At 62.9% G+C, this 113,875-nt stretch carries 104 protein-coding genes and 1 tRNA gene (2 of these 105 running past the window's edge); 50 read left to right on the top strand and 55 right to left on the bottom strand.

Going from position 1 to position 113,875, the window contains the following annotated elements:
• The 9 genes from BM151_RS17210 to BM151_RS17170 form a co-directional block, all read left to right on the top strand.
• Positions 1 to 591, top strand: partial view of a ferredoxin--NADP reductase gene (locus tag BM151_RS17210; protein ID WP_090061976.1) — the 3' portion only. The gene continues 201 nt to the left of window position 1, outside the view; only the last 591 of its 792 coding nucleotides appear in the window; its start codon lies off the left edge, out of view; the stop codon is at positions 589 to 591.
• A gap of 149 nt (positions 592 to 740) precedes the next feature.
• The gene (locus tag BM151_RS17205; RefSeq protein ID WP_090061975.1) at positions 741 to 2,504 is read left to right on the top strand and encodes a sensor histidine kinase; all 1,764 of its coding nucleotides are present in this window, start codon (positions 741 to 743) and stop codon (positions 2,502 to 2,504) included.
• The gene (locus BM151_RS17200) at positions 2,501 to 3,832 is read left to right on the top strand and encodes a sigma-54-dependent transcriptional regulator (protein ID WP_090061974.1); all 1,332 of its coding nucleotides are present in this window, start codon (positions 2,501 to 2,503) and stop codon (positions 3,830 to 3,832) included. Before BM151_RS17205 ends, BM151_RS17200 begins: the two co-directional genes overlap by 4 nt.
• Before the next feature lie 144 nt (positions 3,833 to 3,976).
• Complete coding sequence (locus BM151_RS17195; RefSeq protein WP_090062005.1) at positions 3,977 to 4,987, top strand: C4-dicarboxylate TRAP transporter substrate-binding protein; 1,011 nt, start codon at positions 3,977 to 3,979, stop codon at positions 4,985 to 4,987.
• A gap of 79 nt (positions 4,988 to 5,066) precedes the next feature.
• Entirely contained in the window at positions 5,067 to 5,699 is a 633-nt protein-coding gene (locus BM151_RS17190; protein WP_090061973.1) for a TRAP transporter small permease subunit, read from the top strand.
• Between the two features lie 10 nt (positions 5,700 to 5,709).
• A complete protein-coding gene (locus BM151_RS17185; RefSeq protein ID WP_090061972.1) occupies positions 5,710 to 7,110 on the top strand; it encodes a TRAP transporter large permease in 1,401 nt (466 codons plus the stop codon).
• Positions 7,111 to 7,374: 264 nt separating this feature from the next.
• Complete coding sequence (locus tag BM151_RS17180) at positions 7,375 to 8,385, top strand: AraC family transcriptional regulator (protein WP_090061971.1); 1,011 nt, start codon at positions 7,375 to 7,377, stop codon at positions 8,383 to 8,385.
• A 287-nt stretch (positions 8,386 to 8,672) separates the two neighbouring features.
• The gene (locus BM151_RS17175) at positions 8,673 to 9,710 is read left to right on the top strand and encodes a zinc-dependent alcohol dehydrogenase family protein (RefSeq protein WP_090061970.1); all 1,038 of its coding nucleotides are present in this window, start codon (positions 8,673 to 8,675) and stop codon (positions 9,708 to 9,710) included.
• A 412-nt stretch (positions 9,711 to 10,122) separates the two neighbouring features.
• On the top strand, positions 10,123 to 10,464 hold the full coding sequence (locus BM151_RS17170; protein WP_342714589.1) for a flavin reductase family protein: 342 nt from the start codon (positions 10,123 to 10,125) through the stop codon (positions 10,462 to 10,464).
• Between the two features lie 234 nt (positions 10,465 to 10,698).
• On the opposite strand, the gene BM151_RS17165 is transcribed toward BM151_RS17170, so the two are convergent.
• A complete protein-coding gene (locus BM151_RS17165) occupies positions 10,699 to 12,102 on the bottom strand; it encodes a dihydrolipoyl dehydrogenase (RefSeq protein WP_090062004.1) in 1,404 nt (467 codons plus the stop codon).
• A gap of 390 nt (positions 12,103 to 12,492) precedes the next feature.
• Between BM151_RS17165 and BM151_RS17160 the strand changes: the two genes are divergently transcribed.
• The 10 genes from BM151_RS17160 to BM151_RS17115 all read left to right on the top strand — a co-directional run bounded on the left by BM151_RS17160 (position 12,493) and on the right by BM151_RS17115 (position 21,636).
• Complete coding sequence (locus BM151_RS17160; protein WP_090061969.1) at positions 12,493 to 13,362, top strand: dioxygenase family protein; 870 nt, start codon at positions 12,493 to 12,495, stop codon at positions 13,360 to 13,362.
• Between the two features lie 122 nt (positions 13,363 to 13,484).
• Positions 13,485 to 14,675, top strand: a complete 1,191-nt coding sequence (locus BM151_RS17155; RefSeq protein WP_090061968.1) for a muconate/chloromuconate family cycloisomerase — start codon at positions 13,485 to 13,487, stop codon at positions 14,673 to 14,675.
• A gap of 10 nt (positions 14,676 to 14,685) precedes the next feature.
• Positions 14,686 to 15,075 (top strand): hypothetical protein, encoded by a 390-nt coding sequence (locus BM151_RS17150; protein ID WP_090061967.1) that lies wholly within the window; start codon positions 14,686 to 14,688, stop codon positions 15,073 to 15,075.
• Positions 15,072 to 15,920 carry an alpha/beta fold hydrolase gene (locus BM151_RS17145; protein WP_090061966.1) on the top strand — a complete coding sequence of 283 codons (849 nt, stop codon included), beginning with the start codon at positions 15,072 to 15,074 and terminating at the stop codon, positions 15,918 to 15,920. The genes BM151_RS17150 and BM151_RS17145 overlap by 4 nt, the downstream gene beginning before the upstream one ends.
• A gap of 22 nt (positions 15,921 to 15,942) precedes the next feature.
• Entirely contained in the window at positions 15,943 to 16,839 is an 897-nt protein-coding gene (locus BM151_RS17140; RefSeq protein ID WP_090061965.1) for a LysR substrate-binding domain-containing protein, read from the top strand.
• A 264-nt stretch (positions 16,840 to 17,103) separates the two neighbouring features.
• Positions 17,104 to 18,276 (top strand): ABC transporter substrate-binding protein, encoded by a 1,173-nt coding sequence (locus BM151_RS17135; RefSeq protein ID WP_090061964.1) that lies wholly within the window; start codon positions 17,104 to 17,106, stop codon positions 18,274 to 18,276.
• A gap of 54 nt (positions 18,277 to 18,330) precedes the next feature.
• Positions 18,331 to 19,200 (top strand): branched-chain amino acid ABC transporter permease, encoded by an 870-nt coding sequence (locus BM151_RS17130; protein ID WP_090061963.1) that lies wholly within the window; start codon positions 18,331 to 18,333, stop codon positions 19,198 to 19,200.
• A 4-nt stretch (positions 19,201 to 19,204) separates the two neighbouring features.
• Positions 19,205 to 20,209: a branched-chain amino acid ABC transporter permease gene (locus BM151_RS17125; protein WP_090061962.1), complete on the top strand. Its 1,005-nt coding sequence runs from the start codon at positions 19,205 to 19,207 to the stop codon at positions 20,207 to 20,209.
• Entirely contained in the window at positions 20,202 to 20,945 is a 744-nt protein-coding gene (locus tag BM151_RS17120; RefSeq protein WP_090061961.1) for an ABC transporter ATP-binding protein, read from the top strand. The genes BM151_RS17125 and BM151_RS17120 overlap by 8 nt, the downstream gene beginning before the upstream one ends.
• Positions 20,938 to 21,636: an ABC transporter ATP-binding protein gene (locus BM151_RS17115; RefSeq protein WP_090061960.1), complete on the top strand. Its 699-nt coding sequence runs from the start codon at positions 20,938 to 20,940 to the stop codon at positions 21,634 to 21,636. The genes BM151_RS17120 and BM151_RS17115 overlap by 8 nt, the downstream gene beginning before the upstream one ends.
• A gap of 16 nt (positions 21,637 to 21,652) precedes the next feature.
• On the opposite strand, the gene BM151_RS17110 is transcribed toward BM151_RS17115, so the two are convergent.
• The 5 genes from BM151_RS17110 to BM151_RS17090 all read right to left on the bottom strand — a co-directional run bounded on the left by BM151_RS17110 (position 21,653) and on the right by BM151_RS17090 (position 26,357).
• A complete protein-coding gene (locus BM151_RS17110; protein WP_090061959.1) occupies positions 21,653 to 22,540 on the bottom strand; it encodes a LysR family transcriptional regulator in 888 nt (295 codons plus the stop codon).
• A gap of 134 nt (positions 22,541 to 22,674) precedes the next feature.
• Positions 22,675 to 23,463: a benzoate diol dehydrogenase BenD gene (benD, locus tag BM151_RS17105; RefSeq protein ID WP_090061958.1), complete on the bottom strand. Its 789-nt coding sequence runs from the start codon at positions 23,461 to 23,463 to the stop codon at positions 22,675 to 22,677.
• The gene (gene benC, locus BM151_RS17100) at positions 23,460 to 24,488 is read right to left on the bottom strand and encodes a benzoate 1,2-dioxygenase electron transfer component BenC (protein ID WP_090061957.1); all 1,029 of its coding nucleotides are present in this window, start codon (positions 24,486 to 24,488) and stop codon (positions 23,460 to 23,462) included. Before benC ends, benD begins: the two co-directional genes overlap by 4 nt.
• A gap of 10 nt (positions 24,489 to 24,498) precedes the next feature.
• Positions 24,499 to 24,999 (bottom strand): benzoate 1,2-dioxygenase small subunit, encoded by a 501-nt coding sequence (benB, locus tag BM151_RS17095; protein ID WP_090061956.1) that lies wholly within the window; start codon positions 24,997 to 24,999, stop codon positions 24,499 to 24,501.
• Positions 24,996 to 26,357 (bottom strand): Rieske 2Fe-2S domain-containing protein, encoded by a 1,362-nt coding sequence (locus BM151_RS17090; protein WP_090061955.1) that lies wholly within the window; start codon positions 26,355 to 26,357, stop codon positions 24,996 to 24,998. The genes benB and BM151_RS17090 overlap by 4 nt, the downstream gene beginning before the upstream one ends.
• A gap of 303 nt (positions 26,358 to 26,660) precedes the next feature.
• Here BM151_RS17090 and BM151_RS17085 point away from each other — a divergent pair, with 303 nt between their 5' ends.
• Positions 26,661 to 27,623, top strand: a complete 963-nt coding sequence (locus BM151_RS17085) for a LysR family transcriptional regulator (protein WP_090061954.1) — start codon at positions 26,661 to 26,663, stop codon at positions 27,621 to 27,623.
• A 51-nt stretch (positions 27,624 to 27,674) separates the two neighbouring features.
• Here BM151_RS17085 and BM151_RS17080 read toward each other — a convergent pair whose 3' ends face one another.
• Positions 27,675 to 28,583: a LysR substrate-binding domain-containing protein gene (locus BM151_RS17080; RefSeq protein WP_090061953.1), complete on the bottom strand. Its 909-nt coding sequence runs from the start codon at positions 28,581 to 28,583 to the stop codon at positions 27,675 to 27,677.
• 109 nt (positions 28,584 to 28,692) lie between these two features.
• Here BM151_RS17080 and BM151_RS17075 point away from each other — a divergent pair, with 109 nt between their 5' ends.
• Genes BM151_RS17075 through BM151_RS17050 form a run of 6 tightly spaced genes read left to right on the top strand, consistent with a single transcriptional unit; the run spans position 28,693 to position 35,007 of the window.
• Positions 28,693 to 29,754, top strand: coding sequence for a dipeptidase (locus BM151_RS17075; RefSeq protein WP_090061952.1), 1,062 nt, complete (start codon positions 28,693 to 28,695; stop codon positions 29,752 to 29,754).
• Between the two features lie 48 nt (positions 29,755 to 29,802).
• On the top strand, positions 29,803 to 31,398 hold the full coding sequence (locus tag BM151_RS17070) for an ABC transporter substrate-binding protein (RefSeq protein WP_090061951.1): 1,596 nt from the start codon (positions 29,803 to 29,805) through the stop codon (positions 31,396 to 31,398).
• Complete coding sequence (locus BM151_RS17065) at positions 31,399 to 32,472, top strand: ABC transporter permease (RefSeq protein ID WP_425429568.1); 1,074 nt, start codon at positions 31,399 to 31,401, stop codon at positions 32,470 to 32,472.
• Complete coding sequence (gene nikC, locus BM151_RS17060) at positions 32,472 to 33,413, top strand: nickel transporter permease (protein WP_090061950.1); 942 nt, start codon at positions 32,472 to 32,474, stop codon at positions 33,411 to 33,413. The genes BM151_RS17065 and nikC overlap by 1 nt, the downstream gene beginning before the upstream one ends.
• Entirely contained in the window at positions 33,413 to 34,270 is an 858-nt protein-coding gene (locus BM151_RS17055; RefSeq protein WP_090061949.1) for an ABC transporter ATP-binding protein, read from the top strand. Before nikC ends, BM151_RS17055 begins: the two co-directional genes overlap by 1 nt.
• On the top strand, positions 34,267 to 35,007 hold the full coding sequence (locus tag BM151_RS17050; protein ID WP_177213199.1) for an ABC transporter ATP-binding protein: 741 nt from the start codon (positions 34,267 to 34,269) through the stop codon (positions 35,005 to 35,007). Before BM151_RS17055 ends, BM151_RS17050 begins: the two co-directional genes overlap by 4 nt.
• Positions 35,008 to 35,155: 148 nt before the next feature.
• Here the strand turns inward: BM151_RS17050 and BM151_RS17045 are convergent, their stop codons facing one another.
• From BM151_RS17045 to BM151_RS17025, 5 genes are all read right to left on the bottom strand, one after another.
• Positions 35,156 to 35,569, bottom strand: a complete 414-nt coding sequence (locus BM151_RS17045; RefSeq protein ID WP_090061947.1) for a hypothetical protein — start codon at positions 35,567 to 35,569, stop codon at positions 35,156 to 35,158.
• A gap of 15 nt (positions 35,570 to 35,584) precedes the next feature.
• Positions 35,585 to 37,927 carry a nitric oxide reductase activation protein NorD gene (locus BM151_RS21975; RefSeq protein WP_090061946.1) on the bottom strand — a complete coding sequence of 781 codons (2,343 nt, stop codon included), beginning with the start codon at positions 37,925 to 37,927 and terminating at the stop codon, positions 35,585 to 35,587.
• Between the two features lie 34 nt (positions 37,928 to 37,961).
• Complete coding sequence (locus tag BM151_RS17035) at positions 37,962 to 38,771, bottom strand: CbbQ/NirQ/NorQ/GpvN family protein (protein WP_090061945.1); 810 nt, start codon at positions 38,769 to 38,771, stop codon at positions 37,962 to 37,964.
• Between the two features lie 125 nt (positions 38,772 to 38,896).
• A complete protein-coding gene (locus BM151_RS17030; protein ID WP_090061944.1) occupies positions 38,897 to 39,253 on the bottom strand; it encodes a ribulose bisphosphate carboxylase small subunit in 357 nt (118 codons plus the stop codon).
• 76 nt (positions 39,254 to 39,329) lie between these two features.
• Positions 39,330 to 40,760, bottom strand: coding sequence for a form I ribulose bisphosphate carboxylase large subunit (locus tag BM151_RS17025; protein WP_090062002.1), 1,431 nt, complete (start codon positions 40,758 to 40,760; stop codon positions 39,330 to 39,332).
• Between the two features lie 101 nt (positions 40,761 to 40,861).
• On the opposite strand from BM151_RS17025, the gene BM151_RS17020 reads away from it, so the two are divergent.
• Positions 40,862 to 41,794 carry a LysR family transcriptional regulator gene (locus tag BM151_RS17020; protein ID WP_090061943.1) on the top strand — a complete coding sequence of 311 codons (933 nt, stop codon included), beginning with the start codon at positions 40,862 to 40,864 and terminating at the stop codon, positions 41,792 to 41,794.
• Between the two features lie 40 nt (positions 41,795 to 41,834).
• Here the strand turns inward: BM151_RS17020 and BM151_RS17015 are convergent, their stop codons facing one another.
• Positions 41,835 to 42,320, bottom strand: coding sequence for an Lrp/AsnC family transcriptional regulator (locus BM151_RS17015; protein WP_425429567.1), 486 nt, complete (start codon positions 42,318 to 42,320; stop codon positions 41,835 to 41,837).
• A gap of 360 nt (positions 42,321 to 42,680) precedes the next feature.
• Between BM151_RS17015 and BM151_RS17010 the strand changes: the two genes are divergently transcribed.
• Genes BM151_RS17010 through BM151_RS17000 form a run of 3 tightly spaced genes read left to right on the top strand, consistent with a single transcriptional unit; the run spans position 42,681 to position 45,714 of the window.
• The gene (locus BM151_RS17010; protein WP_090061942.1) at positions 42,681 to 43,868 is read left to right on the top strand and encodes a M24 family metallopeptidase; all 1,188 of its coding nucleotides are present in this window, start codon (positions 42,681 to 42,683) and stop codon (positions 43,866 to 43,868) included.
• Between the two features lie 3 nt (positions 43,869 to 43,871).
• The gene (argE, locus tag BM151_RS17005) at positions 43,872 to 45,053 is read left to right on the top strand and encodes an acetylornithine deacetylase (RefSeq protein ID WP_090061941.1); all 1,182 of its coding nucleotides are present in this window, start codon (positions 43,872 to 43,874) and stop codon (positions 45,051 to 45,053) included.
• A complete protein-coding gene (locus BM151_RS17000) occupies positions 45,040 to 45,714 on the top strand; it encodes a GntR family transcriptional regulator (protein ID WP_090062000.1) in 675 nt (224 codons plus the stop codon). The genes argE and BM151_RS17000 overlap by 14 nt, the downstream gene beginning before the upstream one ends.
• A gap of 99 nt (positions 45,715 to 45,813) precedes the next feature.
• On the opposite strand, the gene BM151_RS16995 is transcribed toward BM151_RS17000, so the two are convergent.
• Entirely contained in the window at positions 45,814 to 48,186 is a 2,373-nt protein-coding gene (locus BM151_RS16995; protein WP_090061940.1) for a 1-deoxy-D-xylulose-5-phosphate synthase N-terminal domain-containing protein, read from the bottom strand.
• Positions 48,187 to 48,316: 130 nt separating this feature from the next.
• Between BM151_RS16995 and BM151_RS16990 the strand changes: the two genes are divergently transcribed.
• Positions 48,317 to 48,781 carry an Lrp/AsnC family transcriptional regulator gene (locus BM151_RS16990; RefSeq protein ID WP_090061939.1) on the top strand — a complete coding sequence of 155 codons (465 nt, stop codon included), beginning with the start codon at positions 48,317 to 48,319 and terminating at the stop codon, positions 48,779 to 48,781.
• A gap of 20 nt (positions 48,782 to 48,801) precedes the next feature.
• On the opposite strand, the gene BM151_RS16985 is transcribed toward BM151_RS16990, so the two are convergent.
• The 15 genes from BM151_RS16985 to BM151_RS16915 all read right to left on the bottom strand — a co-directional run bounded on the left by BM151_RS16985 (position 48,802) and on the right by BM151_RS16915 (position 67,463).
• Positions 48,802 to 50,763 (bottom strand): sigma-54-dependent Fis family transcriptional regulator, encoded by a 1,962-nt coding sequence (locus BM151_RS16985; RefSeq protein ID WP_245781241.1) that lies wholly within the window; start codon positions 50,761 to 50,763, stop codon positions 48,802 to 48,804.
• Between the two features lie 37 nt (positions 50,764 to 50,800).
• Complete coding sequence (locus tag BM151_RS16980) at positions 50,801 to 51,376, bottom strand: hypothetical protein (protein WP_245781240.1); 576 nt, start codon at positions 51,374 to 51,376, stop codon at positions 50,801 to 50,803.
• A 216-nt stretch (positions 51,377 to 51,592) separates the two neighbouring features.
• On the bottom strand, positions 51,593 to 53,797 hold the full coding sequence (gene katG, locus BM151_RS16975; protein ID WP_090061937.1) for a catalase/peroxidase HPI: 2,205 nt from the start codon (positions 53,795 to 53,797) through the stop codon (positions 51,593 to 51,595).
• An 83-nt stretch (positions 53,798 to 53,880) separates the two neighbouring features.
• Complete coding sequence (locus tag BM151_RS16970) at positions 53,881 to 55,452, bottom strand: GMC family oxidoreductase (protein WP_090061936.1); 1,572 nt, start codon at positions 55,450 to 55,452, stop codon at positions 53,881 to 53,883.
• An 18-nt stretch (positions 55,453 to 55,470) separates the two neighbouring features.
• The gene (locus BM151_RS16965; protein WP_090061935.1) at positions 55,471 to 55,995 is read right to left on the bottom strand and encodes a Twin-arginine translocation pathway signal; all 525 of its coding nucleotides are present in this window, start codon (positions 55,993 to 55,995) and stop codon (positions 55,471 to 55,473) included.
• Between the two features lie 34 nt (positions 55,996 to 56,029).
• Positions 56,030 to 56,425, bottom strand: coding sequence for a VOC family protein (locus BM151_RS16960; RefSeq protein WP_090061934.1), 396 nt, complete (start codon positions 56,423 to 56,425; stop codon positions 56,030 to 56,032).
• A gap of 77 nt (positions 56,426 to 56,502) precedes the next feature.
• The gene (locus tag BM151_RS16955; RefSeq protein ID WP_090061933.1) at positions 56,503 to 57,546 is read right to left on the bottom strand and encodes an NAD(P)-dependent alcohol dehydrogenase; all 1,044 of its coding nucleotides are present in this window, start codon (positions 57,544 to 57,546) and stop codon (positions 56,503 to 56,505) included.
• Between the two features lie 61 nt (positions 57,547 to 57,607).
• Positions 57,608 to 59,239 (bottom strand): molecular chaperone GroEL, encoded by a 1,632-nt coding sequence (gene groEL, locus BM151_RS16950; RefSeq protein WP_090061932.1) that lies wholly within the window; start codon positions 59,237 to 59,239, stop codon positions 57,608 to 57,610.
• Between the two features lie 63 nt (positions 59,240 to 59,302).
• A complete protein-coding gene (locus BM151_RS16945; protein ID WP_090061931.1) occupies positions 59,303 to 60,106 on the bottom strand; it encodes an iron-sulfur cluster assembly protein in 804 nt (267 codons plus the stop codon).
• 4 nt (positions 60,107 to 60,110) lie between these two features.
• Complete coding sequence (locus BM151_RS16940; protein WP_090061930.1) at positions 60,111 to 61,133, bottom strand: amidohydrolase family protein; 1,023 nt, start codon at positions 61,131 to 61,133, stop codon at positions 60,111 to 60,113.
• Positions 61,134 to 61,308: 175 nt separating this feature from the next.
• Positions 61,309 to 61,683, bottom strand: coding sequence for an MmoB/DmpM family protein (locus BM151_RS16935; RefSeq protein WP_090061929.1), 375 nt, complete (start codon positions 61,681 to 61,683; stop codon positions 61,309 to 61,311).
• A 22-nt stretch (positions 61,684 to 61,705) separates the two neighbouring features.
• Complete coding sequence (locus BM151_RS16930; RefSeq protein WP_090061928.1) at positions 61,706 to 62,767, bottom strand: aromatic/alkene monooxygenase hydroxylase subunit beta; 1,062 nt, start codon at positions 62,765 to 62,767, stop codon at positions 61,706 to 61,708.
• Between the two features lie 47 nt (positions 62,768 to 62,814).
• Entirely contained in the window at positions 62,815 to 63,873 is a 1,059-nt protein-coding gene (locus tag BM151_RS16925) for a 2Fe-2S iron-sulfur cluster-binding protein (protein WP_090061927.1), read from the bottom strand.
• Between the two features lie 80 nt (positions 63,874 to 63,953).
• The gene (locus BM151_RS16920) at positions 63,954 to 65,618 is read right to left on the bottom strand and encodes an aromatic/alkene/methane monooxygenase hydroxylase/oxygenase subunit alpha (protein ID WP_090061926.1); all 1,665 of its coding nucleotides are present in this window, start codon (positions 65,616 to 65,618) and stop codon (positions 63,954 to 63,956) included.
• 585 nt (positions 65,619 to 66,203) lie between these two features.
• The gene (locus BM151_RS16915; protein WP_090061925.1) at positions 66,204 to 67,463 is read right to left on the bottom strand and encodes an RNA polymerase factor sigma-54; all 1,260 of its coding nucleotides are present in this window, start codon (positions 67,461 to 67,463) and stop codon (positions 66,204 to 66,206) included.
• An 83-nt stretch (positions 67,464 to 67,546) separates the two neighbouring features.
• On the opposite strand from BM151_RS16915, the gene BM151_RS16910 reads away from it, so the two are divergent.
• Positions 67,547 to 68,509: a hypothetical protein gene (locus BM151_RS16910; RefSeq protein ID WP_090061924.1), complete on the top strand. Its 963-nt coding sequence runs from the start codon at positions 67,547 to 67,549 to the stop codon at positions 68,507 to 68,509.
• 56 nt (positions 68,510 to 68,565) lie between these two features.
• Here the strand turns inward: BM151_RS16910 and BM151_RS16905 are convergent, their stop codons facing one another.
• Genes BM151_RS16905 through BM151_RS16895 form a run of 3 tightly spaced genes read right to left on the bottom strand, consistent with a single transcriptional unit; the run spans position 68,566 to position 70,215 of the window.
• The gene (locus BM151_RS16905; protein WP_090061923.1) at positions 68,566 to 68,745 is read right to left on the bottom strand and encodes a hypothetical protein; all 180 of its coding nucleotides are present in this window, start codon (positions 68,743 to 68,745) and stop codon (positions 68,566 to 68,568) included.
• A gap of 19 nt (positions 68,746 to 68,764) precedes the next feature.
• Positions 68,765 to 69,901 carry a WD40 repeat domain-containing protein gene (locus tag BM151_RS16900; protein WP_090061922.1) on the bottom strand — a complete coding sequence of 379 codons (1,137 nt, stop codon included), beginning with the start codon at positions 69,899 to 69,901 and terminating at the stop codon, positions 68,765 to 68,767.
• Positions 69,898 to 70,215: a hypothetical protein gene (locus BM151_RS16895; RefSeq protein WP_090061921.1), complete on the bottom strand. Its 318-nt coding sequence runs from the start codon at positions 70,213 to 70,215 to the stop codon at positions 69,898 to 69,900. The genes BM151_RS16900 and BM151_RS16895 overlap by 4 nt, the downstream gene beginning before the upstream one ends.
• Before the next feature lie 53 nt (positions 70,216 to 70,268).
• Between BM151_RS16895 and BM151_RS16890 the strand changes: the two genes are divergently transcribed.
• Positions 70,269 to 70,568 (top strand): hypothetical protein, encoded by a 300-nt coding sequence (locus tag BM151_RS16890; protein WP_090061920.1) that lies wholly within the window; start codon positions 70,269 to 70,271, stop codon positions 70,566 to 70,568.
• Between the two features lie 372 nt (positions 70,569 to 70,940).
• Positions 70,941 to 71,786, top strand: a complete 846-nt coding sequence (locus BM151_RS16885; RefSeq protein ID WP_090061919.1) for a GNAT family N-acetyltransferase — start codon at positions 70,941 to 70,943, stop codon at positions 71,784 to 71,786.
• Positions 71,787 to 71,825: 39 nt separating this feature from the next.
• Here the strand turns inward: BM151_RS16885 and BM151_RS16880 are convergent, their stop codons facing one another.
• From BM151_RS16880 to BM151_RS16860, 5 genes are read right to left on the bottom strand one after another with little or no spacing between them, the layout of a single operon-like run.
• On the bottom strand, positions 71,826 to 73,772 hold the full coding sequence (locus tag BM151_RS16880) for an SEL1-like repeat protein (RefSeq protein ID WP_090061918.1): 1,947 nt from the start codon (positions 73,770 to 73,772) through the stop codon (positions 71,826 to 71,828).
• A 5-nt stretch (positions 73,773 to 73,777) separates the two neighbouring features.
• On the bottom strand, positions 73,778 to 74,335 hold the full coding sequence (locus BM151_RS16875) for a hypothetical protein (protein WP_090061917.1): 558 nt from the start codon (positions 74,333 to 74,335) through the stop codon (positions 73,778 to 73,780).
• Positions 74,335 to 77,037, bottom strand: coding sequence for a PASTA domain-containing protein (locus BM151_RS16870; protein ID WP_090061916.1), 2,703 nt, complete (start codon positions 77,035 to 77,037; stop codon positions 74,335 to 74,337). The genes BM151_RS16875 and BM151_RS16870 overlap by 1 nt, the downstream gene beginning before the upstream one ends.
• Entirely contained in the window at positions 77,034 to 77,408 is a 375-nt protein-coding gene (locus BM151_RS16865) for an SH3 domain-containing protein (RefSeq protein ID WP_143093122.1), read from the bottom strand. The genes BM151_RS16870 and BM151_RS16865 overlap by 4 nt, the downstream gene beginning before the upstream one ends.
• Positions 77,377 to 77,961 (bottom strand): NADase-type glycan-binding domain-containing protein, encoded by a 585-nt coding sequence (locus BM151_RS16860; RefSeq protein WP_143093121.1) that lies wholly within the window; start codon positions 77,959 to 77,961, stop codon positions 77,377 to 77,379. The genes BM151_RS16865 and BM151_RS16860 overlap by 32 nt, the downstream gene beginning before the upstream one ends.
• A gap of 401 nt (positions 77,962 to 78,362) precedes the next feature.
• On the opposite strand from BM151_RS16860, the gene BM151_RS16855 reads away from it, so the two are divergent.
• Positions 78,363 to 79,331, top strand: coding sequence for an XdhC family protein (locus BM151_RS16855; protein ID WP_090061913.1), 969 nt, complete (start codon positions 78,363 to 78,365; stop codon positions 79,329 to 79,331).
• 43 nt (positions 79,332 to 79,374) lie between these two features.
• The gene (locus BM151_RS16850; protein ID WP_177213197.1) at positions 79,375 to 79,908 is read left to right on the top strand and encodes an NTP transferase domain-containing protein; all 534 of its coding nucleotides are present in this window, start codon (positions 79,375 to 79,377) and stop codon (positions 79,906 to 79,908) included.
• Positions 79,909 to 79,925: 17 nt separating this feature from the next.
• Here BM151_RS16850 and BM151_RS16845 read toward each other — a convergent pair whose 3' ends face one another.
• The 3 genes from BM151_RS16845 to BM151_RS16835 form a co-directional block, all read right to left on the bottom strand.
• Entirely contained in the window at positions 79,926 to 80,453 is a 528-nt protein-coding gene (locus BM151_RS16845) for a flavin reductase family protein (RefSeq protein ID WP_177213196.1), read from the bottom strand.
• Positions 80,450 to 80,788: a ferredoxin FdxA gene (fdxA, locus tag BM151_RS16840; protein WP_090061910.1), complete on the bottom strand. Its 339-nt coding sequence runs from the start codon at positions 80,786 to 80,788 to the stop codon at positions 80,450 to 80,452. Before fdxA ends, BM151_RS16845 begins: the two co-directional genes overlap by 4 nt.
• Before the next feature lie 124 nt (positions 80,789 to 80,912).
• A complete protein-coding gene (locus BM151_RS16835; protein ID WP_090061909.1) occupies positions 80,913 to 81,515 on the bottom strand; it encodes a superoxide dismutase in 603 nt (200 codons plus the stop codon).
• A 216-nt stretch (positions 81,516 to 81,731) separates the two neighbouring features.
• On the opposite strand from BM151_RS16835, the gene BM151_RS16830 reads away from it, so the two are divergent.
• Entirely contained in the window at positions 81,732 to 82,364 is a 633-nt protein-coding gene (locus tag BM151_RS16830; RefSeq protein WP_090061998.1) for a helix-turn-helix transcriptional regulator, read from the top strand.
• A complete protein-coding gene (gene murB / locus BM151_RS16825; protein ID WP_218151384.1) occupies positions 82,309 to 83,367 on the top strand; it encodes a UDP-N-acetylmuramate dehydrogenase in 1,059 nt (352 codons plus the stop codon). Before BM151_RS16830 ends, murB begins: the two co-directional genes overlap by 56 nt.
• Before the next feature lie 116 nt (positions 83,368 to 83,483).
• On the opposite strand, the gene BM151_RS16820 is transcribed toward murB, so the two are convergent.
• The 9 genes from BM151_RS16820 to glpD form a co-directional block, all read right to left on the bottom strand.
• Positions 83,484 to 84,653, bottom strand: coding sequence for an iron-containing alcohol dehydrogenase (locus BM151_RS16820; RefSeq protein ID WP_177213194.1), 1,170 nt, complete (start codon positions 84,651 to 84,653; stop codon positions 83,484 to 83,486).
• Positions 84,653 to 86,137: a glycerol kinase GlpK gene (gene glpK / locus BM151_RS16815; protein ID WP_090061906.1), complete on the bottom strand. Its 1,485-nt coding sequence runs from the start codon at positions 86,135 to 86,137 to the stop codon at positions 84,653 to 84,655. Before glpK ends, BM151_RS16820 begins: the two co-directional genes overlap by 1 nt.
• Positions 86,138 to 86,299: 162 nt before the next feature.
• Entirely contained in the window at positions 86,300 to 88,006 is a 1,707-nt protein-coding gene (locus tag BM151_RS16810) for an ABC transporter substrate-binding protein (RefSeq protein ID WP_090061905.1), read from the bottom strand.
• A 59-nt stretch (positions 88,007 to 88,065) separates the two neighbouring features.
• Positions 88,066 to 88,338, bottom strand: a complete 273-nt coding sequence (locus BM151_RS16805) for a DUF2160 domain-containing protein (protein WP_090061904.1) — start codon at positions 88,336 to 88,338, stop codon at positions 88,066 to 88,068.
• Between the two features lie 18 nt (positions 88,339 to 88,356).
• Positions 88,357 to 89,211: a carbohydrate ABC transporter permease gene (locus tag BM151_RS16800; protein WP_090061903.1), complete on the bottom strand. Its 855-nt coding sequence runs from the start codon at positions 89,209 to 89,211 to the stop codon at positions 88,357 to 88,359.
• Between the two features lies 1 nt (position 89,212).
• Entirely contained in the window at positions 89,213 to 90,085 is an 873-nt protein-coding gene (locus tag BM151_RS16795; protein ID WP_090061902.1) for a carbohydrate ABC transporter permease, read from the bottom strand.
• The gene (locus BM151_RS16790; protein WP_090061901.1) at positions 90,085 to 91,170 is read right to left on the bottom strand and encodes an ABC transporter ATP-binding protein; all 1,086 of its coding nucleotides are present in this window, start codon (positions 91,168 to 91,170) and stop codon (positions 90,085 to 90,087) included. The genes BM151_RS16795 and BM151_RS16790 overlap by 1 nt, the downstream gene beginning before the upstream one ends.
• A 12-nt stretch (positions 91,171 to 91,182) precedes the next feature.
• Complete coding sequence (locus BM151_RS16785) at positions 91,183 to 92,271, bottom strand: ABC transporter ATP-binding protein (RefSeq protein ID WP_090061900.1); 1,089 nt, start codon at positions 92,269 to 92,271, stop codon at positions 91,183 to 91,185.
• A 42-nt stretch (positions 92,272 to 92,313) separates the two neighbouring features.
• Entirely contained in the window at positions 92,314 to 93,909 is a 1,596-nt protein-coding gene (gene glpD, locus BM151_RS16780; RefSeq protein WP_090061899.1) for a glycerol-3-phosphate dehydrogenase, read from the bottom strand.
• Between the two features lie 234 nt (positions 93,910 to 94,143).
• Here glpD and BM151_RS16775 point away from each other — a divergent pair, with 234 nt between their 5' ends.
• From BM151_RS16775 to BM151_RS16760, 4 genes are all read left to right on the top strand, one after another.
• A complete protein-coding gene (locus tag BM151_RS16775) occupies positions 94,144 to 94,905 on the top strand; it encodes a DeoR/GlpR family DNA-binding transcription regulator (RefSeq protein ID WP_090061898.1) in 762 nt (253 codons plus the stop codon).
• Positions 94,906 to 95,157: 252 nt separating this feature from the next.
• Entirely contained in the window at positions 95,158 to 96,927 is a 1,770-nt protein-coding gene (locus BM151_RS16770; protein WP_090061897.1) for a sigma-54-dependent Fis family transcriptional regulator, read from the top strand.
• A 141-nt stretch (positions 96,928 to 97,068) separates the two neighbouring features.
• The gene (locus BM151_RS16765) at positions 97,069 to 98,868 is read left to right on the top strand and encodes an NAD(P)/FAD-dependent oxidoreductase (RefSeq protein WP_090061896.1); all 1,800 of its coding nucleotides are present in this window, start codon (positions 97,069 to 97,071) and stop codon (positions 98,866 to 98,868) included.
• A gap of 64 nt (positions 98,869 to 98,932) precedes the next feature.
• Positions 98,933 to 99,985 (top strand): 2,3-butanediol dehydrogenase, encoded by a 1,053-nt coding sequence (locus BM151_RS16760; protein ID WP_090061895.1) that lies wholly within the window; start codon positions 98,933 to 98,935, stop codon positions 99,983 to 99,985.
• A 493-nt stretch (positions 99,986 to 100,478) separates the two neighbouring features.
• Here the strand turns inward: BM151_RS16760 and BM151_RS16750 are convergent.
• The 3 genes from BM151_RS16750 to BM151_RS16740 form a co-directional block, all read right to left on the bottom strand.
• Positions 100,479 to 100,568: transfer RNA gene (locus BM151_RS16750), tRNA-Ser, on the bottom strand.
• Positions 100,569 to 100,645: 77 nt separating this feature from the next.
• Positions 100,646 to 101,656, bottom strand: a complete 1,011-nt coding sequence (locus BM151_RS16745; protein ID WP_090061893.1) for an NAD-dependent epimerase/dehydratase family protein — start codon at positions 101,654 to 101,656, stop codon at positions 100,646 to 100,648.
• 24 nt (positions 101,657 to 101,680) lie between these two features.
• Complete coding sequence (locus tag BM151_RS16740; protein WP_090061892.1) at positions 101,681 to 102,847, bottom strand: nucleotide sugar dehydrogenase; 1,167 nt, start codon at positions 102,845 to 102,847, stop codon at positions 101,681 to 101,683.
• 458 nt (positions 102,848 to 103,305) lie between these two features.
• Between BM151_RS16740 and BM151_RS16735 the strand changes: the two genes are divergently transcribed.
• Entirely contained in the window at positions 103,306 to 104,703 is a 1,398-nt protein-coding gene (locus BM151_RS16735) for a coniferyl aldehyde dehydrogenase (protein WP_090061891.1), read from the top strand.
• A 372-nt stretch (positions 104,704 to 105,075) separates the two neighbouring features.
• Here the strand turns inward: BM151_RS16735 and ychF are convergent, their stop codons facing one another.
• Positions 105,076 to 106,173 (bottom strand): redox-regulated ATPase YchF, encoded by a 1,098-nt coding sequence (gene ychF, locus BM151_RS16730; protein WP_090061890.1) that lies wholly within the window; start codon positions 106,171 to 106,173, stop codon positions 105,076 to 105,078.
• A 142-nt stretch (positions 106,174 to 106,315) separates the two neighbouring features.
• On the opposite strand from ychF, the gene BM151_RS16725 reads away from it, so the two are divergent.
• Positions 106,316 to 106,723: a VOC family protein gene (locus BM151_RS16725; protein WP_177213193.1), complete on the top strand. Its 408-nt coding sequence runs from the start codon at positions 106,316 to 106,318 to the stop codon at positions 106,721 to 106,723.
• 93 nt (positions 106,724 to 106,816) lie between these two features.
• The gene (gene trpA, locus BM151_RS16720) at positions 106,817 to 107,608 is read left to right on the top strand and encodes a tryptophan synthase subunit alpha (protein ID WP_090061888.1); all 792 of its coding nucleotides are present in this window, start codon (positions 106,817 to 106,819) and stop codon (positions 107,606 to 107,608) included.
• A gap of 50 nt (positions 107,609 to 107,658) precedes the next feature.
• On the opposite strand, the gene BM151_RS16715 is transcribed toward trpA, so the two are convergent.
• Positions 107,659 to 108,069 (bottom strand): RidA family protein, encoded by a 411-nt coding sequence (locus tag BM151_RS16715; RefSeq protein ID WP_090061887.1) that lies wholly within the window; start codon positions 108,067 to 108,069, stop codon positions 107,659 to 107,661.
• Positions 108,070 to 108,198: 129 nt separating this feature from the next.
• Between BM151_RS16715 and BM151_RS16710 the strand changes: the two genes are divergently transcribed.
• From BM151_RS16710 to BM151_RS16690, 5 genes are all read left to right on the top strand, one after another.
• On the top strand, positions 108,199 to 108,765 hold the full coding sequence (locus BM151_RS16710) for a TetR/AcrR family transcriptional regulator (RefSeq protein ID WP_090061997.1): 567 nt from the start codon (positions 108,199 to 108,201) through the stop codon (positions 108,763 to 108,765).
• A gap of 101 nt (positions 108,766 to 108,866) precedes the next feature.
• On the top strand, positions 108,867 to 109,961 hold the full coding sequence (locus tag BM151_RS16705; RefSeq protein ID WP_090061886.1) for a carboxynorspermidine decarboxylase: 1,095 nt from the start codon (positions 108,867 to 108,869) through the stop codon (positions 109,959 to 109,961).
• Positions 109,962 to 110,006: 45 nt separating this feature from the next.
• The gene (locus tag BM151_RS16700) at positions 110,007 to 111,251 is read left to right on the top strand and encodes a saccharopine dehydrogenase family protein (protein ID WP_090061885.1); all 1,245 of its coding nucleotides are present in this window, start codon (positions 110,007 to 110,009) and stop codon (positions 111,249 to 111,251) included.
• Positions 111,252 to 111,406: 155 nt separating this feature from the next.
• On the top strand, positions 111,407 to 112,312 hold the full coding sequence (locus tag BM151_RS16695) for a type IV pili methyl-accepting chemotaxis transducer N-terminal domain-containing protein (RefSeq protein ID WP_090061884.1): 906 nt from the start codon (positions 111,407 to 111,409) through the stop codon (positions 112,310 to 112,312).
• Positions 112,313 to 112,418: 106 nt separating this feature from the next.
• Positions 112,419 to 113,582 (top strand): alpha-hydroxy acid oxidase, encoded by a 1,164-nt coding sequence (locus BM151_RS16690; protein ID WP_090061883.1) that lies wholly within the window; start codon positions 112,419 to 112,421, stop codon positions 113,580 to 113,582.
• 3 nt (positions 113,583 to 113,585) lie between these two features.
• Here the strand turns inward: BM151_RS16690 and BM151_RS16685 are convergent, their stop codons facing one another.
• Positions 113,586 to 113,875 carry the end of an MFS transporter gene (locus BM151_RS16685; protein WP_177213192.1) on the bottom strand. 901 nt of this gene lie beyond the right edge of the window, so the window shows 290 of its 1,191 coding nt (coding positions 902-1,191); its start codon lies off the right edge, out of view; it ends in the stop codon at positions 113,586 to 113,588.

The following is a 113,875-nucleotide window of genomic DNA, read 5'->3' as shown; positions in this document are numbered from 1 at the left end:
GATGAGGAGCTCGAATTCTATTCGATCAAGGTGGCCGACGGGCCACTGACCTCGAGGCTGCAAAAGATCGCGCCAGGCGACGAGGTGATCCTGCGTCCGAAACCGGTGGGCACGCTGGTGCATGATGCGCTCCTCCCCGGCAAACGGCTCTGGCTGATTTGCACCGGCACGGGGGTTGCGCCTTTCGCGTCGATCCTGCGCGACCCGGAGACCTGGGAGCGGTTCGACAGCGTCGTGCTGGCCCATACCTGTCGCACGGGCAGCGAGTTGAGCTATGGCCGCAGACTGGTCGAAGCCCTGCCCGAAGATCCGTTGATCGGCGAATTGGTCGCCGGAAAATTGCACTATTACCCGACCACCACGCGCGAGCCCTCGGCGATCGAGGGCCGGATCAGCGATCACCTGCGCGACGGCCGGGTATTCCGCCATCTCGGCCTGCCCGCCTGGACCCCGGAGAACGACCGCGTCATGGTCTGCGGCAATCTCGCTCTGAACAAGGACATCATGGCGATCTGTGAGGACGCTGGTCTGCGCGAAGGCTCCAATGCCGCGCCGGCGGAATATGTGGTCGAAAAGGCCTTTCTCGACTGAAACGCCCCGGCCCGAGACAGGAAATGCCGCCCCATGGGACGGGGCGCGTTCCCCTCGCCGGCCCCCAGGCCTCATTTGTTCTGGCCTCATTTGGTCTGGTCTTCGTGCCCCTGCCGCAACATAGTGCGGGCGAGGTGAGGGGAGGCAGAATGAAACGGCGCCATTGGTTTTTCGCATTGTTCGGCGGTCTGATTGCGCTTGTCCTGCTGTTTCAGATCTCGGCGCTCTATTTCACCGCCCAGGAGATCGCCAAGGCGACGGGCCGTTTGTCGCTCTACCGCTCGACCGTCACCTCGGAACTGGAGCGGTTTTCCCACCTGCCTTATGTGCTGGCCCATGATCCCTATGTGCAGAACACGGCAAGCGGCGGAGATCGGGATGTGCTCAATGCCCGGTTACGCGATTTCGCAAACCGCTCGGGCGTGGACGCGATCTACCTCATGGCCCCGGATGGCGAGACCATCTCGGCCTCGAACGCCGGGACTGCGCTGAGCTTCATCGGCCACAATTACGCCTTCCGCCCCTATGTGCGCGATGCGATCGAGGGGCGTGAGGGACGGTTTTACGGCATCGGCTCGACCACCGGTCTGCCGGGGTATTTCATTTCCGAGCCGGTCCGCGACGGCACCGGGGCGCTCACCGGCGTGATCGCCATCAAGCTCGACCTCACCGCGCTCGAAGCGGCCTGGCGCGATGGCGGTGAACAGGTGCTTCTGGCCAATGGCGAGGGCGTGGTGTTGCTGGCCTCGGATGAAAGCTGGCGCTATCGGCTCTTACGGCCCCTGAACCAGGGGGAACGCGAGCGCATCGACCGCGACCGGCAATTCAGCGGCGCCGAGCTGCGCCCGCTGGATTGGCAGTCGCGGGACAATGGCGCCGCCCGGATCAATGGCGAAGAGGTGATCCATCTGAGCAGCACCGATCTGCCGCATGGCTGGAGCCTGCATTACTTTGCCGGTCGCGAGCGGGTCATCACCCTGAGCTGGCTGGTCACCGCGCTGGCGCTCGGGCTGGCCGCCGGCGTGTTCATCCTGTTTCAGGTCCGGCGCACCGAACGGATCGGCGCGGCGCTCAGACGTTCCGAGGCGGAGGAGGCGGAATTGCGCGAGGCCAATGACCGGCTGGCCGTGGAAATCGAAGAGCGCCGTGCCGCCGAGCGGCGTCTGCAGCGCACACAGAAGGAGCTCGAACAGGCCTCGCGTCTGGCCGCGCTGGGAGAGCTGTCGGCCTCGGTGACCCATGAGCTGGGTCAGCCGATCGCCGCGTTGAAAAATCACATTGCCGCGGCCGAGATCGGCGGTCGGTCCGACCCCTCGCTGCTGGCGCGGCTCTCGGGGCTGACCGAGCGGATGGAGGGCATCACCCGGCAATTGCGCTTCTTCGCCCGCCCCGGCCAGCGCGGGTTGGAACCCGTCGACCTCGATCTGGCGATGGATGAGGCGCTGGCGCTGGTCTCGCCCAACCTTGAGCTGTCGGGGGTGGCCCTGTCGCGCGCCCGCGCGCTCCCCCCTGCCGTGGTCAAAGGCTCGAAACTCCGCATCGAACAGGTGATGACCAATCTTCTGCGCAATGCGGTGGACGCCATGGAAGACGAGATCGATCCCCGGCTCGACATCGCGGTGGGCACCGCGCGCAACGCGCAGGGCGAGGACATCGGCTGGTTCGAGCTGCGCGATACCGGCCACGGGCTCGGTGCGGCGACACTCGACGAGTTGCAGGAACCTTTTGTCACCCGTCGCGCCTCGGGACAGGGCATGGGGCTTGGCCTGGCGATTTCCGCCAGTATTGTGCGCGAGCACGGCGGGCGGATCGAGGCCCGCAATGGCGGCACGGATACCGATGCGCCCGGCTCGGGCGCGGTGTTCCGGGTGGAATTGCCGCTGGCGGCGACAACAGGGGAGGACGAGCCATGAATGAGGCCGCTTTGCGCATTCTGGTGGTCGATGACGACAAGGCGATGCGCAGCTCTCTGGTCGATCTGCTCGAAGCGGCGGGCCACGAGGCCGAAGCCCTGTCGCGCGCCGATCAGGTGGCGGAGAAATTGCCGGAGATGGTGCCGGACGTGATCCTCTCGGATGTGCGCATGCCGGGCATGTCGGGGCTGGAGCTTCTGGCCACCCTGCCCCCGGAGGCGCCGCCTCTGGTGCTGATCTCCGCCCATGGCGACATCGCCACGGCGGTACAGGCGATGCAGGACGGCGCCTATTCCTTTGTCGAGAAACCCTATGAGCCGCGCCGCCTCCTGACCATCCTGTCGCATGCCGGGGCGCAGCACCGGTTGCATCAGCGCACCGAGCGGCTGAAGGCCCGGCTGCGCGATCTCTCGGGGCTCGACAAGCTGTTTCTCGGGCAAAGCGCGGCAGCACGGGCGGTGCGCGAAGAGGTGCTGAGCCTCTCGGAAAGCCCGGCCTCGGTGCTTCTGGTCGGCGAAACCGGCACCGGCAAGGATGTGCTGGCCCGGGCCCTTCACGATCTCGGTCCGCATGCCGAGGGGCCTTTCGTGGCGTTCAACTGTGCAACGCTCACCCCCGAGGGGTTCGAGCGCGAGATGTTCGGCGCCGAGGGCGGACCACAGGGCAAACTGGCCGCCGCCGATGGTGGCACGCTGTTTCTCGATGAGGTCTGTGCCTGTCCCTTGCCGGTGCAGGCGATGCTGTTGCGGGTGCTGGAACAGCGCGAGATCACCCCGGTCGGCAGCAGTCGCCCGCGCAGGCTGGCGTTTCGGGTGATCTCGGCCACCAACGAAGACCCGGAGGCCGCCGTGGAGGCCGGTCAGCTCCGGCTCGATTTCCTGCATCGTCTGAACACGATGAGCCTGAGCCTGCCGACCCTGCGCGAGCGGCGCGATGACATCCTGTTGCTGTTCACCCATTTCTGCGGCGAATTTGCCCGGATCTATGAACTCGAGGTGCCGGAACCCTCTGCCGAGGATCTCGCGGCGCTGATGAGCCATGGCTGGCCCGGCAATGTCCGCGAGCTGCGCAATGTCGCGGAACGTTTCGTGCTGAGGATGCGGCGGGGGCAGGCTTCGGTCGCCGCCGCCCTGCGCGCCGATCACCTCGACGACGTGCCGGACACGCTGCGCGAGGCGGTGGCGGTTTTCGAGCGCGAAGTGATCGGACGGGCGCTTCGGGCGCATGAGGGGCGCATGGATGCGGTGGCCGAGGCGCTCGGCATCGGGCGCCGGACGCTCAACGAGAAGATCGTCAAGCTGGGCCTCAACAAGGATGCCCTGTTGTAAGCACGCGCCGTTGTCGCCTCCTCGCAGCCCTGCGGAAATCCGCAGGGCCAGACCCCGAACGCGCGCGATTTCCTTCATAGGCAGGGGCCAGACCGCCGGTCATACTTCCCCCGGACAGATCAAAACATGTCTTGGGAGGACATCATGAACAAGATTTTGGGCCGTGCGGCCATGGCCGCGCTTTGCGTGGGGTTTGCAACCGAAGCGATGGCAACCGAATGGAATGTCTCGCTCTGGGGCAAGCGCCGCGCCTTCACCGAGAATGTCGAGAAACTCGCGGAACTGGTTTCGGAAAAGACCAATGGCGAGTTCACCATGAACATTTCCTATGGCGGCTTGTCGAAGAACACCGAGAATCTCGACGGGATTTCCATCGGCGCTTTCGAGATGGCACAATTCTGCGCCGGCTATCACCCGGACAAGAACCCGTCGATCACCGTGCTGGAACTGCCGTTTCTGGGGATCGACAGTCTCGAGCTCGAGCGTGACGTCGCCATGGCGGTCTACAACCATCCGGCCACGGTCAAGGATCTGGCGCGCTGGAACGCCAAGCTGCTGATGCCGACGCCCTTGCCGCAATACAACCTCGCCGGTGTCGGCGATGCGCCGAAAACCATTGACGACTTCAAGGGCCTGACCGTGCGCGCCACGGGCGGCATCGGCGCGGCCATGGCGGCCTCCGGCGCCGTGCCGACCTCGATGTCCGCCACCGAGGTGCGCCAGGCGATGGACAGCGGCGTGATCCGCGCCGCCGCCTTTGCGCCGCACGCGCATATGTCCTTTGGCACCGCCGAGATTGCCACCTGGTGGACCACCAACCTCAACCCGGGGGCTGTGAACTGCCCGGTGGTGGTCAATATCGATGCCTATGACAGCCTGACGGATGAAGAGCGCGCCGCGCTCGACAGCTCTGTGGATGAGGCGATGCAATATTACATCGACTTCTACAACGATCAGACCATGGCCAAATGGGGGCCACTGATCGAAGAGAAGAACATCGAACAGGTGACCTTCTCCGATGCCGATATCGAGGCGTTCAAAGCCGCCGCCGCGACGCCCGCGGCCGAGGCCTGGGTCGCCGAGAACACCAAGCGCGGCCTGCCGGCACAAGAACTCTACGATCTGGTGATCGAGACCGTCGCCGCGTCGAAATAAGCCGAACGATACGAACCGAACCCGTCCCGCCCGCGCGCGGGGCGGGGTTTTCGGCGTTGACAGACTGAGGGGATGAGAGATGGCGGGAACGGCCACAGTCCTGACCGATAACAGCCGGCTGAGCCGGCTCGATCAGGGCCTTCACAAAATAGAACTGCTGCTGGCGCTGTTGAGCGGGCTGACGGTTTTCGGGCTGATGCTTCTGGCGGTGATCTCCGTCGGCGGGCGCAATTTCTTCAATCAGCCGCTGCCCGGCTATGTCGACTGGATTCAACAGGCCATGCCACTCATCGCCTTCATGGGGATTTCCTATACCCAGCGCAACGGCGGCCATGTGCGCATGGACATGGTCGTGGGCGCCCTCAAGGGTCGGCCGCTCTATGTCGCCGAGTTGATCACCACAACTGCCATGTTCCTGTTCATAGTGCTGATGGTCTGGGGCACCTGGGCGCATTTCCAGCGCAGTTTCGATTTCGCAGCACCGCTGTGGAGCCGGGACAGTTCGATGGACATCAGCCTGCCGCTCTGGCCCGCCAAGCTTCTGGCGCCGGTGGCCTTCGGCGTTCTGACCCTGCGGCTGGCGCTGCAGATCGTCGGCTATGGCCGGGCGATCGCCACGGGCACGGCCCATCCGGTGGCGGTGCCGCTGCCGCTCGATATGGCCGCACAGGCGGCGATGGAGGCGGAACACGTCTCCGGCAAAGACGACTGAGGGGACGAAAATGGACTCGATTGAAATTGGCCTGATCGTCTCTGGCGGTCTCTTGCTCATGGTCATTTTGGGCATGCGGGTGGCCTTTGCCGCCGGCCTCGCGGGCATGATCGGCCTGATCTGGATTTTCTGGGCGAAAAAGGGCTATGACCCGGAGGATTTCGGCTGGGCGCTCACCGTGGCGGTCAAGACCGCCGGACAGGTGCCGCATTCGAAAGTCTCATCCCAGGCGCTGTCGCTCATTCCGACCTTCATCCTGATCGGCTATCTGGCCTATTACGCCGGGCTGACGAAAGCGCTGTTCACCGCCGCGAAACGCTGGATCGCCTGGGTGCCGGGAGGGCTTGCCGTCGCGACGGTCTTTGCCACCGCAGGCTTTGCCGCCGTGTCCGGCGCCTCGATCGCCACCTCGGCGGTGTTTGCCCGGATCGCCATCCCGGAGATGATCGAAACCGGCTATAACAAGAAATTCGCCGCGGGCGTGGTGGCCGCGGGCGGCACCTTGGCCTCGCTCATTCCGCCGTCGACGATTCTGGTGATCTACGCGATCATCGTCGAGCAGGATGTCGGCAAGCTCCTGCTCGCGGGCTTCCTGCCGGGGATGTTCTCCGCCGTGGTCTATGCGCTTCTGATCATCGGCCTGTCGGTCTCGATCAAGGGGTTCGGCCCGGCCGTCGGCGGGTTCTCCTGGAAAGAGCGGTTCGAGGCGCTGCCGCCCGCCGCACCGATCCTCGTTGTGGTGCTGACCATCGTGCTGTTCGTCTACAACCCGTTTGGCGGCGAGGCCTGGGGCACGCCGACCGAAGGCGGGGCGATCGGCGCCTTCGTCGTCTTCCTGATGGCCGCCTACAAGGGCATGCGCTGGGGCGAGTTCCGCGATGCGCTTCTGGAAACCGCGAAGCTTTCGGTGATGATCTTCACCATCATCTGGGGCGTGCTGATCTATGTCCGGTTTCTGGGTTTTGCCGACCTGCCGGGGGCCTTCGCCGACTGGCTGACCTCGCTCACCATGTCGCCGATGCTGATCCTGGTCTGTATCCTTCTGGCCTATGCGGTTCTGGGCATGTTCATGGATGCCATCGGCATGCTGCTCCTGACCCTGCCGGTGGTCTACCCGGCGGTGATGGCGCTGAACGGCGGCGAAGGTGTCTCGGCCGCCGATGCGACCTTTGGCATGTCGGGGCCGATGTGTGCGGTCTGGTTCGGCATTCTGGTGGTGAAAATGGCCGAGTTCTGCCTGATCACCCCGCCGATCGGCCTCAACTGTTTCGTCGTCGCCGGCGTGCGTGAGGATCTTTCGGTGCAGGATGTGTTCAAGGGCGTGACGCCGTTCTTCATCGCCGATGCGATCACCATTGCCCTTCTGGTGGCCTTCCCGATGATCGTGCTCTGGCTGCCGATGCAGGCCTGATCACGCCACGAAAGGACACTGCGACAGGACACTGCGACAGGAGACTGCGACGGTCCCCCTTCGTAACATTCTCCCGGCCCCGCTCCTCCCCGAGCCGGGGCCGGGCGCGCGGAAACGGGCACCTGGTCGAGCCGTTGGTGCAATCAAACTGTCATCAAGCCCCTTGCCGTAGAGACCGGGTTTGGGCAGAGTTACGGTCACAACAGTCCCCACCCGAAGCCGCAGGCCCCGGGAAGGCGCGCGCAGGACTGGGAGGACCCCGCGATGTTGGAAACGGCGCTTTTGCAAGACGGCAGCGGCACGCCGCTGCTTCAGGACAAGCTCAACGATACACGCGAATGGTCGGTGGTGAACGCGTTTTGCCACCGGGCCTATATGCCGCTGTCGACCCGACCGCTGACCCGCGGCATGGACCCGAACGCGACGATCCGGATGCTCAACATCGGTCGCATCACTTTCAGCCGCTTCTGTTTCGGCACGCCGACACGGGCCGATGATTTCGACCCGGACAGCGGCAATATCATCGTCGTCAACACCTTGCGCGGCTCGGTCCGGCATCCTTTGGGCGGCAATGACGCGATCGACAGCCGCCCCGGCGACAGCTACGTCGTGGATTGCAGCCGCACCGATTACTGGAACCTCGCCGATGGCCATGATCTGCAACTCAATCTGACGATCCCGCACAAGCTGATGGAGGAGACCGCGGCGCGCTGGTACGGCTTCGTGCCCGAGGACGATCTGTGGCGGCAGCGTCTGGTCTTCGGCAGCGGGCAGTCGGCCTGGCTGTCGCTGCTGGACTATGCCACCCGCTCGCTCGATGCCCGGAACGACCGAATCGGCGATCCGCTGACCGAGAAACGCATCGAAGAGATGATCTGTCTCGATCTGTTGCGCAACTGGGCGGGGAGCGCCGGACTCAATCTCGACACCGGGGCGCGGGCGGCGGCGCCGCATTACGTGCGCGAGGCCGAACGGCTGATGCGGATGACGGCGCAGGATGCCCCGACCGTGGCCGAGATCGCCGGCCAGCTCGGCATCACCGGGCGCAGCCTGTCCGAAGGCTTTCGGCGGTTCCGCGGCATCACCCCGCATGATTTCCTGAGCGCCCAGCGGCTCGACGGTCTGCGCCGCGCCCTGCAACAGGCCCGCCCCGGCGAGACGGTGAGCGCGATCGCGCGGGCCCGCGGCTATGTCAATCTCGGCGCCATGACAGCGCGCTATCGTCAACGCTTCGGCGAGACCCCGGCCCAGACCCTGCGCAGCGGTCGATTGTAACCCCTCTCCCGCAAGCGCCCCGGGCAGAATGGCGCGTCATCATTTTTGGAATGGTTACGATATAACATATCAATTTATCTGACCAGCGCCTCGTCGCCCGATCCACCTCGGTTTCGGCGCTGCAGCGTCTTTGCCTTCCGGTTTCGAACAGGAATTTCCGCTCCGGAACAGGAGGCGGTATGCCACGGTCTACCCTTTCGGCACCGGGCGTCTAGGTTTCTGAGCTGACGCGAGGCCCACCCTCGCCTCACAGCAAACACGCAAAACGTTTCAGGAGGAGACCCGTCATGAAAGCGCTTGTCTACCAAGGCCCCGGCGAGAAGGTTTGGACCGAAAAGGACAAACCCGGGATCGAGAAACCCACCGATGTCATCGTCAAGGTGACCAAGACCACGATCTGCGGCACCGATCTGCATATCCTCAAGGGCGATGTGCCCGCCGTCACCCCGGGCCGGACGCTCGGCCATGAGGGCGTCGGCATCGTCGAGGCCGTGGGTGATGCGGTACAGAATTTCAAGCCGGGCGATCCGGTGCTGATCTCCTGCGTCACCTCTTGCGGCAAATGCGCCAATTGCAAGCGCCAGCTCTATGCACATTGTTCCGACGGCGGCTGGATTTTGGGTCACCTGATCGACGGCACCCAGGCCGAATATGTCCGCATCCCGCATGGCGACAACTCGCTCTATCCGATCCCGGAAGGCGCCGATGAAGAGGCGTTGGTGATGCTGTCCGACATCATGCCGACCGGTCTCGAGATCGGCGTGCAATATGGCAATGTCAAACCCGGTGACACGGTGGCGATCATCGGCGCCGGCCCGGTCGGCATGTCGGTGCTGCTGACGGCGCAATTCTATTCCCCGGGCCGGATCGTGATGATCGACATGGACCCGGCGCGGCTCGAGCTCGCCAAACAATTCGGCGCCACCGACACACTGCAGGTCGGCGAGGACGATGTGGTCGAGGAGATCATGAAGATGACCGGCGGTCTCGGCGTCGATGTGGCGATCGAGGCGGTGGGTGTGCCCGCGACCTTCGACACCTGTCAAAAAATCGTCTCCGCCGGCGGCTCGATCGCCAACGTCGGTGTGCATGGCAAACCGGTCGAGCTGCATATCGAAGAGCTCTGGATCAAGAATATCAACATCTCGATGGGTCTGGTCAGCACCAACACCACGCCGATGCTGTTGAAAACCCTGAACTCCGGCAAGGTCGACCCGGCGAAGCTTGTGACCCACCGGCTCAAGCTCGACGAGATCATGGAGGCCTATGAGATCTTCGGCAATGCCGCGCGCGAGAAGGCGATGAAGATCATTCTCACCGCCTGATCCACCCCACCAAGCCCTCCCGGCCGGGACAGATGGTTCTGGCCGGGAAACCGCCTTTGCGCGTCGAAACGAGCCGTCGGCATCGTCCATCTCCCTGCCCCGGGGGCCAGAGGAACCGCGCGCCTTGGCAGAGTCGCTCCCTGAGCCGGACACCCTCGCCTTGGTTCTCTGTCCGTAAACAGGACATCCAAGACGACATCCCCTCAAACCGTTTTCCCGCAGAGCTCCCCCGGCACGACACAGGCGCTCCCCCCGTGCTCTCCGAGCGCGATACCGCGCTTTCGGGGCATGCTCCCCCACGGGTTTCAGAATCGCGTCCCTCGGCTTGGCGCGCTCCATGGCAACCCGGCCATGCACGATCTTCTGGCCGGGCACATGCTGCTCGACCAATCCGCAGTGACAGAAAGGTATGATGACGGATCTCACCATTGACGGCAAAGCCCTGCGCGAGGCCTGCGAGCAATTCGCGACCGGGGTGACCATCATCACGACACCGGATGACGAGGAGGCGCATGGCATGACCGCGAATGCGTTCATGTCGGTCTCGCTCGACCCGCCGCTGATCGCGATCTCTCTCAACAACGCTGCAAGGATGCTGTCGAAAATTCGCAGATCGGGACGTTATGAGGTGAATATCCTGGCCGAGGGCATGCACGATGTGGCGCTGCATTTCGCCGGCCGCCACAACCCGGATCTCAGTGCGCTTCTGGCGCCGCGAGACGGCATGCCCGTGGTGCCGGGGGCCACCGTTTAGATCCTGACCGATGTGGTCAGTGAAGTCCCCGCGGGCGACCACACGATGATCCTCGGACATGTGCGTCATATCCATCGCAATGGTGATCTGCCGCCGCTGCTGTTCCATTGCGGGCAATTCCAGAAGCTCCTCGCCACGGCCTGACCGGCCGCGGCAAGCGCTCCCCTCATCCTCCCGCCATCCCCCCGATATCCCCCTGCATCTCGCCGGGGTCAGAAAGGTGTCAGGCAGGTATCAGACAGGAGTAAGACCGGGCGGATGCGGCAGCTTGTGCCCGGAATTCGCCAGACAATCCATCAACGCGTCCTGCAGCGTCTCTTCCAGCACCGGGTGATAGAAGGGCGTCTCGAGACAGGCATCGATCGTCATCCCCTGCTCGATCGCCAGCGCCAGCCAATGCGCCATATGCTCGCCATCGGAAATCGCCAGCGTGGCGCCCAGAAGCTTGAGACTGCTCTTGTCGGCATAGATGCGGATCATACCGGCGAGCTCGGCCTTGACCTTGGAGCGGCCATTGTTCTGGGCCGAGGCCTTGCCCACCGCGGTGACCTCCGGATCGAGCGTGTCGAAACCCGCCCCAACCGTGGCGATCTGCGGCGCGGTGAAGGCCACGCCCAGTGGCACCCGCCGGCGGAACGCTGTGCGCGTGCCGGCAATGATGTTCAGCGCCGCGATCTTGCCCTCGTCCTTGGCCTCGTGCAGCAATGGCCGGTCCGCATTCACATCCCCGGTGAAATAGACCGGCAGATCGCCAATCTGCAGCGTCTCCGGGTCATAGGCCGGCATGCCATGATCATCCAGCGCGACGCCCAGGTTTTCGAGCCCGAGCCCGTCGATATTCGGGCGCCGTCCGATGCTCGCCAGGACCCGTTCGACGGTGACGCTTTTCTCTCCGGCCTGAATCGTCACGGATCCGTCCGCTTCGCGCCGCGGCTCCACCAGGGTGCCCGTGGTGATCGCCATGTCGCGGCCGAGCCACTCTGCGGCGGCCTCGGCCACCACCGGGTCCTTGATCCCGGCAATCACCGGTGCGGCATCGAACCCGTGCACCTCGACGCCCAGACGCCCCATGGCCTGACCGATTTCGCAACCGATCACCCCGAGCCCGACCACGGCCAGGGATTTCGGCAGATCCGGTTCCTCGAACAGCGTGTCGGTGGTCAAAAGCGCGTCGCCCAAGGCCCGGAACGGCGGCGGCAGGATCGGCGCGGAGCCGGTCGCGATGAGGATAGCATCGCAGGTGATTTTCTCGCCGTTCACCTCGACACAATCGGGGGCGAGGATTTTCGCGTGCCCGTCGATGAACTGGGTCTCGTCGAGATGTTTGTGGGTCCGGGTGATGAAACCGCCGACCAGCTGGTCCCGTATCGCCCGCACCCGCGCCATCACCGCCGGGCCATCGACGCTCAGATGTTCCGTGCCGCGCAGGCCGAACATCTCCTGCCGGCCCCGGTTGTGATAGAGCGAGGCCGTTTCGATCAGCGCTTTCGACGGCATGCAGCCGACACGGGCACAGGTTGTGCCTTCCGGTCCGCTGTTGATCAGCACGACGGATTTCTTCGCCCTGAGAAGCGTGTAGAGCGCGGTTACTCCGGCGCTGCCGGCCCCGATGATCGCGACGTCGACTTTCCGTGCCATGATCCCCATCCTTTCCGAATACCTTAAGATTTATGTATGGTTATAGCGCCTTGTCGGGCAAGGCCGAAGCAAAGATCGCGCGAAAATCGCGCGCAGGACGCCGAAAGACGATACGACGCAGCTGCCCCGTCCGGTCTCGGTGCCGCGGAGCGAACGCCCCGCGGTATTTTCCGGAAATTCCCGCCCGCGTCCGGATCACGGCCGGGCCCCCGTGTCACATGGCGCAGCGCCTTGGAATGCTTGAGAATGTTCCGCTCAATATTACCTTTGAAATTCGGAATATCGGATCGGAGATACCTTTGAGGTATCATGGGATATCCGGTGAGGCATTGAGAAAGGGCGAGGGCATCCCCAATTTGCCCGGCAGACAGACAAACGGGAGGAGTCGCCATGCGCAACATCACGATCGAAAACATCACCGACGCCGTCATCAAATCGATGGATTCGGATATTCCTGCACGCAACATGGAAATCATGAAGGCGGCGCTCAAGCACGTCCATGAGTTCATGAAAGAGGTCAATCTGACCTATGACGAATGGTTGGAGGCCATGGAATGGATGCGCCGCGCCGGCGAGATTTCCAGCGACGCGCGCAACGAATTCATTCTGATTTCCGACATCATCGGCGTCGAGGTTCTGGCCGATATGCTCGACAAGAAACCGACCCATAACGAGACCATCTCGACGGTGCTCGGGCCGTTTTATCGCGAGAACCCGCCGGTTCTGCCGAAAGGCGCCTCGATCATCCAGAAAGACTTCGAAGGTCAGGAAACCGTCCGCGTTTCCGGCACGATCCGCGACACCGATGGCAACCCGGTGCCGGGCGTGACCATGGATGTCTGGGAAGATGCCCCGAACGGTCTTTATGAACAGCAGGACCCGGATCAGCCGGACTTCAACCTGCGCGGTCGTTTCCTCACCGACGAGAATGGCGAATACGAATTCGTCGCGATCCGTCCGGTGCCCTATCCGATCCCCTATGACGGGGCCGCCGGTGAGCTTCTGAAATACATGGGTCACCACCCATGGCGCCCCGGTCACGTCCACTTCATGATCATGAAGGACGGCTACAAGACCCTGATTTCGCAGATCTACGACAGCACCACCGAATATCTCGACAATGACAGCGTCTTTGCCGTGAAAGAGGATCTGATCGGCGAGATGAAACCGGCCCCCGAAGGCGCCGACACCGACATGGTGATGACTTTCGACTTCGTGATCCGCGACAACGCGCTGATCGAGAGCGTCGCCGCCGAGTGATCGGCACCGAATGATCACCGCCGAGTGATCTGGATAAACCATGGACGGGGCCACGCCCCCTCCTCCCAGGGAACGGCGCGCTCCCCCGTGCCGTTCCCATGACTTCAAATATGGGAACTGCCATGAACACGCCCCTTACCGCACAATCGCTCACCGGCCTTCCCCAAGACACGCCTCACGATACGCTGCAGGAAGCGACCCGCATCCGCGCCGTGACCTCGTGGATTCTCGAGGCACCGACCCGGCGCAAGCACAAGCTGTCGAACACCTCCATCAGCTATCAGGGCTACGTCTTCGTCCGCGTCACGCTCGAAAACGGTGTCGAGGGCTGGGGCGAAGCCTCCACCCTGGGCGGTCCGCGTTGGGCCGAAGAGAGCGTCGAAGCGATCAAGGCCAATATCGACACCTATCTCGCGCCGGCGCTGATCGGCAAACCGGCCTGTCTTCTGGAAGCGGCCGCCGGCGAGATGGCCCGCGCCTGCAAACGCAATTACGCCGCGAAATCCGCGCTCGACACGGCGCTTCTCGATGCCACCGGCAAAAGCCTTGGCGTGCCCGCACATGTGCTTCTTGGTGGCGCGCGGCGCACGTCCTTTTCCGCGATTTGGGCCTTGGCCTCGGGTGATGCCGCCCAGGAGGTCGAAGAGGCCCAGGGCATGATCGAGAAAGGCTGGTTCAACCGCTTCAAGATCAAGCTTGGCTTTGCCGATCCGAAAACCGATCTCGACCGTCTGGCGGCGCTGCAAAAGGCGCTGCCCCCCGGCACCGATATCATCGCCGATGTCAATCAGGGCTGGTCGGAAGCCGATTTCATCCGCTATCTGCCGCGTCTTGCGGACCTTGGTGTCAGCCTGGTCGAGCAACCGCTGCCCGCCGGCCAGATGGCTGCCATGGCGCGCATCTCTGCCCGTTCGCCGATCCCGATCATGATGGATGAGGGCGTGTTCACGCTGGACGAGGCCTTTGACGGCTGCGCCCGCGGTGCTGGCTCCGTTCTGTCGCTGAAACTGTGCAAACACGGTGGTGTACATCAGCTCAAACAGGTCGCCGGTGTGGCGCAGGCCGCGGGCGTGCAGCTCTACGGCGGTTGCCTGCTGGAAAGCTCGGTCGGGGCCGCGGCGCATCTGCATGCTTTCGCCACCCTGCCGGCACTCGAATGGGGCACCGAACATTTCGGCCCCAAGATCCTGATCGAGGATCTCTGCCGCGACGGGCTCAGATACGAGAATTTCGAGGTGCATCTGCCGGAGGGTCCGGGGTTGGGCGTGACGCCCGATCTCGACCTGATCGACAGATACGCCCGCAAAGACTGAAGGACCTACCATGACAAGTGATCTGCGTGTCCGTTTCGAGGACATGGGCCGGAAGCTGGCCGAGAAACCGCATCTCAAGCGGCTCGGCGCGCTGTTTTCCGAAACCGTCCTGATCGAGATCGACGGCAACGAATATTACCTCGCCTTTCACCGCGGGGAATTGGAACGCGTGACCGAAGGGCCGAGCCGCCAGACCCCTTGGCGGTTTGCGATCCGCACCGATGGCGAGGCGCTCGGCAAATTCTGGGCACCGGTCCCGGAGCCCTCCTTCCACGACATTTTCGGCTTTGTCAAAACCGGGCGCGGCCGGATCGAGGGCGACATTCTCGTGCTGGTGAAAAACCTGCGTTTCTTCAAGGAATTCATGGCGCTTGGCCGCCAAGAGGAGGCCGCAGCATGAGCGCGCAACCCGCTTACGAACCGATCATCGGTCGCTATGTCACCATCGAAGTCCAGGGCCGCAGCTACCGCGTCTATGTCGAAGAGGCCGGTCAGGGCCAGCCGGTGATCTGTTTCCACACCGCCGGTGCCGACAGCCGCCAGTGGCGCCACATCATGAACGATGCGGAGCTGACCGCGAACCACCGTTTCATCGCCCCCGACATGCCCTGGCACGGCAAGAGCCTGCCGCCCGAGGGGTTCGAGGAAGAGGAATATCTTCTGACCACCGAGGTCTATGTCGAGACCGTGCTGAAACTGGTCGAGGCACTGGCGCTCGAGAACCCGATCTACGCCGGCTGTTCCATGGGCGGGCGCATCGCGCTGCAACTGGCGCTCAATAACCCGGAGCCGTTCAAGGGCTTCATCGCCATCGAGGCCTCGGATTTCCAACCGGCCTGGTATGACATTGACTGGTTCCACCGCCCCGATGCTCATGGCGGCGAGATGGGCGCGGCGCTCGTGTCGGCCAATATCGCACCGCAGGGGCCGAAAGCCGAACGTTGGAACACCCAGTGGATGTTCATGCAATCCGGCCCGGGCGTGTTCCGGGGCGATCTGAATTTCTACACCAAGGACGACAGCCTCGTCGGCAAACTGGGCGGCATCGACACCTCCGAGAAACCGCTGCATATCATGGTCGGCACCTATGACATGACCTGCACGCCCGAGGACGCGAAACGCACCGCCGATCAGATCCCCGGCGCGACCCTTGCCGTGATGGACGGGATCGGGCATTTTCCGATGAGCGAAAACCCCGCCACCTTCCGTCCGCATTTCGTCGAGGCACTCGCGAAAATGGGCTGAGGGCGGCCTCTGAGGGCCTCTCTTGGAATTCAAACGTCTGAAATACTTCATCGCCGTGGCCGAAGAATTGCACTTCGGCCGCGCCGCCGCACGTCTCGGCATGGCCCAACCGCCGCTGTCGCGGCAGATCGCGGCGCTCGAGGACCAGCTCGGCGTCAAACTCTTTGACCGCAGCCGCAATCAGGTCCGCCTCACCGACGCGGGCGAGGTGCTTCTGGACCGGGCACGCGACATTCTCACCGATCTCGACAGCGCCTATCGCGAGGCCACGCTGATTGGCAAAGGCGGCGCCGGACGGCTCAGGATCGCCTTTGTCGGCTCGGCCACACATGGCCCGCTGCCGACCCTGATCAAATCCTTCCGCTCGCATTATCCCGATGTGGATCTTTCGCTCTCCTCGATGAACAATGCCGAGCTGGAGCGCGCGCTGATCCAGCGCGACATCGACATCGCCGTGGCGCGCCCACATCTGGCCGCCGCCGAAGAACTGCGCTCCGCCCGGCTGTTTCACGAACCGCTCATTCTGGCCCTGCCCGATGGCTCGCCCCATGCCAGAACAACCAGCCCCATTGCCCTGCGTGATCTGGCGGCGGAGACGTTCGTGCTCTACCCGCGCCGGCCGCGCCCGTCTTTCGCGGATTTCATCCTCCATGTCTGTGCCGAAGAGGGATTTTCCCCGCAAGAACAGGTCTTCGCACAGGATTACCAGACCGCGATTTCACTGGTCTCCGTCGGGGTCGGACTGGCCATGGTGCCCGAGAGCGTGTCGCATTCGCCGCGCTCCGGCGTCACCTATCGCAGCTACGAGGGCCACAATCCCGGCACCAGCCTCACGGCCCATGCCCGGCTCGACAACCGCAAGCCACAGGTGGTGAATTTCTTCACCCTGCTGCAACAGTTCACCCGCCGCGCCTCATAGCATCCGCGTCAAAACGGCGCTCCGTAATGCTCTTCGAGGCGCTCTCCAGAGCAACCGAACGGATATGAGGCGATACCCTGAGCCGTCTCGACTTCACACGCCCTGAGCCGCAGTCTCTGCGGAAGGTCTTTGTTGCCGGCGGCAGGAACAGCCCGCCGACGACGGCCCAACGCACACCGGGGAGAACACCGCGCAGGAAATGACTGTCGCGGCCCCAGACGGACCAGCCCCGAGGAGGGGGCCGGTGACACAGGGAGGAACATCATGAAAACCACCATTCTGGCGGCCCTTGGGCTCGCCACAGTCCTCAGCATGCCCGCATCCGCCGAAGAGGTGAAGGTCGGGCTTCTGCTGCCTTTCTCTGGCGTCTATGCCGCGCTTGGCAATGATATCGAGGCCGGCTTCGAACTGGCGCTCGAGGAATACGGCAGCGAGACAGAGGCCACTTTCAGCCTGATGCGCGAGGACACCGAGGTGAAACCGCCGGTGGCGCTGGCCAAGGCGAAAAAGCTCATCTTGCAGGACAAGGTCGATGTCATGGCCGGCATCGTCAGCTCGGGCGTTCTGGGCGCGGTGCGCGATCTCATCGATGGCGCGGGCGTGCCGCTGATTGTCGCCAATGCCGGCAATGACGAGGCCACCGGGGCGCATTGCTCGCCCTTCATCACCCGCATGTCGTTCTCGAACGGGCAAGTGAACCGCCCGATGGGCACATGGTTGTTCGATCAGGGCATCACCAAGGTCTTCACCCTCGCCCCCGATTATGCCGCCGGGCGTCAGATGATCGACGGCTTCACCGAGACCTTCACCGCCGCCGGTGGCGAGATCGTCGGCCAGGAATTCACCCCGTTCCAGAAGACCCAGGATTTCGGGCCGTTCCTGGCCAAGGCCAAGGCCAGCGGCGCCGAGGCGGTCTATGTCTTCTACGCCGGCGGCGAGGCGATTTCCTTCGTCAAGCAATATGACAGTTTCGGGCTCAAGGCCGACCTGCCGCTCTTCGGCTCGGGGTTCCTGACCTCGCCGCTCTATGTGAACGCCGAAGGCCCCGCCGCCGAAGGGGTGATCACCGCGCTGCATTACGTGCCGACCATCGACAACCCGGAAAATGCCGCTTTCGTCTCGGCCTTTTTGCAAAAGACCGGTCGCATCCCCTCGGAATACGCGGTGCAGGGGTTCGATGCCGCCCGCGCCCTGATCGAGGCCACGAAGACCGGTGCCAGCGATCGCGACAGCCTCGCCAATGCGCTGCGTCAGGTGCATTTCGACGGGCCGCGCGGCACGCTGTCGATCGATCCGGCCACCAACAACATCGTGCAGCCGATCTATGTCTACGAGACCGTCCCGGGCGAATTCGGGCTGAGCCAAAAGGTTCTGGCCGAATTGCCCGCCAGTGCCGATCCGCTCAACGGCTGCGCCATGGCGCCCGTCTCGAACTGATGCGACAGCCCGGCGGGCATCGCCTGCCGGACCAACAATCAAGGACCTGATCCCATGTCTCTCGACCCCGGTTTCTGGGCATTGCAGACGCTCAACGCGTTGCAGCTCTCCATGCTCCTGTTTCTCCTGTCCATCGGTCTCACCGTGATTTTCGGGCTGATGCATTTCGTCAATCTTGCCCATGGCTCGCTCTATGCTCTGGGCGCCTATGTCGCCGCCGCAGCCGCCACGGTGGGCGGGTATTGGACCGGGTTCTTTCTGGCCCCCGTCGCGGTGGCGGGCCTGGGCATCCTGCTCTATTCCGGACTGATCCGGCGGATGCGCAAAAGCGGGCCGATGGCGCAGGTGCTTGTCACCTTCGGGCTGATCTTTGCTTTGCTCGATCTGACTCGCATCGTCTGGGGCGACATCGCGCTGGCCATCGAGCTGCCAGCATTGCTGGACGGGCGGGTGTCGGTGTTTGGCATCGGCTACCCGGTCTATCGCCTGTTCATCATCGCTTTGGGCCTCGCGATCTTCACGGCACTCGCGATGGTGCTCAAACGCACCCAGATCGGCGCGATGATCCGCGCCGGCGTCGACAATGACGCCATGGCCGCCTGTCTCGGCATCAACGTGGAACGGCTGTTCTTCATCGTCTTCTGTGTCGGCTGCGCGCTGGCCGGTCTGGCGGGTGCCGTGGCCGCGCCGCTCTTGAGCGTCACTCCCGACATGGGGCTGCAGATCCTGATCCCGACGCTGATCGTCATCGTCATCGGCGGGCTCGGCTCGCTGCAAGGCGCCATCGCCGGCTCCCTGATCTTTGGCTTCGTGCAGACCTTCGGCGCCGTCTTGGCCCCGCAGCTGGCCTCCGTTCTCATCTACGCGCTCTTGGCGGCGGTCCTGGTGATCCGTCCCATGGGCCTCTTCCCGGCGAAAGGTTGATCCGATGTTTCAACACACCGCTCTGCGCTACACCGCGCTCATCCTTCTGGCCGCAGGTGCCTTTGCCCAGGCCGTCACCGCCGGCTATTTCGGCCTCGAAGTGCTCACCGAGATCCTGCTTCTGGCCATGCTGGTACTGGCACTCGACATGGTCGCGGGCTTTGGCGGCATGGTGTCTTTGTGCCACGGCGCGCTGATGGGCCTCGGGGCCTATGCCTATGCCATCCTCACCACCAAGGCCGGCATCGCACCACCGGTGGCCATGGCCGGTGCCATCGCCATCACAGGCGTCGCGGCCTGGGTGATCGGCGCGATCGGCGCGCGCAGCCATGGCATTTATTTCATCATGGCGACGCTGGCCTTCGGGCAGATGGCCTATTCCTACGTGTTCGAAGCGCCGCTCTTTGGCGGTGACGACGGCATGGGCGGCATTCCTCGGCTTGATCTGACTCTGATCGGTCTCGATCTCAATGACAGCCGCAGCTTTGCACTGTTCTGTCTCTTGCTTCTGGCGGCGAGCTATGGCGCGGCAGTGCTGATCCTGCGCTCAGGCCTCGGTCGTTCGCTCATCGGCGTCATGCACAACGAGCAGCGCATGCGCGCGCTGGGTCTCACCGTCTGGCGCATCAAGGCGGATGTCTTCGGCCTCTCCGGCATGATCGCCGGACTGGCGGGTGCCCTCGCAGCCCAGCATGTCATGTATATCTCCCCCGGCCCCTTGGCCTGGACGGTATCGGGCGAAGCGCTGGTCGTCGTGATCCTCGGGGGCCTCGGCACGCTCGTCGGACCAATGATCGGTGCCGCCGCCTTTGTCGTCCTGAAACACGAGGTCAGCAATGTGACCAGCTATTGGCATCTCGTTGTCGGCGTCTTGCTGATCGCCGTGGTGATGAGCCGCGCCAATGGCCTCTTTGGCTGGATCGAAGCCCGCTGGGGCGCGCGTCTGGAGCGTCGCCTCTCCGATCTGACCCGAAAATCCGATGCAGAGGAGGTTCCCACCGATGCTTGAGACCCGCAATCTCGACAAAAGTTTCGGCGCCGTCCATGTCACCCGTGACGTGTCGCTCAAGCTCGAACGCGGCGAGCGCCGTGTCATCCTTGGCCCCAATGGCGCGGGCAAGACCACGCTCTTTAACCTTCTGGTCGGCGAACTCACCCCCGACAGCGGCGCGGTGCTTTTGGCGGGTGAGGATGTCACTGCCCTGCCGGTCGCCAAACGCGCCCGCCGCGGCCTGTCGCGCAGCTATCAAAAGAACACGCTGTTCGACGGGCTGACGGTCGAGGAAAATCTCGGGCTGGCCGCCGCCGTCCACACCGGATCGGCGACCCGGCTCTGGGGCGACAGCCTCGCCACGCCGGAGGTGCGCGAGATCGTCGAAGAGGTGGCCGAACAGGTCCGGCTCATGCCCTATCTGCACGCGAAAGTCTCCGAAGTGAGCTACGGCGTACGGCGACAATTGGAGGTCGGCGTGGCGCTCGCCACCCGGCCTCTCGTGTTGCTGATGGACGAACCGACAAGTGGCGTCGGCCCGGAAATGGCCAAGGGGTTTCACGAGCTGCTCAATGACCTGCCACGCGATCTGACGCTGTTGATCATCGAGCATGACATGGATCTCGCCTTTGACGTCGCCGACACGATCACCGTTCTGAACTACGGCGAGGTGGTGTTCGACGGGCTGCCGGACGCGGCGCGCGGTTCGAAACTTCTGAAAGAGATCTATCTGGGGAGCTGGGAAGATGCTTGACCTACAATCCGTCGCCTCGGGCTATGGCGAAACGCAGGTGCTCCACGGGCTGAGCCTGCGTGCCGAACAGGGCCGGGTTCTGGCCATACTCGGCCGCAACGGCGCCGGCAAATCCACCACGCTCAAGACCATCATGGGGCTCTTGCCCACCCGCGAGGGCGAGATCGCCTTTGACGGGCAAAAGATGGGCCGCACCCCCTATGAGATCGCCCGCATGGGCATCGCCTATGTGCCGGAGACGCGGGATATCTTCCCCTCGCTCACGGTGCGCGAGAATCTCGAGATCACCGCCAAACGCTTTGGCACCAAGGACAGCGACTGGACGATGGAGCGGGTGCTCGATCTCTTTCCGCGCTTGGGCGAGCGGATGGAGAATGGCGGCACGCAATTGTCGGGCGGCGAACAGCAGATGCTCGCCATCGCCCGGGCGCTTCTGATGAACCCACGGCTTCTGATCCTCGATGAGCCGACCGAGGGGCTTGCCCCGATCATCGTCAAGCTGATCCACGACAAGCTCTTGGAGCTGAAACACCAAGGCCTGTCGATGATCCTGGTCGAACAGAATTTCGGCTTTGCCACCTCTCTGGCCGACGATGTGGTGGTGGTGAGCAAGGGTCAGGCGGTCTGGACCGGTAGCGCGGAGGAAATCCGCGCCGATGAGGCGGCCCAGCACAACTGGCTCGGGGTCTGAGACGATGGCGGGCGCGTCAGCTGGTCTTGCGTGCGACCAATTGAGCGATGCGCTTGAAATTGCAGACATGCACCCCCTGCGCGTCGATCCGCGCATTGAGCGCCAGCGTCGTCACCCCCAGAGGTGTGCGGATCGGCCGAAAGCGCACGCCATTGCGCTGCGCCGTCCCGAGAGAGGCCGGCACCACACAGATGCCCTCGCCGATCGCCACCAGGCTGAGCGCGGTCTGAATGTCCATCGTCCAGACCCGGCGCGAGGTGTCGAGCCCCTGCGCCTCACAGCATTGCAACACCAGATCGGCATAGCTCGGGCGCGGGAACTCCGGATAGAGGATGTAATTCGGCTTCTCCAGCGCGGCGAGATCGACGCTGCGCCCGCCGGTATCGAGCGTGTCGGGCACCGCCACGATCAGATCCTCTTCGGTCAGGGTGCGGGCCGAGATCTCGCTGTCCGCGAGCGCCGGGCGGGTGAAGGCGACATCGATCTCGCGCGCCACCAGCGCCCGATGCAGTTTCGCATTGTTCATCGGGATGAGGCTCAGGTTCACATCCGGATAGGCGGCGCGGTAGGATTTCAGGATATTGGGCAGGATGCCGAACGTGGCCGAGCCGACAAAGCCGACGCGCAGCCGTCCCTCCGCCCCCTGCCCGAGGCGTTTGACCTCGAGCCGCGTGTCGTTGAGCTGTTCCATGATCGACTGGGCCCGGTCCAGAAGACGCTCGCCCGCCTGGGTCAGGCTGGTGGCGTTGCGGCAGCGGTTGATCAGCACCACGCCGAGGCTCTCTTCGAGCAGTTTGATCTGACGGCTGAGGGGCGGTTGCGCCATGTCGAGCCGTTCCGCCGCGCGTCCGAAATGCAATTCCTCGGCGACGGCAATGAAATAGGTGAGTTGCTTGAAGTTCATACGGGCCTCCCTTCCCAATGAACGCATCTGGCGACCGGCCCCGCGTGTCCGGGCCGGATATCTGTCATGGGGATGCACGCGAGACCCCGCCCCCGGTCTCCCGGCGGCAGGACTGTCCCGCGTGATCTTCCGGCCTAGCCGGTGTCGCCACCAGCCACCACGAGGGTGGAGGCGGTGACATAGCCGGCATCCTCCGAGGCCAGAAACAGGATCGGCGCGACCTGTTCATCGAGCGTGCCGTAGCGCTTCATCATGGTGGAGCCGGTGACCTGTGCGACCGCTTCGGCCATCCAAGCCTGCTCCTCGGCGCTGTCGCCTGCCGCATTGCGCGGCACCCGGCGCGGCGGGGCTTCGGTGCCGCCCGGTGCGGTGGCCACGACCCGGATATTCTCCTCGGCCAGCTCCATGGCGAGCGAAGCGGTCATCGCGTTGACGCCGCCTTTCGCGGCCGAATAGGGCACACGGTGGATGCCGCGGGTGGCATTCGAGGAGACATTGACGATCACCCCGCCGCCCCGGGTCCGGAGCGCGGGCAGAACCGCGTGACAGGCCCAGAGCGTCGGCATCAGCGAGCGTTGAATCTCTGCCGAGATCTGCTCCGGCTCGAAGGCGCCATAGGGCCGCATGCGGATCGCACCGCCGACGCAGGTGACGAGAATGTCGATGCCACCAAAGGCCGCCTCGGCCGCCGCCATGACCGCCTCTGCGCCCTCGTAGCTCTCGAGATCGGCAACCACAGAAGTGGCGCGGCCCGGCCCGGTCGTGGCGATCTCTTCGGCCACCTCCGCGACGAATTCCGCCCGGTCGGCCAGCACCACATCCGCCCCCTCGGCACAGGCCCGGGCAGCGACGCCCCGACCGATGCCCTGGGCCGCGCCGGTGATGACCATGACCTTGCCCGCGAAACGTCCGGGACAGATCATGCTGCGGCCTCCGCCTCGTTAGGGGTGAATTTCTCGTAATGGAAACTGGCGGGGGTGACGCCCTTGTCCCTGAGAAAGCCGCGCACGGCCTCGACCATCGGCGGCGGCCCGCAGAGGTAGAGATCGACCTCACCGTCGTTGAGCTGGGCGTCCGTGAGGTGATGCGTGACATAGCCCTTGAGCGGGTGCGTACTCGCCGCATCCGCCACGGTCGCCGCCCAGGTGAGATTGGGCAGACGGTCGGCCAGCGCCTCGATCCGGTCGGTTTCCACCAGATCGATATCCGAGGTGACGCCGTAGATCAGATGCACCGGCGTGTCGGTCTCGCCCTTCTCGGCCATGACCTCGAGCATCGACAGCAAGGGCGCAAGCCCGGTTCCGCCCGCCAGCATCACCACCGGACGCTTGCGTTCGCGCAGGAAGAAACTGCCGTAAGGCCCGGTGAATTCCAGCGTGTCGCAGGGTTTCGCCACCTCACTCAGATAGCGGCTCATCGCGCCGCCGGGCACATTGCGAATGAGGAACATGGCCTCATCGGCGCCCGGCGCGGAGCTGAAGGAATAGGAGCGCGTCACGCCCAGACCCGGCACGGCAATATTGACATATTGCCCGGGCAGAAAATCAAGCGCCCCGGGTTTCGGCAGGGTCACCCCCAACACAATCGTGCTGGGAGAGACCTGTTCAAGCGTGGTGATCTCGCCGGTGTAGACCGAGGGGGCGAGTTTGCAGCTCGACGAGGGCACCGGTACGGAGATCACACAATCGCCTTCCGGCACCATCTGGCACGAGAGCACCAGACCTTCGGCGGCCTCGCCTTCGGAGAGCGCCTCGTCGAGATAGTCGTCGCCGAGATCATAGGCGCCTTCTTCACAGCGGCATTTGCAGGTGCCACAGACGCCGTCGGAACAATCGACCGGCAGGTTGACCTTTTGCCGATAGGCCGCGTCCATCACGGTCTCCATCGGGTTACAGTCGATCACACGGGTCACCCCATCCTCGAAATTGAGGGCAATACGATAGCTCATCTGCCCCTCCTCAGACGTGGTACACGTCGATGACCTGATGGATGTAATCATCCTTCAGCACCACCTTCTTGGCGGTGATTTTTGGCGTCTCGCCCGACAGGTCGAGCGTGTAATAGGAGGTGCCGAAAAAGCTCATCGTGGTCTGATAGCGGTGGCTCAGCGTGTGCCAGTTGAAGCGCAGATCGAGATCCTGTTCGCGCCGTTCCACGATCTCGATGTTCGTGATCATGTGATTGGTGCGCGGTTCCGGCATGGTGGCGCCGGAGCGTTCGGTCTTGATCCGGAACACTCGGTCCTCAAGCCCCTGACGGTTCGGATAATAGATCAGCGAGACCTGGCTCTGCGGATCTTCCACGAGCTGGTCGTCATCGTCCCAGGACGGCATCCAGAACGTGGCCTCGGACGCGTAGCACTCGACCCAGGCATCCCAGTCGCGGTCGTCCAGAAGCCGGGCTTCACGGTAGAGAAAGGCGGCGATCTGTTCGAGATCGGATTTCACCAGCGCGTTCATGCCATCACCTCCTCAGTCGCGGCGACCGGGGTTGCGGCCCCCTCCTTGTCGAGCGCGTCGAGCAGCAGTTCGGACCAATATTCGTGCTGGCGCACGAACAGCCCCTCGTCTTCGGCGCGCTCGGCGCTCAGGATCGGGGTCATGCCCATGGCCTTGGCGTTGTCATCGGGACCCTCGATCCAGCGCGTGGCGCCCCGGCTCAGGTCGTTCCAGATGTCGTCGGCCGCAGCGTAAGCGGTCTGACAGGCACGGAATTCCTCGAGATCGTCGGGGGTGCCCATGCCGGAGACGTTGAAGAAATCTTCGTACTGGCGCAGGCGGGTGGCGCGTTCCTCGGCCGGTTCGCCCACCGGGGCAAAGCAATAGATGGTGATCTCGGTCTTATCGACGCTGATCGGGCGCACCACGCGGATCTGGGTCGAGAACTGATCCATCAGATAGACATTCGGATAGAGCGCGAGGTTGCGGGTCTGGCTGGTGATGAATTCGGTCTTCTCCTTGCCGAGACGCTCCTCGAGTTCGGCCTTGTGGTTCCAGACCGGGCGCACCTCGGGGTTCAGCGTCCGGGTCCACAACAGGATATGACCGCGCTCGAAACCGTAAACGCCGCCGGTGCTTTTCGACCAGCCATTGGCATCGACCGCCTTGGTGCCCTCGTCCTTGCGGTGGCCCATGGTGGCGGCATAGTTCCAGTGCACGGAGCTGACATGATAGCCATCGGCGCCGTTTTCCATTTGCAGCTTCCAGTTGCCGTCGAACGTATAGCTGGAGTTGCCGCGCAGCACTTCGAGCCCATTGGGCGCCTGATCGACGATCTGGTCGATGATTACCTTTGTCTCGCCAAGATGCTCCTCGAGATCCGGCACATCGGCCGTCAGGCTGCCGAAGAGAAAGCCCTTGTAGCTGCCGAACCGGGCGACCTGTTTCAGGTTATGCGCACCGTCCTTGTTGAAGCCTTCGGGATAGCCGCCGGTCTTGCCGTCCTTCACTTTCAACAGCTTGCCGGTGTTGGAGAAGGTCCAGCCGTGGAACTGGCAGGTGAAGCTCGATTTCGTGCCGTGTTTGCGACGGCACAGCATCGCGCCGCGATGGGCACAGGCGTTGATCACCGCGTGCAACTCGCCCTCTTTGTCCCGGGTGATGACGATCGGAACCCGGCCGATCCAGGTGGTGAAATAGTCGTTCGGCTCCGGGATCTGGCTCTCATGCGCCAGATAGACCCAGCCATTCTCGAAAATGTGCTTCATCTCCAGATCGTAGATCTGTTCGTCGGTGAAAATATCCCGGCGGCAGCGGTGGATGCCGTTTTCGTCTTCCTCGACGGCGCCCGTAATGCGGTCTCTGAGCGTGCTGGTCATGCGTTTCCTCCAGTTTTGGCGGACCTGTGCCTCCTGGCACGGCCTTATGCTGTCCCGTTCGGACCGGCAGGAAGGTGCACGGATCGCTGCGCTGCAGCTGACGACAGCATGTAGAGATCCATCCCCCTCGCGGGGGTGAAGAGGCCAGTCACGCCTCTTTGAAACCTTTATGGTATCAGGTGATACCTCCCAAACGGCCGCTCCTCCTGCCGCCGCATCCAAACAAGATTGGACCAGTGTGGGCGGCATGGGATAGAAAATCCAAGACCAAGTTCATCTGTTTCTATACGGGGAGGGTATAGTATGGAGATGCGCCAGCTCCGCTATTTCGTGGCGGTGGCGAGCGAGCGGAATTTTTCCCGCGCCGCCGAAAAGCTGCATATGGCCCAGCCGCCACTGAGCCGTCAGATCCAGATGCTGGAGGCGGAGATGGGCACGGAGCTGATCGACCGCTCTGTCCGGCCCCTGAAACTCACCGCACCCGGGCGGCTGTTTCTGAAACAGGCCGAACAGATCCTCGCCCACGCCGAAGCCGCGAAACAGATGATCGAGCGCTCGGCACAGTCCGGCAAGCGCAGCGTCGTCTTCGGCTTTGTCGCCTCGACCATGTACGGCCGCTTTCCGGCGCTCATCCGCGGCTTTCGCAAGGTGGCGCAGGATGTCGAGATCAACCTGATCGAGATGAGCAGTCTGGAACAGATCCCGGCGCTCAAGGAGGGGCGCATCGATGCCGGCTTCGGCACCCAGCGGTTCGAAGATCCGGGCATCACCCGGGTGCTGCTGCGCGAAGAGGACATGCTGGTGGCGCTGCCCGAGACCCACCCGCTGGCCCGCGAATGCAGCCCGCTGCCCCTGACCCGCATCGCCCAGGAGCCGCAGATCCTCTACCCGAGCCAGCCGCGCCCGAGCTATGCCGATCAGGTGCTGACCGTGTTTCATGATCATGGGCTTTCGCCCAATATCGCCCATGAGGCGCGCGAATTGCACATCGCCATCGGGCTGGTGGCGGCCGAAGAAGGCATCGCGCTCGTGCCCGAGGCGGTGCGGCGCTCGCGCATGGACGGGCTGTGCTTTCGCCCGATCGAGGAACATGCCACCTCGCCGATCTTCATGAGCTTTCGTCGCGACGACAGTTCGCGCCCGATCCGCCAGATGATGGAGGTGATCTGCGGCATGTATCCCGGCTGGGGCTATGCCGCGCCGGAAGGGCTGCGCAAGGAGCTGGAAAAACGCGGCGCGGCTGCCACGACACCGCCCGGGCACTGAGCCGTTCGGCACGATCTGCGGAGTTTGCCCCGGATACGGCGGGCCGGCGGGCTAGGCCTTTTGCGAGAACGTGTCCTTGGCCGTGTGCAGCTGCAGATGCTGCACAAAGGCCCGCGCGATCGCCGTGGTCGGGCGATGTTTCGGCGTCACATAATAGGTGCTGTAGCGGATTTGCGAGGCGAAGGGCCGGAACACCACGTCTTCGGCCCGGTAATGCACCACCGGAAACGGGTTGACGATGGACAGGCCCAGCCCCTCGCGCGCCAGATCGACAGCGGCGAAAGAGGTCGAGACCTCGGCCACGACATTCGGGGCGCTTCGACAGGCCTGAAGCACTTTCTCGAGCTCGGCACGCCGGGCGTGACGCCGGCTCAGGGCGATGAGGTTCTGCCCGTCCAGATCCTCGGGATGAATGATCGCATGATCGGCCAGCGGATGCCCGTGCGGCATGACACAAACGGCGTTCGATGTCCGAAACGGCGTCAGCTTGATCCCGTCACGCGGCAGTTCCACCCCGAGAAAGCCCAGATCATAGCGCTCGTCGAGAATGCCGCGGGCGACCATGTCGGAGGCGGCCACCTCGAGCCCGACATAGAAATGCGGATTGGCCTTCAGAAACCCCGCGATGTGATGCACGAGATAGCGATGGGCATAGGTCGGCGGCGCGATGATCTGCAAGGTTTCCTGCTCCAGCTCGGTCGGGTGATCGAGCTTTTCCAAAGCATCGAACAGCGCATCGAGGCGCAGGTTGAGCTGCGCCGCCTCGTTGGTCGGGCGCAACAACCGGCCATCGCGTTCGAACAGGATGCGCCCGGTGCGGGCCTCCAGAGAGGCGATGGACCGGCTGATCGCGGATTGCGACAGACCCAGCCGATTCGCGGCCTCCGAGGTGGTCCCGCATTCCATCAATGCACGAAGTGCCTGATATTCGGGCAGACTGTGCCAAGTTTTAGCTGCCATCGTCTCTCTGCGCGAAGCTCATAATCGTATGAGTTATTATCATACATATTTTTGTTTCCTATGAGAAATCATTTCCTACTGTAACGGGACACACAGGAACGGAATTCCAATGGCATTCGAGACTACGCCGACCGTCTTTGACGGACATAATGATGTTTTGCTGAAACTTTACCGGGCTGGCGGCCTGGCCGCAGCCGAGAGCTTTATCAGTGGTTGCGAGGGCGCCATTGACCTGCCGAAGTCGCAGGCGGGCGGATTTGGCGGCGGCTTCTTCGCCGTCTACGTGCCCTCGCCGACCGACCGGGCGCTCAAATTCGACGAGATGACAAAGCCGCGCTACGACATGCCGCTGCCGGACCCGATCGCCTGGAAAGACGCAATCGAAGTGGTGATGGCGCAGTCCGCGATCCTGTTCGAGATGGAAAAGCTCGGCGCGCTGAAAATCTGCCGCAGCGCCGCCGATATCCGCGCCTGCCTCGAAGAGGGCAAGATGGCGGCGATTTTCCATATCGAGGGGGCCGAGGGGATCGATCCGGATTTCCACACGCTCGAGGTGCTCTATCAGGCCGGGCTGCGCTCGCTCGGGCCGGTGTGGAGCCGCTCGACCATCTTTGGCCATGGCGTGCCGTTTCGCTACCCGAGCACCGGCGACACCGGACCGGGACTGACCGAGGATGGCAAGCGCCTGGTCAAGGCCTGCAACGAGATGGGCATCATGATCGACCTGTCGCATCTCAACGAGGCGGGGTTCTGGGATGTCGCGAAACTGTCGGACGCACCTCTGGTCGCCACCCATTCCAACGCCTATGCGATCTGCCCGCACAGCCGCAACCTGACCGACGATCAACTGGCCGCCATCCGCGACAGCGACGGCATGGTCGGACTGAATTTCGCCGTGGCGTTTCTGCGCGAGGATGGGCGGATGATCCCCGATGTGCCGCTTGAGCAAATGCTGCGGCACCTCGATCACCTGATCACCCATCTGGGCGAGGACCGGGTCGGCATGGGCTCCGATTACGACGGTGCCGTGGTGCCGCCGGATCTGACCACCTGCGCAGGCTTGCCCAAACTGAGACAGGCGATGGCACAACACGGATATGGCGACGCCTTGATCGCCAAGCTGTGCCACGAAAACTGGCTGCGCGTGCTGAAAAAAACCTGGGGGCAATAACCCCGCACCAGCACATGTGAAGACAAAAATCCAACAGGAGAGAGTAAAATGAATGTAATGAATCGTTTGCTGTGCGGTGCAGCCCTCGGGCTTGCCGTGAGTGTGTCCTCTTTTGGCGCCTGGGCCGAGACCCCGGCCAACATGCTGGTGATTGCCCACCGGATCGACGACATCACCACGCTGGACCCGGCCGAGAGCTTTGAATTCGCCGGCTCCGATGTCAGCCGCAACGTCTATGGCCGTCTGGTCTATCTCGACCCGGCGGACCTGAGCGCGGGCTACAAGCCTGATCTGGCGGAAAGCTGGGAGGTCTCCGAGGATGGCATGACCATCACCTTTACGATGCGCGAAGGTGTGAAATTCCATTCCGGCAACCCGGTGCGTGCGGAAGATGCAGCGTTTTCGCTGCAACGCGCGGTGATCCTGAACAAAACTCCGGCCTTCATCCTGACCCAGTTCGGCTTTACCCCGGAAAACGTGGCGGAGACGATCAAGGCCGAGGGCAACAAGCTGATCATCACCACCGACAAGAAATACGCCACCTCCTTTGTGCTCAACTGTCTGACCGCGACCATCGGCGGCATCGTCGACATGGAGCTGGTGATGGCCAATGAGGTCGATGGCGACATGGGCAACACCTGGCTCAAGACCAATTCGGCAGGCTCCGGCCCCTACACTCTGGGCAGCTGGAAACCCAACGAGAGCGTCACGCTTGTTTCCAACCCCGACTATTACGGCGGCGCCCCGGCGATGGAACGGGTGATCGTGCGTCACGTGATCGAAAGCGCCTCGCAGCGTCTCCTGCTCGAGCGCGGCGACATCGACATCGCCCGCAACCTCAACCCCGAGGACATCGCCGGCGTGATGGAGATGGACGGCCTCAAGGTCGAGGACGAGCTCAAGGGCCGCCTGATGTATATCGCGCTCAATGGCAACCATCCGGTGCTGTCGAAACCGGAAGTGCGTCAGGCCTTCAAATATCTGATCGATTACGAAGGCATGCAGAACAGCTTCCTGAAGGGTCAGTACACGATCCATCAGAACTTCCTGCCCGCCACCTATCTCGGCGCCTCCGACGAGAACCCGTTCTCGCTCAACATCGAGAAAGCCAAGGCACTTCTGGCCGAAGCCGGTGTCGAAGGGCTCGAGATCGAAGCCGGTGTCCGCGAGGCCCAGGAACGCATCGAGATCGCGCAATCGCTGCAGAACACGCTGGCGCAGGCCGGTATCAAGCTCAACATCACCGTCGGCACGGCGAAACAGATCCTCGGCCGCTTCCGCGCCCGCGATCTCGACGTCTATCTCGGCGCCTGGGGCCCGGACTACCCGGATCCGCAGACCAATGCCGGCACCTTTGCCTATAACCCGGACAACAGCGACGCGGCGAATGCCACCGGCCTTCTGGCCTGGCGCACGGCCTGGAACCCGGGCGATCTGACCGAGAAAACCGCCGCGGCGGTCACCGAGACCGACCGCGACACGCGGATCAAGATGTATCAGGACATTCAGGCCGAGTTCCGCGAGACCTCGCCCTTTGCCATCATGTTCCAACAGATCGAACAATCGGCGCTGCAGGAGAATGTCATGAACTTCTCCACCGGTCAGGCCGTCACCTCCGCCGCCTACTGGCAGGTCACCAAGTAAATGTCTGCGCAAGACATGTCGAACGGGAGGCGCCCGGGCCGGGCGCCTCTCTCTCACGCTTTATGGCCCCTGCTCAAGACCACGCTGCGCACGCTCGGCTCTGTCGCGGTGACGCTTCTGGGGCTGTTGTTCGTGACCTTCATCATCGCCCGCGTCATGCCGATCGACCCGGTTCTGGCGATCGTTGGCGAGCGCGCTTCACAGAGCACCTATGATGCGGTCTATCACCAGCTCGGGCTCGACAAGCCGCTGATCGTTCAGTTTTTCTACTATCTCTGGGATGTGCTGCATCTCGACTTCGGCACCTCGCTCCTGACCGCTCACCCGGTCTCGCAAGACATCGCCCGCGTGTTCCCCGCGACGCTCGAGCTCGCCACCCTCGGCATCACGATCGGCATCCTGTTCGGGGTGCCGCTGGGCGTCTTGGCCGCCGTGCGCAAAGGATCGTGGATCGACCAGATCGCCCGCGTCGTCGCCCTGATCGGCTATTCGATGCCGATTTTCTGGCTCGGTCTGATGGGGCTTCTGGTGTTCTACGGCGTGCTGGGCTGGGTCGGCGGGCCGGGACGTGTCGGCATTTTCTACGCCGATGTGGTGCCGCCGGTGACCGGGATGATCCTCCTCGACAGTCTGATCGACGGCAATCTCGAGGTCTTCCGCGACGCGTTCAGCCATATCATCCTGCCCGCCTCGCTCCTGGGCTACTACTCGCTGGCCTATATCAGCCGCATGACGCGCTCTTTCATGCTCGAACAGCTGAGCGCCGAATACGTCACCACCGCACGGGTCAAGGGCATGTCGGAATGGCATGTCATCTGGCGCCACGCCTTTCGCAACATCCGCGTGCAGCTGATCACCGTGATCGCGCTGAGCTATGCCGGCCTCCTGGAAGGCTCCGTGCTGACCGAGATCATCTTCAGCTGGCCGGGCATCGGCAGCTATATCACCACCGCACTTCTGAGCGCCGACATGAGCGCCGTCCTGGGCGGTACCGTGGTCGTGGGGCTGATCTTCATCCTGCTCAATATCTTCTCCGATCTGCTCTACAAGATCTTCGATCCGAGGGCGAAATAATGTCTGACACCCATAGCCCCGACACGCAAAACCCCGAGGCACAAAGCCTCCGCGCCTGGCTGCTCACCGAGACGCCGACCTCGCGGCGCCATGCCAAGCTCTCCGCGCTCTATCATGGCTGGCTGTCGTTCCGCGCCAACACCATGGCGATGATCGGGCTCGGCATCCTCGTGGCGCTGCTCTTCGTCGCGCTCTTCGCGCCGCTTCTGGCGCCGCATGACCCGTTCGAACAGAACCTCGGCAGCCGGCTCCTGCCGCTCTGGACCGAAGGCCACGTGTTCGGCACCGACAGTCTGGGGCGCGATATCCTGTCCCGGCTGATCTATGGCTCGCGGATCACGCTCTATATCGTCGCCCTCGTGGCGCTGATCGCGCCGCTGGTCGGCCTGCTGGTCGGCACCGTCTCCGGCTATGTCGGCGGCTGGGTCGACACCGTGCTGATGCGGATCACCGATATCTTTCTGGCCTTTCCCCGGCTGGTGCTGGCCCTGGCCTTTGTCGCCGCGCTGGGGGCCGGCATCGAGAATGCGGTGATCGCCATCTCGCTCACCGCCTGGCCGCCCTATGCCCGGGTGGCACGGGCCGAGACGCTGACCATCCGCAGCTCCGACTATATCAGTGCGATCAAGCTGCAGGGCGCCGGCGCCTTCCGGATCATCACCAAACATATCTGGCCGCTCTGCATCTCGTCCCTGATCGTGCGGGTGACGCTCGATATGGCGGGGATCATCCTCGCCGCCGCGGGCCTAGGCTTTCTGGGCCTGGGTGCCCAGCCGCCCAGCCCGGAATGGGGCGCGATGATCTCCGAAGGGCGCCGTTTCATCCTCGATCACTGGTGGGTCGCCACCGTGCCCGGGCTTGCCATTTTCACCGTCTCGCTGGCCTTCAACCTCTTGGGTGACGGGCTGCGCGATGTTCTCGATCCGAAAGCAGGTGACTGATGTCGACGCTTCTTGATGTTGAAAACCTCTGGGTGAGGTTCCCGACCCGCAACGGCGTCTTTGACGCGGTGCGCGGCATCTCCTTCACGCTGGGGCGTGAACGGCTCGGCATCGTCGGCGAAAGCGGGTCCGGCAAATCGATGACCGGCCGTTCGATCCTGCGCCTGATCCGGGCGCCGGGGGTCGTCGAGGCCGATCATATCTCGCTCGAAGGGCAGGACCTTTTGCAGCTGAGCGAAAAGGAGATGCGCGAGGTGCGCGGCAAGCGCATCAGCATGGTGATGCAGGATCCGAAATTCTCGCTCAACCCGGTGATGACCATCGGCGATCAGATCATGGAAGCCTACCGGCTGCATTCCAAAGCCTCGAAATCGGAAGCCTATGCCAAATCGATCGAGATGCTGGAGGCGGTGTCGATCCGCGATCCCGAACGGGTGATGCGGGCCTATCCGCACGAGATGTCGGGCGGCATGGGCCAGCGGATCATGATCGCCATGATGCTGATCCCCAACCCCGAAATCCTGATTGCCGACGAGCCGACCTCGGCGCTCGATGTCTCGGTGCAGCGTCAGGTCCTGGACATCATGGACAAGCTCGTGCGCGAGCGCGGCATGGGGCTGATCTTCATCAGCCATGACCTGAACCTCGTCGCCGATTTCTGCGACCGGGTGCTGATCATGTATGCCGGGCGCGTCGTCGAGGTCTGTGAGGCCGACAAGCTGCACGAGGCGAAACATCCCTATACCCGCGGGCTCCTGAATTCGCTGCCGCGGCTCGACGCGCCGCGCGATCATCTCGAAGTGCTGCAGCGCGATCCCGCCTGGTCCGAGGCCCCAAGCGTGAGTGGACGATCATGAATATGCTTGAAATCAAACAGCTCGACGTCTGGTTCGGCCATGGCCACAACCGGGTGGACGCGGTCAAGGGCGCGGAGTTTTCCGTACCCGAGGGTGAAAGCTTTGGCCTTGTCGGCGAAAGTGGCTCGGGCAAATCCACCATCCTGCGCGCCATCACCGGGCTTGCCCCCGAATGGTCCGGCGGCATCACGGTCAATGGCGAACGGCTCGGCAAACAGCGTCGCAAGAGCTTCTACAAGACCGTGCAAATGGTGTTTCAGGACCCCTATGCCTCGCTGCACCCGCGCCATTCGGTTGATCAGGTGCTGGGCGAAACCCTGGCGCTGCACGGGTTCCGTGACATCGACGCGCGCGTGGTCAAGCTGTTGGACGATGTCGGGCTCGGGCAGAAATTCCGCTTCCGCTATCCGCACCAGCTCTCCGGCGGGCAGAGACAACGCGTCGCCATCGCCCGGGCGCTGGCGCCCGAACCGAAACTGTTGCTGCTGGACGAACCGACCTCGGCCCTCGATGTCTCGGTGCAGGCGGAGATCCTCAATCTCTTGGTCGATCTGCGCAAGGACCGGGGCCTGACCTATCTGATGGTCTCCCATGACCTGTCGGTGGTCGGCCATATGTGCGACCGGCTGGCCGCGATGCGGCATGGCGAGATTGTCGAGATCATGGATGTCGCGGCGCTGCGCGGGATGCAGGCCCAGCACGCCTATTCGCAAGAGCTGCTGCAAGCCTCGGTCTGAGCGTATAAGAACGGCTTTGCGCGCGCTGTGCCGCCTCACGCCCCGACAAGTCTCAAGCAGATTTCCGGCAGCCGTCCAGACACGGCTGCCGAGAGACGACAAGCCCGCCCGCTGAGCCGATGATGTTGCCCGGTTTTGCGCAGGATTTCTACGACCGGGCGGACAAGGGAAGGACCTGAGCCTCTCTTCCCGGCTCTGTCAGATGCGCCCGCAGCTGGCGCTGCATGATCCGGCAAACAGAGGGGAAAATCCGCTCCGCCGCACCGGTGTAGTTCCGCAGGGCACAGGGTACCGGCTGATGCAGACCGCGGTCGGGGGCGGGACGGAACTCCGCCCAGACGATCAGCGGCATCTGCCCGCGCCGCCAGTCGGCCACCACCCAGGCTTCGGGCATGAGCGCCAGTTTCAGGCTCAAAAGCCCCGGCAGAGGCAGCCAGAGCGGTTCCTCTCCACCACCGCGAATGAGTGCCAGTCGCGCGCAATTGTAGCATTCCGCCGGGATCTCCTCGGGCCGCTCCGAGAGCGGCGGATGATCCTCATGCCTGGTGTAGCGCCCAGCCATCCCGACCCACTCCGCTCAGCCGGTCAGCGACGCGAAGAGCACCGGCAATTGTTCCGGCAATCGCGCCACGTGGTCGACCACGGTGTAGTTGTTGGCGCCAAAGATGCGTTTGACATAGCGATCCGCCTCGGGATCCAGCGTCAGGCAATAGGTCATCACCCCTTTGCCGGCCAGCTCCTCGACCGCCTTTCGGGTGTCGTGGCGCAGATGCTGCGGATCGCGCTCATCGATATCCGCCGGTTCGCCGTCGGTCACCAGAAGGATCAACTTGCGCCGCTCCGGCTGTTTCAACAGCCCCGCGCCCGCGTGGCGCAGCGCCGTCCCCATGCGGGTCGAAAGCCCGCCGATCATGCCGTCGAGCCGCGCCTTGGCCGCCTCGCCAAAGGGCTGGCCCCAATCCTTGAAGCGATAGTATTGCACCTGATGGCGCCCGTCCGAGGCAAAGCCATGCAGGGCGAAAGGATCGCCGATGCCCTCGATCGCGGTGGCGACCAGTGCGGCGGCCTCGCGGGTCAGCTGCAACACGGTCTTCTCCGAACCCTCCATCGTGTCATTGGTGCTTTCGGAGAGGTCCAGCAACACGGTCACCGCCAGATCTCGCGAGGTGATGACATTGCGCATGGTGATGCGCGGATTGGGCTGTTCGCCCATGCGGATGGCAATCATCGCATCGACCGCGGCGTTGAGATCAATCTCATCGCCGTCTTCCATATTGCGGATGCGCTGGACGCCTGCGGGCGACAGCAGGTCGATGATCTGGCGAATGCGATGCGCGATCGGCTTGTGTTCGATCAGGATCTCATCGATCGCGCCAGGGTCGCCCTTTTTCGCGCGATGCTCGAAGAGCGTGGCCCAATCGGGACGGTAGAGCTGCACCTGATAATCCCATTCGGGATAATGATAGGGTGGCGAAATCGGGTCCTTGCCCCACATGTCGTTGAAACTGGTGCTGGCCTCGCCGGCATCCTCATAGGGCATGAAATTGTCGCTGCAGACCCAGATTTCCTGGGCATCGTCACCGGCCAGTTCGGCATCGACCTCATGCGCCATTTCCAGCACCGAGACATGTTTGCGGATCTGCCGCTGGCTCGCCGGGAGATATTCCGCGCCATGTTCGTCCCAGTTGAATTCCTCGAATTCCCAGACAAATCGGTTGTCGTCGCGATAGGGGATGCGCAGGGAATTGAGGATGCGCAGGCTCGGCACATCCCGGCGCGCCGCGAAGATGTGATAAAGCTCCAGCCCGAGCTCCCAGGAGAAATGGTTGTCCTCGGCAAGCTCACCGATCCCGGCATGGAACTTTGCCGCCAAGGCATCGAGCGCCGGGGCCTCGAGCCGCAGGGCCGGATCGCCCAGCGCCTCAGCGAACCGCTCCAGTGCCAGCACCGTCGGATGCTCCGGCGGCGCCTCGACCCGTCGGGCCAGCAGGCGGCCCCAAAGTTTTCGCAACCCCGGGAACGCCCGCGCGGCACAATATTCCACCCGTGCATCCTCGATCATACCGATGAAGAACATCTGCGCCGGCGTCAGCTGTTCGGCGGAGATCGCGGCGCTGGAATATTGGATATGCGCGGCCATATGCGCCGTCATCGCCCGGTAGAGATCATGACCGGAGATCCCGCCGAGATCATCCACCGCATCGGGCAGATGCAGCACGTGGCCGTCGATATAGGGGCGAAACCCGTCGTAATCGGCCGCCGTCGGGCGCAGGAAGAAGTCGCGTGCCCAAAGCGCCCTCAGGTAGAAATTCAACTTGCGCTGGGTGTCGATGAACAGCGTGCCGCGGCGTTCCTGTTGCAGCATTTTCTTGGCATCGGCGCTTTCGAGCGCGAAATACCTGGTCAGGTTCGGCAGGTCGCGGCGATAGGCCTCGGCGCCGAAATTGGCCCAGCGTTTCAGCCCCGACAGGGTGAGCTTGGACAAAAGCTCGTCGGTCACGCCCAACATCGGGCGCAGGCCCCGTGCCGCCTTGGCGGAGAGCTGATGGATGAGCTGAAGATAGCCGCGCAGCAATTCCGGATCACCCAGACGCCGCGCCGCCATGGGCAGGGAGGCAAACAGGAGCGCGATCACATCGCCCGAGGTCATTGAGCTCAGTTTCATCGCCGCCCCGACGCAATCGCGGATCACGTCCTCACCGCATTCGCGGGCGACGGCGGGCATGTTTTCCAGATAGGCCAGCACCAGATCATGGCCGCGCCCGAGGGCGCAGAGCGCTTTTGCGCCCTCCATATAATCGGCCAGCCCGGCGGCGCTCATCACCCTTGCGGCCTCGTGGAACTCCGCCTCGACAGTGGCGAAGGTCTCGGGCGGGGCCTTGGCAAAACAGGCCCGCATATCTTCAGAATCAAGTGTCATGATGTCCCCTCCTGCATCGGTCCGCCTAGCCGCGTCAGACGAAGAAGGTCTCCACCGCCGCCAGAAGCGTCTCGCGCATGTCCGGGTCATCGGTCAGCGGCGTCACCAAGGTCATCTGACAGGCAGATTTGGGATCGACCCCCTGGGCGATCATCTGGCCGGCGTAGACCAGGAGCCGGGTCGAGATACCTTCGTCCAGCCCGTGGCCCTTCAGGTTGCGCGAACGATGGGCGATCTGGACGAGTTTCTCGGCGGTCTTAGCGTCGACCCCGGTCTCGGCTGCAACGATCTCACTTTCCAGCGCCGCCTCCGGATAGTCGAAATCCAGCGCGGCAAAGCGTTGTTTCGTCGACTGTTTCAGATCCTTCATCAGCGACTGGTAGCCGGGGTTGTAGGAGATCACGAGTTGGAAATCGGGATGCGCCTCGATCAGCTCGCCCTTCTTGTCCAAGGGCAGCTGGCGGCGGTGATCGGTCAGCGGGTGGATCACCACAGTGGTGTCCTGCCGCGCCTCGACGATCTCGTCGAGATAACAGATCGCGCCGATCCGCGCGGCGGTGGTCAAGGGACCGTCCTGCCATTTGGTGCCGTCTTTATCCAAGAGAAACCGCCCGACCAGATCCGAGGCGGTCATATCCTCGTTCGAGGCCACGGTGATCAGCGGCCGGCCGAGTTTCCAGGCCATATATTCGACGAAACGCGATTTACCGGCGCCGGTCGGCCCCTTGAGCATCACCGGCATGCGGCGGGCATAGGCGGCTTCGTAAAGCGCGATCTCGCCCGCCACCTCGCGGTAGAAAGGCTCGCGGGTCACGGCGAACTGGTCCACATCATGTTTGGTCATTTCGGATCACCCCGGACGCTTTCGCGCCCTTTTTCTGTTCAGACTGTTTTGCTGTTCTGACTGTCCCGGGGCGGCGCCCATCGGCCCCTGCCCCGTCTTTTCCGCATATAATCGCAGGCCGTGTCTCAGACCGGATTGCCGCGGTAGATCACCATCTCGGCGCCTTTCGACTGGGCGTAATTGTCATAGCCCACCAGCCGCACATGGTTGTTCGGATGCGCCTTATGACAGGCATCGGCCTCCGAGAGGATGCGGTCGACATCGGTCTCGCCGAACATCGGAAGCTTCCACATGTACCAGTAATGGTCCATGGCGTTTTCCGGTTCGGTATGTTCCACCGCCGGGTTCCAGCCTTTCGAGACGATATATTCCACCTGTTTGCGAATGCCGGCGGCATCCATTTCCGGCAGGTAGGAAAAGGTTTCGAACTTGCGGCTGCTCACATCGGAGAGCGACGATTTGTAATCCTGCACTTCACTCATGGGTCGGTCCTTTCATATCTTTGTACTGAGTTCATGCCGACCCCGCAGCGTCTTGCCTTGGGGCCGGAGTTTTCACTCAACGGTGCTGCACATCGAGCTTGTCGACCGTGTCGAATTCGAACTTGATTTCCTTCCAGGTCTCCATCGCCGTGGCGAGCTCCGGGCTCGACTTGGCCGCCTTGGTCAGAATGTCCTTGCCCTCCTTCTCGAGCTGACGCCCCTGATTGCGCGCCTCGACACAGGCCTCGAGTGCCACCCGGTTGGCCGCGGCCCCCGCCGCGTTGCCCCAGGGATGGCCCAGCGTGCCGCCACCGAATTGCAGCACCGCGTCATTGCCGAAAATCGTCACCAGCGCCGGCATGTGCCAGACATGGATACCGCCGGAAGCGACCGCAAAGGCGCCGGGCATCGAGCCCCAGTCCTGATCAAAGAAGAGACCGCGGGAGCGATCCTCCTTGACGTAGCGCTCGCGCAGCAGGTCGATCCAGCCAAGGGTCGACTCCCGATCGCCTTCGAGCTTACCCACCACGGTACCGGTGTGCAGGTGATCGCCGCCCGAGAGGCGCAGCATCTTGGTCAGCACCCGGAAATGGATACCGTGATTGGGGTTACGGTCGAGCACGGCGTGCATGGCGCGGTGGATGTGCAACAACATGCCGTTGTCGCGACACCAATTGGCGAGCCCTGTGTTGGCGGTGAAGCCGCCGGTGAGATAATCATGCATGATGATTGGTGCACCCAGCTCCTTGGCGTATTCGGCGCGTTTGTACATCTCTTCCGGCGTCGGCGCGGTGACGTTCAGGTAGTGCCCCTTGCGTTCGCCGGTCTCGGCCTCCGCCTTCTGGATCGCCTCCATGACAAAATCGAACCGCTGGCGCCAGCGCATGAAGGGCTGGGAATTGACGTTCTCGTCATCCTTGGTGAAATCCAGGCCGCCGCGCAGCCCCTCGTAACACGCCCGGCCATAGTTCTTGGCCGAGAGCCCCAGCTTGGGCTTGATCGTACAGCCGAGCAAGGGGCGGCCATATTTGTTCATCACATCGCGCTCGACCTGAATGCCATTGGGCGGTCCGCCGCAGGTCATCACATAAGCCAGCGGGATGCGCACATCTTCGAGCCGCAGGGCGCGCACCGCCTTGAAGCCGAAGACATTGCCGACGAGCGAGGTCAGCACGTTGACCACGGAGCCTTCTTCGAACAGATCGATCGGATAGGCGATGAAAGCATAAAAAGCCTCGTCATTGCCCGGCACGTCCTCGATTGCATAGGCTCGGCCCTTGTAATAGTCGAGATCGGTCAGGAGATCGGTCCAGACCGTGGTCCATGTGCCGGTGGAGCTTTCTGCGGCCACCGCTGCAGCGGCCTCTTCGCGCGGCACGCCTTCCTGCGGGATGATCTTGAAACAGGCCAGGAAATCCGTGGCCGAGGGCACGTATTCCGGCATCCAGTAGGTTTCCCGGTATTCCTTCACCCCGGCGGTGTAGGACTTCGTATGATCCTTCGGCATCTCGGCCATCCTCCATTCGGTCATCGATTGACCAAGAGGCTAGTTGACCGATCAAATACAGAAAACTAGATTGTTTTTATGTAATACATATAGGTTTATTTATGACAAAATTCATCCCGCCAACCTTTCAGCAGATGCGCCTGTTCGAGGCGGTGGCGCGGCATGGCTCGATCACCCGCGCCGCCGAAGAGGTGCATCTGACCCAGCCCTCGGTGTCGATGCAGGTCAAGACGCTCGAAGAGAAGATCGGCCTGCCGCTCACCGAACAGATCGGCAAGCGGCTGCATCTGACCCGCGCCGGCGAAGAGGTGGCCGCAGCCTCGCGCGATATTTTGGCCCGGCTGGGCGAGATGGAAGTGGCGCTCGAGGACATGAAACACGAGGTCGCGGGACCGCTTTCGATCGCCGTGGTCTCGACCGCGAAATATTTCCTGCCGCAGCTCCTGGGCGATTTCAAACGCCGCCACCCGAAGGTCGAACCGCGGCTGCAGATCACCAATCGCGAGACCGTTCTCGACCGGCTCGGCGCCAATGCCGACGATCTCTACATCATGGGCCAGCCGCCACAGGGTCAGCCGGTGCAGGCCGAACCGTTTCTGGAAAACGTCATCACCTTCGTCGCCCGTCCCGATCATCCGCTGGCCGGCACAAAACATATCCCGCTCTCCCGGATCGCCGAGGAGAATGTCATCCGACGCGAACCCGGATCAGGGACACGGCAGGCCATCGAAAAACTGTTTCAGGCCGCCCATGTCGAACTGATTCCGCATATGGAATTCGACGATGCCGATGCGATCAAACAGGGGGTGATTTCCGGGCTTGGCATCGCCTATCTGTCGCTGCACGCGCTGCGGCTGGAACTGGCGGCGGGCGAGCTCGTCGTGCTCGATGTCGAAGGCTTCCCGCTGCGCCGGCGCTGGTACGCGCTCCATCGCGAAGGCAAACGCCTCAGCACCGCGGCGCAGAGCTTTCTCGACTTCCTGCAACAGGAAAGCGGGCGCACACGATCCGAGACCGAACCGGGACCACGGTGAACATTCCCGCAGACGCGCCACATCCGGGCCTCCGATCGGGCTAGTCTCCGTCCCCCGCGAACAGACCGAGCGGCGGCGGACCTCCGCCCTTGACCTGTTTGGTGACGATATAGGTGAAATAGCGGGCAATTCCGATGCGGGCATCCAGAAGCGTGTCGATCAGCCGCTGATAGGCGTCGATATCGCGGGTGACGATCTGCAACAGGTAATCAAAGCCACCGCCCAGCGCCCAGCAGGCCACGATCTCTTCATGCGCCTGCAACGAGGCCTCAAAGGTCCGGAACGACGCCTGGGTGTGATCGGCCAGCTCGGCGGCGACGAACACGGTCACCGAGGGGCCGAGTTTGCGCAGGTTGATCTCGGCACGATAGCCCTCGATCAGCCCGGCTTTTTCGAGCTTTTTCAACCGCTCCCAAGCGGGCGTCGGCGAAAGACCGATCTTTTCGGCAAGCACGGATTTGGAAATCCGACCCTCTCGGGCCAGAACGCGCAGAATGTCGAAATCACGGGCGTCGAGTTTGATCATGGTGTCAGGCTACGTGGAAATCACCGGGGCTGCATCCCCCAAATGCCTGGGCCATGGCGGGCGGCATGGCGTACAACGTGGCGGACGACGTGGCGAGCGATCGCGGTGTCCCCGACGGTCCGCGCCGCCGCACCGGGCGCTCAAAGCCGCGTCAAAACGGCGATCCAGATCAGATTTCACAGCGCTCTCTCGTTGATTTTGTTTGACGCCGCAGAGGCGCTTGCCTCAACTGATGTACACAACACCAAGTGAATCGCTTGAATGTCAAGATTACCACCTCGAATAAACCCGAATTTATGGGTGAATAGGGTGATCTCCTACATATAACCGCATAAGTTGTGCACAAGACGCGAGACCGACATGCCGATCAAGAATGCCCCTTTCTCTCACGCCGAATATGACCGCCGCATCGGGCTGACCCGCGCCGCCATGGCCGACGCCGGGATCGATGTGCTGTTCGTCACCAACCCGTCGAACCAGTATTGGCTCACCGGCTATGACGGCTGGTCGTTCTACACCCATCAAGGCGTGATCCTGTCACAGGAGGGGGAGCCCTTCTGGTGGGGCCGGTTCATGGATGCCAATGGCGCGCGCCGAACCGTCTGGATGGAGAACGAAGACCACATCCTGCATTACAACGACTCGATGGTGCAATCCGAGGTCTCGCACCCGATGGAAGATCTCGCTTCGCGCCTCAGGATCATGGGCCATGGCAATGCCCGCATCGGGGTCGAGATGGAGACCTATTTCTACACCGCAAAGGCCCATGCGATCCTGGCCGCGGGGCTGCCCGAGGCGGAGCTGATCGACGCCTCGGCGCTGGTGAACTGGCAGAGGCTGATCAAGTCCGACGAGGAGCTTGGCTTCATGCGCCGGGCAGCACGGATTTCCGAGCTGGTGATCGGCCGCGCCATGGAACTGATCGAGCCGGGCATGCGCAAACACGATCTGGTGGGCGAGCTGTACCGGACCTCGGTTCAGGGCGAGGAGGACAGCTGGGGCGATTATCCGGCCATCGTGCCGATGTTGCCGTCGGGCGAAGATGCCTCCGCCCCGCACCTCACATGGAACGGTGAGGCGCTCAAGGCCGGCGAGGCGACCTTCATCGAGCAATCGGGCTGTTATCGTCGCTATCACGCGCCACTGTGCCGCTCCGTGTTTCTCGGCAAGCCGCCACAACATATGGTCGATGCGAGCCTGGCCCTGACCGAGGGGCTGAATGCCGGGATCGACGTTGCCCGGGCCGGCAATCGGGCCTGCGACATCGCCCGGGCTTTGAATGCGGAGCTTCTGAAAGTCGGGATCGAACGCCCCAATCGCGCCGGCTATGCCGTCGGCTGTTCCTATCCGCCGGATTGGGGCGAACATACCGTCTCGATCCGCGACAGCGATGAGACCGTGCTGGAGCCGGGCATGACCTTTCACTTCATGCCAGGGCTGTGGATGGAGGGCTGGGGCATGGAAACCACCGAGACCATTCTGATCCGCGACGAGGGACCGGCGGAGACGCTCTGCAACGTGCCGCGCAAGCTCTATGTGAAAGACTGATCGATGAGCGCGCTTGGAACCTGCAAGGATATTCTCGCCGATCTGATCGCCTTTCCCACGGTGTCCTCCGATAGCAACCTCGCCGCGATTTCCTATATCGCGGAGCGGCTGAACGACGCCGGCGCCCGGGTGGAGGTTCTGGCCGACGCCAGCGGGCAAAAGGCCAACCTCTTCGCCACGCTCGGCCCGGAGCGCGCCGGCGGTCTGGTCCTGTCGGGTCACACGGATGTGGTGCCGGTCGAAGACCAGCCCTGGACCAGCGATCCGTTTCGACTGATCGAGCGGGACGGCCGGCTCTATGGGCGCGGCACCTGCGACATGAAGGGGTTTATCGCCACCTGCATGAGCAAACTCGACCGGCTCAAAGCCGCGGCACAGGAGCGGCCGATCCATTTCGCCTTCACCCATGACGAGGAGGTCGGCTGTCTCGGCGCGCGCGATCTCGTCTTGGTGCTGCGCGGGCGCGAGATCCGCCCGGCCATGGCCCTCATCGGGGAGCCCACGGACATGCGGGTGATCGAAGGGCACAAAGGCTGCTGCGAGTATACCGTCACTTTCACAGGCGCAGAGGGGCACGGATCGGCGCCGGAAAAGGGCGTGAACGCGGTGGAATATGCGGCGCGCTATATCAACCGGTTGCTCGACCTGCGCCGGGCTCTGATCGCGCGCTGTCCCGAGGGATCACGGTTCGACCCGCCGCACACCACGATCAACATCGGCGGCCTCAAGGGCGGCCATGCCCATAACGTGATCGCCGGCAAGGCGGTGCTCGAGTGGGAAATGCGGCCGGTGGCGGAGGACGACATGACCTTCGTCAAACGCGAGATTGCCAGCTATGTCGGCGACGTGCTCTTGCCGGAGATGCGGCGGGTGGCCTCACATGCCGCGATCGAAACCGAGGTGATCGGCGAGGTCGCGGGGCTCACACCGATGGACGAGAACGCCGCCCGCGATCTGGTGTTTCGCCTCACCGGCGCCAACCATGCAGGTCTCGTGCCCTTTGGCACCGAGGCAGGATTGTTCCAGAAAATCGGCATGCAGGCGGTGATTTGCGGACCCGGCTCCATTGACCAGGCGCACAAGCCGGATGAATATATCGCGCTTGATCAGCTCCGCCAGTCTCTGGCCATGCTGGACCGGTTGGGAGAGATATACGGTGGACGACACGCTCATGACGCTGACTGAGCCCTCTGGCGATCCCCTGCGGCCACGCGAACGCCACGACCAGATTCACCGCGAGATTCGCAGCCGGATCTGCCTGTTGGACTATCCACCGGGACTGAAACTGTCGGAAGTGGAACTGGCCGAGGAATTCGGCATATCGCGTACCCCGCTGCGCCGGGTCCTGGCCCGGCTCGAAGACGAGGGGCTGGTGATCTCGGTGCATGGCGTGGGCACGATGGTCACCGATATGGACATGGCGGAGCTGGCGCAGGTCTATCGCCTGCGCAAGGAGCTGGTGCTGTTGCAGACCTCGCTCGACACCGTGCCACCGACCCCCGCCCTGCTGACCCGGATCGGGGCGCTTCTGGCGCGGGCGGAGGCGCTCAAATCCGCCCCCTCGGCCAGGGAGTTCTCGATGCTCGACCGGGACATGTTCCTGACACTTCTGGAGCTGACCGCGAATGCCCCGCTGCGCACCATGTCCGAACGGCTGTATTTCCGAACCGCGCGGATCTGGCTGCAACAGGTCACGGCCTCGCGGATCGACCTGATACAGGAGATCGAGATCTACGCCCGCGAGGTTCAGGACATTCTCGAGGCGCTGACACTCGGCGATCTCGATGCGGTGGGGCATCTGCGGCGGGGGCATATCTCGCTGAGTTTCGAGCGGATGCAGAAATGAGATCCCCCCGGCGCGAAGCCATCTGCCGCACACTTCTGACGCGCGCTTCAAGGGACTGCGCCATTCCGTGCGCCATAAGGCCCACGCGCATTGCCGCGATCACGGTTCTCGCGGTGTGAGACCCTCGGTCATGGCCGCGACCGAGGCGACCAGGGCCGTCCGGTCGATGCGGAAATGTCGCGCAAGATCGCCGATGCTGCCGGTCTGGCCGAAATGTTCCACACCGTGCGAGATCGTCCTGTGTCCGACCACGGCGCCGAGCCAGGCCAGGGTCGCGGGATGACCGTCGATCACGGTGACGATGGCGCAATGCCGGGGCAAACCGCCCAACAGGCGCTCGACATGGCTTTGCGCCGCCGGGTTGCCCCGCGCCCTCTCGCGCTGCGCCGCGGTCCATCCGGCATTCAGACGATCCGCCGAGGTCACCGCCAGCACCGCCACGTCGCGGCGATATTCCCCGATCATTCCGGCAGCGGCGATGGCCTCGTCCGCCACGGCGCCCTGATAGGCGATGACAACCGAACAGTTCGGCCCCGGCGGGCGCAGCCAATAGGCGCCGTCGATCGTGCCCTGCCGAAAGGCCTCATCATGACGTTTGCCCGGCTGTTCCAGCGGTTTCGTCGTCAGGCGCAGGTAGACCGATCCCCCGGTTTCATCGCGCAGCCAGGTGCGTTCGTCCGGATCGCCCTCGCCATCGCGTTGCAGATAGTCGAACGCCCATTCCATGATCACCGACAGCTCATCGGCAAAGGCCGGTTCGAACGCCGCGAGACCGTCCTGGCTCATGCCGATGAGCGGCGTGCCGATGGATTGATGCGCCCCGCCCTCTGGGGCCAATGTGACACCGGAGGGCGTGCCGACGATCATGAAACGCGCATCCTGATAACAGGCGTAATTGAGTGCGTCCAAACCGCGGTTGACGAAAGGATCGTAGACCGTACCGATGGGAATGATCCGCTTGCCCCAGAGACTGTGCGAAAGCCCCGCCGCCCCGAGCAAAAGGAACAGATTCATCTCGGCAATGCCCAGCTCGACATGCTGGCCCTCGGGGGCAAAATTCCATTTCGCGGTCGAGGGGATGCGATGTTCGATGAAGGCATCCGGCAGTTCCTCGCGCGCGAAAAGCCTGCGCCGATTGACCCAGGGGCCGAGGCTGGTGGTGCCGGTGACATCGGGCGAGGTGGTCATGATCCGCGCCGCAAGCGCGCTGTCGCCTTTGGCCAGATCATCGAGGATCTTGCCAAAGGCGGTCTGGGTCGACAGTTCGCGATCCGTCGAGATCCCGATCTCCGGCACCGGCAGAAAGGCATCGTGATAACGCCGCGGGGCTTCGGAAAAGAACGGCACGCGTGACAGGAAGTCCCGCAGGGATGCCGGGTCTTCAACACATGCGAAAGGCTCCCATTCCGCGCCTTCCGGCACCCCCATATGCTTTTGCCAGCCGGCCATCTGCGCCTTGGTCATCAGCCCGCCATGATTGTCCTTGTGCCCGGCGATCGGCGTGCCCCAGCCCTTGATCGTATAGGCCAGAAAACAGGTCGGGCGGTCATGATCGATGGCAGCGAAGGTCTCGGCCATGGTCTCGACGCAATTGCCGCCGAGCCCCTCCATCAGTGCCGCCAGCTCCCGGTCGGAGCGCCGGTCGATCAACGCGGTCACATCGCCCTGATCGCCGAGATCGTCGAGCAATCGTTTGCGCCAGACCGCGCCGCCCTGATAGGTCAGGGCCGCGTATTCGGCATTCGGACAGGCATCGATCCAGGCACGCAGCTGATCGCCCCCCGGCTCGGTGAACGCGGCGCGTTGCAGGGCACCGTATTTGATCTTCACCACCTCCCAGCCGAAGGCCTCGAAAATCTTCTCGATCCGGGCAAACAGCCCCTCGCGCACGATCCCGTCGAGCGACTGGCGGTTGTAATCGATGATCCACCAGGTGTTGCGCAGATTGTTTTTCCAGCCTTCCTGCAACACCTCGTAGACATTGCCCTCATCCATTTCCGCATCGCCCACCAGCGCGACCATGCGACCGATCCGCGTGTCCGCACCCCAGTCCTTGGCGGCAATGAAATCCTGCACGATCGAAGCCAGCGCGGTGATCCCGACGCCGAGCCCGACCGAGCCCGTCGAGAAATCGACATCGTCGATGTCCTTGGTGCGGCTCGGATAGCTTTGCACCCCGCCAAAACCACGGAAATTCTGCATCTTTTCCCGGCTCTGATGGCCCATCAGATATTGCATCGCGTGAAAGACCGGCGCCGCATGCGGTTTGACCGCAACCCGGTCTTCGGGCCGCAATGCGGAGAAATAGAGCGCCGTCATGATCGACACCATCGAGGCCGAAGAGGCCTGATGCCCGCCGATCTTAATCCCATCCGCCTTCCGGCGGATATGATTGGCCTCGTGGATCATCCAGTGCGACAGCCACAAAAGGCGCTGTTCGATCGTTTTCAGATATGCGGTCTCGTCATTCATCCCGGCCTCCCTCGCTTCGCTCAGCGTACAGGATTTTGCACGCCGTTTGCCGTCAAGATCATTGCCATTTTTGATGTTTTGCGATGATATTCTGCGCACAGAAGCAAATTTGAGACGGAAACCCGCGAAGATGTCGGAAGAGCTTGATGAAATCGATCGCAAGATCTTGCGTGAGCTTCAGCGAGACGCACGTCTCACCCATCAGGAGCTGGGCGACAGGGTCGGTCTTTCGCCCTCGCCCTGCGCCCGGCGCATGCGCAAGCTCGAGACCGAGGGCTATATCACCGGCTACAATGCCCGGATCGACGATGCTCGGCTCGGTTATGGTTTCAGCGTCTTCATCTCGGTCCGGCTCGACCGGCAGATCGACGACCGGCTGGTCGCATTCGAGACCGAGGTCCGGCACTGTCCCGAGATTGTCGAATGCTGGCTGATGACCGGCAGTTTCGACTATCTGCTCCGTGTCGCCGTCGCCGATCTGGCGGAATTCGAACGGTTTCTGACCGGTCGCCTGACCAAGCTGCCCGGTGTCGCCTCACTGGAATCCTCCATCCCGATCCGGCGGGTCAAACACCTGCCGGCAAGGCTCGACTGACCGCCGTCTCGCGCCCGGGATCAGCCACGATCGATGCGGTATTGCCGCATCTTGCGATAAAGCGTCGGTCGCGAGATGCCGAGAACCGCCGCGACCCGTGTCAGATTGCCCTTTTCGGCGAGGATCGTCCGGCGAATGGCGCTCGCCTCGATGCTTTCGAGATCTCCGGAATTGCCGCTCAGGATGCTCTCGAGAGAATCCGCCTCCGGCTCATCGAAATCGTCGCGCAACTCCGGCGGCAGATCACCGATGCACACGACCGGACCGGAGCCGACGAGATAGATGCGCTGAATGACATTCCGCAACTCCCTGACATTGCCCGGCCATCTGTAGCTTTCGAGCAGATCGATCGTGTCGGCAGCGAAAGCCATCTGCGGCCGACCGATCTGTGCCGCGTAATGGGCCGAGAAATGTTCGATCAGGGCGGAGATGTCCTTGCCGCGTTCCCTGAGCGGCGGCACCTCGATCGTCACCACGCCAATGCGATAGAACAGATCCCGGCGGAACGTGCCCTTGTCGATCTCGGAGCGCAGATCACGGTTGGTCATCGCCACCAGCCGGACATCCACCGGCCGCCGGGTATTGTCGCCCATGCGGTAGATCGCACGCTGTTCCAGCGCCCGCAGCAAATAAGGCTGCAATTCAATCGGCATATCGCCGATTTCATCAAGACAGAGCAATCCACCATCGGCCTGTTCGAACTTGCCGGCCCGCCCGCCGCGCACCGCGCCGGTAAAGGCGCCATCGACATAGCCGAACAGCTCGGCGCCGATCAAATCGCCAGAGACCGCGGCACAGTTGACGGGCACATAGGGCGCGTCCGCGCGACCGAGACGGCTGTGGATCAGACGCGCGAAAAGCTCCTTGCCGACGCCGGTCTCACCCTGGATCAGCACCGAGACATTGACCTTTGCCGCCCGTTCCGCCAGTTCGATGGCCTCGAGCATTTTCGGCGAGGCGCCAATGATCCGGATTGCATCCTCGGTAACATCGCGGCGCGGCTGAATGCTCAGCCCGCCACCCGCCGGTCGCATTTTCGGCAGTTCCGAGCGCAGAAACAGCGCCGCGCCACGATAGGAATTGTCAAGAATGAGCCGTTCCATGCCCTGTGCTTCCACGTTGGGTGGCAACAGAGACGGCAGATCCTTTTCCGAAACGGCTTCGGGGTCGGGCAGCAGCTTGTGGCCGACCAGAAGCTGATCCGAGGCCGGAAAGGTCTTTTCGTCCACCCCGCGCCGGAACAGGATCCGCCCCTCGCGGTCGAGCAGCAGAACCGAATTGTCGCTATGACTGTATTTGGATTGCAGGAACGCCTCGAGCAGCTGTGTCCGGTCCTGTCGCTGCAGTTCCGCCAGGGCGATCTCGATCTCACGCGCCGCCGCCAGGACCAGGGCGACATTGTGCCGGCGAAAGATATCGGGCGGGCCGGAGAGATCCACAACGCCGATGACCGAGTCATCGAACGGGTTGCGGATCGGCGCGCCGGCGCAGGTCCAGGCCTGAACCCCCTCGACGAAATGCTCGGAGGCGTGGACATACATCGGCTTTCCGGTCCTCAGCGCCGTGCCGATGCCGTTGGTGCCGATGACCTTCTCATCCCATTGCCCGCCGATTTCGAGATGGATCCCCTGCCCCTCGTCGAGCACGGACTCGTCTCCGATCGCATCGATGATCACCCCCTGATCATCCGCCAGCAGCAGGATCGACTTGGCGTCGCTCAGATGAGGCTCCAATCGCTTGAAGGCCGCCGAGGCCGCCTTGCGCAGATGCGCGTTGCGCTCTCGCCGCAACAGGACCTCGGTCTCATCGGTGATCTTGCGCGAGCCAAATGTCCCGGCATCGACGCCAAGATCCATGCTGCGCTGCCAGGACGCCAGAATATCGTCCCTGACATGGTCCGGCTTGACGCCATCGGGCCGGTCCGCCGTGACAAAGCTTTCCCAGGCCGAACGTATGTTGCGTTCCGCGGAACGGTCCGACACGATCGCCGCCTTTGACAGGTTTTGGCGCTTGCTTCCCTTATAGTAGCTCGCTCGAGTCATCTTCGGCTATACCGTGCCCTTTCTCAGTCTGGAGCTCTGGTTCGTCCCGGTTCTCCTGCCATTTGTCCGACAGGCCCAGGCAGGCTCCAAACTTCTGAACGATGTCTTTTTCCGTGAAATCAGGCCCCAGTTCGACATCCTCGTACTGAGTGAGCGCCGCCTCGATCTCTGCGCTGACCGGAGAGACAAATCCGTTCGCCGCCGTGGCCAGGACAAAGCGCTGCGCGCCGAAGCTGCGTCGCAGCTCCCCCAGCAACTGGATCTGATGCCCGTTGTTGCTGTCGACAAGCGCGACGCGGCCGCTCAGGCTCACCCGGACATAGGGGTCCGGGTCATCGGATCTTGCCGCCGTGGACATGGAATAGATGAGCAGGCCGTCGGGCTTGGGCGCCTGTTTGCGCCGGGCTTCATCCTGGCGCATTTTCGTGAAACCGCCATTGCTGATCTGATCCGCCAGTCTGCGGATCGTGCCGGCATTTTCGGATATAAGTCGCTTAGCCCGCACGTCCTCCGGACGCGGACCGTCGCGCTTTGAAAAGATATCCACGCGCATTCCTCCCATCGAAAACGATAACACTTCGGCCCTCACCAGGCTATGTCAAAATGTCGCATCAAGCGAAAATGCAGATAAAGTGAACATGCCGTGAGAGCTTGAAAACAAGGCCCAATCGCCCCTAAAGGGCTGAAACGAGACCTGTATTCCGAGGTCCCGAACGCCGGTCGGCGTTCGGGGATGTCAGGCCTCTCGGCCAAATTTCGCCGCAAGCGGTCAGGCCGGATCGAACCGATCGGCATTCATCACCTTGCTCCAGGCGGAGACGAAGTCGTCGACAAACATCTTGCCGTTCGCCCCGGAGGCATAGACCTCGGCCAAGGCTCTGAGCTGCGAGTTCGAGCCGAAGACGAGATCGACCCGCGACCCGGTCCATTTGACCGCGCCGGAAACACGATCGCGCCCCTCGAACCGCGTCTCGCTGGCGTCGGTCGGCGCCCATTCGATGCCCATGTCGAGAATGTTGACGAAGAAGTCGGGGCTCAGCGTGCCGGGGCGGTCGGTCAGAACGCCATCGGCATCGCAGGTCGCGCCGAGCGCCCGCAACCCGCCGACCAGAACCGTCATCTCCGGCGCGCTCAACGTCAGGAGCTGGGCCCGATCCACCAGAAGCGCCTCGGCAGGATAGCTGAAGCTCTGTTTCTGATAATTGCGGAATCCGTCGACCAGCGGCTCCATCGGCTCAAAGGAGGCGGCATCGGTTTGCGCCTCGGTCGCATCGGTGCGGCCCGGGGTGAACGGTACTGTGACCTTGTGCCCCCCCGCTTCTGCCGCCGCCTCGATCGCGGCACAGCCGCCCAGCACGATCAGATCGGCCAGAGAGACCTGTTTGCCGCCGGAGGCGCCGCCGTTGAAGGCCGCCTGGATGCCGCTCAGCACGTCCAGCACGCGGGAGATGCGCGCCGGATCATTCGCCTCCCAATCTTTCTGCGGCGCAAGACGGATGCGTGCGCCATTGGCGCCACCACGCTTGTCCGACCCCCGGAAGGTCGAAGCCGAGGCCCAGGCGGTCCAGACCAGATCGGCGACCGACAGGTTCGCGCTCAGGATCTCGGTTTTCAGCGCCGCGATATCGGCGGCATCGACCAACGGATGATCGACCGGCGGCACCGGGTCCTGCCAGATCAGGTCTTCGGCCGGGACCTCCTTGCCGCGATAACAGGGTTTCGGCCCCATGTCGCGGTGGGTCAGCTTGAACCAGGCCCGAGCAAAGGCGTCGGCGAACGCATCGGGGTTCTCATGAAAGCGTTTGGAAATCGGACCATAGATCGGGTCCATGCGCATCGCCATATCGGCGGTGGTCATCATGATCGGCACCCGTTTTCCGGAGCCATCGACCTCGGGCGCATGATCGTCGTCGCCGAGGGATTTTGCATGCCAGATCTGCGCGCCGGCCGGGCTCTTGGTCAGCTCCCAGTCATAGCCGAAGAGCACGTCGAAATAGCCCATGTCCCATCTGGTGGGGTGCGCGGTCCAGGGCCCTTCGATCCCCGAGGTGGTGGTGTCCACGCCCTTGCCGCTGCCATGCGCGTTGCGCCAGCCAAAGCCCATCTCCTGAAGCAGTGCCGCTTCGGGTTCCGGGCCGACCAGCGACGGATCGCCCGCGCCATGCGCCTTGCCGAACGTGTGACCGCCGGCGACCAGCGCCACGGTCTCTTCGTCATTCATCGCCATGCGGGCGAAGGTCTCGCGAATATCGCGCCCCGAAGCGAGCGGGTCGGGATTGCCGTCCGGCCCCTCGGGATTGACATAGATGAGCCCCATCTGCACCGCGGCCAGCGGATTGGCAAGTTCGCGCGCGCCGGAATAGCGGCTGTTGGGCTGGTCCGAGGTGGCGAGCCATTCGGTTTCGGCGCCCCAGTAGATATCCTCCTCGGGCTCCCAGACATCGGCCCGGCCACCGCCAAAGCCGAAGGTGCGCCCGCCCATGCTTTCGATCGCGACATTGCCGGCGAGGATCATCAGATCGGCCCAGCTCAGCGCGTTGCCGTATTTTTCCTTCACCGGCCAGAGCAGACGCCGGGCCTTGTCGAGATTGCCATTGTCGGGCCAGGAGTTCAGCGGCGCGAAACGCTGGGTTCCGGTCGCGGCGCCACCGCGGCCATCGGCGGTGCGGTAGGTGCCGGCGGAATGCCAGGCCATGCGGATAAAGAACGGTCCGTAATGGCCGTAATCCGCCGGCCACCAGTCCTGGCTGTCGGTCATCAGCGCGGTCAGATCCGCCTTGACGGCGGCCAGATCGAGCGCTTCGAAGGCCTTGGCATATTCGAAATCCTCGGGCATCGGATCACCGCCATTGCGATTGAGAATGCGCAGGTTGAGCTGGTTCGGCCACCAGTCCTTGTTGCTGCGGCCCGCATGGTTCGTGGCATTGTGCATGACCGGGCAACCGCCCGTCATTTTTCGATCATTTCCGTCCATTTTCTATCCCTGTGATGTGTCTTTGGGGTTGAGAGAGCTCCCGGCCCGGCTCCCGCGAGGCATCGGACCGGGAAAACAGCGTGTCAGATCTCGCCGCGGTTCATCGCGCCCGAGATGAACTCGGCCTGGCGGATCGCCAGCGCGACGATGGTCAGCGTCGGGTTCTCGCTCGCACCTGTGGTGAATTGCGAGCCGTCCGAGACGAACAGGTTGGCGATGTCATGGCTCTGACCATGTTTGTTCACCACACCGTCGCGCGGATTTTCCGACATCCGGTTGGTGCCGAGATTATGCGTCGAGGGATAGGGCGGCGTCGGAAAGACCCGGGTCGCCCCGACCGCGTCATAGAGCGCCGCACCTCTCTCATAGGCATAATTGCGCATCGCGATATCGTTCGGGTGATCGTCGAAATGCACATCCGGCGCCGGCAGGCCGAACTGGTCCCTGACCTCGGCGTTGAGCGTGATGCGGTTGGTCTCCTGCGGCATGTCCTCGCCGACGATCCACATCCCGGCCATGTTCTCATAACCGTCGAGCGCCGTGGCAAACTCGCGCCCCCAGGCGCCCGGGTCGAGAAAGGCGGCGGCAAAGGGCAGCCCGACCGAGACGGTCTCCATCTCGAACCCGCCGACGAAGCCACGCGAGGGATCGTGCCGCGCCTCGTCCTGGATGATCCCGGCCATGGTGGTGCCGCGCCACATCCGCACCGGCTTGTCGAAGACTGCGTAGACCGACCCGGTGGTGTGGCGCATGTAGTTGCGCCCGACCTGGCCCGAGCTGTTGGCCAGCCCGTCGGGGAACATCGGCGAGGCCGAATTCAGCAAGAGCCGCGGGCTCTCGATCGAGTTGCCGGCGACACAGACCACGCGCGCCGCCTGCATCTGAAGATCGCCGTTCTCGTCGAAATATTCGACGCCGGTCACCTTGCCGCTGTCGTCATGCAGGATCCGCGCCGCGTGGCACTTGATGCGCACTTCGAGGTTGCCGGTGGCTTCGCCCTGTTCGATGTCGGTATAGGCGCTCGACCATTTGGCGCCCCATTTGCAGCCCTGGAAACAGAACCCGGTCTGCTGGCACATGGTCCGGTCACCGTCCTCGTGGCTCATGATCGCCATGCGCCCGGTGGAGACCTCGGTATAACCGAGCGCCTTGGCCCCCGCTTCCATCACCTTGAAATTGTTGTTGCCCGGCAGGCCCGGCCAGCCATTGGTGCGGGTCACGCCGAGCTTCTTCTCGGCCTTGTCGTACCAGGGCGCCATCTCGGCGCCGTCGATCGGCCAGTCGAGAAGATTCGCGCCCGGCACATCGCCATAGGTCGTCGCGGCCTTCCATTCGTGGTCCTGGAACCGCAGGCTCGCCCCGGCCCAGTGCACGGAAGAGCCGCCCACCGCCTTGACGATCCAGGTCGGCAGGCCGGGGAAATCTCGCGCCACGCGCCAGTCGCCGCTGGTGGTCCGGGCATCGGTCCAGGCGAGCTGGCCGAAACTCTCCCATTCGTCATTGATGTAATCCTCCGGCAGGTAGCGCCCGCCGGCTTCGAGCGAGACGACGCTCACCCCTTTTTGCGCCAGCTCGTTGGCGAGAACGCCGCCCCCGGCGCCGGTGCCGATGATGACGACGACACTGTCGTCGGAATGGTCAAACGGTGCAGACATGAGTGCTTCTCCTCCTGCTCAAAGCCAGTTGATGTCGTCGAAGCCACGATTGATGTAGCCGCCGTGGGAAAAGCTTTCGCCCTCGTAGCCAAACAGCGGCCAGAGCGCCTTCTGGTTGTAGAGACCGGTGACAAGCCCGCCGCGAATGCTCTGGAAGAACACGCTTTCCTCGATCGCGCGCAAAAGCTCGACGCGGTCGCGTTCCCAGGCCACGCCGAGATAACCGGCATATCCGCGGCCCCGGGCGGCACCATCGAGCGCGGCAATCCCCGCCTCGATATCGGCGGCGGCCTCTGCCGTGTCATAGCCCTTGACGGCGATCACATAGAATTCGTCGGAGACATGGTCATGCGGATAGATATCGCGTGCCATCTGCACCAGTGTCGCGAAGGTTTCAGGGCTCAGGTGCTGGGTCTCGGTCGCCCAGGCCGCATCCGCGGCGGCGATGAAGCCTGCGCCGACGACGAAGCTCGCGCCAAGCGCGCTGGCCCGTGACAACAGCATGCGCCGGGTCAGACCCCGGTTTCTCTCTAGGGTGTTCATGGTCCTCTGTCTCCTCCTTAACAGACTGGAAAATTCATAAAAAACGGCCGCCCCGTTCGAGCACCTCGATCTGGTAGCCATCGGGGTCGGCGACGAAAAAGAACCGCGCGATGCGGCGGCCCGCCGGGGCAAAGTCCACCAGCTTGCGGGGGGTGAGCCCCTCGGCTTCAAACCGGGCATGTTCGGCGTCGAGATCCGAGACCGAGACGGCGAAATGGCCGTAACCATCGCCCAGATCGTAGGGCTCGGCGCGGCCCTTGTTGACGGTCAGTTCCAACTCGAAACCGGCCTCGTCATTGCTCAGGTAGATGAGGGTGAATTCGGGAAAATCGAGCCGGTCGGCGATCTCGAGCCCGAAGGCGCGGCGGTAGAAATCGACCGAGCGCGCCTCGTCCAGAACGCGGATCATCGAATGGATGGATTTGGCCATGGTGTCCTCGCGATAATGTTGGAATGGTGACCGACCCGAAGGTCGGCCACGGGGCCGTCGTCAGGAAGGCGACCGGCTCAGGGAACGATGACGCCGCGCCCGGTGAACTTGCGCGCCTTGAAATCCGAGATCGCGAGGTTGATGTTGTCGAGGCTGTATTCGGTCTGGTGCATTTTCACCTTGCCGTCGGCGTTCATCTCCATCAGCTCGACCAGCTCGACGAAATCGCCGACCAGGCTGCCGCCGATCTTGATCTCGTTGGCCACAAGTTCGAGCGTCGGCACCCGCACCTCGCCGCCATAGCCGACCATGATCAGCTCGCCGCCCTGGCGCAGCAATTTCCAGCACAGGTTCTCGGTGCCGTATTCCCCGACGAAATCGATCGCCACATGGGCGCCGCCGCCGGTCAGGTCCTTGATCTCCTCGACCAGGTTCTCCCCGCCGGCGATGACGATATCGGCGCCGAGCTCCTTGGCCAGAACCTGCGCTGCCGGTTCCTGATCGACCGCAATCACCCGGGCCCCCGTGGTGTGTTTGAGCACCTGCAGCGCGATATGCCCGAGCCCGCCGATGCCCAGAAGCACGACATAACCGCCGGGGTTCAACAGTTTCGCGGCCTTCTTGGCGGCGCGGTAGGCGGTGATGCCGGCGTCGGCCATCGGTGCGACCGACAGCGGCGTGATACCGGTGTTGAGCTTGATCACCGAGCGCTCGTTGGTCTTGAAATATTCGGCAAAGCCACCGTCGAGACCGAGGCCCGGGAAGAGACCGTGATCGCAATACATGTCGTGGCCATACCGGCAGTTCAGGCAGATGCCGCAGGCGTTGAACGGGTGGCAGATCACCGCATCGCCGGGCTTGACCGAGGTGACACCGCTGCCGACATCCTCGACCCAGCCGGCGTTCTCATGGCCCATGATATAGGGCAGGAGATTGCCGCCCTGATCCATGATGTCTTTCCACACGCCTTCGATGATATGGAGATCGGTGCGGCACAAGCCCGCCGCACCGACCTTGACGATCACCTCATCGGCTGCGGTGATCGTGGGAGAGGCAACATCTTCGATCTTCAGCTGCACGTTCACGGCCGGATCGTATTCGTAGAGTCTCGCTGCTTTCATGTCCTGGTTCCTTCTGGCTGAGCGGGCCGCCGATCCGCGGCGACCCGATATGTTGCAGGGCTTATTTGCGCCCCAGAAGCTCGGCACCGCCGCCGAGCGCGGGGCCCTCGGTCGGGTCGGCTTCGCCTTCTTCCAGATCGCCGATCAGCGTTTCCGTGGTCAGGATCAGCGTCGCGACGGAGGCGGCGTTGACCAGGGCGCTGGCCGGCACCCGGGCGGGATCGATGATCCCGGCCTCGAACATGTCGCCGAACTCGCCGGTCGCGGCGTTGTAGCCATGATCCTTCGGGGCGTTGACGACCTTGTCGGAGACGGTGTCGGCATCGGCCCCGGCGTTGCGCGCGATCCGACGCACCGGCTGGGTCAGGATCGAGCGGACCAGGGCCACGCCGCGCGCCATGTCCCCCGAGACGTTCAGGCCATCGAGACAGGGGGCGATCTGCGCCAGCGCGGTGCCGCCACCGGCCACCACACCATCCTCGACCGCGGCGCGCAGGGCACAGAGCGCGTCCTCGACCAGCTGGATCGTGCGCTTCTGTTCCACCGGGGTGAACCCGCCGGCATAGATGATCGCGCTGCCACCGGTGAGTTTGGACATGCGCTCGCGCAGCTTGTCCTTTTCGATATTGGGCGGCGCCACGTCATGCTGGCGCTGCACCTGAGCACGGCGGGCGCGGATCGCTTCCGGGTCGCCTTCGCCGCGCAGGATCGAGGTGTGCGACGCATGGGTGCGCACCGTCTCGGCGCCGCCGAGCTGGGCGCGGGTGACATTCTCGATCTTCTTGCCCAGATCACGCGCCAGCACCTCGCCGCCGGTGAGGATGGCCAGATCGTCCATCATCGCCGTGCGCCAATGGCCGTATTCCGGCGGATGCACGATCAGGTATTTGCCGGCGCCGCCATTCTCCAACAGCGTGATCACAACCTCGGGGGCAATTTCTTCGGCGATGATCAGAAGCGGGCGGTTTTCTGCGTCGGCGATGCGGCGGGCATTGTCGAGCAGGTCGGGTTTCAGGATCTTCTGATCCGTCATCAGGATCAGCGGGTGGCGCAGCACCGCTTCCATATGCTCGCGATCCGTCACCATGTGGTGCGAAATGTAGCCGCGCTCAAAGGACATGCCCTCGACCACTTCCATGGTGGTGTCGATCGTCACACCGAAATCGGCCGAGATGACCCCGTCGCGCCCGACCCGGCGATAGGCTTCGGCGACCAGCGTACCGAGTTTCGGATCGGTGGCCGAGACATGGGCAACCGCTTCGAGATAATCCGGGTTTTCCTCGCAATCGCGCGACGAGGCATCGATCGCCTCGACGATGGTCTGCACGGCGAGATCGATGCCGCGGCACAGATCGACCGGGCGGGCACCGTTCTCGGTCAGCTCAACGCCGTTCTGGATCAGCGCATTGGCGAGAACGATGGCGGTGGTGGTGCCGTCGCCGGCCACATCGTTGGTCTGCATTGAGACTTCGCGCACCACCTGGGCGCCCATGTTTTCGAAGCGGTCGGTCAATTCGATCTCGGATGCGATGCTCACACCGTCGCGGGTGACCATCGGGGTTCCGACCGGCCGATCCACCATCGCGTTGAGCCCCTTCGGCCCGAGCGTCGGTTCGACCGCAGCCGCCAGCCGCGCCACGCCCTGCGCGAGGCATTTGCGGGCGTTTTTGCCGTGCACCATGAGTTTAGCCATATCTTCCTCCTTGGACCCAAAGCAGTCTTGGGCCTCCTCCCATTTTCGTTGTGATTTAGACGCTTAGATGCCGGGTTCCGGCGCCTCTCGGGGCGGCACCCGGCCGGCGATGAAATCGACCAAAGTCGGCCCGTCGATACCGATTTCGACCTCCTTGTAGCGGCTCTGAGCCAGTCCCCGGCACAGCGCACCGTTGAACTCCATCGTCAGACGGGTGCTGCGCAGACGCCGCAGATGCGGGCCCAGCGCCTCGGGCGAGATCCGCCCGCCCTGCCAGGTCGGAAAGGCCGGGTCGCGGTCCGTCAAAGCGAGGCCCTTCGCCGCCAGAATGTCGAGATATCGCGGCAGCTGCCGGAACGCCTCCTCACCCGTGAAATGGGTCTTCTTCAACGCCCCGACCGTCATCGAGACGATCTCCGCAATCGGCCTGTCCTTGGCCTTCAGCGCCAGAAGCATGGCTTCCTGTCGGCGATCAAAGGCCTTGGCCATGAATTTCTCCACCACATCGTCGAGCACCGCCCCATCGCAATTCTCGGCAAAGATCTGATGGAACGGGCGGCCGCTGTTGACCCCGTCGTTCACCTCATCGCCAAAGCAATGATCCTTGAGCTCTACGGTCATCGCGCGCACCCAGGGCAGCGCCATGACCGCGTTGCGGATGCCGAAAGCCATCAGAAAGGCGAAATTCGGCGAGCACCAGTAGGTGGGCAGACGGAACTCGACCCGGACCGTGTGATCGTCGTTCACGCTCACGGCTTCGACAAAGTTCAAATCGGTGATCGGCTCGTCGAGCTCGGGATCGGAGACTGCCGCAAGGCAGTCCCAGACCTCGAGTTCCCGTTCGGCCATCAATTGGGCAACGAACATCCGATCACTCCGCCGCGATCTGCACCGGTGCACCGGCGAGCTGTTTCTTCTTCGCCTCGACATCGATGTTATAGATCTTGGCGGCGTTCAGACCGAGGATCTTCTCCTTGATCGCGTCGGTCAGCTGCACCCCGCGCTCTTCGGCAATGTCGTCGGGGATCTGGAAATTCCAGAATTTCTCGACCAGCCATTGCGGCGTCCAGATCGCGTAATCCGAACCGAAGAGGATCTTGTCCTCGCCCACCCACCAGAGCAGCTCGGCGATCATCTCGGCAAAGTAACGCGGCCGCGAATGGATGAAGGGCAGCACCACGGCGAGCCCGCCATAGACATTGGTTTCCTGCGTCGCGATCCAGCAGAAATCGTCGATCCGCGGCTGGCCGCAATGTTCGACGATCCAGTTGAGGTTCTGGAAATCGGTGGCGGCGTAATCGACATCATGCACATCGAAAGCATCCTTCGACAGCGGGATGATCGTCGGCCCCTTGTGGACATGGATGTTCTTGATACCGAGCTTGTCGCAGAGCTCGAAGCACTTGTAGGCCTGAGGATCGTTGAGCGCCCAGCCCTTGGAGGCGCCGTTCCACTCGGCGGTGTACATTTTCACGCCGGTGATATCGAAGGTCTCCTTCATGTAATGGATCTGTTCCAGCGCCTTTTCGCCGTCGCGCGGGTCAAACGAACCGTTGACGATGAAGCGTTCGGGATGGCGCTCCGCCATGGCCGAGCTGCGCTCGATCGAGGAAAACCCGTTCTCGTAGAAATCCGACAGCACGGTGGTCTGAATGATTGCCATGTCATTCGGCCCGTCGACGAAGAGGTCGCGATAGATGTTGTCTTCGGAATATTTCTCGAACCGGGCCTTTTCCCAGAGATGCTCTTTCGGGCTCAAATTGGTGTGATAGGCATAGAAACAGTCGATGAACTGCTTGCCGTGGATATTGGTCTGGTTCTCGGGGCTGCCGTCCCAATAATGGGTGTGACCGTCGAGAACGAAAATTTCCTTGCCTTCGGGTGTGATATACATGGGGACCCTCCCTGGGTGTGCGTGGCTGTGATTGATTGCCCGGTTCGATGCCTGGCCCGTCCGGTCGGGATCGCGGCATCGAGGCTCCTCCGCCTGCCGGTCCTCCGGATCGTTCTCGGGTCTGCGTCTGTCGGGAAAGCCGGGGACAGGGGTGAACCGCCCCCGGGCAAAACGCTTAGATGTATTCCATCACTTCGTTCATGTCGCCGAAGAGGATCACGGTGTTGTCGTCGACCCGGACCATGCGGCCATAATGGGTCGAGGTGTTCACCTCGAAGATTTCGGCGGTCATTTCGCGACCGAGATATTCGGTGATCTCATCCATCTTGAAGATCAGCTTGCCCTCGCCGTCGATCCGGATCGTCGCCGGATTGTAGGTGACGGTCACATTGGGGTTGTTCTCTTCCATGAACTCGGCGATGGCGCGGGCCTCGACGCTGTCGTTCATCGTCACACCACACTGGTGCGACACCTCGCGCGAGGTCATGTCGATGTCCTGCATCGACTTGAAGATGTTCTGCTTGGATGCGTTGCGCGCTATGCTAGACATCTTGTTCTCCTTGTCTGGATGATTAATTGAGGCCGAGTTCGGCGAGGATCTGGGCCAGACGCTCGCGCGAGACCTCTTTCACGTCGTGGTAGGAAACCGGTTTGGAATGCGGCTGCGACCAGATCGGTTGGAGCGCATCCGCCGCCTTTTCCGCCAGCGCGCCATGCTTGGCGAGCCAGGACTTGAACAGCATGCGATTGTGTTCGCCGTGCTTTTCGTCGTGAACCAGCAGGTAGATCAGATCGACCGTATTCGCGAGGTTGCGCTCGTAATCGGCCTCGGCCGCCGAGATCACCGAGGGGGTGATGAAGTCGTTATTGGCCGCCGCCGCCTGCATGAAGAAGCCAGAGCGGATCAGCTCGCCGACCAGCGGTTCGAACACGATGTTGATGGCGAAATACTGTTCGAGATAATCCTCGGAGCCCATGATCGTCTCGACCGCCTCACGGCAGGGCTGCCAGATCGGATCCTCGAGCCAGGTCTTCTTGCCGAGCTCGTCGTCCCAGCCCTCGTTGTCCATGCCGATCTCGGCCAGATACAGGGTGATGTCCTGGGTCAGGCGCATCTTGTAGGACGAATTGGTCAGCGTGGCGTTGTTGATCATCTGCGTGTAGCCGTAGCGCTGCGCCTGCATGAGCGAGGTGCCCAGGCCGAATTCGGCGTGTTTCCAGGCGCCCAGGTGCTTTTGCAGGATCGTCTGCCAGGCCTTGTCGAACACCTTGTGCGCACCGGCCTTGCGGGCGTTGGAGATGACGTTCTGAACCATGGTCTCGATCTTCGACTGGCGCTGATAATGGGTCCGTTCCCATTCCTGATCGGGCGCGCGGAACGCATGCCAGTTGCTCGACAGCGCGGCGGTATTGTCCTTGCGGTAGGCACCACCGCCCTTGCCGCCTTCGAACTCGATGATCCAGTTCTGGATCAGATAGCGCTCGGGATCGGGTTGCACGTCGACGGTGACGTCCTCGTAATGGGTCGCCCGCCGGCCGCGCGGTTCGAAGTAATTGTATTTGCGGCTTTTCGAGCCGACGAACTCTGCGGCGCCTGCGGCACCGGAGCCGACTGAACTAGATGTTGCTACCATGGTAGCCTCCCTTTGTTGGTTTCACGTCACTAGCGTTCGGGCCGCTTTCAATGGCCCGAAGAACCGGAAGTGGGCGTGAACTTGTCGTAGAAAATGCGATCGGTATCGAAGTCGTGCATGAAGAGCACCGGCGTCAGCGCATCGATCATCGGCGGCGGACCACAGGCATAGACATCGCCCTCGCCATCGATCCCGAGCGCCTTGAGCCGCCGGTCGACTGCCTCGTGCACAAAGCCGCGCTCGCCGGTCCATTCGGCATCGTCATCGGCATGGCTGAGCACCGGGATGAATTCGATCGCCGGGTTGGCAGCGGTGAGCGCATCGATCTCGTCGCGCAGGATCAGATCGTCACGGCCCCTTGCGCCGTAGAAGAAATAGACCGGCCGGTCCTCACCGCTTGCGATATGATCGTTCAGGATCGACCAGACCGGCGACATGCCGGAGCCGGCGCCCACCAGGATCACGGGTCCTTCTCGGTCTTCCCGTCGGAAACACATTCCGTAGGGCCCTTCGACTTCGACTTCGGCTCCGGCTTTGATGCCGCCGTCGTCAAGCTCGTTGGAGAACCGCCCGTCGGGGTATTTCTTGATGATGAAGCCGAGCTTTTGGGTTTCGCTCGGCGAATTTGCCATGGAGAACGAGCGTGTAATCTCCTCCCCCGCTTCGGTCCTGACCGTGATGTCGACATATTGACCCGCCCAGAATTTGAGAGGTGCATCCAGCTCGATCTGAACCCCGCGAATATCGTGGGTCAGCTTCTGGAAATCGACGATCTTGCCGGAGAACTGGCGCACCGGGATGGACTTCGAGAGCACCTCCTCGTCGTAGTTCAGCAATTCGATCTCGACATCGCTGTAGGCAAGGGTCCGGCACATCAGCACATGGCCGCTGTCCCGTTCCATCTCGTTCAGCGCGAAGGTGGAATATTTCAGCATCTCGGTCTCGCCGTCGAGCTGGACGCATTTGCAGGCCGAGCATTGCCCCTCTTTGCAGCCATGCGGCAGCGCGATCCCCTGGCGGAATGCGGCGTCGAGGATGGTTTCCCCCTCTTCGACCTCGAATTCCACACCAACGGGTTCTAATCGGACGGTATGTACTTCCGTCATTCTTTCCTCCCTGGACACGGCACACGCCTTTTCGCGGTGCCGAGGGTCCGGGGCCGCGGCTGCGGCACCCGGAGTGTTGGTTAGTTGCAGGCGTTGATGGTGAAGCCCTTGCGGTACTCCGCGACATGGGCCTCGCGCTCGGCATCGGACATGGCGCGCAGCATGTTGAGCGGCGAGCGCAGCGTGTGGCCACGAACGTGCTCGAGTTTCCACATGTCCTTGTTGTCGAAGCGCAGATGCGGCTGTGCGGTCAGGGTTTCGCCGTCTTCGCGCACAAAGTTGAGGTCCTTGATCGCATCGGCGAGATCCCAGCCGTCATAGACGGTCTCCCATTCCCGCTTGCCCGAGAACTTGCCCATGGCCGGCGTCGGGCGACCTTGGTATTCGTCCGCGAAGGCCTCGACCGCGGTCCAGCGGTCGAGCTCATGACCGAAGGTGTGCCACTGACCATCGATCTGGTCGACGACCATGTCTTCGCGAATGAGACAAGGCACCAGGCAGGACCAGCAGCGATGCGGATAGACATAGCCGGTGTCCTGGTTGAAGGTCATCACCGTCTCGCCCGGTTTCGACAGCTTGTCGTACCATTTCCAGAACTCGCCAAACTCGGCGTACCAGCCCGGATACTTGTGTTCGAACCACTCGAAATCCTTGTCGGTCTGGGCTTCGATGCGCCAGAAGTTGACCGGCCAGCCGACCGCAAAGAACTGCGCGACCTTGTGGACATAGTTCTTCTCGGTGATCCGCTTCCAGGCCTCCTGGACATCGTCGTGATGGATCTTCACGCCGTATTTCTCGAGCGGCAGCATGTAGGTCCGGTAGTAGTCTTCAAAGATCCAGCGATGCCACATTTCCGCATAGGATTCCTTTTCCTTGTCGCGGTTGGTGGTGCCGTATTCGATGAAGGTGCCGATGGCGGCATCGACGATGGCGTGGTTCTGCCAGAAGGCATAGCGCAGGTCGCGCTCCAAGAGCAGATGGTTCTCCGGCTCCTTCAGCGCCGCCATCAGGAGCGAGTGGCCATTGCCGATGTGGCGGCTCTCGTCCGATTGCACCGACAGGAACACGGTCGGCAGCGCATAGTCGCCATTGCGCGCCGCTTCCGACGGCATGGCCACGAACAGCGTGTTGGTAAAGGCGGTTTCTGCAACCACGGTCAGGTACATGCAGGCGGCGGTCATGGTGTCGCCGGTGATGAAGCCTTCACCGAACTGGCGGCCGATGGTGGTGGCATAGCACTTGCCAAAGGCTTCTTCGGTGATGTCGAACCCGGCCGGGTCGATGTAGTTTTCCATGTACCATTTCTTCAGGTTCATCTGAATCGTGGAGTGGCGGAATTCATCGACCATCTGCATGGTGAAACCGGTGCGCAGGTCCTCGCCGGGCGACAGGCGTGCCACCATGGCCATCGAACGTGCGGCCGAGATTTCCGGAAAGGGAATGATCGCCAGGAACAGCTTCATCCATTCGATCCAGCGCGGTTCGACATTGCGGAACATGTCACCCCGCAGCGCCGCATCGAGCGCGCCGTAAACCCGGTTGTCCTTTTCCTCTTCCATCGGGAAGTAGGAGCGCAGGACCTGTTTCATCGGGTCGCGCGGCGCCTTGGTGATCTTGTAATCGGTTGGGAAGGTCGCAGCCTCCTGAACATAGGACGGGTTCCACCCCAGATCTGCGATCTTCTTGGTCGCCTCCCCGACCGAGATACCACGTTGCGACGTGATCTTATTAAGCGTCAAAGTCATGCCATGAGCCTCCTTAAAGCTCTGAGCCCGGTTTCCCGGTCACGTTTGGCGGCTTTCGCCGTTTCGGTTCATGCGACGGGCATCGGCGCGCGCCACACGGGTTCTCGGCAAAGGTGGAGATGAGTCCTATCCAACCCGGACCGCCCCGTGGCCTGTGCCACCGGTGCCGGTGATATTTTCCTCCCGATCCTTCGTTCTTGTACGATCCCCCGGTGGGTGACCGCGTGTTATGCCTCTCTTCATGCAAGGCTGGTTCCAGAGCAGGGAAATGTGCAGCTGCAGCATGAAATTTTCATACAACTCACTGTTATTTATGTATATTTTTGTATTATTTTTTTTGCGCTGCGCTGCTTCCAAAACCCTTGCGCAAGGCGGTGAACGGCAGTGTCACGGAACGTTACGCCCGGCATTTACAGTGACCGGTGCAGAGCGTTACACAGCAGGTCCCCAAGAGGGTCTCGCGCGGTTTCCCCTGCGCTCTCCCCGGGCGGCGACCCGCCGCGATGACATGTCTCAAAACGGCAAAACCGCCGGCGGGCGGCGGTTCGGAATTTCAGGATTGGCTGGGGATTTCGGGCGGTGGGATCAGGCCCGCAAGCGCCGCTGTGACGCCGGGGCGAAGCCAAGCTCGTGACGATATTTGGCCACCACGCGGCGCGACACCCTCAGCCCCTCGGCACAGAGCCGATCGGCGAGCCCCTGATCGGACAAGGGGCAGGCCGGGCTTTCCTCAGAGAGCGCGGCGCGCAGGCGCGACAGCACCCTGGGTTTCGACGGACCGCCCTCGGCGCCACGCGAGGCGGTCTGGGCGCAGAGCATCCGGGCCTCGAAAATCCCGTGCGGCCCTTCGACCAGCAGACCGTTCAGCACACGGCAGACGGTGCTGAGATGAAACCCCGTTCCTTCCGCGATCACAGATCGCGAAAGCGGGTGCAGCGCCTCCGGGCCATCGCGAAAATAGTCCGATTGAACATCGACCATGTAGTGCATGATCTGCTCCAGAGCACCTTTGCGCAGATCAAGCGCCTGTTTGAGGGCGCGGGCCTGTTTCAGCGCCAGTCGCAGTTCGGGCGAGCTGCCCCCGGTCACCTCCGGGAGCACGGAGACCTCTGTTTCGAAGGTCGGTTTGACGATGGCGATCCAGCCGTCGCCGCGCGGCTCGACCCGCACATCGGGGGCCCGGAGCAGCGTCAGGTCAGTCGAAAATCTGACGCCCGGTTTGGGATCGAGCCGACGCAACCGTGCGAGATGATGCTCCACCCTGTCGCCGGAGAGCCCGGTGGCTTCCGTCAGCGCCGCGAGGCCGCCAGTTTCGAGCAGTTCGAGACAATCGAGCAGCTTGTCGATCTCGGCATCCCGCAAGCCCTGATCCTCCAGTTGCAAGCGCAGACACTCGGCGAGATCCCGGGCGAACAGCCCGGCCGGCGAAATCCGGTGCTGAACCAGTCTCAGGGCCTGCGCGACCAAGGTCTCGGCCAGCCCCAGCTCCGCCGCGATCTCCGCCGCGCCGCGGCCAAGCCATCCCGACGGCTCCAGTTCCTCGACAAGTGCCAGGACAAGCCGCTCCATCGCCCCGCCGTGGGCGAGCAGCCCGGCCAGTTCGCGCAGCACATGGTCAAAGAGACTGGTCGGCGCATCGGCACGGTCGACATCGGGCAGGTCGAGCGCATTGCCCGCCCGGACCACGGCATTCCGACGCCTGCGCATCACCAGAAACGGGTTCTCCCGCGCCGCCTGCATGAGATGATCCTCAAGCTCCGCACCGGACATTTGCAGCACATTGATCACATGGCCCATCCGAAAGACCGGCGCCTGCCCTATCTGCAATCTGGTCGAAAAACTCATCCGCCGATCTCCGCCAAGACCACTGGCCAGACTCCGGCTCCACGGGTTACACTTCTCGCGTTGTTGCGAGGAGCCTCGACGCCATGAGCACGAAAATCCCCCCGGGGGCCGTCGCCCCGCTGTTTCACACACCGCCGGAGATGTCCTATCCCGACCTCTCGCCGCAGCTTCTGGCCCGGGTCAAACAGCTCTGGTCCGCGCGCGGGCTGGATTTCGACAGCCACTGGCGGGCGGGCATTCGCACCCTTTCCGGGTTTCGCGCCGTGCCGCGTCTCGATGCCGCGACCGACAGTGCCACCGTCGATCTGGTCTTTCTCTTTGATCAGGCGCTGCTTTGGGTGCGCGCCTTGCAGGCCGCAGCGGCGGAGGGGCACGCAGCCGGGCTCGAGGGGATGTCGGCGGCGCAATGGCACGGGCTTGCGGGCGTCACCGCGCGGCTGAGCGAACAGATGACCGCCCTGCGCCTTCTGGCCCTCACCGAATTGCCGCTGCCCGCGATGCAGATCGCGCGTTCGCTCTCGGAGGATGTGGACATGGCACTGGTGCTGCTCATCCGTCCGAAACTGGCCCAGCGCTTTTCCGAATGCCGTACGGCGGAGGACACCAATGAGTTCTGGCGCCGTCACATCGCCGGGGGCCGCGCCTTCCGGGCAATCTCGGAAAAGCTCTACAGCGCCGGGATCGATCATTCCGCAGACACGGAATACGCCAAATGGCGCAAATCGGTGCTCGCGGTCCTCAGCACGGCGGTGCACAGCAACCTGTTGCATGCTCCCTCCCCGGAGCCGCGGCAGGGCAAGACCCTGTTGAACGACGACAGCCTCTATTTTGCGACATTTCGAATTCATGAGCTTTGTGCCTATGCGCAGCTTGTGATGCCTGAACTGACCGGGCTTTTGCGCCAGACAGGCGCGCGCGCGCCCGGAACACCCGGAACATTTGCCCCGCTCGCGGCGCCGCTCAGCGCCATTCTCATCGATCAGATCCAGAGTTTGACGGCGCCGGCTTCCGAAGCTCGTGCTCAGGAACAGGCGCGCCGTCACTAGGGCATGACAATCATGCGTCGTGCCCGGTCTCGTGCAGGTCGCCCAAGGCATAACGCCTAGTGCATGGGGTCTTCGCCCTTGCCGAGCCGGCCCTGCGAGATCCACTGCGCCGCGAGGATCAGGGCCCCGGTGGCGAAATCCTTGCCATGCTCGTCGATCATCTCCTCGGCGATCTTCGCCAGTTGCTGGAAATAGCGATCCTTGCTTTGTTCTTCGGTGCTCAGCGTCTGTGTCATGGTCTCGCTCCCTTGAGAATTATTTGAACATGGTTTTCGGGAAGGTGACGATCGAAGCCTCCCCCCCGGCGGCTCCGATCGCCAGATGCTTGCCATCGGGCGACCAGGCCAGCGCCGTCACCGGCGCGCCGCCCCCCTCGCGCAGCATCATCTCTTCGCGCTGGCCGATCTGGCAAAGCGTGACCAGGCCATTGGCATAGCCGGCGGCGCACAGATCACGTGTCGGATGCGCGGCGACGGTCTCGACCACGGTCAAGCCGGGCTTGCCGGTCTCGACCGGCCCCCCCTCGTGATCTCCGAAGGGCAAATCCGGCAAATGCCAGCCGACGATGCGAAACGCCCCGGAGGCGATCATCGCACCGGCCTTGTCACTGAAACCGACGGCGGCGACCGGCGCCGGAAAATCGACGATCCGGTCCGCCTGTCCCGTCTCGACATCCACCAGCAACAGGGCCTTGTCCCGGCACCCGCCGACCAGCCATCTCCCGTCGGGAGACCAGCGCAGGCTGGTTGGTTCACCATCGACCGCGATCTCGGCGATTGGCGTCAGCCCGTTGGTCGTGAGGAGTGTCACCTGTCCCGGCCCCCAACAGGCGATCCGACCGGCGCGTGGCGCCGGAGCGATCAGCCGGATGTCATGGGACAGATCCGACGTCAGGAGCGTGCTGCCATCTTCCGGCGCCACGACCTCGAGCCGGGCATCGCGCGCCACCAGAAGCCCCTCCTTGTTCGGCAGGGCCGCCAGGGCCGTGACCGGCGCGACGCCCGCCTTGGCCACCCGCAGGCACTGTCCCTTAGCCGTGGCGCGCCAGATCTCCTGCCCGTCATGATGGACAAAGACGAACCCCTGCTGCGCCACCCGGCACATCCCGAGCCCCGCATCGGCAACGGGTCCGTCACTGCGAACCGGGAGGGGAAGCGGTTTCTCGCGTGGTCGAATGGTCATGCGGCCGGTATCCGCCTCGATCCGCGTTCTCATGTCCGGGTCCTCGGCATCCCTGAGGGGCAGGAAAGCGAGCGTGCCGTCGCCGAGGGTGACCGCCACAGAGGAACCGATGACATTGAACTGAAGATCCCGGACCTCGGTCCCGAGCTGCCACGATCGGGCGATCAGATCGAAGAGCGACAGGGACGGCGGGGAAAGGTGCTGTGTCATTTTGAATGGTCTTCCGTAGCTTTTGCGAGTTTCCGGTCCAGATCCGCCAGCTGCGCCTCGAGCGCCGCGATCCGGTCCCTGCACTGGTCTATCGCCGTGTCATTTGCATCGCGCGCCTGGTTGCGCCGATCTTGCTCTGGCCCTTCCTCTGCCCCCTCCTCCACCCCGTCGAGCGCGTCCTTCTGATCGAGGATCATCATGCCGCCGGCGATCTGGTTGAGCCGCAAATGCTCGCTGTTGGCGGTGGCGATGGCCTGGATCAGCACGAGCCGTTCGCTGAGGAGGATATGGAGATCACCGGATTGACCTGTCATGATCCTGCCCCGACGACACTGGCGAGACAATATTGATCGGAGACCCCGCCGCGATGACCCAGATGAACGACCCCGCCGACACCCGGTTTTTCAAAACGCTGCAACAGGTTCTTTCCGAGAGCGATGCCGCGGGCGACGACACCGAGGACCATGAGGCCTGCCGCGCCGCGGTAGACAGGGCCATCGAGACCGCCGCGCCCGACGATTTGCGCAACGCGCGCCTGACGATCGATGCCCTGCCCGCGACACGGCGGGACAGGCTCCTGGCGCAGGTTCATGCCCGCATGGCGGGTGACCTGTCGGCGATCTGGGATGTCATGAGCAATGCTCAGGGCGCACGAAAGCCCAATTGACAGCCCTGCTGTCAGTCTTGCTGTCAGCCCTGTTGACGACGCCTGAGGCACGCCCTCTCCGACCTGTGCGGTTGGGTCAACCATCGGCCTCTCCTCCCTCGAGCTTCCGACTGTTTGCGTTTGGGAAAGACTAGCCAAGCTTCCCGGCTCCGCAAATGAAACCGGGTGGTTATCGGCGGGTTTCTGCGAGAAAAGGTGAATCTGTAATATATCGTTACGCCCCGTGAGAGGGGAACGTAACGCTCTGTTCCAAAATAATTTTTCCGCATCGCAGAATATCAGAAATGCGCCTGCGGAAACGAATCGCGGCCTTGATTCGTGCCCCGATCCGGGAGAGCCTCCAGGGGCATCAAAAGGGAGTGGGGCACCGCGATGAGCGATTTTCCAGAGGTGATCGAGACCGCGGACATACGCCTGCGACCGATGGCGGTCAGCGACCTGAACGGGGTTGTGCAACAGCTGGGCGAGCCGGAAACCGCCCGCTGGATGGCGGCCGCAAGACAACCGTTCGAGCACCGCGACGCAGAGGACATTCTGGCCATCGGCCAAGACCCGGCGCATCGCCTGCGGATCGTGGAACAGGACGGCACCATGATCGGCGGTCTCTGTCTGGTGCCCGATCTCTGGTTCTGGCTCGATCGCAGCGCACGCGGTCATGGCATCATGTCCCAGGCGCTACGCACCGCGATCACCGCCCATTTTGCCCGCCCCGCGCCGCCGCTGATCGCCACCTGTCGCGACGACAACCTGCCCTCGCAGACGCTCTTGTCCCGCCTCGGCTTCGCGCGTCGTCCGGCGGGCAGGCGCATGTTCTTTCACGTCGAAGGACGCGCTCTGCCCTGCCACGACCATGTGATGACATCCGGGCAATGGTTCCAGCTGCACCCGCCCGTCCTGCGGCACGGCCGCCTGACGCTGCGCCCCGCCGTGCAAAAAGACGCCGCGACCCTGATGGCAATGCTGCCCCGCGCCGGAAATGCCGGTGATGACGATGGTGTTTGGCCGCGCCCAGAGGCCCTGCCCCTCTTTATCGAGCTGCACCGCTGCCGCACGCCGGATCGCGGGTTGTTTGTCGTGGAGGACCAACATACGCGCGTCATCGCGATGGTGCTGCGGGCCGCCACCGGGTTACCCGTCGAGATCCGATACCTGAGCCCGGAGGAGGCAGCGTGCCACACAACCGAGCTAGAGGCGATGCTGGCACGGCACCTGTGCTGAGCTGCCCCGCCCCCCTTGCAAGAGCTGCGCGACATGCGCTCACTCGCGCTGTACCGCGCGCAGCGCACGCTGGGTTGCCGGGCCGAAGGCGCCGTCGATCCCGCCCGAATAGAGACCGCGCGTTTGCAACAGCCGCTGCACTGACCTGCGGGTGTCGGGGGACAGGCCAGCGTAATCGACGAGCAGCTCCTGATAGGCTTTTTGCGACCCTCGTTCCAATGCGCTGAGCAGCAACCTGGCGGCCTGAGCCGGATCGTAGCCAACACCCTGACCGTTGTTGAACAGAACGCCCAGATTGGCCGTGCCATCCGCGTGGCCGGCCTCTGAGGCGGCGCGATAGAAGCCTGCGGCACGGACCGGATCATAGTGCGGGCTGTCGGGATTGATCGTCATCGAGGCCGCGAACATCATCGCCGCGACATTGCCGGCATTCGCACTGCGTTCGAACCAATAGAAGGCGCGGGCGGCGTCGGGGTCCACGCCAATCCCGCTCTTATACATGGTCGCGATAAAGGCCATGCCCTGGGCGCTGCCCATCTCGGCGGCAACCATGGCGCTGTCGAAAGCCTTGGCCGGCTGGCCCAGCTTGTGCTGCACCCGCGCGAGATTGGCATGGAACCGGCGACTGTCCGGCCAGCGCGCAATCGCGGCTTCGCAGGCCACCAGTGCCCGCGCCGCATCGAGTCCGCTGTAATCCACGCCGAGTGCCGGGTCCGGACGGTCGTCGTCATAGGGATGAGCGGCCAAACGGTCACAGTCCTGCACCTCGCGGGTGCTCCGTGCCGGTTCGGCGGCGGTTGCCGGCCCGGGCACCTGTGGTTGCGCCTGTGACTGCGCCGGTTGCTGCGCCTGTGCGGCCGGCTCGACCGCATCGTAGCATTCCCAGTCCCGCACACAGAGCCCCTCATTCTCGGGATTGGGCGGCGCGGCATAGGCGGCGTCGCGCCAGTACCGGGCCTGCACCGGATCGCTCGATGCAAGCAGCTCCGCCAGCACCTCCATCGCCGCAACCTGGCCGTTCTCCGCTGCCCGCGTCAGGTACTCACGCGCCAATGCGCGATCCGCCGGCATCCCGGCATCGCCGTCGAGATAGATCTGCCCGACCACCGATTGCGCCGGGGCGTAGCCATAATCGGCCGACTCGCGCAGCCAGGAGACCATTTCCGGTTCGCTGGCGGGGACCCCGGTGCCATCTTCATAGAGCAAGGCCAGAAGATACATGCCCTGGGCGCTGCCATAGGCGGCCGCCTTGTGCAGCATTTCCGAGCCCAGCGGAATATCCGTGGCACCGCCCTGACCGGTCAGATGCATCAGTCCGAGACGCAGATAGGCATCCGGCTCGCCATATTGCGCCGCCAGCTCCTGCCAGGCCAGCGCCGCATCGTGCAACTTCGGCACCCCCATGCCGAATGCATAGAGCGCCCCGAGTTCCGTCATCGCATGGCCGTGATATTGCCGCGCGGCGTCGCGCAACAGGGGCGCGGCCTGCGCGAAATCCCCCTCGGACATCAGGTTCTGCGCCGCAAGATACAGGTTCTCGGCCGCCGGTGAGGGGTCGATCTGCCGGAGCGGAATATCCGGCAGATGCCCCGTCCCACCGTCTTCGCCGTTTTGAGCAAGACCCGCGCCGGCTGGCGCCCCTTCCGTTCCGGCCTCCCCGAGCTGTGCCGCAGAGCTGTCGATCCGGGCGACATAGCCCGGCTGCGGAGTGCCGGTGGGCGGCGCTTCGGGCACGGCGATCAGACGCTGGCCCTCGACCTGCTCCACCCGCCAAAGGGTGCTGATCGCGGTCAGCCCCAGCCCGGGGATATCGGTGAGCAAGGTCACCGGATCATCCGGATTGGCCGAGAGCCCCGCCGGCAAGGTGATCTCGACACGCCCCTGTTCGGCCACCGATGCGACCTTGCCCTCGATCATCTCGGCTTGGGCGCTCAACGGCAGGCTCAACAGGGCCATCAGGGCCATCAGGGCAAGGGGGCGCAACATGTCGATCACTCTCCTGTTTCTAAAATACAAAGAAATTGCAGCGCGGCGGGGCCGTCCGGGCCGGTCCAGCGCAGGTAGCAAAGCTTGCCGCTGCGGCTCAGGGTCAGGCTGCGCAGGAGCGCGGCACGCGCCTCAGGGGACATGAGGTCCGGCGCCTCCTCCTGAGGCGGGATCAAGCCGAGTGCACGCGCCTCCGTCAGCGCCTCCGGATCGCCGCTCAGCCGCAAAGCAGTGGCCGTGACCGTGATCCGGGTGTCGGCACTGCACGGATCGGATAGATCGGGGTCCCAACGCAGCCAGAGCGCACCGAATTCCGATTGGATCTCGAGGCTGCTCAGTGGCGCCGGGCCGCCCCCGGGCGGGGTGATGCGCCATGATCCGATCCAGTCGGTTGGCGTCTCCGTGACCGGTCTCTCCGGGGAAACCGGCGCGGCAAAACGCACCGCAAGCTCGGGCGCCAGGAAACCGAAGCCCGGCGGCACGCCGCTGATCGCTGGGCAAATCAAGTCCCCGGCCCAAAGCGGCGCTGCGATCAGAGAGGCTATGATCCCCGGCCAGCGCATCACAACCGCCGGCAGCGGGCATCGAGCGTGATCATCTGGCTTTCGCCCACGTCATAGAGCCGGATCGAGCAAGCGACACCTTTGCGGGTCATTTCCAGCTCTTTCAATGCGCCAAAGACCATCTTGGTCAGCTGTGCCACCTCGCCTTTCGCGGCATCGGCCTGCATCTTGGCCTCCAGCTCGCGCAGGAAACTCGGGTCTGCGCGCAATATGCCGCCGTCGTCGATGTCAGCCGGAAAATTGATGAACCTTTTCCATTCACCGTTGCGGTTGCTGTAGAGCCGGAACATCAGCCTGCCATCGGCGTTTTCGACGCGGAACCGCAACACGGCCTCCGACAGGCTCTGCTGTGCCGAAGCGCTGTCGGCACTGAAATCGCTCAATTCCCAGAACCCCATCCAGTCGCCGTCCCCCGCCGCGAGCGGCGCCGGCTCGGCTGGTTGCGCGGGGTCCTCAGGGGCGTCGATTGCCACGGCGGGCGCAGCAACGAACAGATCGACCGTCGTGCCCTCGGGGGCCGGCTGGCCAATCCCGGGGGCGGTGGATTGCACGGTGCCGGGTTTCTCATTGCCGGTTGCCGGTTTGCCGGCCGACACCGTCCCGACTTCAAAGAACCCGTCCTTGCGGATCATGTCCTGCGCCTTGCCCGGTTCCAGCCCCTTCACCGGCGGCACCGGGCGCATCTCCGGCTCGGCCGGCGGCGCGGGGAGTGTAAAGGCCAGAGGCCGCAATGTCGTGAACATCGGGTACGGACCCGGCCCGGGCGGATCCGTGTCATAGAATGTGCCCGGCTCCTCGCCCTCGGGCGCGGGATGTCCGGCCGCTGCGGGGCCGGGAACAAAGCCCGCTTCGGCGAGGATACCCTGGGCCTGCGCCTCGGTCTTGGCCCCCGCGAGGCTCGGCACATCGATCATCGGACGCGGGCCGATCACGGTCAGCGAGACCGCCGACCCCATCGCCGCGGGGCGTCCGGGTCCTGGCACGGCGGCATGGACGAAGCCGGGTTTCAGCTCCAGCCGATCCGCCGGAATCCGTTTCCCCACGACCCCGTTCAGCCCGGCCTCTGCCAGGGCGCTGAGCGCCTTGGCCTCGGTCAGCCCGAGGATCGCCGGCACGGTGGCGAGTTCGGGTTCCTCCTCGGGCTCAGGCTGCGGGCCGGTCACGGTCAGAGCGACCCCGGTCCAGACCCGGACCGGTTCCCCGGGCGCGGGAGCGCTGTCGACGACGATACCTTCGGGCTCATCGGCTTTCGGCGGCACCCGGGTTGGCGCACCGAGGACGAAAAGCCGCGCCTCTTCGAGCGCCCGCACCGCCTCGGAGGTGGGCAGACGCAGGATGTCGCGCGGGACCGCTGTCATCTGGCAATGTTCGGGGAGACCCGCCGTCATCCGGTCGAGCTCCTGCTCCAGCTGCGGCTGTGCGACCATGTGGCAGGCGCCGCTGTCATAGCGCAGGCCGGGATGCGTGCGCATCTCCTCGCGCAATGCGGCAATTTCGCGATCACGTTCGCCGGTCTTGCACGCCATGTGCAGGCCGCGAATGCGGTCCAGTCGCGCCCAATAAGCGGCGGAGCGCGTGCGAGCCTCTTGCGCCAAGGCCGCGACAAGCTCATCGGTATGTGGCAGAGCATCCTCCCCCGCGCCGTAGAAAGCGGGACGACAGGAAAAACGGGTGCCGTTCGCAAGCGCCAGCGCCTCGGTCAGCGGATCGAGTTTCCGGCAGCTGGCCGCCGTCGGAATCGCCTTTTGCGCCGTATCGAAGGCCGTGCGATACGCTTTGCGCCGCGCCGCGAAGGTTTTCGCCTCGGGAGGCAGGTCACGGTCGAGCTGTTCCAGCTCGGTATAATGGTCCTCGAACTGCTCCAACAGCCGCATCTTGCTCTCGAGGGCATCGACCAGAAGATCGAATTCCTCATGAAAGTTATTTCCAGAAATCTCCTGGAGAGGCAGGCGAAAGGTGTAGCTGTGATGCCGCAGGTTGCGCTCCGCCTGACGGTAGGCATGGCCGGCTTCAACGCAGGCGTCATAGGTCGCCGTGCGGAGGTTTTCCAACTCCAGAGCTGCCGCGTCGTACTCACAGCGCTCGCGGTAATAGCCCAGCGCCAGAACGTGTTTGTAGCGCTTGGTGAGAAGCGTATCCAATATCCGCCCGCCGACATCCGTATGATAGAGCGCCGCAAGTTCGAGATTGCGCTCGCGCGCCGACATCAGCGTCGTCAGAAAACTGTCCGCATCGGCCGCGCGCAGCTGGCTCAGCCCCTTCACAAGGCCATACCAATTGGCGACGCTGATCCCCGCGTTCACGACCGACTTGTAATCGTCCTTTTGATAGGCGTTGAGCGTGGAGTCGGCATCGATGAAAGTGTTCAGCACACATTGCGCCGCGTCGATCTTCAGATCATCGAGCATGCCGATAGTGACGGCGGGATTGTCCTTCAGGTGCAGGATATATTTGCTGTATTTGCGCACCTGTTCATCGGAACCACAATTGGCGAGCGCGGCCTTGCCGACCCTGAGCGGGTAGAATTCGGCTTCCAGCGGATATGGCGACGGCATGCAGTCGGGGTTTACCTTCCGGACAGCGTTTTCAAAGGCTTCGAGCTTGCTGCTCGGAAATCGCTCGTTGAACGTATATCCGTTTCCGGCCACCGCCATGACGGGCATGAGAAGCACGGCCAGCCATATCAGCAACCGAGCGATCATGGTGGGCTCCCTTCGGCCAGGAACCACCCTGCGACCCAGCCGCGTATGCCGCGATAGCTGATGTCACACCACACCCGTTTGCGGGCCTTCTCGCGCTCGGCGGGGCTTGCCGCCTGCCACTGCGCATAGCTCATCTGATTGATGCAGCCGTGATTGAGAATACCGTCGCCATAGGGCGGGATCGCACCGATCTTCGCGGCGCGCGCTGTCGGGGCGGCGCGGATGTTGAGCACATCGTTCGACGCCACATCGACGACCCGGAAATAATCCGGCCCATCCGCCTCGGCCCAAGCCGCCCCCACCCAAACCGCGCCAGCCAGAAAAAGCGCCGCTATGGCGCTAATACCCTTGAGATCTCCATTCCAAGTCACGTTCATGCTCCAGATCCGCCGCAAAGAGACTGAGACAGGTGTCGCTGTATCTTGCACCCGGGTAGACATCGACGATCCTGAACCGGATCACCCGATGGGTGTCGGGCTGGTTGCCCGGCAGGGTGATGGTGATCGGGGTGGCGGTATCGGGCAGTTCGACCAGCACCGGCGCGGCACGGTCGGTCGAAATCTCCGCCAGGCGCACACGCCCGTTGGCAAAGAACGCCTTGTCCGATTTGGCGTAGCCGTTGCGGATCATCACCTGCCGGAAGGCGCCGGCCCCCTGCAGGCGCAACGTCACGCTCTCCCCAATGCCGACCCCGGGCACGCCCTCGCACCAGGCATTGCCGGACCCGTCGAACAGATTGGCGGGGCCATAGCGGTTTCCCGCCTGCGGTGGCAGGACCGAACTGACACAGATCCGCATATGATCCACCAATTCCGTGGCCGGGAAATCCGCACAGGTCTCGGCCTGTGACGCCGTCGCAAAAAGGGCTGCGAGCAGTGGCAAAATCAATCTCGGACGCATCGCCCCGCCTCCTGTCTCGCGCATCAAGCGCTGCTTTTTTATGATAGACGAAAACGCCTGATTTGGCCAGAGCGCGCGCCCGTTCCGGCGCTTGTTCCGGATCGGACGCCGGGATATATTGTGACGTTATTACTGTTAAAAATCAGAATGATAAGCAGAACCCCAAGCCAGACACAGAGAAAAGATGCGCGTATTTGCCGCGCGTCTCAGGGCGCAGGCCATCGGCACTGGGCCCCGCGCCGGGGCGGAAATGAACACGGACTTCCCGGTCGTCTCCGTTGGTTACGGATGGACATTCTGACCAATACCGTCAAGCTGACACCCCGGAGCCCTCTGCAGAAGGCCCCGAGGTGGAGACCGACCAAGACCTGACCCAGAGCGCATCGAGAAAGACAGCCGCTGCGCATGGACACGCAAGGAAGATCATGAACGAGTTGCACAGAACAGAACGGACCGCACAGACGGAGATCCCGACGACCATTCAGGTCTGCGAAACCGATGTCCCGCTTCGCGTTTTTGCACGTGATGACGCTCTGCGAGACGACCTGTGCCTGGCCATTGTCACCGGGGTCGAAGGCCCGTCCTATCGCCCGCTTGGTGCCGCCATGGTGATTTCGGAAACCGGTCACCACTGGGGCACGCTATCCTCGGGCTGTATCGAGGATGATGTGATCCTGCATGCGCGCGGGGCTTTGGCCTCGGGGCAGGGAAAACGCCTGCGATATGGTCGGGGCTCTCCCTTCATGGATCTGCAACTGCCCTGTGGCGGCGGCCTCGACATCACGCTCATTCCGAGACCGGAGCCCCTCGTCATCACCGACGCCCTGGCCGGCCTGAGCGCGCGCCGACCGATCCGCGTCACCATCACCAGGGACAATCGCCTCGTGAGCGGACGCCTGGCCCGCGGGGCGCAAACCGGAGGTCAGACCTTCGAGCTCCACCCCCGTCCTCGTCTGGTGATTTTCGGCAAGGGGCCGGAAGCCCGCGCGCTGTTCGAAATGGCCAATGCCACAGATATCGAAGCCGTCTTGTACAGCCCGGACATAAATCCTGAAACCGAAGCCACGCCACAGGCCTATCCGTTCACCGGCCCGGGCTGGCCGGATACGGTGAAACTGGACGCACGCTCTGCGGTGGCATTGTTCTTCCACGATCATGACAAGGAGCCACCCCTGCTCGCTCACGCCCTGTCGAGCCCCGCCTTTTACGTCGGCGCGCTCGGCAGTGCCGCGGCGCATGCCACACGCGAGCGCGCGCTGGCGGCCCTCGACCTGCCATGGGAGCGGATCGACAGAATGGTCAAACCCTTCGGCCTCGTCGCCCATGCGCGCGCGCCACATGCGATCGCCGCCGGGGTTCTGGCGCAGGTTTTCGAATATGCCAAACTCGACTGAGAACCGCCTGGAGGAAGGCCGCCCGGAGCCAAGAGCGCGCGCCGTGATCGTTCTCGCCGCCGGGGCGTCGCGCCGGTTCGGACCGGAGGACAAACTGCTCGCCCACCTTGGCGATAGCCCCCTGGCCAACGCGGCTTTCACCCTTGCCGCCGGCACCGAGGCGGCACAGCGCTTGGCGATTGTCGCCTCGGATGAGGTGGCCGATCTCGCAGCCCGCGCGGGGTTGGCGACCGTCAGGCTGGCGGCAGGCGGCCCGCAATCCGCAAGCCTGAAAGCCGGGCTGCACCGGCTCGCGCCGGGGATCGGCGAGGTGCTGATCCTGCTCGCGGATATGCCCTGGGTCGCACGGGGAGATATTGACGCACTGCTCGCCAGAGGGGCACCGGCCTGTGCCCGGATCGGCCCGGCACGCCTGCCCCCCGCATTGCTCCCCGCGCGCTGGGTCCCGGAAATCCTCCGGGTCGAGGCGGATCAGGGCGCACGGTCCTGGCTCAGCCGCATTCCGACGGACCACTGCCTGGCCTTGCCGGAAAATCACCTGCGCGACATCGACCGCCCCGAGGACATGCCCCGATAGAGCCCGAGCAACCGCGCTCAGAGGGGCTGGACGGATTTATACTGACGCTGATGCCAGACCAGGGGCCGCGCCGTGCGATCCAGACCAATCCTGGTGAGTCCCCCGGCGAACAGGATATGACTGTCCAGCTCGATCTCCCCGATCACACTGCAGTCCATCGCGGCCACGGCGTGTGCGAGCCGCGGGTGCCCCGACGGCCAATCGCCCCATGTGCCCTGCTCGAAACGATGCTCCTGCGGGACCTTGCCGGCAAAGCCATCGGCGATGGCCTGTTGCCCCTCAGCAAAGATGGCAAAGGAAAAGCCGGCACGCTTGCGGATCAGCGCCGCGAGCGGCGCGCTGGCATCGATCGAAACAAGGATCGCAGGCGGTTGCGCGCTCAGGGAGAAAGCCGCCGTCACCGTCCTGCCGAGCCGCAGCCCCCCGTCAGCCGCGGTCACCAGACAGGCGGTCGCCGCCAGCGCCGCCATGGCATCGCGGAAATCCGTCATCTCGACATCGCTTTCAAACGTCGGGTCCAATATCGGGCTTTGCAAAAGGCTCATGAGCCGCTCCCCGGATTGGGCGAAAACAATGTCTCGAACTTGTTGGGCACGCCATCCATCTCCTTGGCATTTTCCGGTGGCACCCCGATCTGGGTGATCACCGGCCATATCTCTGCGTATTTTCGGTTCATCTCAACCCATTGTTCGACATCCGGCTCAGTATCGGGGCGGATCGCGTCGGCCGGGCATTCCGGTTCGCAAACTCCGCAGTCGATACATTCGTCCGGGTGGATCACCAACATGTTCTCACCTTCGTAGAAACAGTCTACCGGACAGACTTCGACACAGTCCATGTGTTTGCAGGCGATACAGTTTTCGAGCACGACATAGGTCATCGGGAAAGCAGTCTCTTGATGCGCAGAGGAAAATACCCCGCCCGCGGAGGACGCGAGCGGGACTGGTCAGCCGGATTGGAGAGCGTCGTCCGATCAGACCAGATTTCGGTCAGGCCAGTTTCGGTCAGGCCAAGTTGGCCTCGGCGAATTCATAATTCGCGAGATTGTCGAGGAAGTTGGTGGTGTAATCCGGGCGACGATTGCGGAAATCGACGTAATAGCTGTGCTCCCAGACATCGAGACCGAGAAGCGCCGTGCCCTCGCCGGTGGCGAGCGGGTTCACCCCATTGGGCGTTTTGGTCACGGCGAGCGCGCCATCCGCTTTCTGGATCAGCCAGGCCCAGCCAGAGCCGAATTGCCCGATCGCGGCGGCTTTGAACGCGGCCTTGAACGCATCGACCGTGCCGAAGGCTTCGGTGATCTTGGTCTCCAGCTTGCCCGGAATGCCGCCGCCATTGGGCGACAACGCGTTCCAGAAATGGATGTGGTTCCAGTGCTGGCCGGCGTTGTTGAAAATCGGCGCGCGGGCATCGTCGCCATAGGTCAGCGCGATCACCTCCTCGAGGCTCTTGCCCTGCAGGTCCGCATTGGCCTCGACGAAGCCGTTCAGCGCTGTGACATATGCCTGGTGATGCTTGTCATGGTGCAGCTCAAGCGTTTCCTGGCTCATGCCGCGCGCGGCCAAAGCTGCGTGAGCGTAATTCAGGGCGGGAAGTTCGAAACTCATGTGCATCTCCTTTCAGGGGCTTGCGAAAACGCGGCCACCACGATATTAAAACAAGTATTCGCTTTGAAAAACATTGGGCGCAATATGTCAAGCGACGACTTGGAAAAATATCGCGCAAAATATTGCCTAGACAAGCCCGGCACCGAAAACCGTCAGGAGGACACCGCTTTGGAACAGACATCCTGGTCACCCCGCGCGCCCTCAGAGCGCATCCTAATGATCCTCAAGATGCACGGGGCAATGACCTCGGCCCAGGTTGGCAAACAGCTGCAAATCACCGGGGAGGCCGCACGCCAACAGCTCGCCCGGCTGCTCGAAGACGGTCTGGTCAACGAAGAGCGCCGCGCCGCCGGCCGCGGGCGCCCGGCGGTCTATTGGCATCTGTCGGACAAGGCACAGTCGCGGTTCCCGGACACCCATGCTGCGCTGACGGTCGAGATTCTGAACAACATTTCCGATGTGCTCGGACCGCAGGCGCTGGAACGGATCATTGCCGCCCGCGAGGCCGGCACCGAAGCGCTCTACCGCAGTGCCATGAGCCAGTGCACCGACCTGCCCGCACGGGTGCGCAAACTGGCCGAGCTGCGCAATGACGAAGGCTATATGGCCACGGTCGAGGAGCCCGGCGACGGCACCTTGCGCCTGATCGAAAACCACTGTCCGATCTGTGCTGCGGCAAGCGTGTGTCAGGGGTTTTGCCGGGCCGAGATGGAGGTGTTCAATGCCGTGCTCGGTGCGCATGCCAAAATCGAACGCGCGGAACATATTCTCGGCGGCGGGCGCCGCTGTACCTATGTCATCTCCGAAGCTGAACCCGCCGACCTCGCACGGCCGGACCCGCACGGATGAGCCTTCGATCATCCCCATGCGCCTGACCGAATATTTCGACCTGTCCCACCGCAACAGCTTCGGCTTTTCCTCCCGCGCCCGCTATGGCGCGGAGGTGACGCGGGCGGAGGACATTCGCGACCTCGCCCGCCTCTCGAAGCGGCTCAACCTGCCGCTCCACCTGCTTGGCAGTGCGAGCAATTGCCTTTTGCCCGACCGGCTGCACGCGGTGGTGGGCGTGATGGCGATCAAAGGCTGGTCCGTGGACGACAGCCCCGGGGATCACGTCAGGGTGACGGCGCAGGCCGGCGAAGACTGGTCCGATCTGGTCGCGCGGCTGACGGCGCGGGACATCGGCGGGCTGGAAAACCTCGCGGGCATTCCCGGCACGGTCGGCGCGGCCCCGGTCCAGAACATCGGCGCCTATGGCATGGAGCTTTCCGATGTTTTCGAGAGCTTGCAAGCCTATGACCGCAGGGCGGACAGCATGATCACGCTGGGCAAGGCGGACTGTCGCTTTGGCTATCGTCACAGCCTGTTCAAAGACGCGCCGGGCCGCTACCTCATCACTCAGGTGACCTTGCGCCTGCCCCGCCCGTGGCACCCCGTTCTGAGCTATGTCGGGCTTCGCGATCTGCCCGCGCCGCAAACACCCGAGACGATCCTAGAGGCGGTTCTGGCGCAACGTGCGGCGAAACTTCCGGATTGGCGGGTGCTGGGCAATGTCGGGTCGTTCTTTCACAATCCCATCGTCACGCAGGAAACTCTACGCTCCCTCCCGGAGATGCCCGCACATCCGACCCCGGATGGCGTCAAACTCTCTGCGGCCTGGCTCATCGATCACTGCGGGTTGAAAGGCCTACGGATCGGCGATGCCGGCATTCACACCGGCCATGCCCTGATCATCGTCAACCACGGGCGTGCGACCTTGCCAGAGGTTCAGGCCCTGGCCGATCAGGTGATCCGGCGGGTGCGCGCCAAATTCGGTGTCACCCTGGTGCCGGAACCTGTGACGCTCGGATAGAGGCCCCCAATCCGCAGGCCGCTGCGTCACCGCCAATCCACCGCAATCACGACGACCAGATGAGCCAGCCCCTCTCTCAGGTCAAACGGCCATCTTTCCCAAAACTCTGACGACGCTCAATCAGCAGCTTCACCAGAAATCTCGAGAATCCTCCTGACGTCGGAAAAGCTGAGCCGGACGGGATTGGCCTGTGTCGATGACGCCGTCAACGCACGTTGCGCCATGTCATCCCAGAGCGGGGCAGCGCAATGCAGCTCGGCGAGAGAGGCCAGCCCCTGTGCATCGATAAACGCCCGAGGCGATGTTCCGAACCCGTCGCGCAGCCAGCGGTCGACCTCATCGCAACGCGCCACCGACATCCCTGCCCTTGCCAGTGCGGCGCGGTTCACCGTCAGGGCAGCAGGTAAAAGCCGCCCGCAGATGGCGCCATGCGCGCCGCCGCGACTGCCGATGACGGCGGCCAGGCCGTGCACGATGCCAAGCCCGGAATTGGCAAGCGCGAGGCCGCTCAGATAACTGGCCTTGGCCATGGTGTCGCGCGCGACCGCATCCTCGCCCGCCATCAACAGGCGCAGCGCGGCGGCGGCGGCGGCAATCATCCCGCGCGCGAGCGCATCGGTGACGGGGTTGGCGCGGTTCGACAGGTAGCTCTCGATCAGCTGGGTCAACGCATCGAGCCCGGTGGCGAGCGTCAGGTCTTTCGGCAGGCCATCTGTGAGCGAGGCATCCACCACCGCCAGATCCGGCACGAGGCGCGGGTCGCGCAGGCTGATCTTGAGCCCCTGCTCCGGCACGCCGATCACCGCATTACGGGTGGCCTCTGCCCCGGTGCCCGAAGTGGTCGGGATGGCCACGAAGGGAAGCGGCGTGGCGAGTTTCGGGGCGGCGCCATCTCCAAGCCCCAGATGATCCATCACATCGCCTTCGGAGGGGCAAAGGCCGGAAATCGCCTTGCCGAGATCGATCACCGCGCCACCTCCGACCGACACCACACAATCGGCCCCGGCCGCGCGGGCCTGTGTCACGCCGTCCCGCACCTGATCAGCGGTCGGTTCGCCCCGTGCCGTCACCACCGTGACGCTCAGGCCAAGCGTTTCGAGCTCTGCACGCAGCGCATCGGCCCAGGCGACCGAGGCACTGCGCAACAAGAGGACGCTCTGCCCCATCTCGCGCACCAAAGCCGCGACCTGATCCTTGGCGCCGCGCCCGATCAGACTGCGCGCGGGCGCGGTAAAGGCGATGTCGGCGACCGGAGCGGCGGCGAGGCTTTCGGCAAGCCCGGACATCAGAACCGCATCGTGGCGTCGACGGCGCGCGCCCAGCTGTCGCATTTGGTTTTGCGTGTGTCCGCGTCCATATCCGGCTCGAACGTGCGGTCGAGTGCCCATGTGGCGGCAAACCCGTCCATGTCCGGATAGACGCCGGCGCGCTGACCGGCGAGCCAGGCCACGCCCATCGCCGTGGTCTCGAGCACTTTCGGGCGATCGACCGGCGCGTCGATGATATCGGAAAGGAATTGCATGGCGAAATCCGAGGCGCTCATGCCACCGTCGACCCGGAGTGCGGTGGTGGCTTCGCCCTGCCAATCGGCATGCATGGCCTCGAGAAGATCGCGGGTCTGATAGCCGACGCTCTCGAGTGCTGCGCGGGCGAATTCCTCCGGCCCGGAATTGCGGGTCAGGCCAAAGACCGCGCCGCGACATTCGGCATTCCAATAAGGCGCCCCCAGCCCGGTGAAGGCCGGCACCAGCACCACGTTCTGGGTCGGATCGGCCTTTTCTGCCAGGGGCTGTGTCTCTTTCGCCTCACGGATGATCTTCAGCCCGTCGCGCAGCCATTGCACCACGGCACCGGCGATAAAGATCGAGCCTTCGAGCGCATAGGTCGTCTTGCCCCCGATGCGGTAAGCGATGGTGGTCAAAAGCCGGTTTTGCGAGCGCACCGGCGTCTCGCCGGTGTTCAGAAGCGCGAAACAGCCGGTGCCATAGGTGGATTTCACCATGCCCGGCTCAAAACAGGCCTGACCGATGGTGGCAGCCTGCTGGTCGCCGGCGATGCCGCGGATCGGGATCGGGCGACCAAAGAGATCGGGGCGGGTCTCGCCGAAATCGGCGTCGCAGTCGCGCACCTCGGGCAGCATCGCCATCGGAATGTCGAAGCGTTCGCAAATCGTCGTCGACCAGCGCCCTTTTCGAATATCAAAGAGCATGGTGCGCGCGGCATTGGTGGCATCGGTGGCATGCACCGCCCCGCCGGTGAGTTTCCACACCAGCCAGCTGTCGACCGTACCAAACAAAAGCTCGCCCTTTGCCGCACGGTCGCGGGCGCCCTCGACATGATCGAGGATCCATTTGAGCTTGGTGGCGGAGAAATAAGGATCGAGCAAAAGCCCGGTCTTTTCGGTCACCACCTCCTCGAACCCGTCGGCTTTCAGGTCCTTGCACAGATCCGAGGTGCGCCGGTCCTGCCAGACGATCGCACGGTGGATCGGCTGTCCCGTCAGCCTGTCCCAGACCAGGGTCGTCTCGCGTTGATTGGTGATGCCGATGGCGGCGATGGCACTGGCATCCCCCCCGGCCTTCTCGATCACCGCCCGACAGGTGGCGGCGGTGGTGGCCCAGAGATCGGACGGATCATGTTCGACCCAGCCGCTTTGCGGGAAATGCTGTTCGAATTCTTCCTGCGCCGTATGGGCGACCGACAGGCGGTCGTCGAACAGGATGGCGCGGGTCGATGTGGTGCCCTGATCGATGGCGAGAATATAGGTCAAGGGTGTCCTCCCGGAAGGTCTTTCGGCGAATTCGCTCTGCTCGGTCATAGGCTAGGCCATGAGCGCATGACGGAAAAGAGCAGCGAGCCGGAACAGGGGACGGTTGCGTGTCAGATGAAAAGAGGGCGGGGAAATCCCCGCCCCCTCGATCATCGCAAAGGCTTACTGCCAGGAGGCCACGAGTTCGTCATAGGAGACGGTTTTCGGCTCCTCACGCTCGTTCTCGATCGCCGGTTTCGGCGAACCCGCCATGGCGAGCCATTCGGAGGCGTCTTTCTCGTCGTTCATGACCGGGCCCAGGTCGCCCTGAATGCCGGCACGTTCGAGACGTTCCATGACCTTCTCCATGTCGGCGCAGAGGCTGTCGAGCGCATCCTGAGCGGATTTCGCCCCGGACATGGCGTCGCCGATGTTCTGCCACCACAGCTGGGCCAGCTTCGGATAATCCGGAACATTGGTGCCGGTCGGCGACCAGCGCACACGGTCCGGCGAGCGGTAGAACTCGACGAGACCACCGAGTTTCGGCGCACGATCGGTGAAGCTGTCATGCTGGATGGTGGATTCCCGGATGAAGGTGAGGCCGACATGGGCTTTCTTCACATCCACGGTCTTGGACGTGACGAATTGCGCATAAAGCCATGCCGCCTTGGCACGGTCTTCCGGCGTGGATTTCATCAGCGTCCAGGAGCCCACGTCCTGATAGCCGACTTTCATCCCGTCTTCCCAATAGACACCATGCGGGCTGGGGGCGAGACGCCATTTCGGCGTGCCGTCGCCGTTCATCACCGCCGGGCTGTCGACAAGAGGTGCAACGAAGGTGGTGTACATGAACATCTGTTGCGCGATATTGCCCTGACCCGGAACCGGGCCAGCCTCGGAGAAGGTCATCCCCATCGCGGCGGGCGGCGAGTATTTGTTCAGCCAGTCGATGGCTTTCTCGACCGCATAGACCGCTGCCGGGCTGTTGGCGGCACCGCCACGCGACATGCAGGCGCCGACGGGCTGGGAGTTCTCGTTCACACGAATGCCCCATTCGTCGACCGGCAGGCCATTGGGCTCACCCTTGTCGCCCATCCCGGCCATGGACATCCACGCATCGGTGTAGCGCCAGCCCAGAGACGGGTCTTTCTTGCCGTAGTCCATGGAACCGTAGACATCGACGCCGTCGATGTTGCGACCGGTGAAGAACTCCGCGATGTCCTCATAGGCCGACCAGTTGACCGGCACCCCGAGATCATAGCCGTATTTCGCCTTGAAGTCGGCCATGATCGCCGGATCGGTGAACCAGTCGTAGCGGAACCAGTAGAGGTTGGCGAATTGCTGGTCGGGCAGCTGGTAGAGCTTGCCATCCGGCGCGGTGGTGAACTGGGTGCCGATGTAGTCGTCGAGATCGAGACCCGGGTTGGTCACATCTGCGCCTTCACCCGCCATCCAGTCGGTCAGGTTGCGCACCTGTTGATAGCGCCAGTGCGTGCCGATCAGGTCGCTATCGTTGACATAGGCGTCGTAGATGTTTTCGCCGGACTGCATCTGGGTCTGGAGTTTCTCGACCACATCGCCTTCGCCGATCAGGTCATGAGTGATCTTGATGCCGGTGATTTTCTCGAAGGCGGGTGCGAGCACCTGAGATTCATACTCATGCGTGGTGATGGTCTCGGAGACCACTTTGATTTCCATGCCGGCAAACGGCTGCGCGGCATCGACGAACCACTGCATTTCGGCTTCCTGATCGGCGCGCGACAGCGCCGACTGATCGCCGATCTCGGCGTCGAGGAACGCTTTCGCCGCCTCCATGTCGGCAAAAGCAGGCACGGACAAAAGGCCGAGCCCCAGCGCCAGTGCGGTTGTTGTCTTGAGACGATGGTTCATTGGTTTCCTCCCTATGTGAACCTTGTTGTTCGGTGTTTTCGGTCTCGCCCGGGTCCTCCTCAGACCCAGCGAAACACGATGGCAGCAAAGATCAGGCACACCACCAGCGCGAGCGCCTGGGTGGTGCCGACGAGGCCAAGCCACGCCAGATTGATGAAGGCCGAGCCCAAAAGCGTGATGAACAGCCGATCCCCCCGCGTGGTCTCGATCCCCAAGACGCCGATGCGTGGCGTTTCAGGAAATTTGATCGCCAGCACGGTGAAGATCACCAGAAGCGTTGCGATCGTTGCGAAGAATGTGGCGGTCGGCCAGGTCCATGCCATCCAGTCCATGTCTTGATCCTCCTTTGATCAGACCCGCCCGAGGGCAAAGCCCTTGGCGATGTAATTGCGGACAAACCAGATCACGAGCGCGCCCGGCACGATGGTGAGTACCCCTGCGGCGGCCAGCACGCCCCAATCGACACCTGCGGCACCGACGGTGCGGGTCATGGTGGCGGCGATGGGTTTCGCATCGACCGAGGTCAGCGTGCGCGACAACAGCAGCTCGACCCAGGAGAACATGAAGCAGAAGAACGCAGCCACACCGATGCCCGAGGCGATGAGCGGCATGAAGATCTTCACGAAGAACCGTCCGAAGCCGTAGCCATCGATATAGGCGGTCTCGTCGATTTCCTTCGGCACGCCGCGCATGAAGCCCTCGAGGATCCAGACGGCGAGCGGCACGTTGAACAGACAATGCGCCAGCGCCACGGCGATATGGGTGTCGAACAGCCCGATCGAGGAATAGAGCTGAAAAAACGGCAGGGCAAAGACGGCGGGCGGTGCCATGCGGTTGGTCAGAAGCCAGAAGAACAGGTGCTTGTCGCCCAGGAAATTGTAGCGCGAAAACGCATAGGCGGCGGGCAGCGCCACGGCCAATGAGATCACCGTGTTCATCACCACGTAGATCATCGAATTGACATAGCCCATGTACCACGCCTCGTCGGTGAGGATGGTGATGTAATTGGCGAATGTCAGATCGCGCGGCCAGAGCGAGAAACTGCCCAGGATCTCGGCATTGGTCTTCAGGCTCATGTTGATCAGCCAGTAGATCGGCAGCATAAGGAACAGAAGATAGAGCGTCATCACCACGGCGCGGCTGTTCACCTTGGGCAGGCTGCGCGGCTTGGTGGCGGCGGGTGTGTGGGCGGTTGCGTCCGTCATCTTACATGCCCTTTTTGTCGAGGTTGACCATCACGGTGTAGAACACCCACGAAATCAACAGGATCACGAGGAAATACATCAGCGAGAAGGCGGCAGCGGGTCCGAGGTCGAACTGGCCCAGCGCCATTTTCACCAGATCGATGGACAGAAGCGTCGTCGCATTGCCCGGACCACCGCCGGTGACCACGAAAGGCTCGGTGTAGATCATGAAACTGTCCATGAAGCGCAGCAGAATGGCGATCATCAGCACGCCCATCATTTTGGGCAACTCGATGAAACGGAACACTTTCCAGCGGTTCGCCTGATCGATCCGCGCCGCCTGATAATAGGCGTCGGGAATGGATTTCAGCCCGGCAAAGGCCAGAAGTGCCACGAGCGAGGTCCAGTGCCAGACATCCATGACGATGATGGTGATCCAGGCGGAAATCGTGTTCTGGGTGTAATTGTAATCGATGCCCAGCGCCTCGAGCGTGTAGCCCAGCAGGCCGATGTCGACGCGACCGAAAATCTGCCAGATCGTGCCCACCACGTTCCATGGGATCAACAGTGGCAGCGACATGACCACGAGGCAGAAGGATGACCAGAAGCCGGATTTCGGCATGTTGAGCGCGACGAAAATGCCCAAGGGTACTTCAATTGCGAGGATGATGCCCGAGAACATCAGCTGACGCTGAAGCGCGTTCCACATGCGCTCGTCCGAGAGCATTTCCTGAAACCATTCGAGCCCGGCCCAGAAGAACTGGTTGTTGCCGAAGGTGTCCTGCACGGAATAGTTGACCACGGTCATCAGCGGGATCACGGCGGAAAACGCCACGAGGATCAGCACCGGCAGAACCAGGAACCAGGCTTTTTGATTGGTGGTTTTCTGTTGCATCACGCGGCCTCCCCGCTTTCGGGCGTCACACGCCAGTCATTCGCATAGACATTGACCTTTGCCGCATCGAAGGTGACGCGGTTCATGTCGACACGCACCGGATCGTCCTCGCCGGCGATGATATTGATGTCCTGACCGAAGAACTCGGCGCGGATGATCTTGTGACGGCCGGCATCTTCGACACGGCGCACTTTGACCGGCAGGCCCTCCCCTTCGGTGAGGCGCGCGAATTCCGGACGCACGCCGATCTCGACCTTGCCATCAAGCGCGCCATAGCCCGCGCCAAGCGCCACTTCGGAGCCGTTGATATAGGCCGTTGTCCCCACCACCTTGGCGGGAATCACATTCATCCCCGGCGAGCCGATGAAATAACCGACGAATGTGTGGGCCGGACGTTCGAACAGCTCCTCGGGCGTGCCGATCTGCACCACGCGGCCGTCATACATGACGACAACCTTGTCGGCGAAGGTCAGCGCCTCCGTCTGGTCGTGGGTCACGTAGATCATCGTGTGACCGAAATCGTGGTGCAGCTTCTTGAGCTGGGTGCGGAGCTCCCATTTCATATGCGGGTCGATCACGGTCAGCGGCTCATCGAACAGAAGCGCGTTCACGTCCTTGCGCACCATGCCACGGCCCAAAGAGATCTTTTGCTTGGCATCCGCACCAAGTCCGCGCGCCTTTTTGCGCAGCATGTCTTCCATGCCGATCATGCGCGCGATTTCCTGAACGCGCTCGGCAACATAGCTCTCATCGCGGCCCCGGTTGCGCAGCGGAAAGGCCAGATTGTCATGCACGGTCATCGTGTCGTAGACCACGGGAAACTGGAACACCTGAGCGATATTGCGTTCGGCGGTCGGCGCGTGGGTGACGTCCTTGCCGTCGAACAGGATGCGCCCCTGCGAGGGCATCAAAAGCCCCGAGATGATGTTCAGAAGCGTGGACTTGCCACAGCCGGAAGAGCCGAGAAGCGCATAGGCCTCGCCGTCTTCCCAGTCGTAATTGAGTTCCTTGAGCGCGAAATCCGCCTCGGAGCCCGGGTTCGGATTGTAGGAATGCGCGAGATTGTCGAGGGTAATTCTTGCCATGATCGCGCCTCCTCACGCCGCCATCGCGTAGGCGGCGGGCGCGACGAGCCCCCCGTCTTCGCCGAACACATAGACGTGGCGCGGGTCGAGCCAGACCTCGAGCGCGGCACCGATCTCGAGATCGTGCACCCCGTGGATCAGCCCGACCCAACGCGCACCGTGGTGATCGAGATGAACAAAAGTCTCCGAACCGGTGAGCTCGGTCACATGCAGGTGCGTGGTGAACTTCATCGCATTTTCTGTATGTTGCAGAATTTCCAGATGGTTCGGACGGAACCCGGCCATATAGCGCCCGTCCGGCAGCTCGGCGAGCTTGCCCGTCGCCACGGTGCTCTGCCCGTCGCCGAACATCAGCCGCTCACCAGTCTTGGAGATCTGCAGGAAATTCATCGGCGGATCGGAGAACACCCGCGCCGTCGTGGCATCGACCGGCTGGCGGTAGACCTCGGGCGTCGGCCCGAATTGCGTCACGCGGCCCTGCCAAAGCGTCGCCGTATTGCCCCCCAACAAAAGCGCCTCTTCCGGCTCCGTCGTCGCGTAGACAAAGATCGAGCCGGAGGCCTCGAAAATCTTCGGGATCTCGACCCGCAACTCCTCGCGCAGCTTGTAATCGAGGTTGGCAAGCGGTTCATCGAGAAGCACCAGCCCGGCATTCTTGACCAAGGCCCGCGCCAGAGCACAGCGCTGCTGCTGCCCGCCCGAAAGTTCGAGCGGCTTGCGGTCGAGGAAGGGCGTGAGCTTCATCAGATCCGCGCTCTCGCGCACACGGCGGTCGATCTCGGCCTGATCCACGCCCAGGAGCTTCATCGGCGAGGCGATGTTGTCATAGACGCTCATCGACGGGTAGTTGATGAATTGCTGATAGACCATGGCGACGCGGCGATCCTGCACGCGCATGCCGGTCACATTCTGGCCCTGCCAGAAGATCTTGCCGCTACTCGGCTGATCGAGACCGGCCATCAGCCGCATCAGCGAGGTCTTGCCCGACAGGGTCGGGCCCAAAAGAACATTCATTGTTCCTTTTTCGAGCGTAAGATCGGTGGCGGCGATATGCACCTGCCCCTCCACGATCTTCGATACGCCCTTCAGTTCCAGCGTCATAAGGTCCTCCTCCCCGCGCTTTGTTGTTTCTGGCCTTTGGCTTTATTCGGCGGCGGCCATCCGTGCGCGGTGGCTTTGCATCCAGTCATCCAGATCCGCGATCTGCGTCGCATCCAGTCGCAGCCCGAGCTTCGAGCGGCGCCAGACGATGTCTTCGGCCCTGCGCGCATATTCGCGCTCCATCAGCCAGATCACTTCGGTCTCGGTCAGCGTCGCGCCGAAATCGCGCCCGAGCGCCTCGGCGCTCTCGGCCGCACCGAGCAGTTCGCGCGCTTCCGTCCCGTAGGCCCGCACCAGGCGTTTCGCCCAGGCCGGGGTGAGAAAGGCGTAGGTCGCGCCCAGTTCCGTCACCAGCCGGTCCACGCCGTCCACCGGGAAATCACCACCGGCGAGAGGCACACCTGCCGTCCACTGGCCCTTTGTGTCCGGCAGATGTTCCGATATTTTCTCAAGCGCGCTTTCGGCAAGACGGCGATAGGTCGTGATCTTGCCACCAAAGATATTGAGCACCGGCGCGCCGCCCGTCGCGTCCACCTTGAGCGTGTAATCGCGGGTCGCCGCCGTCGCCGAAGAGGCCCCGTCATCATAGAGCGGGCGCACACCGGAATAGCTCCAGACCACATCCTCGGCGCTGATCGGCGCCTTGAAATACTTGTTGGCGAAGGCGAGCAGGTAATCGCGCTCCTGATCCGTGCAATAGGGCTTTTCGGACGGGTCGCTGTGTTCGGCATCCGTCGTCCCGATCAGGGTGAAATCCGTCTCATAGGGGATCGCGAAAATGATCCGCCCGTCGGTGCCCTGAAAGAAATAGCACTTGTCGTGATCATAAAGCTTGCGGGTGACGATGTGACTGCCGCGCACAAGCCGCACGCCCTCTTTCGATGGCAGGTCGATCTTGTCATGGATCACATCACCGACCCAAGGCCCGCCGGCATTGACCAGCATCTTGGCGTAATGGGTCGCCGTCGCGCCATTTTCCATATCTTTCGTTTCGATCCGCCAAAGATCGCCCTCGCGCGCGGCACGGAGCACCTTGGTACGGGTCAGGATCGCGGCGCCGCGGGCCTCGGCATCGCGGGCATTGAGCACCACGAGGCGGGAATCCTCGACCCAGCAGTCGGAATATTCATAGGCTTTGGCGAAGCGCTCCTGCAAAGCTGCCCCCTCGGGCGTGCCCTGCAAATCGACGGTCGTCGTGCCGGGAAGGATCTTTCGACCACCCAGATGATCGTACATGAAAAGCCCAAGCCGGATGAGCCAGGCCGGGCGGCGGCCCTTCATCCACGGCATCACGACAGAGAGCAGCCTCGAGGTCGGCGTTTCCGACTCGAACCTCATATCCTTATGATAAGGAAGAACAAATCTCATCGGCCAGCTGATATGCGGCATCGCACGCAGGAGCACTTCGCGCTCGATCAGCGCCTCGCGCACCAGCCGGATCTCGAAATATTCGAGATAGCGCAATCCACCGTGGAACAGCTTGGTCGAGGCGGAGGAGGTGGCCGAGGCCAGATCGCTCATCTCCGCAAGCGTGACGGAATAGCCCCGCCCCGCCGCGTCCCGCGCGATCCCGCAGCCATTGATACCGCCGCCGATCACAAAAAGATCGACCGGATATGTGCTCTCGTTTCCGCGCACAGGTTCTCCTCCCGAGTTGTGGCGCTAACGTAAGATCGAAACAAAGATAAACGCAAGTCATATATTTTCGTTTATTTTCGATTTAAGGAAATCAACAGCTTAGATGCGCAATTTCCGCAGATGCGAACGAATTTTCACGAAAATCACGCAGCTGCGGCGATAAATCATCTGGATTCGCATTCAATTTTCGCGTTTTTTCGACGAAACCGTGAAAAACGAAGAAAACCGAATATCATGTCCAACAATTTCCGCCATCCCGTCATTCTCGAGATTGCCCGCAAGACCGGCAAAGTCACCGTCGAAGGGCTGGCGGAGCATTTCGGCGTGACCCATCAGACCATTCGCCGCGATCTGTCTGAACTGGCCGAACTTGGGCGGCTCGAGCGCGTGCATGGCGGGGCGGTGCTCGCCTCCGGCACAATCAACATCGGTTACGAAGATCGCCGACAGCTGAACGCGGATGCAAAAGTCGCCATCGCGCGCGCCTGTGCGGCACGTATTCCCAGCGGGATTTCACTGTTTCTCAACATCGGGACGAGCACGGAAGCGGTGGCGCAGGAGTTGTTGCAGCACAAGGATCTGATGGTCGTCACCAACAATATGAATGTTGCCAACATCCTGGCCGGAAACAGAAATTGCGAAGTGATCGTGACCGGAGGGCATTTGCGGCGTTCAGATGGTGGGCTGGTCGGCAACCTGGCCGCCGAGACCATCCGGAAATTCAAATTCGACCTGGCGGTCATCGGCTGTTCCGCACTCGACCGTGATGGAGATCTTCTCGACTTCGACATTCAAGAGGTGAGCGTGAGCCAGGCCATCCTGCGACAATCGCGCAAAATCTTCCTTGTCTCGGATCACACCAAATTCTCAAGAAGTGCCCCCGCACGGATCGCATCGCTTTCCGATATCGACGTCTTTTTCACCGACCAACCGATCCCGGCCGATCTTTCTCAGGCCTGCTCAAACTGGAACACCGAAGTGGTCTCCGACTGCTGAAAGCACGCCCAACGTCCAACCGCCAACAGATCAGGATTGAAGCGCGCCCGATTTACCGGAGGCTGTTTGGCTTAAGCCACGCAGCCATGTCTGTGGGGATGGCAGCAATCCGACACGCGATCTGCCCCCGATTTCTCGGCGCTTGACCGCCGCCATTCCATCCGACCATTGTCCCATCTGGGTTTGGCCGCATCATGTGTTACACTCCCGCCGGGAGGCGACGCGCCATGCAAGACGCGTCATAAAAGTGCCATGACAAACGCACGGCATATCGAAGAGATCGGACAGGTGCTCGAGGGCGGCCAGACCGGGCGAGACAGTGTTGTCTCGGCCTCCTGGCGGCGTTGCGTGGAGCTATACGGCATGGACCCGATGCGTTCGGACCCGGCCTATATCGTGACCGAGAGCGAGTTGCGCGATCACCGCAAACAGGCCGAATGGATGATCGCGGCGGCACGGTCCGGGCTGCAATCGCTGTTTCGTCAGGTCGCAGGCCAAAACTACGTGCTGCTGCTGACCAATGCCCAGGGTGTCTGTGTCGACTATTTTGGCGACGATCTGTTTACCGAGGACCTGCGTAACGCCGGGCTGTATCTCGGATCGAACTGGTCCGAGGATCTGGCCGGAACCTGTGGCGTCGGCGCCTGTATCGTCACGCAGGAACCGGTGACCGTGCATCAGGACGACCATTTCGGCAATGCGCATGTGGCGTTGTCCTGTACCGCGGCGCCGATCTTTGACAGTCTCGGGCAATTGGCCGCCGTGCTCGACATCTCGCTTTTGCGCTCCCCCACGCCCAAAAGCAGTCAGAACCTGGCGATGAGCCTCGTGACCTCGGCCGCGCGCCGCGTCGAGATGGCCAATCTGATGGCGGAAAGCCCGCGCGACTGGGTCTTGCGACTGTCATCCAGCCCGGAATTCCTCGATGTCGATCCCGAAGCCGCCGTGCGCCTGGACGGCGCGGGGCGCGTGCTGGGCTACACCCGGGCCGCACGCCGCTTGTTCCCCGAAACGGGTCCAATCCTCGGGCGCCGGATCGACGAGGTGCTGAGCGTGAGCGTCGATGATCTGCCGGATCTGATGCGCGACCGCCCCACCGAAGAGCGGGTGATCGAGATGCGCGACGGCGGCGCCCTGTTCGGCCATGCCATCGCGCCCAAGGCGCCGCGCCAGCCCCATCACGGGATGCGACGGGGCGGAGCGCTGGCCGGGCTGAGTGGCGGCGATCCGGCAATGGCGCGCCTTTTGGGGCAGGCCGAACGGCTGGCGCCGGGCACGGTGCCGCTGCTGATCACGGGCGAGACCGGCACCGGCAAGACCAAGCTCGCCCGCGCGATCCACATGATGAGCAAGGCGCAGGGGTTCATCAGCCTCGAATGCGCGTCGCTGACCCCGCAGGATCTCGCCGAACTGTGCCCGGACACGGTGAGCCTGACAACGCTGATGCTGCGCCGGATCGAGGAGTTGAGCCCCGAAACGGCCATCGCGCTGAGCGGCCTGCTCGACCGCAGGCCCGACCTGCGCACACTTTCGACAAGCTGTCTTGATCCGGCCCGGATCGCCTTACCGCGCACCTTGTTTCATCGGTTGACGGGCTGCATTCTCAGCGTCCCGCCGCTCAGGATGCGGCGCGACCTCGACTGGCTGATGTCGCGCCATCTGCGCCGCCACGCCGCCGATACGATCCGCCTGTCGCCCTCGGCGCGCGCCGAGCTGATGGGACGGACCTGGCCCGGCAATATCCGCGAGCTTGAACAGGTGCTCGACACCGCTGCCGCGCTTTGCGTCGGACCAGTGATCGACCTGCCCGACTTGCCCAGTCCGGTCGGCTGCGAGCCTGCGGACGGGCCGGTGGACGGACCAGAGGACGGACCGGCCACGCCGGCAAACCCCTGGGCATCGCTGGAACAGGTTCTTATCGCCTGCGACTGGAACATGGCCCGCGCGGCGCGACGCTTCGGGGTCAACCGCTCGACCATCCTGCGCCGGATGCGGGCCGCCGGGTTGCGCCCGCCTGAGTGAAATGTTGCACCCATGTTGCGCGCGCAACATGCTGCGCTGCAACGACCCTTTTTCTTCGCCCGTTTGCCGTCGCGGGCATGGATCGCCTCGGTTTCAGAACCCCATACTTCCCCTCACAACACGCACAGAGGAGGAGATGCGATGCTCGACAGTTCAGCAACCAACCAGACCCAAGAGGTGCTCGACAGCCTCAACGCCGCCCTTGAGAGCGGCGATATCGACCGTGCCGCGGACTTGTTCGCGACCGACAGCTATTGGCGTGATCTCGTCGCGGTCAGCTGGAACCTGAAGACGGTCGAAGGCCCCGAAGGTGTCGCCGACATGTTGCGCAGCCAGCTCGAACACACCCGCCCGGGCAAGTTCGAGATCCAGTCGGGCGAGATCCCTGCCGAGGAGGACGGCGTGATCACCGCCTGGGTCACTTTCGAGACCAAGACCGGGCGCGGCTGGGGGCTTATGCGGCTCCGCGACAGCCGGATCTGGACATTGCTCACCGCCTTACAGGAGCTCAAGGGGTTCGAAGAAAACCGCGGCACCCGCCGTCCGATGGGCGCCGAGCATGGCGCGCAGAAGAACCGCAGCTCGTGGAAAGAACGCCGCGAGGCCGAGGAGGCCGATCTCGGCTATGGCACACAACCCTATGTCGTCATCATCGGTGGCGGTCAGGGCGGCATCGCGCTTGGCGCGCGGCTGCGCCAATTGGGCGTCTCCGCCATCGTCTTGGACAAGCACGACCGGCCCGGCGATCAGTGGCGCTCGCGCTACAAGTCGCTCTGCCTGCATGATCCGATCTGGTATGACCACCTGCCCTATATCAAGTTCCCCGACAACTGGCCGGTGTTCACCCCCAAGGACAAGGTCGGTGACTGGCTCGAGATGTACACCAAGGTCATGGAGATCAATTACTGGACGCGCTCGGAAGTGACCCAGGCCAGCTATGACGAGACCTCGGGCAAATGGACGGTCGAGGTCAACCGCGACGGCGAGACAGTCACGCTGGAACCCACCCAGCTCGTGCTCGCCACCGGCATGTCGGGCAAGCCGAACATGCCGCAATTCCCCGGCATGGAGACGTTCAAGGGCACGATCCAGCATTCCTCACAGCATGAAGGGCCGGATGAATGGGCCGGCAAGAAGGTCGTAGTGATCGGTTCGAACAACTCCGCCCACGATATCTGCGCCGCGCTCTGGGAGGGCGATGCCGACGTGACGATGGTCCAGCGCTCCTCGACCCATATCGTGCGCTCGGACAGCCTGATGGAGATCGGCCTCGGCGCGCTCTATTCCGAAGAGGCCCTCGCCAACGGGGTGACCACCGAAAAGGCCGACATGATCTTTGCCTCGCTGCCGTACAGGATCATGCACGAGTTCCAGATCCCGCTCTATGACCAGATGCGCGAGCGCGACGCGGGGTTCTACCAAGGGCTGGAAAAGGCCGGCTTCGATCTCGACTGGGGCGATGACGGCTCCGGCCTGTTCATGAAATATCTGCGGCGTGGCTCCGGCTATTACATCGACGTGGGCGCCAGCCAGCTGATCATCAATGGCGAGGTGAAGCTCGCCAAGGGGGGCGTCGATCATTTCGAGGAAGACGCGGTCGTTCTCACCGATGGCACGCGCCTGCCTGCCGATCTGGTGGTGCTGGCCACGGGCTATGGCTCAATGAACGGCTGGGCCGCGGATCTGATCAGCCCCGAGGTCGCCGATAAGGTCGGCAAGGTCTGGGGGCTTGGCTCGGACACCACCAAGGACCCCGGCCCCTGGGAAGGCGAACAGCGCAACATGTGGAAGCCGACACAACAGGAACATCTCTGGTTCATGGGCGGCAACCTGCACCAGTCGCGCCACTATTCGCTCTACCTGGCCTTGCAATTGAAAGCCCGTCTGGAGGGGCTCGACACCCCGGTCTACGGCCTGCAGCAGGTGCATCACCTGTCCTGATCCGGGCCACGCCCCCGGCCCGTGCGGCCGGGGGCATCTCTCATCACATATCAAGGAGACTCTCATGAAAGCCGCACGTTGGCATGGCGTGAAGGACATTCGCGTCGAAGACATCGACACCCCGACCCCCGGTCCCGGAGAGGTCGCGATCAAGGTCGCCTGGACCGGCATCTGCGGCAGCGACCTGCATGAATATCTCGCCGGGCCGATCTTTATCCCGGTCGATGAGACCCACCCGCTGAGCCGTGACAAGGCGCCGATCACCATGGGTCACGAATATTGTGGCGAGATCACCGAATTGGGTGCGGGCGTGACCGGGTTGAGCCTCGGAGACCGTGTCGCCATCGAACCGATCTTTGCTTGCGGCACCTGCCCCGCCTGCCATGAGGGCAAATACAACCTCTGCGACAGTCTCGGGTTCGTCGGGCTTTCGGGCGGCCATGGCGGTTTCGCGGCGACCTCGGTGGTGCCCGCCCGCATGGTCCACAAAATGCCCGACGCCCTGTCGATGGAACAGGGCGCGCTGGTCGAACCGGCGGCGGTGGCGCTCCATGCGGTGCGGATGTCAAAGATCAAGGCGGGCGACACGGCCGCGGTCTTCGGCGCCGGGCCGATCGGTCTTTTGGTGGTAGAGGCCCTGCGCGTCGCCGGCGCAGCCCAGATCCATGTCGTCGAACCCTCGCCGGAGCGCCGTCAAAAGGCACTGGAACTGGGCGCCACCAGCGCCATCGACCCGGTGACGACCGATCCCGTGGAAACGATCCGCGCGGCGACCGGTGGCGTTCATGTGGCCTTCGAAGTGACAGGCGTGCCGCGGGTTCTGCCGCAATGTATCGACAGTACAAAGCACGAAGGCCAGACCCTGATCGTCTCGATCTGGGAAGGCGAGGCCGCGTTCCAGCCCAACACCGCCGTCTTGAAGGAACGCCAGCTTTTGGGCACCATCGCCTATCGCAACATCTATCCGGCGGTGATGGAACTCATGACCCAGGGCTATTTCAGCGCCGACAAGCTGGTGACCAAACGCATCTCGATCAACGAGATCGTCGATCAGGGGTTCGAGGCTCTCGTGTCGGAGAAATCACAAGTGAAGATCCTCGTCAAAGCACCGGATTAGGCCGGATCGGACAGGGCACCGATGAGGCAACCGCGGGCCAGCCCCCTGCTCGCCTTTTGGCGAATGATGGCAAGGCTGCCGACACAAACAAAGGCGGGGAAATACCCCGCCTTTCGATGCAGTTTGGGACAACTTCGGATCAATCCCCCCAAAAGCCACAGGCATGCGACAAGCGTCTGATGAAACCTCCGATCCCCCCCTCTCGCCAGCGCATGCTGCAGACGCCAAGACGCGCAGACACCGGGAAATCCGGTTCGTCACGGAGCTGGCCGTCCATCGAAGTTTTGTTCCAACTCAAGATCTCCCTTGGCTCCATCTTTGCCGGCAGCCGAGAATCCGCGTGCGATCCCATCTCCGCCAGCCTTCCTTTGCGTGACATCAACCCGGCGTGGAACGTCCCAAACCCGGGCACGAAATCAAGAAAGGGATCAAAGGGGAGGGATTTTTCATTTCCATAAAAATCACCTAAATTCAACGCTATGGGTGAATTTAATGGCGGAGACGAAGGGATTCGAACCCTCGAGACGGTTTCCCGCCTACTCCCTTAGCAGGGGAGCGCCTTCGACCACTCGGCCACGTCTCCGTCGACCCGTGTAATGGAGGCGTTACAGAGACACAAGTCTAAATCTTGCTCCAGATTCTTACGCAAAGCCTTGGGCGTCACGCGTAGTAATACTGCCGGTACCAGCGCACGAAACTGGCCACGCCCTCGGGCACCGCGGTTTTCGGGGCGTATCCTGTCAGCTTTGTCAAAAGCGAGGCATCGGCCCAGGTGGCCGGCACATCACCGGGCTGCATCGGCATCAGGTTGCGCTCGGCGGTTTTGCCCGTCGCATCCTCGATCGCCTTGATGAAATCAGTGAGCTGCACCGCGTCGTTATTGCCGATATTGACCACCCGGAACGGCGCCACGGGCGACAGGCTATCGCCCTCTTCGACCACGCCGTCCTCGGGACGCACCGGCACCGCGTCGATCAACAGGCGGATGGCATATACCAAGTCTTCGACATAGGTGAAATCGCGTTTCATATCGCCGTAATTATACACGTCGATGGGCTTGTCTTCCAAAATGGCCTTGGTGAATTTGAACAGCGCCATGTCGGGCCGCCCCCAGGGACCATAGACGGTGAAGAACCGGAACATGGTGATCGGCAGATCGAAGAGATGGGCATAGCTATGCGCCATGCTCTCGGTCGATTTCTTGGTCGCGGCATAGAACGACATCTGATGATCGGCTTTGACCGTCTCCTGATAGGGCATGACGGTGTTGGCGCCATAGGCCGAGGAGGTCGAGGCCAGAAGCATGTGTTTCGGCGGATGGGCCCGTGCCGCTTCCAGCAACTCAAACGTGCCGATGATATTGCTCTCGAGGTACGACCGCGGGTTCTCGATCGAATAACGCACTCCCGCCTGGGCGGCGAGATGGACCACCACATCGGGCTTTTCCTCTTCGAACAAGGACATCAGAAGCCCGGGGGCCTCCACCTTGTCGTGGACCGAACGGTAGCCCTCATACGCCATCAACGTCTCTTCGCGCCGCTCCTTGAGCGCCACGTCGTAATAATCCGACAGGCAGTCGAGACCGATCACCCGCCAGCCCTCCTCCAACAGAGTGCGGCAGACGAAAGAACCGATAAAGCCGGCGGCGCCGGTGACGAGAGCTGTGGGCATGGATATTTCCTCAGGCGAAGCGGATCAGTCGGCGTGGAACAGGTCGCGGGTGAAAATCTTGTCGGGCACATCCGCGATCTCGTCGGTCATCCGGTTTGCAACGATCACATCCGCCTCGCGCTTGAAAGCATCGAGATCACGTACCACGCGCGAGCCGAAGAAATCGTCCTCTTCCATCACCGGTTCGTAGACGATCACCTCGATCCCCTTGGCCTTCACACGTTTCATGATGCCCTGAATCGAGGATTGGCGGAAATTGTCCGACCCGGCCTTCATCACCAGACGATAGACCCCGACCACTTTGGGGCGTTTGGCGATGATCTGATCGGCGAGGAAATCCTTGCGCGTGTGATTGGTGTCGACGATGGCGGCAATCAGGTTCTGCGGCACTTCGGAATAGTTCGCAAGGAGCTGTTTGGTGTCTTTCGGCAGGCAATAGCCGCCATAGCCGAAGGATGGGTTGTTGTAGTGATTGCCGATCCGCGGATCGAGCGAGACACCGTCGATGATCTGGCGTGTGTCCATGCCGCGCGACATCGCGTAGCTGTCGAGCTCGTTGAAAAACGCCACCCGCATCGCGAGATAGGTGTTGGCGAAAAGCTTGATCGCCTCCGCCTCGTCCGCATCGGTGAACAGCACCGGCACATCCTTGTCCTGCGCGCCTTCGAGCAGCAGGTTGGCAAAGGTCTCCGCCCGCGCGCTGCGCTCGCCGACGATGATCCTTGAGGGATGCAGGTTGTCGTAAAGCGCGCGGCCTTCGCGCAGGAATTCCGGCGAGAAGATCACCTGATCGGTGTCGAATTCCTCGCGGATGCGGGTCACGAAGCCGACCGGAATGGTCGATTTGATCACGATGGTCGCGTGCTCGTTCTCATGGATCACCTGCAAGATGACCTTTTCCACCGAGGAGGTGTCGAAATAATGCGTTGCGGTATCGTAATTCGTGGGCGTGGCGACAATGACGAAATCCGCGTCCTTATAGGCCGCATCCCCGTCCGTCGTCGCGGTCAGGTTCAGTTCCTTATGCGCCAGAAAATCCTCGAGCTCGGCATCGACGATCGGGCTCTTGCGCGCGTTGAGCATCGCCACCCGATCTTCGGAAATATCCACCGCCGTCACCTCGTGATTCTGGGACAGCAACACCGCATTCGACAGGCCGACATAGCCAATACCTGCAATCGCAATCTTCATGATCTCTCCTATACGCCAGTGGCTTGCGGCGAGTTTGCCTCAAACAGAGTGGTAGAGGAAGCCCTTGCCTGCTGCCAGAGCCTGCGGGCAAACTTTGTGAACTTGCGGCAAATCCGGCACGCACCGCCCACCTCGATCATGACCATGCGATGCACCAGTTCTGCCCGCAATGTCACAAATCCTGAAATCCCCTGTCACGCAAACGAGACATTCCCCCCATATCACGACCGCGTGATTTGGAGATCAGGCGATGTGGGGACCTGAGAGATGACCGAGATACGACCGCTTTCCTTTGTCCTGGGCTGCCTCTGGGAACCCTCGCGCAACGGCGTCCGCGCCACTTTGTGCCGGATGCTGCTGGGCCAGACGCTGCGTCCATTCTGATCGACATCTGAACGGCTGGCCTTTCTCTTGCCGCGTTTTTCTGGCTCAATGCCGGAAACACGCGGGAGGCGGGCATGACACAAGCACTCAAGGATATTTTGGCGCACCAGCAGGCGGCACAGCGCCTTTCCCCGGTGGTCGAGCTCGAGACCCGGCTGGACCGGCTCGAGCGGCTGACCAACGCGCTTCTCGCCTCGGAACCGCGTCTGATCGCGGCCATCTCCGAGGATTTCTCTTACCGGCCGGACATCGAAAGCAGGGTCTATGATGTCGATCTGGTGCTGGGCGAGATCCGCCATGCCAAGCGCCATCTGAAACGCTGGATGAAGATCCGGCGCGCACCTGTGCCGCTGATCTACAAGCCGGCCCGGGCCGAGACTCATCCGCAACCGCTCGGCGTGGTGGGCATCATCTCGCCCTGGAACTTTCCGGTGCAGCTGGCGCTGGCGCCGATGGTCGCAGCGCTTGCCGCAGGCAACCGGGTGATCCTGAAACCCTCGGAACTCACCCCGCGCACCTCCGAGGAACTGGCCAGCCTGATCGAGGATGCCTTTACCGAGGAAGAGGTCGCCACCGTTCTGGGCGGACCGGAGGTGGCCGCGGCCTTCTCCGCCCTGCCCTTTGATCATCTGTTCTTCACCGGCTCGACCGGCGTGGGCCGCAAGGTCGCCGAGGCCGCGGCGAAGAACCTCACCCCCGTCACTCTGGAGCTTGGCGGCAAGAGCCCCGCCGTCGTCATGCCCAGCGCCGATCTCGACCGCGCCGGACGGCGGATCGCCTGGGGTAAGGCGATGAATGCCGGCCAGGTCTGTGTCGCGCCGGATTACGTCTTGGTGCCGCGCAAGAAAATGCTGCCCATGTCGGATGCGATCATGGGGGCTTTCATGCATTTCTTCCCTGACGGACCGGAGAGCGCGGATTACGCCGCCGTCGTCTCGGACCGTCACCTGGCGCGGCTGAACGCGATGGTGAAAGAGGCCGAGGAACGCGGAGCGAAGATTTTCCGGCTCGAGGGCGAGGCTGGCAACACCCGCAAATTCGCCCCCACCCTGGTGCTCGACCCGCCGCAGGACATCGCGCTGATGCAGGAGGAAATCTTCGGCCCCGTCCTGCCGCTCATCCCCTATGACGATCCGAAGGAGGCGCTGGAATTTGTGGCCGGCCGCGATCACCCGCTGGCGCTCTATGTCTTTGCCGAGGAGCGCGCGGAGCAGGATCTCTGGCTCGCCCGCTCGCTGTCGGGCGGGGTGACGGTGAATGACACGGCGATCCATGTCGGCTTTGGCTCGCTGCCCTTCGGCGGCGTCGGCGCTTCCGGCCAGGGGCGTTACCATGGCCGCTACGGGTTCGAGACGTTCTCGCATCTGAAACCCGTGGTGCGGCAGGCGAAATGGAACGGCATGGCACTGGCGGAACCGCCGTTCAAAGGCTGGCGCAAACGCGCGCTCAAAATGATGCGCAAGCTGATGTGAGACGCACGAGGTGCGGGCAGAAATCCTGTCGGCTTTGCGGGAGCCTGCTGCCCTTGCCGATCAAGCGCTGAGCCGTGATAAGCCTGCCCGTGGGATGGCGCTCGAACCTGCGAGGTCATCGTTTTATCCCAACCAAACCCGCGAAAGCTCAATCTGTTGTGCGCCGGTGCAATGCGCCAGCCCGGTCGTGCTGAAAGCACGCCTTTGACGTGACACGGGCAGGCGCAGGCGCGGCGGCTTCGCCTTGTTCCGCGCCGAGAGGCGGGATCTCCGCCGAGCGCTTAACCCCACCTTCAACACACCCTCCCGCCTGCAAACAAAAAAAGCCGCCCCTTTCGGAGCGACTTTTAAATATCTGAAGATCACCTGAACTCAGGTGTTGAACAGGAAGTGCATCACATCGCCGTCCTGCACGATGTAGCTCTTGCCCTCGGCGCGCATCTTGCCGGCTTCCTTGGCGCCCGTCTCGCCCTTGCAGGCGATGAAATCGTCGAATGCGATGGTCTCGGCGCGGATGAAGCCACGCTCAAAGTCACCATGGATCACGCCGGCGGCCTGCGGCGCGGCGGTGCCTTTGGTGATGGTCCAGGCGCGCGCCTCTTTCGGACCGACGGTGAAATAGGTCTCGAGATGCAAAAGCTCGTAACCCGCGCGAATGAGACGGTCGAGACCGGCCTCGTGCAAGCCCAGTTCTTCGAGGAACATTTCGGCCTCATCACCGTCAAGCTGGGAAATCTCTTCCTCGATCTTGGCGGAGATCACCACCGTGCCCGCGCCCTGTTCCTCGGCCATCTTGGCGACCGCAGCGGAATGGGCATTGCCCTTGGCGGCATTCTCTTCCTCGACGTTGCAGACGTACAAGATCGGCTTTTGCGTCAAAAGCTGCAGCATGTTCCATTGCTTGCGCTCTTCGTCGGTGACCTCGACCGTGCGCGCCGGCTTGTCATTCTCCAAGGCTTCCTGCGCCCGGGCCAATAGCTCGTCCTGCAGCTTGGCTTCCTTGTCATTGCCCTTGATTTTGCGCACCAGGTTGGCGCGGCGTTTGGCAATGCTTTCGAGATCGGCGAACATCAGTTCGAGCTCGATCACCTGGGCATCGTCGACCGGATCGACCCGGCCCTCGACATGGGTCACGTCACCGTCTTCGAAACAGCGCACCACATGGGCGATGGCGTCGCATTCGCGAATATTGGCCAGGAACTGGTTGCCGAGCCCCTCGCCCTTGGACGCCCCTTTCACCAGACCGGCGATATCGACAAAGGACATCCGCGTCGGGATGATGGTTTTCGAGCCCGCGATCTCCGCCAACTGGTCGAGCCGCGGATCGGGCACGGCCACGTCACCCACATTGGGTTCGATGGTGCAGAACGGGAAGTTCGCCGCCTGCGCGGCGGCGGTTTTCGTGAGCGCGTTGAAGAGCGTCGATTTGCCGACATTCGGCAGACCGACGATACCCATTTTGAAGCCCATGCCGGCCTCCTTTGATCTGAAAGTCGCCCGCGTGAATAAGCGGCAAATGCCACGCGCGCAAGGGCGCGCTTGGCGGGAATCGTGCCGCGGGCGTAGCATGAATGCAGGAAACGCCCGAGGAAACGACAAAAGGGAGGCTGTCATGATCACCCCATATCTGCATTTCGAAGGCCAGTGCGAAGCGGCGATGCACTATTATCAACAAGTGCTCGGCGGCGATCTCGACCTGATGCGCTACAAACAGATGCCCGATGCGCCAGAGGGCTATGACACCTCCGAGGCGGTGATGCACAGCGCGCTGATGTCGCCCTATGGCGATCTCATGGCCTCGGACTATCCGCCCCATATGTCGGCCCTGCCGCAATCCTCCGTGTCCGTCTCGGTTGAGGCCAAAAGCGTCGCCGATGGCCGGCGTATCTTTGCGGCGCTGATCGAGGGTGGCACGATCAAGATGGAGTATGGCGCAACCTTCTTTTCGCCGGGCTTCGGCATGTGCACCGATCAATTCGGCACCAGCTGGATCATCATGACCGCACCGGCACAAGGCTGACCGCTCCGGCGGCTTGCTCGCCCCTTGCGCTGGACGGCAATTTCGGGCACTTCCTCTGGGACCCTCACCGGGACCATGAAGGGGAGCGCCTCAATGACACGGATCGACGACAAATTCACCGAGCTGAAAGCCGCCGGCAAAAAGGCCTTTGTCGCCTATGTCATGGCGGGCGATCCCGATGAGGCGAAATCGCTGGAAATCGTCAAGGCCCTGCCGGGTGCTGGCGTCGACATCATCGAGCTGGGCCTGCCCTTCACCGATCCGATGGCCGATGGCCCGACCATTCAGCTTGCCGGTCAGCGCGCCTTGGATCAGAGCATGACCCTGCAAAAGACCCTCGATCTCGCCGCCGCGTTCCGCAAGACCGACGACAGCACCCCGATCGTGCTGATGGGCTATTACAACCCGATCTATTCGCGCGGAGTCGACCGGTTCCTGAAAGACGCGGTCGAGGCCGGGATCGACGGGCTGATCATCGTCGACCTGCCGCCCGAGGAAGACGACGAGCTCTGCATCCCGGCGCAGCAGGCCGGGATGAATTTCATCCGTCTGGCGACGCCGACGACCGATGACAAACGCCTGCCGAAGGTTTTGGAAAACACCTCGGGCTTCGTCTATTACGTCTCGGTGACCGGAACCACCGGCGCCGCCGCCGCGTCGGGCGCCGATGTCGCGCCGGAAGTCGCCCGGATCAAGGCCAAGACCGATCTGCCGGTGATCGTCGGCTTTGGTGTGCGCACGCCGGAGAAGGCCGAGGAAATCGCCGCCGTGGCCGATGGCACCGTCGTCGGCTCCGCCATCGTCAGCGAGATCGCACAGGGCAAGTCGGTCGAAGAGATCGCAGCCTATGTGAAATCCCTGTCGGACGGGGCGCACCGGGCGTAACCCCGCCCGTGACGCCTGAAGACGTTGCGCCCCTTTCCGGGCTGCCGACGTTATGCCGGCAGCCGGACGGTCATTTCCAGTTCGATCTTGAGATCCGGCGCCGCCAGCGCCGCGACACCGATCCCGGTCAAAGACGGCTGCGCCCCGTTCAGGAAGGACATCAGCGGCGGATAGGCCTCTTCCATCGCCTCGGGCGACAGTCCCACGACAAAACAGCGCAAAATCGCAATATCCTCGGGCGTGGCGCCCAGCGCATCGAGCGCGGTCTGGGCATTGGCGGCGGCGATGGCGGTCTGCTCGGCGAGGCTCTCGGGCACCTCCGCCCCATCGGCGCGCCAGGCCACCTGGCCAGAGACATAGGCGACGCGGCCGGAGCTCTCCAGGATGGAAATCTGAGAATATCCAAGCGCCGCCGCATCCGGCAGGCCTTTGGGGTTCATCCGTGTCATGGTATCGGTCATAATTCAGGTCTTTCGTCTTGAAGGAAGAATCATATGTATGGAAAAACTCTACATATGTAGAGTTCACCTCACAACGTGAAAACCTCGGCAGGAAAACGAGGGCAGGAAAACGACGGCGGAAAAACGATGATGGAAAAACAACAACGCAGAACCGCGATCCTCGACGCGACAATCACCCAGCTTGCGCGCGCCGGGCTCGACGGGGTCACGCATCGCGCCGTCGATCTGGCGGCGGGCCTGCCGCAGGGCTCGACAAGCTATTATTTCGCCAAGAAAGCCGCACTGTTGACGGCCGCGGCGGAACACCTGGGGGATTTGCTGGGCAAGGATTGCGACGCATTACAGCTGGGCTTCGCCGAACATGTCGCCCGCGACGGCATGGAGGCCGGGATCGCCTTTGTCGGTGAAGAGGTGGTGAGCTATGCCGAGACCGCGCAGGATCTCTATCTGGCACGCATCGAGCTGACGCTGGCGAGCGCGCGTCGCGAAGAGCTTGCCGGGGTCGGTGACATGCTCACCCGCGCCGCCCGCCGCCCGATCGAGTTCTTTCTCGAACTTGTCGCGAAACAGAGCAGCCCGGAGAAGATCGACACATGTGCCGGCCTCGTCGACGGCATCATGCTCATGTATGTGACGGGACAGGGGCCGAAACCGACGCAGGACCAGCTGCGCGCCGTGTTTCAGGCGCTCGGCTGACGGATTTCCCCGGCAAAAGCACCGGCAAGAGACTTGCCCCTCGGGGATGAATCGCCCTAAGTGCGGCCAAGACCGATCCTTTGCCCGCAGGAGGGACCGAGATGATCCAGACGCCTTACTACCTGATCGACAAGGCAAAGCTTCTGCCGAACATGGAAAAGATCGCCTGGCTTCGGGAAAACTCCGGCGCCAAGGCCTTGCTCGCGCTCAAGTGTTTCTCGACCTGGCCGGTGTTCGACTTCATGCGCGACTATATGGACGGGACGACATCGTCGTCGCTCTATGAGCTGCGCTTGGGCAAGGAAAAATTCGGCCGTGAGACCCATGCCTATTCCGTGGGCTGGGCCGATCACGAAATCGACGAGGCGGTGAGCTACGCCGACAAGATCATCTTCAACTCGCTCGGGCAGCTCGACCGGTTTGGCGACAAGGCCAAGGGCATCGCCACCGGCCTGCGGCTCAATCCGCGGTTTTCGACCTCCGGGTTTGACCTCGCCGACCCGGCGCGGCCCTACTCGAGGCTGGGCGAATGGGACATGGCACGTCTTGAGATGGCCGAGGACCGCATCAACGGCGTGATGATCCATTACAATTGCGAGAACAGCAATTTCGAGCTGTTCTCGGATCAACTCACCCGTATCGAGGGGGAATTCGGCAGCTTCCTCAAGCGTCTCGACTGGATCAGCCTCGGCGGCGGCATTCACTTTACCGGCGAGGGCTACCCGATCGAAAAACTCGCCGACCGGCTCAAGGCCTTCTCCGACGCCATGGGCGTGCAGGTCTATCTGGAGCCCGGCGAGGCCTCGATCACCAAATCCGCAACGTTGGAAGTTTCGGTCCTGGACATCATCGACAACGGTAAAAAGGTCGCCGTGGTCGACAGTTCCATCGAGGCGCATATGCTCGACCTGTTGATCTACCGCGAGACCGCCAAGCTGCCGCAAAACGGCACACATGAGTATCAGATCGCCGGCAAGACCTGCCTCGCCGGGGATATTTTCGGGGACGCCAGATTCGACAAAGAGCTCGAAATCGGCGACCGTGTCACCATCGACGACGCCGCCGGTTACACAATGGTCAAAAAGAACTGGTTCAATGGCGTTAAAATGCCCGCCATCGCAATCCGCGAATTGGACGGGACCGAACATGTCGTGCGCGACTTCGGCTATGACGATTTCCTCAAGGCGCTCGGCTGAGCGTCCTCACACCTCACCCACGAAACGATAAGGGGGTCCCTACCGTTGAAACGGAACGTTCTCATCATCGGCGCCGGTGGCGTCGCTCAGGTCGTCGCGCATAAATGCGCGCAAAACAACGATGTGCTCGGCGATATCCATATCGCCAGCCGGACGCTCTCGAAATGCGAAGCGATCCTTGAGTCGGTCCGTGAGAAGGCCGCGATGAAACAACAGGGCGTTCTGAAAGCCCATCAGGTCGACGCGATGGACAGCGGGGCCGTGGCCGCGCTCATTCGCGAGACCGGCGCGCAGATCGTGATCAATGTCGGCTCGGCCTTCGTCAACATGACGGTGCTCGACGCCTGTATCGACACGGGTGCGGCCTATATCGACACGGCGATTCACGAGGATCCGACCAAGATCTGCGAGACCCCGCCCTGGTACGGCAATTACGAGTGGAAGAAACGCGATCTTTGTGCCGAGAAGGGCGTGACCGCGATCCTCGGCGCCGGGTTCGATCCGGGCGTTGTGAACGCCTTCGCGCGCTTTGCCATCGACATGATGGACGAGGTGAAATCCATCGACATCGTCGACATCAACGCAGGCTCCCACGGCAAGTACTTCGCCACGAATTTCGATCCGGAGATCAACTTCCGCGAATTCACCGGCGTCGTCTACTACTGGGAAGACCAGCAGTGGAAAGAGAAGAAGATGTTCGAGACCGGGCATGACTGGGATCTGCCGGTGGTCGGCACCCAGCGCGCCTATCAGTCGGGCCATGACGAGGTGCATAGCCTCGCGACCAATTACCCGCAGGCCGATGTGCGGTTCTGGATGGGCTTTGGCGAGCATTACATCAATGTCTTCACCGTGCTGCAAAACCTCGGGCTTCTCTCCGAGCAGCCGGTGAAAACCGCCGAAGGGCAAGAGGTCGTGCCGCTCAAGGTCGTGAAAGCCGTGCTGCCCGACCCGTCCAGCCTCGCCCCGAATTACGAGGGCAAGACCTGTATCGGCGATCTGGTGAAAGGCACCAAGGATGGCGAGGATTTCGAGGTCTTCGTCTACAATGTCGCCGATCACAAGGAGGCCTATAACGAGGTCGGCTCGCAGGGCATCAGCTACACCGCCGGCGTGCCGCCCGTGGCCGCCGCCATGCTGATCGCCTCCGGCGACTGGGATGCCGGCACGATGAAGAACGTCGAGGAGCTCGACCCGAAACCGTTCTTCACCATCCTCGACAAGATCGGCCTGCCGACGCGCATGCAGATCGGCGGTCTGGGCGGCGAAGACAAGCCCTGGAACGGCTGAGCAGGAACGGCTGATCGGGGCCACCTGATCACTTCCTGAGCACAGACACCTGAAAAGCCCGCGAAATAGCGGGCTTTTTAACAATCTCCGTCTCTATTCATAGTCTGGCAAGACCTCTCGAAAAGCGTGAGAAAAACGCACAAATCGAGACCGTCATGCCCAGATATTCTTACAGATATTTTCTTCTCTTCGCTCTGTTCCTGTCCCTGAACGCACTGCCGCAAACGCTCGGCGCCTCTGAAACCGCGCAAGACACGGATCAGATCTATGCCCGGCAAATCCAGCTGCTCGGGCGGCAGGCCGCGCTCGGCCATCGTCTGGTGCGCAACATCTGTTTCGTTCAATCCGGGATCGACACGGCGCAAAACCGTCGCGAGCTGGAGACCACCCGCGATGAAATCGCCGCGACCCTGCAGGGGCTCGTGAATGGCGATGAGAGCCGCGGCATCCCCGCGATCAGCAATGGCAATATCCGCACCCAGATGGGCTCGGTCGAGATGGTCTGGAAAGGCTTGGACAAGAAGATCACGGCCTTTCTCTCCGACGAGGGGCTGAGCGACAAGGATGTGCTCAAACTCGGCTTCAAGGCCGGATCGCTGGAAAAGCTGTTGCGCAATGTCACCCAGTCGCTGGAATTGAAAACCTCGGTCGACAGCAGCCCGGAGCAGTTGGAACGCAACCGGGTGATCGCCACCGCCAGCAGTCAGAACCGGCTGTTGCAGCAGGCGGGGCAGTCCGCCTGTTTCATCCACCTCGCCGCCGCGGATCAGGCCGGGCCTCATATTGAGAACCTTACCGGCCATATCGCGGCCTTTGACCGGAACAGTTTTGATCTGACCTTCGTACAGCCGACCCGGGCCGTGATCGCCGTGAGCGAGGAGTTGGAATTGGCCAACCTCACCGCATGGCAGGACTGGAACGGCATCGAACCGCTCCTGAGCAGCGTGGCAGAGACCCGCGATGAGGACGAGATGCGGCGCAGGCTCATCGAACTGTCCTTGGGCATTGCCTATCTCGACCGCGAGCTGGACGACACGCTCGCGATTTTCATGGCGCTGTGAGGCCAATAGCACTGCGGGCGAGCCTCGCTGAATTTCAGCCTTGGCCGCACCGCGAATATGTGCGAATTGGTTCGCTATTAGAACCAATTCGACAGGAAGAGGTGCCATGCCCGTCATCACCAATATCGACGATCTGAAACGGCTGCATAGAAAACGCACGCCGAAGATGTTCTATGACTATTGCGAAAGCGGGTCCTGGACCGAGCAGACCTTTCGCGAGAACACCACGGATTTCGATCAGATCCGTCTGCGCCAACGCGTGGCCGTCGATATGGAGGGGCGCTCCACCGCGACCCAGATGATCGGCCAGGACGTGGCCATGCCGGTTGCGCTGGCGCCCGTCGGCCTCACCGGCATGCAGCGCGCCGATGGCGAGATCAAGGCGGCGAAAGCGGCGGAAAAATTCGGCGTGCCCTTCACGCTTTCGACCATGTCGATCTGCTCGATCGAAGATGTCGCAGAGCACACCACGAACCCCTTCTGGTTTCAGCTCTATGTGATGCGCGATCAGGAGTTTCTAAAAAATATCATCCAGCGCGCCAAAGATGCGGGCTGTTCGGCCTTGGTGCTGACGCTCGATCTGCAAATCCTCGGCCAACGCCACAAGGATCTGAAAAACGGTCTCTCCGCCCCGCCCAAGCTCACCCCCGCCGTGCTCGCCGATCTGGCGACGAAATGGACATGGGGGCTGGAGATGCTCGGCACCAAACGCCGCGGCTTTGGCAATATCATCGGCCACGCGAAAGATGTGGACGATCCCTCATCGCTGTTCAAATGGACCGCCGAGCAATTCGACCCGCGGCTCGACTGGGGCAAGATCGAAGCGATCAAGGAGATGTGGGGCGGGCCGCTCATTCTCAAGGGCGTGATGGAGCCCGAGGACGCCATCATGGCCGCCAAGACCGGCTGCGACGCCATCGTGGTGTCGAACCACGGCGGGCGCCAGCTTGACGGGGCGCTGTCTTCGATCAGGATGCTGCCGGCGATCATGGACGCGGTGGGCGATCAGGTCGAGGTGCATCTCGACAGCGGAATCCGCTCCGGTCAGGACGTGTTGAAAGCGCTGGCCATGGGGGCAAAAGGCACGTTCATCGGCCGGGCCTTCATCCACGGTCTCGGCGCCATGGGCGAGCAGGGTGTGACCAAGGCGCTCGAGGTGATCCACAAGGAACTCGACATCTCCATGGCGCTCTGCGGCCGCAAGTCGGTCGAGGATCTCGACCGCGACGTGGTTCTGGTGCCGGAGGATTTCACCGGCCGCTGGGCCTGAGGCTCAGGTCTTCGGAGCGGGTCCGGCCCGCTCCAGCCGCCAGACGGCTGGAATGATCAGCGCGACCATGGCGGCCACGAACAGGAACGCTATGCGCAGCCCGTAGCTCTCCGAGATCAGGCCGATCACGGAAGGGCCGACGAAGAAGCCGGCAAAGCCGATCATCCAGGCCCGCGAGACGGCAAAGCTGCGATGACGCTTATGCACATGTTTGCCGAGAAGCGAGGTGGCGGTGGGCACGATCACCGCCATGCCGATCGCGGTGAGCGCAATGCCCAGCAGCGCCACCGCCT

The sequence above is a fragment of the Celeribacter neptunius genome, assembly GCF_900113955.1.
Lineage (GTDB): Bacteria > Pseudomonadota > Alphaproteobacteria > Rhodobacterales > Rhodobacteraceae > Celeribacter > Celeribacter neptunius.
The sequence above is the reverse complement of the archived record's forward strand: the minus strand, read 5'-3'. Positions and strand labels throughout refer to the sequence as shown.

Bases quoted from the DNA above. Each gene is read 5' to 3' on its own strand.
- BM151_RS16860 (WP_143093121.1), bottom strand. From the start codon at position 77,961: ATGCGCGAGACAGGAGGCGGGGCGATGCGTCCGAGATTGATTTTGCCA.
- BM151_RS16745 (WP_090061893.1), bottom strand. From the start codon at position 101,656: ATGCCCACAGCTCTCGTCACCGGCGCCGCCGGCTTTATCGGTTCTTTC.
- BM151_RS17125 (WP_090061962.1), top strand. From the start codon at position 19,205: ATGTTTCAACACACCGCTCTGCGCTACACCGCGCTCATCCTTCTGGCC.
- BM151_RS17085 (WP_090061954.1), top strand. From the start codon at position 26,661: ATGGAGATGCGCCAGCTCCGCTATTTCGTGGCGGTGGCGAGCGAGCGG.
- BM151_RS17035 (WP_090061945.1), bottom strand. From the start codon at position 38,771: ATGACCAAACATGATGTGGACCAGTTCGCCGTGACCCGCGAGCCTTTC.
- BM151_RS17185 (WP_090061972.1), top strand. From the start codon at position 5,710: ATGGACTCGATTGAAATTGGCCTGATCGTCTCTGGCGGTCTCTTGCTC.
- BM151_RS17075 (WP_090061952.1), top strand. From the start codon at position 28,693: ATGGCATTCGAGACTACGCCGACCGTCTTTGACGGACATAATGATGTT.
- BM151_RS16960 (WP_090061934.1), bottom strand. From the start codon at position 56,425: ATGGCCAAATCCATCCATTCGATGATCCGCGTTCTGGACGAGGCGCGC.
- BM151_RS17050 (WP_177213199.1), top strand. From the start codon at position 34,267: ATGAATATGCTTGAAATCAAACAGCTCGACGTCTGGTTCGGCCATGGC.
- BM151_RS16880 (WP_090061918.1), bottom strand. From the start codon at position 73,772: ATGTTGCGCCCCCTTGCCCTGATGGCCCTGATGGCCCTGTTGAGCCTG.
- BM151_RS16940 (WP_090061930.1), bottom strand. From the start codon at position 61,133: ATGTATATCACACCCGAAGGCAAGGAAATTTTCGTTCTCGACGGTCAC.
- BM151_RS16810 (WP_090061905.1), bottom strand. From the start codon at position 88,006: ATGAACCATCGTCTCAAGACAACAACCGCACTGGCGCTGGGGCTCGGC.
- BM151_RS17115 (WP_090061960.1), top strand. From the start codon at position 20,938: ATGCTTGACCTACAATCCGTCGCCTCGGGCTATGGCGAAACGCAGGTG.
- BM151_RS16875 (WP_090061917.1), bottom strand. From the start codon at position 74,335: ATGCGCTGGCCGGGGATCATAGCCTCTCTGATCGCAGCGCCGCTTTGG.
- BM151_RS16795 (WP_090061902.1), bottom strand. From the start codon at position 90,085: ATGCAACAGAAAACCACCAATCAAAAAGCCTGGTTCCTGGTTCTGCCG.
- BM151_RS17135 (WP_090061964.1), top strand. From the start codon at position 17,104: ATGAAAACCACCATTCTGGCGGCCCTTGGGCTCGCCACAGTCCTCAGC.
- BM151_RS16965 (WP_090061935.1), bottom strand. From the start codon at position 55,995: ATGAACACCCTAGAGAGAAACCGGGGTCTGACCCGGCGCATGCTGTTG.
- BM151_RS16820 (WP_177213194.1), bottom strand. From the start codon at position 84,653: ATGTCCGGGCTTGCCGAAAGCCTCGCCGCCGCTCCGGTCGCCGACATC.
- BM151_RS16835 (WP_090061909.1), bottom strand. From the start codon at position 81,515: ATGAGTTTCGAACTTCCCGCCCTGAATTACGCTCACGCAGCTTTGGCC.
- BM151_RS17200 (WP_090061974.1), top strand. From the start codon at position 2,501: ATGAATGAGGCCGCTTTGCGCATTCTGGTGGTCGATGACGACAAGGCG.
- BM151_RS16890 (WP_090061920.1), top strand. From the start codon at position 70,269: ATGACCCAGATGAACGACCCCGCCGACACCCGGTTTTTCAAAACGCTG.
- BM151_RS17130 (WP_090061963.1), top strand. From the start codon at position 18,331: ATGTCTCTCGACCCCGGTTTCTGGGCATTGCAGACGCTCAACGCGTTG.
- BM151_RS16925 (WP_090061927.1), bottom strand. From the start codon at position 63,873: ATGACGGAAGTACATACCGTCCGATTAGAACCCGTTGGTGTGGAATTC.
- groEL (WP_090061932.1), bottom strand. From the start codon at position 59,239: ATGGCTAAACTCATGGTGCACGGCAAAAACGCCCGCAAATGCCTCGCG.
- BM151_RS17120 (WP_090061961.1), top strand. From the start codon at position 20,202: ATGCTTGAGACCCGCAATCTCGACAAAAGTTTCGGCGCCGTCCATGTC.
- BM151_RS16715 (WP_090061887.1), bottom strand. From the start codon at position 108,069: ATGACCGATACCATGACACGGATGAACCCCAAAGGCCTGCCGGATGCG.
- BM151_RS16770 (WP_090061897.1), top strand. From the start codon at position 95,158: ATGACAAACGCACGGCATATCGAAGAGATCGGACAGGTGCTCGAGGGC.
- BM151_RS17015 (WP_425429567.1), bottom strand. From the start codon at position 42,320: ATGATCAAACTCGACGCCCGTGATTTCGACATTCTGCGCGTTCTGGCC.
- BM151_RS16935 (WP_090061929.1), bottom strand. From the start codon at position 61,683: ATGTCTAGCATAGCGCGCAACGCATCCAAGCAGAACATCTTCAAGTCG.
- BM151_RS16735 (WP_090061891.1), top strand. From the start codon at position 103,306: ATGACACAAGCACTCAAGGATATTTTGGCGCACCAGCAGGCGGCACAG.
- BM151_RS17165 (WP_090062004.1), bottom strand. From the start codon at position 12,102: ATGGCACGGAAAGTCGACGTCGCGATCATCGGGGCCGGCAGCGCCGGA.
- BM151_RS16710 (WP_090061997.1), top strand. From the start codon at position 108,199: ATGGAAAAACAACAACGCAGAACCGCGATCCTCGACGCGACAATCACC.
- benB (WP_090061956.1), bottom strand. From the start codon at position 24,999: ATGAACGCGCTGGTGAAATCCGATCTCGAACAGATCGCCGCCTTTCTC.
- BM151_RS17025 (WP_090062002.1), bottom strand. From the start codon at position 40,760: ATGCCGAAGGATCATACGAAGTCCTACACCGCCGGGGTGAAGGAATAC.
- nikC (WP_090061950.1), top strand. From the start codon at position 32,472: ATGTCTGACACCCATAGCCCCGACACGCAAAACCCCGAGGCACAAAGC.
- BM151_RS16740 (WP_090061892.1), bottom strand. From the start codon at position 102,847: ATGAAGATTGCGATTGCAGGTATTGGCTATGTCGGCCTGTCGAATGCG.
- BM151_RS17065 (WP_425429568.1), top strand. From the start codon at position 31,399: ATGTCTGCGCAAGACATGTCGAACGGGAGGCGCCCGGGCCGGGCGCCT.
- BM151_RS16695 (WP_090061884.1), top strand. From the start codon at position 111,407: ATGCCCAGATATTCTTACAGATATTTTCTTCTCTTCGCTCTGTTCCTG.
- BM151_RS17010 (WP_090061942.1), top strand. From the start codon at position 42,681: ATGCCGATCAAGAATGCCCCTTTCTCTCACGCCGAATATGACCGCCGC.
- BM151_RS17110 (WP_090061959.1), bottom strand. From the start codon at position 22,540: ATGAACTTCAAGCAACTCACCTATTTCATTGCCGTCGCCGAGGAATTG.
- BM151_RS16705 (WP_090061886.1), top strand. From the start codon at position 108,867: ATGATCCAGACGCCTTACTACCTGATCGACAAGGCAAAGCTTCTGCCG.
- BM151_RS17155 (WP_090061968.1), top strand. From the start codon at position 13,485: ATGAACACGCCCCTTACCGCACAATCGCTCACCGGCCTTCCCCAAGAC.
- argE (WP_090061941.1), top strand. From the start codon at position 43,872: ATGAGCGCGCTTGGAACCTGCAAGGATATTCTCGCCGATCTGATCGCC.
- BM151_RS17150 (WP_090061967.1), top strand. From the start codon at position 14,686: ATGACAAGTGATCTGCGTGTCCGTTTCGAGGACATGGGCCGGAAGCTG.
- BM151_RS16900 (WP_090061922.1), bottom strand. From the start codon at position 69,901: ATGACACAGCACCTTTCCCCGCCGTCCCTGTCGCTCTTCGATCTGATC.
- BM151_RS16805 (WP_090061904.1), bottom strand. From the start codon at position 88,338: ATGGACTGGATGGCATGGACCTGGCCGACCGCCACATTCTTCGCAACG.
- BM151_RS17175 (WP_090061970.1), top strand. From the start codon at position 8,673: ATGAAAGCGCTTGTCTACCAAGGCCCCGGCGAGAAGGTTTGGACCGAA.
- BM151_RS17170 (WP_342714589.1), top strand. From the start codon at position 10,123: ATGACGGATCTCACCATTGACGGCAAAGCCCTGCGCGAGGCCTGCGAG.
- BM151_RS17045 (WP_090061947.1), bottom strand. From the start codon at position 35,569: ATGGCTGGGCGCTACACCAGGCATGAGGATCATCCGCCGCTCTCGGAG.
- BM151_RS16870 (WP_090061916.1), bottom strand. From the start codon at position 77,037: ATGATCGCTCGGTTGCTGATATGGCTGGCCGTGCTTCTCATGCCCGTC.
- BM151_RS17160 (WP_090061969.1), top strand. From the start codon at position 12,493: ATGCGCAACATCACGATCGAAAACATCACCGACGCCGTCATCAAATCG.
- benC (WP_090061957.1), bottom strand. From the start codon at position 24,488: ATGAGCTATCGTATTGCCCTCAATTTCGAGGATGGGGTGACCCGTGTG.
- fdxA (WP_090061910.1), bottom strand. From the start codon at position 80,788: ATGACCTATGTCGTGCTCGAAAACTGTATCGCCTGCAAACACATGGAC.
- BM151_RS16885 (WP_090061919.1), top strand. From the start codon at position 70,941: ATGAGCGATTTTCCAGAGGTGATCGAGACCGCGGACATACGCCTGCGA.
- BM151_RS16800 (WP_090061903.1), bottom strand. From the start codon at position 89,211: ATGACGGACGCAACCGCCCACACACCCGCCGCCACCAAGCCGCGCAGC.
- BM151_RS16945 (WP_090061931.1), bottom strand. From the start codon at position 60,106: ATGTTCGTTGCCCAATTGATGGCCGAACGGGAACTCGAGGTCTGGGAC.
- BM151_RS16990 (WP_090061939.1), top strand. From the start codon at position 48,317: ATGTCGGAAGAGCTTGATGAAATCGATCGCAAGATCTTGCGTGAGCTT.
- BM151_RS16930 (WP_090061928.1), bottom strand. From the start codon at position 62,767: ATGGTAGCAACATCTAGTTCAGTCGGCTCCGGTGCCGCAGGCGCCGCA.
- BM151_RS16760 (WP_090061895.1), top strand. From the start codon at position 98,933: ATGAAAGCCGCACGTTGGCATGGCGTGAAGGACATTCGCGTCGAAGAC.
- BM151_RS17020 (WP_090061943.1), top strand. From the start codon at position 40,862: ATGACAAAATTCATCCCGCCAACCTTTCAGCAGATGCGCCTGTTCGAG.
- BM151_RS21975 (WP_090061946.1), bottom strand. From the start codon at position 37,927: ATGACACTTGATTCTGAAGATATGCGGGCCTGTTTTGCCAAGGCCCCG.
- BM151_RS17080 (WP_090061953.1), bottom strand. From the start codon at position 28,583: ATGGCAGCTAAAACTTGGCACAGTCTGCCCGAATATCAGGCACTTCGT.
- BM151_RS16775 (WP_090061898.1), top strand. From the start codon at position 94,144: ATGTCCAACAATTTCCGCCATCCCGTCATTCTCGAGATTGCCCGCAAG.
- katG (WP_090061937.1), bottom strand. From the start codon at position 53,797: ATGGACGGAAATGATCGAAAAATGACGGGCGGTTGCCCGGTCATGCAC.
- BM151_RS16785 (WP_090061900.1), bottom strand. From the start codon at position 92,271: ATGACGCTGGAACTGAAGGGCGTATCGAAGATCGTGGAGGGGCAGGTG.
- BM151_RS16910 (WP_090061924.1), top strand. From the start codon at position 67,547: ATGAGCACGAAAATCCCCCCGGGGGCCGTCGCCCCGCTGTTTCACACA.
- BM151_RS17180 (WP_090061971.1), top strand. From the start codon at position 7,375: ATGTTGGAAACGGCGCTTTTGCAAGACGGCAGCGGCACGCCGCTGCTT.
- ychF (WP_090061890.1), bottom strand. From the start codon at position 106,173: ATGGGCTTCAAAATGGGTATCGTCGGTCTGCCGAATGTCGGCAAATCG.
- BM151_RS17145 (WP_090061966.1), top strand. From the start codon at position 15,072: ATGAGCGCGCAACCCGCTTACGAACCGATCATCGGTCGCTATGTCACC.
- trpA (WP_090061888.1), top strand. From the start codon at position 106,817: ATGACACGGATCGACGACAAATTCACCGAGCTGAAAGCCGCCGGCAAA.
- benD (WP_090061958.1), bottom strand. From the start codon at position 23,463: ATGATCTGTCCCGGACGTTTCGCGGGCAAGGTCATGGTCATCACCGGC.
- BM151_RS16765 (WP_090061896.1), top strand. From the start codon at position 97,069: ATGCTCGACAGTTCAGCAACCAACCAGACCCAAGAGGTGCTCGACAGC.
- BM151_RS16980 (WP_245781240.1), bottom strand. From the start codon at position 51,376: ATGCGCGTGGATATCTTTTCAAAGCGCGACGGTCCGCGTCCGGAGGAC.
- BM151_RS16845 (WP_177213196.1), bottom strand. From the start codon at position 80,453: ATGAGCCTTTTGCAAAGCCCGATATTGGACCCGACGTTTGAAAGCGAT.
- BM151_RS17205 (WP_090061975.1), top strand. From the start codon at position 741: ATGAAACGGCGCCATTGGTTTTTCGCATTGTTCGGCGGTCTGATTGCG.
- BM151_RS16955 (WP_090061933.1), bottom strand. From the start codon at position 57,546: ATGAAAGCAGCGAGACTCTACGAATACGATCCGGCCGTGAACGTGCAG.
- BM151_RS16855 (WP_090061913.1), top strand. From the start codon at position 78,363: ATGAACGAGTTGCACAGAACAGAACGGACCGCACAGACGGAGATCCCG.
- BM151_RS16790 (WP_090061901.1), bottom strand. From the start codon at position 91,170: ATGGCAAGAATTACCCTCGACAATCTCGCGCATTCCTACAATCCGAAC.
- BM151_RS16995 (WP_090061940.1), bottom strand. From the start codon at position 48,186: ATGAATGACGAGACCGCATATCTGAAAACGATCGAACAGCGCCTTTTG.
- BM151_RS17055 (WP_090061949.1), top strand. From the start codon at position 33,413: ATGTCGACGCTTCTTGATGTTGAAAACCTCTGGGTGAGGTTCCCGACC.
- BM151_RS16905 (WP_090061923.1), bottom strand. From the start codon at position 68,745: ATGACACAGACGCTGAGCACCGAAGAACAAAGCAAGGATCGCTATTTC.
- murB (WP_218151384.1), top strand. From the start codon at position 82,309: ATGTCATCTCCGAAGCTGAACCCGCCGACCTCGCACGGCCGGACCCGC.
- BM151_RS16920 (WP_090061926.1), bottom strand. From the start codon at position 65,618: ATGACTTTGACGCTTAATAAGATCACGTCGCAACGTGGTATCTCGGTC.
- BM151_RS16690 (WP_090061883.1), top strand. From the start codon at position 112,419: ATGCCCGTCATCACCAATATCGACGATCTGAAACGGCTGCATAGAAAA.
- BM151_RS17190 (WP_090061973.1), top strand. From the start codon at position 5,067: ATGGCGGGAACGGCCACAGTCCTGACCGATAACAGCCGGCTGAGCCGG.
- BM151_RS17070 (WP_090061951.1), top strand. From the start codon at position 29,803: ATGAATGTAATGAATCGTTTGCTGTGCGGTGCAGCCCTCGGGCTTGCC.
- BM151_RS16725 (WP_177213193.1), top strand. From the start codon at position 106,316: ATGATCACCCCATATCTGCATTTCGAAGGCCAGTGCGAAGCGGCGATG.
- BM151_RS17030 (WP_090061944.1), bottom strand. From the start codon at position 39,253: ATGAGTGAAGTGCAGGATTACAAATCGTCGCTCTCCGATGTGAGCAGC.
- BM151_RS17090 (WP_090061955.1), bottom strand. From the start codon at position 26,357: ATGACCAGCACGCTCAGAGACCGCATTACGGGCGCCGTCGAGGAAGAC.
- BM151_RS16895 (WP_090061921.1), bottom strand. From the start codon at position 70,215: ATGACAGGTCAATCCGGTGATCTCCATATCCTCCTCAGCGAACGGCTC.
- BM151_RS17195 (WP_090062005.1), top strand. From the start codon at position 3,977: ATGAACAAGATTTTGGGCCGTGCGGCCATGGCCGCGCTTTGCGTGGGG.
- BM151_RS17000 (WP_090062000.1), top strand. From the start codon at position 45,040: ATGACGCTGACTGAGCCCTCTGGCGATCCCCTGCGGCCACGCGAACGC.
- BM151_RS16970 (WP_090061936.1), bottom strand. From the start codon at position 55,452: ATGTCTGCACCGTTTGACCATTCCGACGACAGTGTCGTCGTCATCATC.
- BM151_RS16830 (WP_090061998.1), top strand. From the start codon at position 81,732: ATGATCCTCAAGATGCACGGGGCAATGACCTCGGCCCAGGTTGGCAAA.
- BM151_RS16915 (WP_090061925.1), bottom strand. From the start codon at position 67,463: ATGAGTTTTTCGACCAGATTGCAGATAGGGCAGGCGCCGGTCTTTCGG.